The organism is Marinitoga sp. 1138 (assembly GCF_013363265.1).
Taxonomy (GTDB): domain Bacteria; phylum Thermotogota; class Thermotogae; order Petrotogales; family Petrotogaceae; genus Marinitoga; species Marinitoga piezophila.
The window spans coordinates 57,672-148,093 of the sequence record NZ_LBFA01000024.1; the positions used below are offsets into that span (position 1 = coordinate 57,672).

76 protein-coding genes, 3 tRNA genes, 1 other RNA gene, 1 pseudogene, 1 riboswitch and 1 other annotated feature (1 of these 83 only partly in view) are annotated in these 90,422 nt (G+C 30.0%); of the genes and pseudogenes, 50 read left to right on the forward strand and 31 right to left on the reverse strand.

Annotated features, from left to right (window positions below; genetic code table 11):
* A protein-coding gene (locus XO11_RS08425) for a DNA-directed RNA polymerase subunit beta (protein WP_014297176.1) crosses the window boundary here: on the forward strand, positions 1–2,298 show its 3' portion. The gene continues 1,311 nt to the left of window position 1, outside the view; only the last 2,298 of its 3,609 coding nucleotides appear in the window; its start codon lies off the left edge, out of view; its stop codon occupies positions 2,296–2,298.
* 32 nt (positions 2,299–2,330) lie between these two features.
* Complete coding sequence (locus XO11_RS08430) at positions 2,331–7,058, forward strand: DNA-directed RNA polymerase subunit beta' (protein WP_050899190.1); 4,728 nt, start codon at positions 2,331–2,333, stop codon at positions 7,056–7,058.
* Between the two features lie 44 nt (positions 7,059–7,102).
* Here XO11_RS08430 and XO11_RS08435 read toward each other — a convergent pair whose 3' ends face one another.
* Entirely contained in the window at positions 7,103–8,074 is a 972-nt protein-coding gene (locus tag XO11_RS08435; RefSeq protein WP_014297178.1) for a thiamine ABC transporter substrate binding subunit, read from the reverse strand.
* Between the two features lie 73 nt (positions 8,075–8,147).
* Positions 8,148–8,258, reverse strand: a riboswitch (TPP riboswitch).
* 271 nt (positions 8,259–8,529) lie between these two features.
* On the opposite strand from XO11_RS08435, the gene XO11_RS08440 reads away from it, so the two are divergent.
* Together XO11_RS08440 and XO11_RS08445 are read left to right on the forward strand one after the other, a co-directional pair.
* Positions 8,530–9,105 (forward strand): TetR/AcrR family transcriptional regulator, encoded by a 576-nt coding sequence (locus XO11_RS08440; protein WP_014297179.1) that lies wholly within the window; start codon positions 8,530–8,532, stop codon positions 9,103–9,105.
* Between the two features lie 12 nt (positions 9,106–9,117).
* Complete coding sequence (locus XO11_RS08445; RefSeq protein WP_014297180.1) at positions 9,118–10,563, forward strand: radical SAM protein; 1,446 nt, start codon at positions 9,118–9,120, stop codon at positions 10,561–10,563.
* Positions 10,564–10,586: 23 nt separating this feature from the next.
* Here XO11_RS08445 and XO11_RS08450 read toward each other — a convergent pair whose 3' ends face one another.
* From XO11_RS08450 to XO11_RS08460, 3 genes are all read right to left on the reverse strand, one after another.
* Positions 10,587–11,816 carry a HAMP domain-containing sensor histidine kinase gene (locus tag XO11_RS08450; protein WP_075780706.1) on the reverse strand — a complete coding sequence of 410 codons (1,230 nt, stop codon included), beginning with the start codon at positions 11,814–11,816 and terminating at the stop codon, positions 10,587–10,589.
* Between the two features lie 63 nt (positions 11,817–11,879).
* Entirely contained in the window at positions 11,880–12,503 is a 624-nt protein-coding gene (locus XO11_RS08455; RefSeq protein ID WP_175418486.1) for a CoA pyrophosphatase, read from the reverse strand.
* Positions 12,500–13,306, reverse strand: coding sequence for a type I phosphomannose isomerase catalytic subunit (locus XO11_RS08460; RefSeq protein ID WP_014297183.1), 807 nt, complete (start codon positions 13,304–13,306; stop codon positions 12,500–12,502). The genes XO11_RS08455 and XO11_RS08460 overlap by 4 nt, the downstream gene beginning before the upstream one ends.
* A 162-nt stretch (positions 13,307–13,468) precedes the next feature.
* Here XO11_RS08460 and XO11_RS08465 point away from each other — a divergent pair, with 162 nt between their 5' ends.
* Genes XO11_RS08465 through XO11_RS08475 form a run of 3 tightly spaced genes read left to right on the forward strand, consistent with a single transcriptional unit; the run spans position 13,469 to position 16,319 of the window.
* Positions 13,469–14,329 carry a DMT family transporter gene (locus XO11_RS08465; protein WP_014297184.1) on the forward strand — a complete coding sequence of 287 codons (861 nt, stop codon included), beginning with the start codon at positions 13,469–13,471 and terminating at the stop codon, positions 14,327–14,329.
* On the forward strand, positions 14,326–15,639 hold the full coding sequence (locus XO11_RS08470; protein WP_175418487.1) for a hypothetical protein: 1,314 nt from the start codon (positions 14,326–14,328) through the stop codon (positions 15,637–15,639). The genes XO11_RS08465 and XO11_RS08470 overlap by 4 nt, the downstream gene beginning before the upstream one ends.
* 14 nt (positions 15,640–15,653) lie before the next feature.
* Positions 15,654–16,319 (forward strand): HesA/MoeB/ThiF family protein, encoded by a 666-nt coding sequence (locus XO11_RS08475; protein WP_175418488.1) that lies wholly within the window; start codon positions 15,654–15,656, stop codon positions 16,317–16,319.
* A 28-nt stretch (positions 16,320–16,347) separates the two neighbouring features.
* Here the strand turns inward: XO11_RS08475 and XO11_RS08480 are convergent, their stop codons facing one another.
* From XO11_RS08480 to secG, 5 genes are all read right to left on the reverse strand, one after another.
* Positions 16,348–18,018, reverse strand: coding sequence for a hypothetical protein (locus XO11_RS08480; protein WP_175418489.1), 1,671 nt, complete (start codon positions 18,016–18,018; stop codon positions 16,348–16,350).
* A gap of 69 nt (positions 18,019–18,087) precedes the next feature.
* The gene (locus XO11_RS08485) at positions 18,088–19,659 is read right to left on the reverse strand and encodes a hypothetical protein (protein WP_175418490.1); all 1,572 of its coding nucleotides are present in this window, start codon (positions 19,657–19,659) and stop codon (positions 18,088–18,090) included.
* Positions 19,660–19,778: 119 nt separating this feature from the next.
* Positions 19,779–20,645 (reverse strand): S-layer homology domain-containing protein, encoded by an 867-nt coding sequence (locus XO11_RS08490; protein WP_175418491.1) that lies wholly within the window; start codon positions 20,643–20,645, stop codon positions 19,779–19,781.
* An 87-nt stretch (positions 20,646–20,732) separates the two neighbouring features.
* Positions 20,733–21,923, reverse strand: a complete 1,191-nt coding sequence (tyrS, locus tag XO11_RS08495) for a tyrosine--tRNA ligase (protein WP_014297189.1) — start codon at positions 21,921–21,923, stop codon at positions 20,733–20,735.
* A 7-nt stretch (positions 21,924–21,930) separates the two neighbouring features.
* Positions 21,931–22,170, reverse strand: a complete 240-nt coding sequence (gene secG, locus XO11_RS10670; RefSeq protein WP_014297190.1) for a preprotein translocase subunit SecG — start codon at positions 22,168–22,170, stop codon at positions 21,931–21,933.
* A gap of 219 nt (positions 22,171–22,389) precedes the next feature.
* Between secG and XO11_RS08505 the strand changes: the two genes are divergently transcribed.
* Complete coding sequence (locus XO11_RS08505) at positions 22,390–22,617, forward strand: FmdB family zinc ribbon protein (RefSeq protein ID WP_014297191.1); 228 nt, start codon at positions 22,390–22,392, stop codon at positions 22,615–22,617.
* A 60-nt stretch (positions 22,618–22,677) separates the two neighbouring features.
* Here XO11_RS08505 and XO11_RS08510 read toward each other — a convergent pair whose 3' ends face one another.
* From XO11_RS08510 to XO11_RS08520, 3 genes are all read right to left on the reverse strand, one after another.
* Positions 22,678–23,043: a S1 RNA-binding domain-containing protein gene (locus XO11_RS08510; RefSeq protein ID WP_014297192.1), complete on the reverse strand. Its 366-nt coding sequence runs from the start codon at positions 23,041–23,043 to the stop codon at positions 22,678–22,680.
* Between the two features lie 61 nt (positions 23,044–23,104).
* Positions 23,105–23,320 (reverse strand): 50S ribosomal protein L31, encoded by a 216-nt coding sequence (gene rpmE / locus XO11_RS08515; RefSeq protein WP_014297193.1) that lies wholly within the window; start codon positions 23,318–23,320, stop codon positions 23,105–23,107.
* Between the two features lie 106 nt (positions 23,321–23,426).
* Complete coding sequence (locus tag XO11_RS08520) at positions 23,427–24,191, reverse strand: metallophosphoesterase (RefSeq protein ID WP_014297194.1); 765 nt, start codon at positions 24,189–24,191, stop codon at positions 23,427–23,429.
* Positions 24,192–24,357: 166 nt separating this feature from the next.
* Between XO11_RS08520 and XO11_RS08525 the strand changes: the two genes are divergently transcribed.
* Together XO11_RS08525 and XO11_RS08530 are read left to right on the forward strand one after the other, a co-directional pair.
* Positions 24,358–25,431 carry a lipopolysaccharide assembly protein LapB gene (locus XO11_RS08525; protein ID WP_175418492.1) on the forward strand — a complete coding sequence of 358 codons (1,074 nt, stop codon included), beginning with the start codon at positions 24,358–24,360 and terminating at the stop codon, positions 25,429–25,431.
* A complete protein-coding gene (locus XO11_RS08530) occupies positions 25,406–25,906 on the forward strand; it encodes a prepilin peptidase (protein ID WP_156865427.1) in 501 nt (166 codons plus the stop codon). Before XO11_RS08525 ends, XO11_RS08530 begins: the two co-directional genes overlap by 26 nt.
* Here the strand turns inward: XO11_RS08530 and XO11_RS08535 are convergent.
* From XO11_RS08535 to XO11_RS08560, 6 genes are read right to left on the reverse strand one after another with little or no spacing between them, the layout of a single operon-like run.
* Entirely contained in the window at positions 25,862–26,539 is a 678-nt protein-coding gene (locus tag XO11_RS08535) for a pseudouridine synthase (RefSeq protein WP_014297197.1), read from the reverse strand. The two genes, XO11_RS08530 and XO11_RS08535, sit on opposite strands and share 45 nt — an antisense overlap.
* On the reverse strand, positions 26,539–27,468 hold the full coding sequence (locus XO11_RS08540; RefSeq protein ID WP_014297198.1) for an ABC transporter ATP-binding protein: 930 nt from the start codon (positions 27,466–27,468) through the stop codon (positions 26,539–26,541). Before XO11_RS08540 ends, XO11_RS08535 begins: the two co-directional genes overlap by 1 nt.
* Before the next feature lie 11 nt (positions 27,469–27,479).
* The gene (smpB, locus tag XO11_RS08545; protein WP_014297199.1) at positions 27,480–27,929 is read right to left on the reverse strand and encodes an SsrA-binding protein SmpB; all 450 of its coding nucleotides are present in this window, start codon (positions 27,927–27,929) and stop codon (positions 27,480–27,482) included.
* Complete coding sequence (disA, locus tag XO11_RS08550) at positions 27,926–29,023, reverse strand: DNA integrity scanning diadenylate cyclase DisA (protein ID WP_014297200.1); 1,098 nt, start codon at positions 29,021–29,023, stop codon at positions 27,926–27,928. The genes smpB and disA overlap by 4 nt, the downstream gene beginning before the upstream one ends.
* Positions 29,024–29,036: 13 nt before the next feature.
* Positions 29,037–30,392: a DNA repair protein RadA gene (radA, locus tag XO11_RS08555; RefSeq protein ID WP_014297201.1), complete on the reverse strand. Its 1,356-nt coding sequence runs from the start codon at positions 30,390–30,392 to the stop codon at positions 29,037–29,039.
* On the reverse strand, positions 30,392–32,890 hold the full coding sequence (locus XO11_RS08560) for an ATP-dependent Clp protease ATP-binding subunit (RefSeq protein WP_175418493.1): 2,499 nt from the start codon (positions 32,888–32,890) through the stop codon (positions 30,392–30,394). The genes radA and XO11_RS08560 overlap by 1 nt, the downstream gene beginning before the upstream one ends.
* Before the next feature lie 237 nt (positions 32,891–33,127).
* Here XO11_RS08560 and XO11_RS08565 point away from each other — a divergent pair, with 237 nt between their 5' ends.
* The 6 genes from XO11_RS08565 to XO11_RS08590 all read left to right on the forward strand — a co-directional run bounded on the left by XO11_RS08565 (position 33,128) and on the right by XO11_RS08590 (position 41,812).
* The gene (locus tag XO11_RS08565) at positions 33,128–34,399 is read left to right on the forward strand and encodes an SLC13 family permease (protein ID WP_014297203.1); all 1,272 of its coding nucleotides are present in this window, start codon (positions 33,128–33,130) and stop codon (positions 34,397–34,399) included.
* Positions 34,400–34,598: 199 nt separating this feature from the next.
* Positions 34,599–35,144 (forward strand): macro domain-containing protein, encoded by a 546-nt coding sequence (locus XO11_RS08570; protein WP_175418494.1) that lies wholly within the window; start codon positions 34,599–34,601, stop codon positions 35,142–35,144.
* A 24-nt stretch (positions 35,145–35,168) separates the two neighbouring features.
* Positions 35,169–35,765 carry a hypothetical protein gene (locus XO11_RS08575; RefSeq protein ID WP_014297205.1) on the forward strand — a complete coding sequence of 199 codons (597 nt, stop codon included), beginning with the start codon at positions 35,169–35,171 and terminating at the stop codon, positions 35,763–35,765.
* Between the two features lie 41 nt (positions 35,766–35,806).
* Complete coding sequence (locus XO11_RS08580; protein WP_014297206.1) at positions 35,807–37,156, forward strand: FAD-dependent oxidoreductase; 1,350 nt, start codon at positions 35,807–35,809, stop codon at positions 37,154–37,156.
* Between the two features lie 37 nt (positions 37,157–37,193).
* A complete protein-coding gene (locus XO11_RS08585) occupies positions 37,194–41,429 on the forward strand; it encodes a PolC-type DNA polymerase III (RefSeq protein WP_175418495.1) in 4,236 nt (1,411 codons plus the stop codon).
* A gap of 14 nt (positions 41,430–41,443) precedes the next feature.
* Positions 41,444–41,812, forward strand: coding sequence for a response regulator (locus XO11_RS08590; protein WP_014297208.1), 369 nt, complete (start codon positions 41,444–41,446; stop codon positions 41,810–41,812).
* 21 nt (positions 41,813–41,833) lie between these two features.
* Here the strand turns inward: XO11_RS08590 and XO11_RS08595 are convergent, their stop codons facing one another.
* Complete coding sequence (locus XO11_RS08595) at positions 41,834–42,736, reverse strand: deacetylase (RefSeq protein ID WP_014297209.1); 903 nt, start codon at positions 42,734–42,736, stop codon at positions 41,834–41,836.
* 204 nt (positions 42,737–42,940) lie between these two features.
* Between XO11_RS08595 and XO11_RS08600 the strand changes: the two genes are divergently transcribed.
* The 3 genes from XO11_RS08600 (at position 42,941) to rd (ending at position 45,594) form a co-directional block, all read left to right on the forward strand.
* Complete coding sequence (locus tag XO11_RS08600; RefSeq protein ID WP_014297210.1) at positions 42,941–44,296, forward strand: transglutaminase-like domain-containing protein; 1,356 nt, start codon at positions 42,941–42,943, stop codon at positions 44,294–44,296.
* Positions 44,289–45,320 (forward strand): L-Ala-D/L-Glu epimerase, encoded by a 1,032-nt coding sequence (locus XO11_RS08605; protein ID WP_014297211.1) that lies wholly within the window; start codon positions 44,289–44,291, stop codon positions 45,318–45,320. The genes XO11_RS08600 and XO11_RS08605 overlap by 8 nt, the downstream gene beginning before the upstream one ends.
* A gap of 112 nt (positions 45,321–45,432) precedes the next feature.
* Positions 45,433–45,594: a rubredoxin gene (gene rd, locus XO11_RS08610; protein WP_014297212.1), complete on the forward strand. Its 162-nt coding sequence runs from the start codon at positions 45,433–45,435 to the stop codon at positions 45,592–45,594.
* Between the two features lie 44 nt (positions 45,595–45,638).
* On the opposite strand, the gene XO11_RS08615 is transcribed toward rd, so the two are convergent.
* A complete protein-coding gene (locus XO11_RS08615) occupies positions 45,639–47,327 on the reverse strand; it encodes a hypothetical protein (protein WP_014297213.1) in 1,689 nt (562 codons plus the stop codon).
* A gap of 245 nt (positions 47,328–47,572) precedes the next feature.
* Here XO11_RS08615 and XO11_RS08620 point away from each other — a divergent pair, with 245 nt between their 5' ends.
* The 13 genes from XO11_RS08620 to rplT all read left to right on the forward strand — a co-directional run bounded on the left by XO11_RS08620 (position 47,573) and on the right by rplT (position 56,061).
* Positions 47,573–49,891, forward strand: a complete 2,319-nt coding sequence (locus XO11_RS08620) for a methyl-accepting chemotaxis protein (RefSeq protein WP_175418496.1) — start codon at positions 47,573–47,575, stop codon at positions 49,889–49,891.
* A 92-nt stretch (positions 49,892–49,983) separates the two neighbouring features.
* Complete coding sequence (gene glnA, locus XO11_RS08625; protein WP_014297215.1) at positions 49,984–51,309, forward strand: type I glutamate--ammonia ligase; 1,326 nt, start codon at positions 49,984–49,986, stop codon at positions 51,307–51,309.
* A gap of 44 nt (positions 51,310–51,353) precedes the next feature.
* Positions 51,354–51,453: signal recognition particle sRNA small type (ffs, locus tag XO11_RS08630), an RNA gene on the forward strand.
* 22 nt (positions 51,454–51,475) lie between these two features.
* Positions 51,476–52,156, forward strand: a complete 681-nt coding sequence (locus XO11_RS08635; protein WP_014297216.1) for a hypothetical protein — start codon at positions 51,476–51,478, stop codon at positions 52,154–52,156.
* 5 nt (positions 52,157–52,161) lie between these two features.
* Positions 52,162–52,884 (forward strand): class I SAM-dependent methyltransferase, encoded by a 723-nt coding sequence (locus tag XO11_RS08640; RefSeq protein WP_014297217.1) that lies wholly within the window; start codon positions 52,162–52,164, stop codon positions 52,882–52,884.
* Positions 52,881–53,660: an energy-coupling factor ABC transporter ATP-binding protein gene (locus XO11_RS08645; protein ID WP_075780716.1), complete on the forward strand. Its 780-nt coding sequence runs from the start codon at positions 52,881–52,883 to the stop codon at positions 53,658–53,660. The genes XO11_RS08640 and XO11_RS08645 overlap by 4 nt, the downstream gene beginning before the upstream one ends.
* The gene (locus tag XO11_RS08650; protein WP_014297219.1) at positions 53,651–54,451 is read left to right on the forward strand and encodes an ATP-binding cassette domain-containing protein; all 801 of its coding nucleotides are present in this window, start codon (positions 53,651–53,653) and stop codon (positions 54,449–54,451) included. The genes XO11_RS08645 and XO11_RS08650 overlap by 10 nt, the downstream gene beginning before the upstream one ends.
* A gap of 52 nt (positions 54,452–54,503) precedes the next feature.
* A tRNA-Gln gene (locus XO11_RS08655) sits at positions 54,504–54,577 on the forward strand.
* 19 nt (positions 54,578–54,596) lie between these two features.
* Positions 54,597–54,672: transfer RNA gene (locus tag XO11_RS08660), tRNA-Trp, on the forward strand.
* 8 nt (positions 54,673–54,680) lie between these two features.
* Positions 54,681–54,756 (forward strand) — tRNA-Lys (locus tag XO11_RS08665).
* Between the two features lie 19 nt (positions 54,757–54,775).
* Positions 54,776–54,908: a sequence feature (ribosomal protein L20 leader region), on the forward strand.
* A gap of 53 nt (positions 54,909–54,961) precedes the next feature.
* Positions 54,962–55,462: a translation initiation factor IF-3 gene (infC, locus tag XO11_RS08670; protein WP_041638596.1), complete on the forward strand. Its 501-nt coding sequence runs from the start codon at positions 54,962–54,964 to the stop codon at positions 55,460–55,462.
* A gap of 22 nt (positions 55,463–55,484) precedes the next feature.
* Positions 55,485–55,679, forward strand: a complete 195-nt coding sequence (locus XO11_RS08675) for a 50S ribosomal protein L35 (RefSeq protein ID WP_014297221.1) — start codon at positions 55,485–55,487, stop codon at positions 55,677–55,679.
* 25 nt (positions 55,680–55,704) lie between these two features.
* A complete protein-coding gene (gene rplT / locus XO11_RS08680) occupies positions 55,705–56,061 on the forward strand; it encodes a 50S ribosomal protein L20 (RefSeq protein WP_175418497.1) in 357 nt (118 codons plus the stop codon).
* A 39-nt stretch (positions 56,062–56,100) separates the two neighbouring features.
* On the opposite strand, the gene XO11_RS08685 is transcribed toward rplT, so the two are convergent.
* Positions 56,101–56,526: a hypothetical protein gene (locus XO11_RS08685; protein WP_217671901.1), complete on the reverse strand. Its 426-nt coding sequence runs from the start codon at positions 56,524–56,526 to the stop codon at positions 56,101–56,103.
* Between the two features lie 130 nt (positions 56,527–56,656).
* On the opposite strand from XO11_RS08685, the gene XO11_RS08690 reads away from it, so the two are divergent.
* From XO11_RS08690 to XO11_RS08725, 8 genes are read left to right on the forward strand one after another with little or no spacing between them, the layout of a single operon-like run.
* Complete coding sequence (locus tag XO11_RS08690) at positions 56,657–59,275, forward strand: valine--tRNA ligase (protein ID WP_014297223.1); 2,619 nt, start codon at positions 56,657–56,659, stop codon at positions 59,273–59,275.
* Positions 59,276–60,592 (forward strand): folylpolyglutamate synthase/dihydrofolate synthase family protein, encoded by a 1,317-nt coding sequence (locus tag XO11_RS08695; protein WP_014297224.1) that lies wholly within the window; start codon positions 59,276–59,278, stop codon positions 60,590–60,592. It abuts the gene before it with no gap.
* A complete protein-coding gene (gene ruvA / locus XO11_RS08700; RefSeq protein ID WP_014297225.1) occupies positions 60,592–61,149 on the forward strand; it encodes a Holliday junction branch migration protein RuvA in 558 nt (185 codons plus the stop codon). The genes XO11_RS08695 and ruvA overlap by 1 nt, the downstream gene beginning before the upstream one ends.
* A gap of 60 nt (positions 61,150–61,209) precedes the next feature.
* On the forward strand, positions 61,210–62,559 hold the full coding sequence (gene glmU, locus XO11_RS08705; protein WP_014297226.1) for a bifunctional UDP-N-acetylglucosamine diphosphorylase/glucosamine-1-phosphate N-acetyltransferase GlmU: 1,350 nt from the start codon (positions 61,210–61,212) through the stop codon (positions 62,557–62,559).
* A 5-nt stretch (positions 62,560–62,564) separates the two neighbouring features.
* Entirely contained in the window at positions 62,565–63,521 is a 957-nt protein-coding gene (locus tag XO11_RS08710) for a ribose-phosphate pyrophosphokinase (RefSeq protein ID WP_075780719.1), read from the forward strand.
* Positions 63,522–63,550: 29 nt separating this feature from the next.
* A complete protein-coding gene (locus tag XO11_RS08715; RefSeq protein ID WP_014297228.1) occupies positions 63,551–64,174 on the forward strand; it encodes a 50S ribosomal protein L25 in 624 nt (207 codons plus the stop codon).
* Between the two features lie 7 nt (positions 64,175–64,181).
* Complete coding sequence (gene pth / locus XO11_RS08720; RefSeq protein WP_014297229.1) at positions 64,182–64,757, forward strand: aminoacyl-tRNA hydrolase; 576 nt, start codon at positions 64,182–64,184, stop codon at positions 64,755–64,757.
* A 1-nt stretch (position 64,758) separates the two neighbouring features.
* The gene (locus tag XO11_RS08725) at positions 64,759–65,193 is read left to right on the forward strand and encodes a hypothetical protein (RefSeq protein WP_175418499.1); all 435 of its coding nucleotides are present in this window, start codon (positions 64,759–64,761) and stop codon (positions 65,191–65,193) included.
* A 52-nt stretch (positions 65,194–65,245) separates the two neighbouring features.
* On the opposite strand, the gene XO11_RS08730 is transcribed toward XO11_RS08725, so the two are convergent.
* On the reverse strand, positions 65,246–65,596 hold the full coding sequence (locus tag XO11_RS08730; protein ID WP_014297231.1) for an STAS domain-containing protein: 351 nt from the start codon (positions 65,594–65,596) through the stop codon (positions 65,246–65,248).
* A 132-nt stretch (positions 65,597–65,728) separates the two neighbouring features.
* On the opposite strand from XO11_RS08730, the gene XO11_RS08735 reads away from it, so the two are divergent.
* The 10 genes from XO11_RS08735 (at position 65,729) to XO11_RS08780 (ending at position 80,746) form a co-directional block, all read left to right on the forward strand.
* Entirely contained in the window at positions 65,729–67,708 is a 1,980-nt protein-coding gene (locus XO11_RS08735; protein WP_014297232.1) for a sodium-translocating pyrophosphatase, read from the forward strand.
* Between the two features lie 17 nt (positions 67,709–67,725).
* Positions 67,726–68,736 carry a 6-phosphofructokinase gene (locus XO11_RS08740; protein WP_014297233.1) on the forward strand — a complete coding sequence of 337 codons (1,011 nt, stop codon included), beginning with the start codon at positions 67,726–67,728 and terminating at the stop codon, positions 68,734–68,736.
* A 79-nt stretch (positions 68,737–68,815) separates the two neighbouring features.
* On the forward strand, positions 68,816–70,888 hold the full coding sequence (locus XO11_RS08745) for a sensor domain-containing diguanylate cyclase (RefSeq protein WP_175418500.1): 2,073 nt from the start codon (positions 68,816–68,818) through the stop codon (positions 70,886–70,888).
* Positions 70,889–70,890: 2 nt separating this feature from the next.
* On the forward strand, positions 70,891–72,687 hold the full coding sequence (gene abc-f, locus XO11_RS08750) for a ribosomal protection-like ABC-F family protein (protein ID WP_175418501.1): 1,797 nt from the start codon (positions 70,891–70,893) through the stop codon (positions 72,685–72,687).
* 4 nt (positions 72,688–72,691) lie between these two features.
* On the forward strand, positions 72,692–74,686 hold the full coding sequence (locus XO11_RS08755; protein WP_175418502.1) for a glycoside hydrolase family 13 protein: 1,995 nt from the start codon (positions 72,692–72,694) through the stop codon (positions 74,684–74,686).
* A 49-nt stretch (positions 74,687–74,735) separates the two neighbouring features.
* Positions 74,736–75,050: an STAS domain-containing protein gene (locus XO11_RS08760; RefSeq protein ID WP_014297237.1), complete on the forward strand. Its 315-nt coding sequence runs from the start codon at positions 74,736–74,738 to the stop codon at positions 75,048–75,050.
* A gap of 141 nt (positions 75,051–75,191) precedes the next feature.
* Positions 75,192–75,431 (forward strand): glutaredoxin family protein, encoded by a 240-nt coding sequence (locus XO11_RS08765; RefSeq protein WP_014297238.1) that lies wholly within the window; start codon positions 75,192–75,194, stop codon positions 75,429–75,431.
* A gap of 834 nt (positions 75,432–76,265) precedes the next feature.
* Entirely contained in the window at positions 76,266–77,921 is a 1,656-nt protein-coding gene (locus XO11_RS08770; protein ID WP_175418503.1) for a nucleoside kinase, read from the forward strand.
* A gap of 119 nt (positions 77,922–78,040) precedes the next feature.
* Positions 78,041–78,394, forward strand: coding sequence for a PadR family transcriptional regulator (locus tag XO11_RS08775; RefSeq protein ID WP_014297240.1), 354 nt, complete (start codon positions 78,041–78,043; stop codon positions 78,392–78,394).
* A 177-nt stretch (positions 78,395–78,571) separates the two neighbouring features.
* Positions 78,572–80,746: a methyl-accepting chemotaxis protein gene (locus XO11_RS08780; RefSeq protein WP_175418504.1), complete on the forward strand. Its 2,175-nt coding sequence runs from the start codon at positions 78,572–78,574 to the stop codon at positions 80,744–80,746.
* Between the two features lie 29 nt (positions 80,747–80,775).
* Here XO11_RS08780 and XO11_RS08785 read toward each other — a convergent pair whose 3' ends face one another.
* The 9 genes and pseudogenes from XO11_RS08785 to XO11_RS08830 all read right to left on the reverse strand — a co-directional run.
* Complete coding sequence (locus XO11_RS08785) at positions 80,776–81,015, reverse strand: carbon storage regulator (protein ID WP_041638606.1); 240 nt, start codon at positions 81,013–81,015, stop codon at positions 80,776–80,778.
* A gap of 1 nt (position 81,016) precedes the next feature.
* Positions 81,017–81,997 (reverse strand): flagellar assembly protein FliW, encoded by a 981-nt coding sequence (gene fliW, locus XO11_RS10430; RefSeq protein WP_014297243.1) that lies wholly within the window; start codon positions 81,995–81,997, stop codon positions 81,017–81,019.
* A gap of 14 nt (positions 81,998–82,011) precedes the next feature.
* Positions 82,012–82,917, reverse strand: a complete 906-nt coding sequence (flgL, locus tag XO11_RS08800) for a flagellar hook-associated protein FlgL (protein WP_175418505.1) — start codon at positions 82,915–82,917, stop codon at positions 82,012–82,014.
* Between the two features lie 17 nt (positions 82,918–82,934).
* Complete coding sequence (gene flgK, locus XO11_RS08805) at positions 82,935–85,859, reverse strand: flagellar hook-associated protein FlgK (RefSeq protein WP_014297245.1); 2,925 nt, start codon at positions 85,857–85,859, stop codon at positions 82,935–82,937.
* Positions 85,860–85,869: 10 nt separating this feature from the next.
* Complete coding sequence (gene flgN, locus XO11_RS08810) at positions 85,870–86,352, reverse strand: flagellar export chaperone FlgN (protein WP_075780724.1); 483 nt, start codon at positions 86,350–86,352, stop codon at positions 85,870–85,872.
* Position 86,353: 1 nt separating this feature from the next.
* Positions 86,354–86,641, reverse strand: coding sequence for a flagellar biosynthesis anti-sigma factor FlgM (flgM, locus tag XO11_RS08815; RefSeq protein ID WP_014297247.1), 288 nt, complete (start codon positions 86,639–86,641; stop codon positions 86,354–86,356).
* A gap of 70 nt (positions 86,642–86,711) precedes the next feature.
* On the reverse strand, positions 86,712–89,072 hold the full coding sequence (pheT, locus tag XO11_RS08820) for a phenylalanine--tRNA ligase subunit beta (protein ID WP_175418506.1): 2,361 nt from the start codon (positions 89,070–89,072) through the stop codon (positions 86,712–86,714).
* A gap of 13 nt (positions 89,073–89,085) precedes the next feature.
* Positions 89,086–90,108 carry a phenylalanine--tRNA ligase subunit alpha gene (locus XO11_RS08825; RefSeq protein ID WP_075780726.1) on the reverse strand — a complete coding sequence of 341 codons (1,023 nt, stop codon included), beginning with the start codon at positions 90,106–90,108 and terminating at the stop codon, positions 89,086–89,088.
* Positions 90,109–90,132: 24 nt separating this feature from the next.
* Positions 90,133–90,422 (reverse strand): annotated as a pseudogene (locus XO11_RS08830) (flagellar biosynthesis protein); the annotation flags it as partial.

Genomic DNA, 90,422 nt, shown 5'->3' on the forward strand with positions numbered 1-90,422 from the left:
GAAAGATCATTCTCAAAAATGCTTCCTGTGTTGAATGAAAAATTAAGTATAGTTCAAAATATACAAAAATTAAATCCAAATACTCTCGTTAATTCAAGAGCTATTATGACAACAATAAATCAATTCTTTGCAACAAGTCAGTTATCGCAGTTTATGGACCAGGTAAATCCCCTTTCTGAATTAACACATAAAAGAAGATTATCAGCAATAGGTCCGGGCGGTTTAAAGAGAGAACATGCAAAGTTTGAAGTTAGGGACGTTCACCATTCACATTATGGAAGAATGTGTCCTATTGAAACACCAGAAGGTGCCAATATCGGTTTAATTACTTCATTGGCAATTCTTTCAAGGGTTGATGAATTTGGATTCCTTGAAACACCATATTATAAAGTAAAAGATGGTAAGGTTTTATATGATAAAGGAGTATATTGGTTAACTGCAGATCAGGAAGAAGAAAAAATAATTGCTCCTGCATCTGTTGAAATAGATGAAAATGGAATGATTAAAGCTGAATATGTTGAAATTAGGCATGCCGGTAAAGTTACATATGTTCATAGAGAAGATGTAGAATTTATAGCAGTAACTCCAAAACAGATTGTATCTGTTTCAACATCATTAATACCATTCCTTGAACACGATGATGCTAACCGTGCGTTGATGGGTTCAAACATGCAGAGACAGGCAGTACCTTTAATGATTACAGAAGCACCATTTGTTGGGACAGGGGTTGAATGGTTAGCAGCAAGGGATTCAGGTTATGTAATTAAGGCAAAACATAGAGGAAAGGTTTCATACGTAGATGCTAAAACAATAATAATAAATAGAATAGATGAAGAAGGAAATGAAATATTAGATAAAAATGGAAATCCAGTTCAGGACAAATATACATTATGGAAATTCATAAGATCAAACCAGGATACAACAGTAAATCAAAGACCAATTGTTGAAATGGGTGAAGTTGTAGAAAAAGGAGATCCAATTGCAGATGGTCCTGCAATAGATATGGGAGAATTAGCACTTGGTAAAAATGTTCTTGTAGCATTTATGCCATGGGAAGGATACAACTTCGAAGATGCTATCCTTGTTAATGAAGAACTACTTGAAAGGGATACATTTACATCATTACATATAGAAGTATATGAAACAAAAGCAATGGATACACAACTTGGTCCAGAAGAAATTACAGCAGATATTCCTAACGTAAAGAAAGAGTCATTAAGAAACCTCGATGAAAACGGTATTGTAAGAGTTGGTGCATATGTAACCTCAGGTGATATACTTGTTGGTAAAGTTACACCAAGAGGAGAATCAGAAACATCACCAGAAGAAAAACTCATAAGATCCGTTTTTGGAGATAGAGGTAAGGATGTAAAAGATACATCATTAACAGTACCTCATGGAATTGAAGGTAGAGTTATTGATGTTAAAGTATATACAAGAAAAGATATTCCAGATTTAGAAACAGGTGTAAATCAATACGTAAAAGTTTATATAGCTTCAAAGAAAACATTAAATGTTGGAGATAAATTGGCAGGGCGTCACGGTAATAAGGGTGTTGTTTCAAACATCTTGAGAAAAGAAGATATGCCATTCCTGCCAAATGGAAAGCCAATTGAAATGATCCTTAGTCCTTTAGGGGTTCCATCACGTATGAACCTTGGGCAGGTTTTAGAAATGCACCTTGGTTGGTTAGCAAAATTAACAGGAAGACATTTTGCAACACCAATATTTGATGGTGCAAAAGAATATGAAATAATGGAAGAATTATATAAAGCAAGAAAGAACAACAGAATGGACGAATTAGATGCAGTTCGTAAAGAATATGGTCTTGATCTTGGTGACGATCCAAAAACAGAAAGTGGAAAGATCGTATTAAGAGATGGAAGAACAGGAGAACCATTTGATTATCCTATTGCAATAGGATATATGTACATGTTAAGACTTGTGCATATTGCGAAAGATAAAATGCACGCACGTTCTACAGGTCCATATTCATTAATTCACCAGCAACCACTTGGAGGTAAAGCTCACTTTGGTGGTCAGAGATTTGGTGAAATGGAAGTTTGGGCTTTGGAAGCATATGGTGCAGCACATACATTAACAGAAATGCTTACATACAAATCAGATGATATTAAAGGAAGAAATGAAGTATATAAAGCAATCTTAAATGGTAAGAATTTACCTGATCCTGGAATTCCAGAAAGTTTCAAAGTTCTTGTAAAGGAATTACAGGGATTAATGCTCGATGTTCGTTTGTATGATGAGGACGGTAACGAATTAGATGTTGACAAATTATAAAATCCCCTCAAGGAGGGTAAAGCATGGGTAAAATGACTTCTTCTTTCAAAAGGAAAATCGCAAAAATAAAGGTAGGTATAGCTTCACCAGAAAGAATTAGAGAATGGTCATTTGGTGAAGTAAAAAAACCAGAAACTATTAATCACAGAACATTTAAACCAGAAAGAGATGGACTTTTCTGTGAAAAAATATTTGGTCCTGTAAAGGATTACGAATGTAACTGTGGAAGATATAAAGGTAAAAAGTATGAAGGTACAGTATGTGAAAAGTGTGGAGTTAGAGTAGAGTCAAAAGAAGCCAGAAGAAGAAAAATGGGGCATATTGAATTAGCTGCCCCTGTAGTACATATCTGGTTCTTAAAATCATCTCCATCTATTTTATCAATATTATTAAATATACCTGTAAAAGAATTGGAAAACATAATCTACTACGGATCAAAAAGGGTAGTAGAAAAAATATGGCTTATTACAGATCCAAAAGACACAGATATGTTCGATTATGGAGATCTTCTCCATAATACAGAGTATGAAATATTTAAAGAAAAAATGGATTTTGATGTTGAACAGGCAGTAAAAGTATTACATGTAAAAGAAAAACCTGTTGCTAAAAGATCCGGGGTAGTAAGCATTGAAACAGAACTTACACAGACAAAACATGAAATCACATGGGTTAAAATAAAAGATGAAAACGGTGTAGAAGAAAAATGGCCAATCTTTGAAGGTGCAACATTATACGTAGAAGATGGTGAAGAAGTAGAAGAAGGAACACAACTTGCAGATACATTCTTATATGAAGAAGAAATATTAACAGCAAGCGAATATTTAATATTTGAACAATTCTATCCATCAGCAATAGAAATAGAAAGAGATATAGAAAGAGATACACCTATACTTGTAATTACAGAAATTGATCCTGAAATTCAGGAAGAAATTGGAAAAGGTATAGGTAGCACATTATTACAGGAAGAATATGAAGCATATAAAGAGTTATATCATGACAGAATAACAGCTGATTATGGTGGAGAAGCAATAAAGAAGCTTCTTAGAAGTTTAGATTTACATGAATTAAAGATTCAGCTTGAATCAGAGTTATCAAAATTAGACAAGAAAAGCGCAAAAGCTTTAAAATTATTAAAAAGATTAAAGGTTGTAAAAGACTTCTTAAAATCAGGTAATAAACCTGAATGGATGATTATAGAAGCATTGCCAGTAGTTCCGCCAGATATCAGACCATTAATTCAAATAGATGGTGGAAGATTTGCAGCTACAGACTTAAACGACTTATACAGAAGAGTTATCAATAGAAATAACAGATTACAAAAATTATTTGAAATAGAAGCACCAGAAATAATTGTTAGAAATGAAAAGAGAATTCTCCAGCAGGCAGTAGATTCATTAATCTATAATGGCCGTGTTGGAAAAGCTATGACAGATAGAAGTGGAAGGCCTTTAAGATCATTGACAGATTTAATTAAAGGTAAAAAAGGAAGATTCAGAAGAAATCTTCTTGGAAAACGTGTGGATTACTCAGGAAGGGCTGTTATTGTTGTTGGTCCTGAATTAAAAATCCATGAATGTGGTCTTCCAAAGAAAATGGCAATGGAATTATTCAAGCCGTTTGTTCTCAATAAATTACTTAAAGATTCAAATGCATCAAGTAAAAACGCAAGAAAATTAAAGAAAACAATTATTGAAAAGGAAATGCCAGAAGCATGGGAAATGCTTGAAGAAGTAATAAAAGGTCATCCTGTATTATTAAACAGGGCACCTACATTGCATAGAATTTCAATTCAGGCATTTATCCCAAGATTAATTGAAGGTAATTCAATACAGTTACATCCATTGGTATGTCCTCCATTTAACGCAGACTTTGACGGAGACCAGATGGCTGTACACGTACCGCTTTCAAATATAGCTCAAGCTGAAGCTAAATTCTTGATGTTATCAAGATACAATATCATATCACCTGCAAATGGAAAACCAATATCCATGCCAGGTAAAGATATGATAGCTGGTGCATATTACCTTACAACAGTTGATCCAAAATACTTTGAATCAAGAAAATTACCTTCAAATATAAAAGACTTTGAAAATAAAGACACAATAAAATATTTATTTAATGATGAATTACACGCATTATACGTTCATGAATATGAAAAGGTAATAAAAAATGAAATAGTTGTTGAAGATAATGAATTGAGATGGGAAAAACCAACACTCATACTCCATGAACCAATTGGATTGTATCTTGACGGAAAATTAATCAAGACAACAGTTGGAAGATTGATCTTCAAGGAAATATTGCCAGAACCAATTGGAAGATTTAATCCAGATTTCAACAAAATATACAAGAAAAAAGAAATCAAAAATCTTATATTCGATACATTTAAATACCATGGAATTGACAGAACAGCAGACTTGCTTGATGATATTAAATTCTTAGGATTCCACTATGCAACATTATCAGGATTAACAATATCTGTAAGGGATATAGTAGAACCAAAAGAAAGAATAGAAATTATCAAAAAGTCAGAACAAATAGTTATGGAAATTGAAAAGTATTATGAAGAAGGTTACCTTACAGATGATCAAAGATATAAAGAAGTAGTTAAAGTCTGGGAAAAGACAATAGCGGACGTTACAGAAGTAACAAGTAAAGAATTTAGAAAATATCCATTTAATCCTGTATGGATGATGGTTGACTCCGGTGCAAGGGGTAACATTGACCAGTTAAAACAGCTTGCAGGTATGAGGGGTCTTATGGCTGATCCATCAGGTAAAGTTATTGAGTTACCTATTAAATCAAACTTTAGAAATGGTCTTTCTGAACTTGAATTCTTTATTTCAACACACGGAGCTAGAAAAGGTTCTGCAGATACAGCATTAAGAACATCTACAGCAGGTTACCTTACAAGAAGACTTGTAGACGTTGCACAATCAATTACAGTAACAGAACCAGATTGTGGAACATCAAAGGGTATAGAAGCAAGAGAATTAATAGCAGACGGATTGAGAATAGAAAAACTTGCAGATTATCTCTTTGGTAGAGTACTTGCATCAGATGTTGTAGACCCTGTAACAGATGAAATAATTGTAAATCCAACAACAGGAAAGAAATATGTAAAAGATGTAATGTTAGATGAAGAAGATGCAGAATTCCTTGCAAATTACAGATCAACAATTCCTGTTTATGAAGTACATGAAAAATTAAGCGTAGATAAAATCAATCTTTACTTATACAATATTCTCAATAGTGATGTCCTTGTTGATGGAGAATTATTATATGCAAAAGGAACAGTAATAGACAATGATATAATAGTTTCATTAAAACAGCATAATATAAAAGAAGTTGATGTAAAAGAATATAAAGTAGTTAATTTCGTTCATGTAGGTGATGCAATTAAAGTTGAAGATGAAAACGGAAAGATTATCACACTTGCAAATTATCAGGAAAAAATTGATGCTGATACAGCAAGAAAATTAGAAAGATATAATATAGAAACAATAGAGGTAAGACCTTCAATCTATGTAAGATCAATCTTAACCTGTGAGGCAGAACATGGTGTTTGTGCTAAATGTTATGGTATGGATCTTTCAAACCACAAAATAGTAAATATAGGTGAATCTGTAGGTATCATAGCAGCACAGTCTATAGGTGAACCTGGAACACAGCTTACAATGAGAACATTCCATACAGGGGGTATTGCTACAGCAGGTGATATTACTCAGGGTCTTCCAAGAGCAGAAGAATTATTTGAAGCAAGAAAGAACTTAAAAGGTCCTGAAGCAGAATTCTCAACAGTAAAAGGTATAGTAAGAAAAGTGAACAGAGATGAAAAAGGAAGACTTGTAATTATTGTTGAAGATCTAAAAGGAGAACTATATACATATATAGCAGATCCTAAGGTTAAACCAACAGTAAATGAAGGTGACAAGGTTGAACCTGGCTACAGATTAACTTCAGGTAATATAAAACCAAGAAGATTACTTGAAGAGCTTGGTGCGGAAGTAACCTTTGATTACCTATTAAAAGAAATTAAAAAGATATATGCTGAACAGGGTGTTGAAATTCACGATAAACACTTTGAAATAATAATCAAACAAATGTTCAACAAAGTTGAAATAACATATGCTGGAGATACAGACTTTATGCCAAAAGACCTTGTAAACCTCAAAACAGTTGAAAAGGTAAACAAACAAATCTATGAAGCAAATAAAAAGGTTGAAGAAAACAGAGAAATGGCAATAGGTAAAAAATTAGCAGAAAAAATCATTGTAAAAGTTGATGAAGAGAATGAAACAATAGGAGAAATAGGAGATACAGTAACAGAAGAATTATTAAATAGAATAATTGCAGCTGGAATAAAAGAAATTGAAGTATTCAAATCAGAACCTCAATTACTCGAAAATGAAGATGAAGAAATTAGGCTTGTTGGAGAAAAAGAAACATTATTAATTGCGCCAAAAGAACCAGCAAGATACGAAAGAAAACTTTTAAGAATAACAAAATCATCTCTTGAAAGAGAAGGTTGGTTAGGTGCAGCATCATTCCAGCAAACAGTTCAGGTATTAACAGAAGCAGCATTAGAAGGAAGAGAAGACTACTTATTGGGATTAAAAGAAAATGTTATAGTTGGACAGCCAATTCCAGCTGGAACAGGATTAAAAGCATTCTTAGAATCAGAAATCTCAATATTCGAATTACCAACATATCCAACAGAAGATACAAAAACAGATGAAAGCGAAAGCGCAGCATCATAATAGATAATAAAAAAGGCTCGGATTTTTCCGAGCCTTTTTTGTAATTAATACATAATTTCTTCCCATTCATCTAACCAATTTTCAAGATTCTTGTTCAATTCTTCTGAATCTATTGTTAAAACCTTTTCAGGAACAAGAGCATACTTAAATGCTTCAGGAAGTTTTACGTTAGTTACCGGGAACATCCACTGATTTAAAGGCACTTCTTTTTGAAAATCATCAAACAATAAGAATTCAATAAATCTTTTTGCAAGCTCAGGATTCTTTGTTCCTTTTACAATACCAGCGCCTTCTATTTGTATATAAGCTCCCTCTTGAGGAATAAAAGCTTTATACTTGGTGCTCTTATAATAATAATATGAATAAGCGCCATCTGTAGCATAACTTACCATCATAGGCGCTTCACCAGCTTCAAATTTTGCAAAGGCTTCTCCCCAACCTGGTGTAACTGTTAGTATTGCTGGTTTTAACCTTTTCCAGAAATCTTTCCATTGGTCTTTATATACTGCTATTGTCCATAACAAAAATGCCTGACCTGTACTGGAAGTTCGTGGATCCTGAATAATCAATTTCTTTTTTAACTTTGTTAAATCTTCAAAACTTTTAGGAACGGATTTTAATTTTTCTGGATCATAAACAATAGCAATTGCACCATAATCATATGGAATTAAATGATAACTTTTATCATAGATTAAGTCATCTTTTATCTTTGAAATATTTAAAGGTTTATATGGAATTACCAGATCTTCATTAATGGCCAACACAGAAAGCGACTGATCAAGACCAATAACTACATCAGCCTTTGGATTTTTCTTTTCAAGTTTAAGTCGTGAAAGCAAAGTTCCCCCGTCTCCAAGAACAACAACATTTACATCTACGTTATACATATTTTCAAATTTCTGAATAACCCCTTTCTTAATCCAGTCCAAACTGTCATAAACATAAACAGTTAGAGTTTTTGCAAATAGCAAAGAAGATAATAATAAAACACTTAAAAAAACAATACCCTTTTTCATGCACTCACCTCCAAATAATAAATTATAATTTTTAAAAGAAAAAACGCCTTCCGGCATGGAAGGCGTGATTGAATTATCCTTTTTACCGCACTCCCTACGCCGGTATTACCCGGATCAGGTGCTGGGGTCTAAGGCTTCCACCTTAATCTCAGCTGCGGTATCAGCAGCTCCCCCGGCGGGTTACTGTATTAACTTACAATTTTATTATACTCATCAATTACTAAAAAACTGTATAAATTAATAATTTTTAGAAACATAAAGGTTAATTTTTCTTGAAATGTTTGACTGTCCAGTCAGTCATTTTTTTGTTAGATAAAATATTGAATAACTCTGTTTTTAAGATAATAGTAAATTGACCGTTCAGTTTTATGACTTTTTATGTCATAATTGAAACAAAATGAAAAAAGTATTATAATAATATTGACCGAACAGTCAGTCATGTATGAGGTGGTAATATGAATAATGACCGTAAAGAAAATTATAAAGAAGCTAAAAGAAAAAGCATAGCAGAAAAAGCACTTAATTTAATAATAAAAAAGGGATTGTCCAGTTTTACCATGGATGAAGTAGCAAAAGAGGCTGGAGTATCAAAAGGAACATTATATCTATATTTTGATAGCAAAGATTCATTAATAATAACGGCATTTTCCATACTTGTTGAAAGGTTAAAAAAATCACTTGAAATTATGATTCCTGAAAATACTTCAAAAGAGGAAAAAGCACGTGCAGTAATAAAATTATATGTGAAAGTATTAAAAGAATTTCCATCAGATGATTTATTAAGATTATTTGAGATATTAATTAATTCTATACATAATAAAAATAGAGCTAAAGAATTAACCAATTTATTTCATGAATATTATTCTCAACTATTTGAAATGTGGGAAGAATTTGTGCCGTCAAAAACCGCTGCAGTTGTTTTACAGGCTATGTTTGATGGTATAAGTATATATAAATCTGTTGGAGTTGAGTTTAAAGAAGGGGAATTATGTGAAGCTTTTGAATATATAATAGGAAAAATAATTTCATAAAGGAGGGATTTTATGAAAATCCTTGATAATATGAAAAACATGATGATGAAACAGGCTTCAAAATTGGTAACAAATGTTGTTAGAAACTCAGAGGTTGAAGATCTTGCAAAATTATTGAGAACACTGGAAAAATTTGCAAAAGAACCAACAAAAAGCGGTTTAAGGAAACTTGCCGAAGGCGCTGAAAGAAAAGATCCAATGCTTGTAAAATGGTCAGAGTTATTCAAAAAAGCCAGTCCAAAAGTTGTAGAAAAGATAATAAACAATCTTATTATCAATGAATTTGCAGTTGGTGAAAAGGTAAGGCAGGAAAAAATGCATGAATATGAAGTCGTTCTTCCAAAACTTGCTGTTATAAGTCCAACATATGCATGTAATTTAAGATGTGTAGGTTGTTATGCAGGACTTTATGGTCATAAATATCAACTTTCAAAGGAAGAAATATTTAGCGTAATAAGACAATTCAATGATCTTGGAATATACTTCTTCATAATTACCGGCGGTGAACCATTTATTTATCCTTACTTATTCGATGTTCTTGAAGAATTTAATGACTCATATTTCATGATTTATACAAACGGTACATTAATAGATGAAGAAAAAGCAAAAAGACTTGCAGAACTTGGAAATGCAACATTATCCGTATCTGTTGAAGGCTTTGAAGAAATGACAGATTGGAGAAGAGGAAAAGGTGTATTCAAAAAAGTATTAAATGCATGGGAATTATTAACCAAACATGGAGTAATATATGGAGCTTCAATTACTGCAACAAGAAAGAATCATGACCTAATAACAAGCGATGAATTCTGGAACTTCTTAAAAGAGCACAATGTTGCATATGCATGGATATTCCAGTTTATGCCTGTTGGAATGGATCCAACAATGGATCTTGTTCCTACACCAGAACAGAGATATGAAAGATTCCTTATAACAGAAGAAAAGAGACTTAATGGAGACTTTGCATTTGTTGCAGACTTCTGGAATCACGGATTCTTAACTCATGGTTGTTTAGCAGCTGGTTCAAAATATTTGCATATTAATGCAAAAGGTTATGTAGAACCATGTGTATTCCAGCAATTTGCAGTAGATAGCATTAGAGAAAAGAGCATTATAGAAATATTAAAATCACCATTCTTTGAAGCATATAAGAGAACAATACCATATTCAAACAATCTCTTTAGACCATGTCCAATTATAGACAATCCACGAGTATTAAGATCAATGGTAAAGAAATTCAATGCAATTCCACAGCATTCAGGAAGCGAAAAAGTCATAACAGAATTGGCACCAGAACTTGATAAACTTGCAGAAGGCTGGAAAGAATATGCGGATAAGTTATGGTATGAAAAGGGATATGCAGAAAAATATCCAGCAAAAAGAGGTATATATAATTATGAAACACGTATGAGAAGATATGCAGATAACGAAGAAAAACTTGCTCTTGATAAAAAAGCATAATAAATAAAAAACAGCTGAGGTATTTAAACCTCAGCTGTTATTTTTTGTGGGAATCTCAATTCAATAGTTGTACCTTTTCCAACTTCAGATTCAACATGAATCCTTCCCATTAGTTTTTCGATTAAACGTTTTACAATTGCCAGGCCTAAACCACTACCGGGTTTATTTTTAGCCAATCTAACAAATGGTTTGAATATATCATTAAGTTTGTCTTCTGGAATTCCAGGACCTGTATCTTTTACCACAATAACAAACTCTTTTGTTTTATTATCAAATGAAATATGAACATTTACATATCCCTCGTCAGTATATTTTATAGCATTTCCAACGATATTTACAAGTATTTGCTTCATTTTTAATGGATCGGTTTCTATCATCTCAGGGATATTATTTTCAAATTTAATATTTAATTCCACTTCTGGTGAAAGTTGTGGTTCAACAATAGAGATTGACTCATAAACAAGGAATTTTAAATGAACCTCAGTAAAGTTCATTTCTTCTTCTCTATTTAATTTATTAAAGGTTGATAAATCAGAAATAAGGGAGTTCATATGTTTTGAGCTGAGATAAATACGTTTTACAAGATCGAAAATTTCTTCTGTTGTTAAATTATCCTTTCCTCTTAAAATACTTTCAGAATACCCTAAAATAGCAGTTAAAGGTGTTCTAACCTCATGTGTAATAAAACTTAAATATACACTGTTCATTTCATTTGCTTTCTTTTCCTCATCACGAAGAGATTTTAAAGTTAAAAATGTTGAAGCAAAACTTCCAAATATTTTTAAAGATTTTTTAGCAGTTTCACTGAACTTTTTAAGTCTGAAATTATCAACATATATATGCCCTTTAATTTCATCTCCAACCTTTAAAGGATAAGCAAGGGTAATCATATTTTCATGTTTTTCATGTAATTGTTTTACATTTTCATGGAAAATTCTCGATGGATTCTTAAATTCCTTAAATGCATCGATTTCGATAATATCCTGAACATCCATATATCTATAAATATATGAATCTTCAAGAGGAACTATAAGTTTTTCAACAATATCTTCATCGTAATTATAACCAACAACGGCCTTATATAATGTATTATCTATAAGCCAGATTGTCCCGGCTTCAGCTTCAGGGATACTTTTAATAGCAACAGACAATAATTTTTTCATAAATTCCTTTTCATTTTCTTCACCGGTTAATTGTGAAGAAAGTTCTGCCATTAACTCAAAATTAGATAAAATATCGTTTTCGCAGTCCATGTTAGGTGCCCCCCTGTATAAAAACTCACACATTTTAAAATTATAACATATCTTTTTTCATAATCAAAATGTTAATGAAAAAATTTTCAATGTATTTTTAAAATCATCTATAATTCTTGCTGTTAAGCCCCATATAATTTTGTTTTCGTAAAGATAAAAAAGTGTTTTATAATATCCCTTTCTCCAATTATAATTCTTGCCATTTGGAATTAAATGATAAGGATAATCTTCTGGTGGTTCCATTTTTATATTTACCTTATACTTCAATGGTTCATTATTTAAGAAAAATTTTAAAGGAACAAAAAAGTACTCTTTCACTTCTTCATTAGGTCGAATATCAGAAATCTTGAAATCTTTAATTTCTATAAGAAATGGGTAGATAACAAAATTAAAAGGTGTTGTGAAATAATCAAGTTGAGAGATTAATCGTACTTTTTCTTTTTTAATCCCCAATTCTTCATTTAATTCTCTTAAAGCAGCATCATATATTTCTTCACCTTTTTCAACAGCGCCTCCTGGCAAACTTACCTCGCGAGGTTGAGGTAAATGATCTGCACGAATTTCAAAAACAATATTTACCTCATTATCTATTTCCACAAGAGGTATTGTTACAGCAAATCGTTTAAATTCAGAAATCAAATCTGGTTTATAATCTTTATAAATATTTTTGATCTTTTCTATATTCATAATGTAAAGAATAGTCCTTTCTTTTTTGTTGTATATTCTAAATTAAAAGGAATTATAAATGTTTCATATGTTTCAAATTCCACAAAAATTCCAGGTCCTTTAATAGTTTCACCATTATCTTTTTCAAATATAGTAAAATATTGCGTTTTAAATTCTTTTGGTGAATTAGCAATTACAAATGGACAATTCTTCAAAGCATTTTTACCTTTTTCAACATGAATTTCCCTTGGCCTTCCCCAATCATATAATCTATATGTAAGATTTGAAGTTTGTTGAATTTCAAGCAATTTTGAATCTGGACCAAGTGTATGAACAACTCCTGCTGGAATAAATAATAAATCATTTTTATTAAGTATAGTTGGTTTAAAAACTTCATCCCAATTTTCAGATTCAATAGCTTTTTTATTTTTCTCAACATCATTAGAAATAAAAATTTCATTCTTTTCATTTAAAAAATACCATGCTTCAGTCTTTCCCCATGGTTCATTTTCAGCGTTTCTTGCAATATCATCATCTGGATGAACCTGAATTGAAAGCCATTGAGTGGTTGATATTAACTTTAACAATAACGGAATACGAGGTAATTCCATTCCAAAAATATCTTTTATATATTCAGAAGGCTTTCCATAAGAATTATTTGATTCCATACCATAAAGTTCCGTTTCATAACCCTCAAATCCGGAGAATAACCATACTTCTCCTATTTTATCCATATTTTCAATATTAAAATCTTTATTTAAAGAAAAATCACCCCATACCTTTTCAACAAAAATAGGTTTTGACTTTAATATTTCATCAAACATATAAATCACCCTTCATAATATAATTTTTATTACTACATAATAATATTATATCATAAAAAAAATTACTCATGCGGTAAAATCTCTTATAAAAAAGTGTATCATATGATATAATTTATCATATAAAATAATTTGAAAAACAAACAATAAAACAGGAGGAGTTATATGTTAAAAGCATACTTTTTATTGCTATTTGTAACCTTCATCTGGGGAAGTACATTTCCTCTAATAAAAATGACAGTTGGAGAAAATGATGTTTATATCTTTTTAACCTTAAGATTTGCAATAGCATCATTGCTTTCATTTCTAATCTGGAAAAAGCAAAACTTTAAATACGGTATGATAATAGGAATATTCATTGCTCTTGGATATATTACGCAAACAATAGGATTAACTCTTACAACAGCTTCAAAAAGCGGATTTATAACATCATTATATATAATCATGGTTCCATTTTTTTCGTATCTTGTAGAAAAAGAAAAAGCGCATTTAAACCATATTATAGCATTACCTTTTGCAATTACAGGTTCTTATCTATTATCAGGAGGAATTTCAGGATTTAATTTTGGCGATTTTCTCACATTATTATGCGCAATATTCTTTGCATTATCAATGGTATATATTACAAAGTATTCAAAGATAGAAAAAGAAACATCATTACTTGGATATCAATTCTTATTTGTTGCAGTATTAAATGGTGCATTATCATTAACAAAACCCATTCATATAACTCTTCCTATGATTGGCACAGCATTGTTTACAGCAGTTCTTGCTACAATATTTGCAACACTTGTACAATTAAAATATCAAAAAGTTGTTTCCACCAATACCACAGCATTTATATTTATTGGAGAACCAATATTTGCAATGCTATCATCATTTATAATATTGCACGAAAGAATGACGTCAACACAAATAATAGGCGGAATAATACTCATTATAGCTCTTGTAATTGCATCATTAAACTTTACCAGAAAAACAAATAAAGAGAATTATATTGAAAAAGGAGTTGAAGAAGAAATATGAAAAAAATAGTATTAATACTTATAGCTATACTTTTAGTATCTTTTAACGGTTTTGCTAACTTTTCCTTTAACTTTATTGCAGATTATACAATTACCAATTCAGCTACAAGCGATTATCTTCAACTAATTGGTGGATATTATTCAGACAACTTTGAAGCAATTATAGACTTTCCGGTAAGAAAAGATGGAAAATATGTATTTACAGACCATTCATCCTTTATACTAAACCATTATTTCTTAATACAGCAGGGATATTTAAAGGTTTATTTTAATAAAGATTTTTATTTAAGAGTTGGTCAGAGCCAGTTAAAAGATACAATAGATTCAAAATATGCATTATTTATAAATCAAAATATTTATAAAACCAATATAGAACTATCATTTGAAAATGACAACGCCTTTTATAGGGCCTTCTGGGTACCATTAAATGAATATTCGAAATACGGTTATCCAGATAGAGGAATGAATTTTAAAATCTTTGGGATAAAATTTGGCAATTTTAAAATTGGTTATGAAGATTCTGTTATATATACAGATAGAACTGTAGATATCTATTATCTATTTTCACCATTTCCTGTGCCTATTATTCAGGCTTATAAAAATTCAATGATTGCACCCTGGGGAGAATATGTAAACGACAATTCTATTGTGGGATTATTCATTGAATACGATAATCAAAAATATAAATATTTCCTTCAGGTTCTTGCTGATGACTTAAATATGAATAGATATTTTGATCCAGACTCATATCAAAATCCCGATAAGGTTGCATGGTCCACGGGATTAAATATCAGGACTAATTCTGGAAAGTTTGGTATTTATAATGCTGGTGCAACAAAATACACATATGAAAGGCTTCCAAAACCATATGAATATACGCAATACCCAGCGTCTGTATATCCTGGCGGAATTATAGATTACAAGGACAATTATATTGGATATTTATATGGTGAGGATTCATTATCCACATTATTAGAGTACGAAAATACATTTGATAAATTATGGTTGAAAGCCAGTGGAGAATATGTAATATCCGGTTCAAAATCGCCACATGATCCATGGCATGAAGAATCTAATTATATTCCTGGAACACATTTTTTAGAAGAAAAAGTAAAAGAATATATGTATAGCTTTGAAACACAATTAAAATATCAGCTAACTTCAAACATTCTTTTAGGAACAGATTATAAATACACTAAATATATAAATAAAATAGCATTAGTTGATGATTTATACTGGAAACCACAGAAAGGAGTAAATGAGAATATTAACTCTTTTTCTATATATTTCATTATTAACTTTCAATTTTAAAGAGGTGAAAACCTTTGAGATATAATCGACATGAATTCCTATTTGGAAGAGATTTTGAAAAAATAAGAAACTCAAGTATTATGGTTTGTGGTGCAGGAGGTTTAGGAAGTAACGTTTTAATGCAAATTTCAAGATTAGGTGTAAAGAAAATACATATATATGACAATGGAATTCTCGATGAACCTGATCTAAATAGACAGATATTATATGATATTGAAGATATTGGAAAAAAGAAGGTTATTGCAGCAAAAGAAAAATTGGAAAAAATTAATCCCGAAGTAAAGTATTATATATATGATGAAAAAATAACAGAAGACACTAAATTCCCTGATGTAGATATAATAATAGATTGTCTGGATAACTTTGAAGGTCGTAAAATAATTGATAAAAGAGCATTTGAAAAAAATATTCCTTATATTCATGGTGGTGTGGAAGGGTATTATGGGCAGATAACAGATATTATTCCCGGGAAAACAAAGCGACTATTTGAAATCTTTGGAGATATTGAAGATACAGGAGAAACAAAATATGTTGTTCCATATGCAGTGTCCATAATAGCTTCAATTCAGGTAAGTGAAGCCATAAAAATTATCACAGGAGATTATGAAAACGCACTTATAAACAAATTAATGATAATGGATTTAAAATATAATACATTTGATATAATAGAAATAAACTAGCCTTTCCAAAACGGAAAGGCTAAATTTTTCATTCATTATATTCAAAGGCTTCTTCATCGGAAGGAGAAAGATCAATTTTTACATAAAATTGCCAATAATGATTATCCTTTGAACCAATTATGAGTTTTGAATTTTTATAGTCTGTTACAGCATTTCCAAATTCGAAGCCAGTTCTCATTTCATTGATTTTATAATATACATTTATTTCATAACCTGGTTCTCTTTCAACATCTTCAAGTTTTTTATAATTGTAATCCCAAATTTTTGCATTTAAATAAAAATTTTTAACAGGAATAATTACACCTTCAAAATAATATTTTTGAAAAACATCTTTGTTTTCTTCGTCATTTAAATAAGTGGTAAAGTTTTTATATCCAAACTTTGCATAATTCTTCCCCAATTGAAGTCTTAAAAAGCTGTCTAAAACTTGATTATAAACAAGTTTATCCTCATTAAAATCAATTGCAAAATTATAATTGGCATATAAAGAATTTTTTCCAAAAAGTTTTGTTACCTGTGTTCCAAGAACAAGAGTTGTAGCTTCAGACGAATAAATTTTATAAATAGAATCAAAGTTTAGGTATTCTGCACTTAAAGCAATTGGAAAATAAGAATAATTAATTGTATTATCTTTTTTCCAGATAAATTTTATATTAGGTAAGAAAAAGGTATTGAATAATTTAAACCGATTTTTATATCCTATTTTTAAATATTTTTTTTCTTCAAGATTTTTTTCCAGTGAATATGAATATTCATTACCAATCTCTATTGTTTTGTTTGTTAATACATTATCTACATTAACTTCATTATTATTGAAATTAATATAATCAGCTACAGAAACTTCTATAGGAGTTGATTTTTTACTAACGATATCTTCGTCATCTTTTCGCAAGTAAACTCCAGTAAAATAAAAACCATTATATTTAAGATATGCATATATTCCATTTTCTAAATAAGTAGTATTTATATTGACTGTATCTGTATAATCATTTAATGTATCTATCTGATCTTCAATATCTTCAATAGCATTATTTATTGAAGTGATAGTGGAATTTAAAGAAATATCAGTACCAGGATCTGAAATATAGGCTTCGCTAATATATTTTCCTCTTAAATATTCAAGTGTAGTTTTTAATTGGTTTAACCTATCTATTTCATTATTTTTTGTTGTCGATTTTATATAATATGCGTTTTTCTTAGAAGTATCCAATTCTTTTTTAGTATATATTTTAAGATAGTCAATTCTAAAGTTTTTGTATTTAAATAGTTCAGCTAAAAGACCAAATTCAGAATTATTCAATAAGTTTTTATAATCAAATTTAACATCTTCAGTTAATTTATCTTCTGTAACATCATAATCATCTGACAGGTCTTTATAATATAATGTGATTTTATCTTTATAATCAATTCCAAAATAATTGGATTTAAACAAAAAAGAGTATTCATCATAAAAATGTATCTTTAATTCATAAAATTCTGGAAAACTGTTATAGTCTTTAAAGGAAAGTTCCCACTTTTTTGAAAATAAATAGTCGCTAAAAGTGAGTTTATAGGAAATATCCAGATTATCTTTTATATCTATTCCATTTTCATCAGCTAATAATTTATATTCAATATACCAATAATCAATATCAATATTGATTCCATATAAAATTATATTAAAAAGAATAACTATAGATAAAATAAAAGTTTTTTTCATAGTAAAACCTCCATTTATGCGTTATTAAAAAATCCCGGCAAAAGCCGGGATTAACTTAACTAAAATTTATTAGAATTCCATTTCACCTTTTATATATGCTGACCAAGATACTTTATTATCACCTGTTCCTGACCAGTAGAACCAATAACCATTATAGAATCCAAAATCACTATCGTAAGTCCAACCATTAAATGCTCTGTTATGAACTTCTGCACCAAAAGTAATTAAAGAACTTGGATTATATTTTGCTTCTAATTTATATCCAAAATCGTCTTTTGTATTTGAATCTGAAGCATCTTTTGCATAATATACATTTCCTTCTAATGTTACTTTATCAACAGGTTTTACTGTTACAAATGGATTTGCATATAAGAAATATGTATCAGCTGGTTTATCCATCAAATCAGGAATTCTGAAATATGTTTTGTATCCAGCAGTAACCATATCAAATGTTTGTTTTCCAGATACTTTTGCTGAGAATCTTAATTTCATTGCTGTAGCATCAATTGAATCCCATACTTTTGTAACCTTAACCATATCAATATTAGCTAAATCAGCTATTTTGTTTGAGTAATTTACATATGCTTCATATGCAGGTTTTTTATCTTTTGCAAAGTATACATTACCATGTAATTTAACTTCAAGATTACCAGCAATACCTAAATCTGCTTTAACTGGTAATGCCATATAAACTTTTGAAGCGTCTAAACTTGGACAACCGTCCCAAGCATCAGTAGTAACATGATCAGTAAATGGTAAATCCATTAAACCTTTTTGATACTTAAAGTTTACAAATGGGGATACTGTAATAATACCAGCTTCAAAAGCTTTTGAATAAGATGCATTTAATCTCATAGCATTCTTTTTGAAATCATTATATTTTTCAGAGCTCTGAGCACCAAAAACTGCATCAACGCTTAAACCTTTTAATGTATCTTTTCCAGAAATTTGTGCTTCAGCAGCATAACCTAAGAAATTTTGAGTTGGAGTTGCAGCATCTCTATCTCCAGCAGCCCAAAATGCTCCTGCTGCATCAAGATCAAATGTTCCAAGATCAAAAGATTTTTTTACTCCAAATGCATCTCCACGCAAAATAACTTCTTCATCTGGATATGCACTATCATCAAAATCAATATAAAGTAAATCTAAATCAATGGATTTAATATTTGCTTCTAAGTAAGCATTTCCAATTGGGTCATCTGAATAACCAGTTTTTATCCAATCTGGATCTTTAGCTTTATATCTGTGATTGTAATTTACAAAAGTAAATGGTGAGAATGTATCATCATATCCATCATTTACAAAATTAAGAGACATTAAAGCGTCTTCATAAGAAATGCTATCAATGGAAATATCTCCTTTTTTATATCTATCAGGTGCAAAATAAGATACACTTACTGTTAATGTTGCGCCATCGTCTGTTTCAGTTTTGTCTAAATAATATAAGAAAATAGTTTTAAATGTATAGCTATCTGGCCAGTTATCAGCACCAAAGTCAAGCCCTATACCTTTTGATGTCATTTTTAATCCAAATTCTACTTTACCATATACCTTACCATATTCATATACGTCCATCTTTGTTGCTGCAAAAGATAAAACAGCAAATGCAAGTACTACTAAAAACACCAATACTTTCTTCATTCAAACAACCTCCTTAAATATAGTTTTGTTTTGACTTAAACTGTAATTATTCTATCATAACTCTGCAAAAATGTCAAGTCTTTTTTAACATTAAATTAATTAATCACATGTTTTACTTATTAAAATACAAATGCTAATACAGCTGCTAATACTGCTGCTCCAATTCCAACCATGGCCATGGTATTTGCGGAATTAGCTTTTTCTTCTACTGCATTTATTTTTTCTGTGTTAGCAGCAACTTTTCCTTCAACTTTTTCAACAGATACTTTTACAGTATTTATTGAAGCTTTTAATTCTTCATGAGCTTTTACATTTTCACCTGATACATAGTCAAGATCGCTCTGTAATGTTTCTAATTCTTCCCATAAACCATCAATATTTTCTGTGTTTACAGAAACATCATCAGTATTTTTGCTTAATGCATTTTCAAGAGAAGTTACTCTATCTCCTAAATCAAGAACCATGTATTTAATTTCTAATAATTTTCTTGATGTATCGCTTTTTAATGCATTGAGATCGCTTGATAATGAATCAACTGAATCACTTAAATCTAACATATCTTCAACAACCATATCTGCATTATTAAATGCTCTGTAAGCAACTTTTGTTATTGTTTCTAACTTTGTAGAAACCTTGTTTAATTCTTCTGAAAGTTCTTTAACTTTTTCAGCATCAGCTTTGTTTTTTGCAACTTCATCAAATTTTTTGTTTAATAATTCCATAACTGTTTCTACTCTTTTTATATCTTCTGCTTTTGCCAATACAGGGTCGTTTTCAATGTAAGTTAATGTGTCTGATAATAATTCAGCAACTTCAGCTTTTGTTAAAACAACATCTGGATTGAAGTTATCTTCCATAGGAAGAATACCTCTGTTTGCTAAATCCATAACGTATTCATATGCCCAGTGATCCTCTGGAACATCAACAAACGCAAATGAATAGATACCAAAAAGTACTAATGCCATTACTAAAAGTGCTTTACGCATACGCTCTACCCCCTCTTTTAAATTTTTGAATTTTAAATAGTTGTTAATACACACTATTTATATTATACTATAAATTTTTTTAATTTTTTACTTTGTTTTGAGGTTAAAAAACCTTCTTTTTCCAATTCTTAGAATGTCATTGTCTTTAATTTCCAATAATTGGAAAGGATCATTGATTTTCGTTTTATTTATTCTAACTCCACCCTGCTTTATTAATCTTTTTGCTTCACTTTTACTTGAAATTGAATTCGTTTTCATTAATAAATCAATAGCTGTTATTTCTTTTTCAACTGTTAATTCTTCCATTTCATCGGGAATATCCTTTTTCTGGAAAACTTTTACAAATTCATTTTGAGCATATTCCGCCTTTTCTTTTCCATGGAAGAATTTTACAATTTCATATGCGAGTTTCATTTTTATGTCTCTTGGATTTACGGAATTTTCTTTCATTTGTTTTTCATATTCTTTTATTTCGTTTTCTGGAACATCTGTGGCAAGTCTCATATACTTCAATATTAATGTGTCAGGAATAGACATTACTTTTCCATACATATCAAATGGTTCATCTTCAAATGCAATGTAATTATCATATGATTTACTCATTTTTAGATGGCCATCTGTTCCCTCAATTATAGGCATTGTTAATACAATTTGTGATTTCTGGCCATATGCTTCCTGAATTTTTCTTCCAACCAATAAATTAAATAATTGATCAGTTCCCCCTATTTCAATGTCAGACTCAACCATTACTGAATCATATGCCTGAGCAAGAGGATATAAAAATTCAGATACGCTAATAGGTTCATTGTTTGCAAGACGTTTGGCAAAATCATCTCTTTCAAGCATTCTTGCAACGGTGTAATGTGAGGAAAGTTTAACTACATCGTGGAATGTCATTTTGTCAAACCATTCACCATTATATCTAACCTCTGTTTTTTCTTTGTCTAAGATTTTAAATGCCTGTTTTTGATAGGATTCTGCATTTTTCTTTACTTCTTCAAGGGTGAGCATAGGTCTTGTTTTTGATCTTCCTGAAGGATCACCAATTCTTGCAGTGAAGTCACCAATGATAAGTACAACTTGATGGCCTAAATCCTGAAATTCTCTTAATTTTTTTAATACTACAGCATGACCAAGATGTAGATCCGGCCTTGATGGATCTACTCCTAATTTAATTCTTAATTTACTTTTTTCTTTAAGTCTTTCCTTTAATTCCTCTTCATTGATTAAATCAACTGTGTTTCTTTTTATTATCTCAAGCTGCTTTTCTACGTCCACTACTTAATCACCTCGCAAGAAGTGCAGTAACTATAAATGAAGAAATCATAAACAATACTCCTGTCCATAATGCCATTTTTGCAGCTGGATCAAATCCTTTTTCTCTACCGAACATTGTATGAGCTGCACCTGAACCAAATGCTCCACCAAGTTCGGCATTTTTCTGCATTCTGTGTAATGCAAAATAGATTAAAGCAATGGATAAAACTATATGTACTATAATGGCTAATACTGTTAATGCTGACACAAAAAATTCCTCCTTTTTTCGTATTCTCAAAAAATATTATACACTAAATCTCTATTTAATTCAAGTTAAAATTAAATTTCAGTTAATTGATATGATTTTTTCTGAAAGAGGTGGATAAAATTTTTTTTGATTTTAAAAGATGTGACATATTATATAAATATAATATTGTTAAAATTTACTTGAAATCATAATAAATAATTTTAGAACGGGGGTGAAAAGATGCCGATTTATAGATATGTTTGTCAGGAATGCGGTCATGAATTTACTGTAATGCATGGAATGAATGAAACTCCTGAAGTTTTTTGTGAAAAATGCGGTGGAGTTGCTAAAAAAGGTATAGGAAGAGTGGGTATTGCATTTAAAGGAAGCGGTTTTTATATAAATGATTCAAAGTCATCTTCAACTTCTAAATCTACGACATCAACAACTGGTAGTAATAGTAAGTAATAAACAAAACGGTCCAGATAAATCTGGACCGTTTTTTAATCCCCCAATAATTTTGTTTTATTATCTTCTCCCCTTGCCACCTCTTTTCTTATCAAGTCTTCTTGAATACTCAGAAAGTTTCCTGTCGCTGTCTTTTAAGAATCTTGAAAGTTTCTTTTCGAATTCTTCATCTTTCTTTTCTTCCTGAGCATCTTCAGTTTTTAAGGAGAGTTCAACTTTTCCGTCTTTTGTTTTTCCGATAATTTTTCCTTCGAGTTCCTGTCCAACCTTTAAAAAGTCTGAGATGTTCTTTACGTAGTCATTTGAAATTTTAGAAATGTGAATAAATCCTTCTTCACCAGATTCTAATGTAACAAAAGCTCCGAATTTTTTAATGTCTTTTACCGTTACTTTCACAGTTTCCCCAAATGCCGTACTTTTAGTCACAAATACTACCTCCATAATAAAGTGATTTATAAATGATTAATATGGGAGGTTAACCTCCCACTTATGAGTTAAGGAATTTAGCATACTTATTCTTAAACTTCTGTACTCTACCTTCTGTGTCGATGATTTGTGAACTTGTTTCACCAAGGTAGAATGGGTGACAGTGTGAACAAACATCAACACGGAAATTATCTTCTGTACTGTAAAGTTGATGTTCTGCTCCACATGCACATTTTACAGTAATAAGCTTCATTTCTGGGTGTATCCCTTTTTTCATGTTATTCACCTCTATATTATAATTTTTTTGTCTGAGCAAATTATAACATATTCTCCTTTCTTAGTCAAGGAAGTATTTATATTTTAATAAACAATTGTATTAAATTTTAATGTAATTCTATTACCAGTATTTCTGGTGATGAGAAAAGCCTTATATTAAACCATGCTCCAAGGCCTCTGTTTATATACATGATTTTATCTTTATCAAGTTCTTTTTTTCCTCTTAAATAAAAGGCATATTTTTTTAGTATTTTTTTTGTTAAATAAGGAATGTATATCTGTCCGCCATGTGTATGACCGGCAAGGATGAGATTTGATTGATCAAAGACTTCTTTGTTATAAAATATTGTGTCTGGGATATGTTCGAGGGTTATTGTGTAGCTTGCCGGTGTTGTGTCGATTCTGGTTATTTGTTTATATATAGGAAGCCCAATTAATTTTAGATTTAATTCTTTTATTTTAAGTATAGTGGTATTGTCATTTATTATGTGAATGTTTTTGTTGTTGTAGGCATTATTTACTTTATTTATATCATAGTAATCCCAATTTCCATATATTAAATAAACAGGTGCAATTTCACCTAGCAATTTGAAAAAGAGGGTTAAGTCTTTTTGTTCTGTATTTTTTATTATAGAGTCTCCAGTATATAATATTAAGTCAGGATTTTCTTTTTTTATTTCATTTAAAATCTTGTCATGAAAAAATATGTATTTATACATATGCAGATCGGTAATATGTATTATTTTTATATTTCCATTATATTCAGGAATGTCAATGCTGAGATAGCTTTTTTGCAAAGAAAATGGTTCTATTATTATTGAGTATATTGATATAATTATAATTAATGAGATAAAAGCTTTAAAATTCTTCATGTTTTGCTCCTTTCCGTAGATACATCTTAAATTTGTTTTGATAATCATAAATATTCAATTCTAAGATGAGATGATTGATAATGATTGCACAATATCCTGTTTATTATTTTATGTTAAAAATGATAAAATAAAATTACGACAATATTAAATATAGGGGGAGATAGTTATGGAGACAGTGACAATTTTAGATTTAGATGGAGAAAAGATTGAAATAAATACAGATACAGTTTTTCCTGTAATGCTCGCAGAAGTTATGTATGAAGGAGATTTAGATTTGTTAATGGCAGACTTAAAGTCGAATAAGAAGTTAATGAACGAAGCAAAGAAGATAAAAATACTTGCTGATAATATTCCTGGAATTTCTTCAAATTTTGTTACCCAGCCTTTCATTTTCTCCGAATTTCTTGCTTATTTAAAAGAGTTTGATTTAAAACCTTCTGATTTTAATCATGCCACGCTTAATGAACTTTATGATATAATTCTTGATTATGCAGACCATCACAATTTCGATGAATTAAAGGAAATTGTCAAGTTTATGATTGAGATCGATCCAAATTATACACCAGCATATGAAATTTTAGGTTCTGTGCTTGTTGAAGAGGGGAATCTTGAAGAAGGAAAGAAATATTTGGAATTGGCTGTTAAACAGGATCCATGGAATATAGCAGCATTGTCAGAATTGGGAGAAACATATTTTAATCTTGGAGAATATGAAAAAGCCGCAGAGATCTGGTTAAAAGAAGTTGAGTTAATGCCAGAAAATACGGTAACATATTTTATGATTGCTGATGCATATAGGCAATCAAAGAATTTTAAGAAAGCTGCAAGAATATTGGAGAAATTTTTAAATAAATATCCAAAGAGTATTCTGGCAAAATATGAGTTAATAGATATTTATAGAAAACTTGAAAGAACTATTGAAGCTGATGAATTGCAGGAAGAGATTGCAAATTCCCAGCCTGAATATGTGAGTGATGTTGAAATCTGGGCAAAGGTAATGTTCCAGAATGGAAAGTATGAAAATGTTGAGAAGTTTATTAATAAGTTCCTTGATAAAAATAAAGATTATGAACATTTTAGAATTTTATTGGCTATACCGATGTTAAAAACTGGGAAAAAAGAAGAGGCAAAATTGCTTATTAGGGAAATGAAGGAAAAGTATCCATGGTATTATTATGGTATGAAAAATATTCTGGAGGAGTTGCTTGAAGGTAATGAAAGAGATATTTTACAGGATTAAAGATGAAAATAAAATTAATAATTTATACTTACTCCCGATTTTATCGGGAGCTCTTTTTGTTCTTTTATTATATGGACTTTCAATGGATTTTTTTGTTTATATTATAATAATGATGATAGGAATTATAGACTTTAATACGTTTTTAATACCGGATATTTTAAATTATGCAATTTTATTTTTAGGTGTTATTTTTAGCTTTTCAGCGAAAAATATCTTCGTTGCCATATATTTGTATTTGACATTATGGATATTTGTTAGAAAAGGAAAGTTAGGGAAAGGTGATCAAATACTGCTTGCAGGAATTGGGATGTGTTTTGGCGAATCGGTTTTTGATATTATGTTGATTTCCTTGTTGATAGCGTTATTTTATCAATTAAAAAAGGGAAAAGAAAAGGTTCCATATGGATATTTTGTATCCATAGGAACCGCATTATATCTTATTATTAATAAGTTCTATCCATTCTCCATCATTTAAGTTTTCTGGTAAGGTTATATTTCCTATAGCAATTCTTTTGAGATCAATTACTTCAAGCCCAACAGCTTTCATCATACGTTTTACCTGATGAAATTTTCCTTCGGAGATTTTAATTGTAATTTTTTGGTTTTCTACCTTTTCTATTATTGCAGGTTTTGTGGTAAAATCCTTTAATTTGATTCCTTTTTTTAATTTTTCCAATTTTTCTTCAGTAATCTCTCCTTTTACTATTACTTCATAGGTTTTGTAAATGTCTTTTTTGGGAGAAATAATTTTATGTATATATTCACCGTCATTGGTAAGTATTAATAGACCATGTGCATCTTTATCAAGTCTTCCTGCTATTTTTAATTCATTTTTATATGGGTGGTTTATTAATTGAAGGACGTATTTGTCTTTTTTATCGTATGTTGCTGAAAGGTAGCCTTTTGGTTTGTTAATTATAATATAAATGTTTTTGTGTGGTATTATTTTTTTGTTATTGACCGTTATTTCATCGTTTTCTGAGACTTTAAATTCGGGCTTTTTTATTGTTTTACCGTTTACTTTTACAACACCGGCTTTAATAATTTTTTTTACTTCAGAACGTGTCCCAACCTTTGCATTTGCAAGGAATTTATCCAATCTCTCCATTAAAATCTTCCTTTTGTTACCGATGAATATACGTCTTCCAGGGATATTTTCATTTGTCTGAAGGAACATTTTATATTTTTATCTTTTAATAATTTTTCAAATTCATTTATTTTTAATGGAGTTTCTATAATTGCTGTTGTTGAGGAAATAATTTTTAATCCAAGTATATTTTCATTGTTTTTAAGTTCTTCAATATCTTTCAGGTATTCCTGAGATTCCAGCTCTATTTCTATAATGGAGAGTTTGTCTTCAAATTTTTTCATGAGGTTTATCATTTTATCGTATTCAACGATTTTTCCATCAACAATAATAGCAACTTCTGAAGCTATTTGTTCAACTTCCCACATATAATGCGAAGAAATGAGTATTGTCTTTTTGTTTTTAATATTTTCATCCAATATATATTCTCTTATAAATCGAGATGTTTCAACGTCTATAGCTATAGTTGGTTCATCTAAAAGAAGTAATTTTGGATTTTTTATTAAAGAACGGGCTATATTTAATTTTTGTTTATTTCCAGATGAAAGATTTTTTGTGAGTCTGTTTTTATATATTGAAAGTCCAAAATCTTCCAGTAATTCAATTGCTCGTGATTTTAAATCGTCTCTTACATTGCTTATTTTTCCAAATAAAATTAAATTTTCATATGGTGTAAGCTCATCTTCAAGAACTGTGTAGTCTGATACAAGGCTAATAATTTTTCTTACTTTATCCTTTTCTTTTACAACATCATATCCAAATGCTTTAACGCTTCCTGATGAAGGTAATATTAATGTAGAGATGATTTTCATTAAAGTGGATTTTCCTGCACCGTTTGGTCCTAATAATCCGACAATTTTTTGTTCGTCAACTGTAAAGTTTATATTGTTAAGAGCAATCACATCTCCAAATTTTCTTGTTACGTTTTTCATTTCAATGGCTTTTTCCATACTTTATTACCTCACATGTCGTATTTTAAATTCTTTCTTAATCTTCTTTCAAGATCGCGTTTTGCAATATCTTCTCTCTTGTCATATAATTTTTTACCTTTAACGAGAGCTATTTCTACCTTTACAAGCCCTTTGCTATTAATATACATCTTTAGAGGAATTATTGTTAATCCTTTTTCTTTAACTTTTTGATCCAGTTTTAATATTTCATATTTATGCATAAGCAATCTTCTTGGCCTTTCTGGATCGTGATTGAAAACAGAAGCGTTTTTATATTGACTAATATGAGCGTTGTATAAGAAAATTTCCCCTTTTTCTATTTTGCAAAAAGCATCTTTTAAATTTACTCTTCCATCTCTAATGGATTTCACTTCTGAACCCAAAAGTTCTATTCCCGCTTCATATTTTTCAAGAATATGATATTGAAAGGTTGCCTGTTTGTTATTGGCGACTATTTTCATTTATGATCCTCCATTTCTGAGCTTAATTTTTCTGAGAATTCATTTTTCCTTCTTATGGCTCTATTGATTCTTTCAGCGCGTTTTTTACCTATACCCGGAACGTTTATTAATTCATCCATGTTTGCTTTCATTAATGTTTCGAGATTTTTGAATGTTTCAACAACATTTCTTACAATAATTGAAGGTATTCTCGTTGAATATAATAGTCTAAATCCTCTTGGAGTTACAAAGAATTCTTCAAGGTCATTTTCTGTTTCTATATCATACCCAAGTTTTTGAGAGATTAGTTTCATATTTAAAAATTCTTCTGTTTTAAATCCGTCAAATAATTTTAAAGCTTCCTGGGGATATTGGAAATCGAGAAGATCTTTTGAATAATCCATAATTAATGCTCCAAGATATCTTGGAGTGATTCTATATATTTCATTTATTTCCAATTTTGAACTTTCTGCAGCTTCTCCAAGTTCGAGAAGGTATTTTTCTGCTTTTTGAGCTACTTTTAATGTCATGAATCCTTTTGATATTGCTTCAACAACTGTGGATAATATTACCCTGTTTTCCATTTCTGCAATATTAATTTCTGAAAGCAATTCAAAGAAGCTTTGCTTATATCTTTGTGCAACGGCAATTTCCTGGTTTAAACGAGGAAGGATTATAGTTTCTGGATATAGTACCCTGCTGTTTGTACCGTAATATATTGAAACCTGATTTCTTCTTTTTGAAACTGCTATGAGTATTTCATCTGTTTGTTTTGCCATTCTTTCTGCCGTTCTATGCCTCATGCCAGTTTGAAAACTCGGAATATTACTTGAAGGATTTAATTGAGCATTTGCATATAAGATTTTTGTGGCATCTTTATTTAAAACAATTGCTCCATCCATTTTTGCAAGTTCATACATTCTCTCCGGCTCAAATTCTGTATCTATAACAAAACCAAGCTGGATTAATCCTTTGCTTAAATGTTCTTCTGCATTATCAGTTAAGAAAATTAGGGCTCCTAAATTAGCTGAAATTATAAGGTCTATTCCATCCCTTAATTTTTTACCAGGAGCAAGTAATGAAAGTATGTCTGTAATGTCGTTTTTTGGAGTCATTATATCACCTGCCTTATGCAAAGAATCTTTTTACTAATTCACTGAGATTTGAAATTTTTATGTGTTCATTATTTTTAATCTTCTTAGAATTTGGTATTACAATATAATCAATTCCTAATTTTTTTGAAAATTCAATTCTTTTTTCAAGATTGTTTATATTTCTTATATTTCCATCAAGTCCTATTTCTCCCATTACAACAATAGAACCGCCAGTTGATATATCAAATAGCGAAGAAAGCAATGCGTATGCAATTGCTAAATCACTTGAAGTATCGGAAATTTTAAATCCTCCCGATGTACTTAAAAATATATCTTTTGATTCAATTGGAAGCCTCAATCTCTTGCTTAAAACTGCTATAATCATTAGTAGTCTATCTAAAGGGGCACCTGAGGTTACACGCCTTGGGTTTCCATATACAGGTTTGCTAACCAGTGCCTGTATTTCTATTGGAATTAATTTGCTTCCTTCCTTTACAATTGTCAAAACATTTCCAGAAGCAGTTTTATAATCTTTAAGAAAATAATTTGTATATTCAGATATTGGAATTAATCCTTTTTGTGTCATTTCAAACATTAATAGTTCGTCAGTGGGACCATATCTGTTTTTTAAAATTCTAAGCATTCTTAAACCAGAAGTTTTTTCCAGTTCAAATTGTAAAACAGCATCAACCATATGTTCTAAAACCTTTGGTCCGGCGATAATGCCGCCTTTTGTTACATGGCCCACTATTATAAGCGTGATGCCCTTCTTTTTACAATATTCGGATAAATAACGTGTAACTTCTTTTACCTGAAGAATACTCCCGGCAAAAGAAGAAAAATTTTCTGATTTTAATGTTTGTATTGAATCTATTATTAACATAGTTGGTTTTTCTTCTAATTTTTCAATTACAGATATTATCCGTTCAAGTGAATTTTCAAAGATTAAGCCAATTTTACTTCCATCTTTTTTTATTCCCAGTCGTTTAAATCGCTGAAATACCTGTTCTGCAGATTCTTCTCCGGAAACGTATATTACCATATTTTCACTACCAACAGATGAGGATATTTGTGTAAGTAAAGTGCTTTTTCCTATGCCAGGTTCACCGGCTAATAGATACACACCACTTTCAACAAAACCGCCATTTAAGACTTCGTCTAATTCTTTGAATCCTGTTTTTAATTTTTCCGGTTCGTTTATTTCATCGTCTAAAAATAGCAATTCTGTTGGTTCTGTTTTTATGTTTATGTTTGCTTTATCATCAAAAAGATCCGCGGTAAATTCTACCGCGGTATTCCATTCATTACATGAAGGACATTTTGCAAACCATTTTGTTGATTCGTATCCACAATTAGAACAAACAAAGTAATTTTGTCTCTTTTTACTCATTATGACACCTTCTGTTTTGGTTTAGAACTTCGTCCTTTTTTAAAGTGTATTTCGCCGTTTTTAGTATCTATTATTATTTTGTCTCCTTCTTTAAATCTTCCTCTTAATATTTCTTCTGAAAGCGGATCTTCAAGATATCTTTGAATGGCTCTTTTTAGAGGTCTTGCGCCAAAGATAGGATCGAATCCTTTTTCAATTAATAATTCTACAGCTGAATCTTTTATTTTAATGTGTAAGTCCTTTTCTTTAAGTCTTTTTTCAAGATCATTTAATTGAATTTTTATAATTTCTTTCATATGTTCTTTGGTTAATGGATGGAATACTACTGTTTCATCAAGTCTGTTTAAGAATTCAGGTTTAAAGGCTTTTCTAACTTCTTCCATTACAGATAGTTTTATTTCTTTGTATTTTTTCTCTTCTGATTCTTCATCGACAAATCCCATTGAACGTTTTGATTTATTAATTGATTCACTTCCAAGATTACTTGTCATGATAATTATAGAGTTTCTAAAGTCCACAATTCTTCCCTGTGAATCAGTTAATCTTCCATCATCCATTATCTGTAATAATAAGTTATATACATCAGGATGTGCCTTTTCTATTTCGTCAAGAAGTATTACAGAATATGGTCTTCTTCTTACAGCCTCTGTAAGCTGACCTCCTTCTTCATATCCAACATATCCTGGAGGTGCTCCAACAAGTCTTGAAACATTGAATTTTTCCATGTATTCAGACATATCAATTCTAACAAGTGCCTTTTCATCTCCGAAAAGATATTCAGCAATTGTTTTTGCCAATTCTGTTTTACCAACTCCTGTTGGTCCAAGGAATAAAAATACTCCTGTTGGTCTTTTTGGATCTTTAATTCCGCTTCTTGCTCTTCTAATTGCCTTGGAAACGGCTTTTATTGCATCATCCTGACCAATAACTCTTTCGTGTAATACAGCTTCAAGATTAAGCAATCTTTCCATTTCAGACATTTCAAGCTTTTTAAGTGGAACGCCAGTCCAATCAGAAACAACTTCAGATATATGTTCATCTGTGATTTCTATAATTTCCTTTTCGGCTTTTTCGCGCCATTCTTTATATTTCTTTTTGTATTTTGATTTTAATTTTACCAATTCTGTTTTTATTTCTTCTATTTTGTCATACTCATCATTTTGAGCGTAATAATCTTTTTTGTTTTCAAGCTCAGAAATTTTATTTAGCATCTTTTTAAGATTTGCTGGTAATGTTAAAGCATTTAATCTGGATCGTGCACCAGCTTCATCTATTAAATCAACAGCTTTATCCGGTAAAAATCTATCTGTAATATACCTTAGTGAAAGATTTACAGCAGCTTCAATTGCTTCATTTGTATATTTTACCTTATGATGCTCTTCGTATTTTGATTTTATTCCTTTTAAGATTTCAATTGCTTCTTCATATGTTGGTTCATTTACATATATTTTCTGGAATCTTCTTTCCAATGCAGGATCTTTTTCTATAAATTTTCTATACTCTGAAGGTGTGGTTGCACCGATTATAGTTATATCTCCACTTGCTAAAGCTGGTTTTAAAACATTTGCAGCGTCCATTGAAGATCCTTCTGCAGCTCCAGCTTCAACTATCATGTGCAATTCATCTATAAACAATATTATGTCTTTATTTTTTTCGAGAATTTGCATTAATTTCTTCATTCTCTTTTCAAATTCGCCACGATACTTTGTTCCAGCAACAAGTGAAGTTAAATCAAGCGAGAAAATACTTTTGTTTTTTAATACTTCTGGAACATCACCTTTTACAATTCTTTCTGCTAAACCTTCAACTATAGCACTTTTACCAACTCCTGCTTCACCGATTAAAACAGGATTATTCTTTTTTCTTCTTGCAAGAATTTCCATAACTCTTCTAATTTCAACTTCTCTTCCTATAATAGGATCGAGCAGATTTTTAGCAGCTTTTTCAGTAAGATCAGAGCCATATCCTTCCAGTTGCTTTATAGCATTTTGTTTTTGTCTTATCCTTTCTTCATTTTCTTCTTCAAACATTGTAATATCTGTTTCCTCGCTTTTTTCTTTATTCATCATGAGATCAGCGAGTTTTTTCCTCATTTCAACAAGGTTTATACCTATTCTTCTTAAAACATGTGCGGCAATACCTTCGCCTTCCCTGCAAATGCCAAGTAATAAATGTTCGGCATCAATTTGAGTTGTTCCTAAAATTTCTGATTCGTCATATGCTAATTCAATAATTCTTTTTGCCCTTGGTGTTGGTTGCGGTGAAGCACCAACAATGTTATGTGTTGCATTTACACCTACAATATTGGTTATTTCAGCTTTGATTTTTCCATATGTAAGATTATAATATGAGAATATTTGAGAAAGGTATTTTCCTCCAACTTTTAATAAACCAAGTAATAAGTGTTCAGTTCCAACGTATGGATGCCCCATAAATCTTGCTTCGTTTTGTGCTTCGATAAATACTTTTGCAGCTCTATCTGTAAAATTATCAAACATATTATCACCTCCGTTTTGCGAATCACTATTAATTCTAACACATTTTATGAAAATTATGAAGTTCTTTCAGTAAAATTTGTGTTTAACATACAAAAATATCAAAAAAAATAATATATGATAAAATTTATCCAATTCTACTTATAAAAACGTTTTTAAACCTTAAAAAATATTTCAAGTATATTTTAAAATAAAGGAGTTTAATTACGATAGACTATTCTATCAATTGGAGGCGATATGATGTCAGAGCTCTTGGTCTTGGGAATCACTATTGTGGCGTATTATTTTATTATTTTTGCAAGAAATGTAAAAAAATCGATTATTACTTTTTTCTTTGGAACGTTATTATTTATATTAAAACCTGTTGAAGGACTTGAATTTGAAAATGTTGGTAACATAGTTAGTTTTGAAACACTTGGTATTTTACTTGGTATGATGATTATTGTAGAAATTCTAAAAGAAAGTGGTTTTTTTACATTTGTTGCAATTAATGCCATAAAAATGAGCAGGTATAAATTCTGGGTTGTTATTTTTCTTATTATGCTTGTTATAGCTTTATTTTCTGCTTTTCTTGATAATCTTATAACCATTATGCTTATGGCTCCAATTATCTTCTTGATTGCTGATACTTTAGAAGTTAACCCCATACCATTTTTAATGTTATCCATTTATATAGATAATATTGGCGGTATGAGCACATTGATAGGTAGTCCTTTAAATATTGTTCTTGGATCAATTGGTGAATTGGATTTCGCCACGTTTTTAGGTAAAATGCTTCCAATAACAGCTATTTCGTTCTTAAGTGTATTATTTATATTTAAGGTTACAAATAAAGTGGATTCAAAGGTGTATAATCAGAGATTAAAAGAAAAGCTTTCAACTATTGATCCTACAAAAGCAATTGAAAATAAATCATTAATGTATAAGGGGATTATTGTTTTTGCAATAGTTCTGGCAGGGTTTATGTTTCACTCAGCTATAAATATAGATCTTGCATTAATTGCTGTTATTGGTGCATTGACATTGATGTTATTAACACAAAAAGATTTTGAAAGTATGTCAAAAGATTTAGATTGGGACACAATGTTCTTTTATGCAGGATTATTTACTATAGCTTATTCTCTTGAAGAGATTGGTGTTACTCAGGCAATTGCACATTTATTTGATCCGTTAATGGGAACACCAAAAGTATTAATGATAGTTATAGCATGGATTTCAGCGTTTACTATTCCGTTTTTAAGTGCAGTTCCAGGGACATTAATTATGGCACCTGTTATAAAATTACTTGTAATGAATGGAGCGCCATTTGATTTGTGGTATGCATATGCAATAGGGGCAAACCTTGGAACGAACTTAACTCCTCTTGGAGCAGTACAAAATCTTGTAGGTGTTTCATTATTAGAAAAAAACTACCAGAAAACCATAACCTTTGCCGAATATATGAAAATGTCTGTGCTTCCAGTTTTGATACCTTTAATCCTCGGAACAGCATATTTAATATTTTTCTTTTAAATATTATAAAAATGAATTAGGTTGTCCAATAATTAAAAACACTCAAACCTTGATTGCTAATCTTCAAAAATTAATTAAAGTCAACCTCAGGGTTGGCTTTTTTATTTAGTTCATTTTTCTATGATATAATATTTTAGTAAAATAACTTTTATTCTATATATGTATAATTAATATAACTCTTATTATGGGAGTGATAAGTATGAATAAGGTTATCTTTGAGAAAAAAATAAATAATATTCAATTTCAGATTGTTGTTGGTGATTTAACAAAAGAAGATGTAGATGCAATTGTTAATGCAGCTAATTCTTATCTTTCACATGGTGGTGGAGTTGCAGCAGCTATTGCGAGAGCAGGAGGATATATTATTCAAAAAGAAAGCGATGAATTGGTAAAAAAGAATGGTATAATTAAAACTGGAAATGTTGGAGTAACTTCAGGTGGTAATTTAAAGGCAAAATATGTAATTCATGCTGTTGGACCGGTATGGCATGGCGGCAATGAAAATGAAGAAGAATTATTATATAATGCAATATATAATTCGTTAAAAAAAGCCAATGAGTTAAATATAAAATCCATATCATTTCCTGCGATAAGTTCAGGTATTTTTGGATATCCTTTTGATAAAGCCTGCGATGTTTATAAAAAGGCTATTGAAGATTTTTCAAAGGAATTTAACCAACCAAATTTAATCCGTTTTTGCTTTATAGATGCCACAAGGGCTCAACGATTTTCTAAAATATTTTAATATGTATAGTATCTGGAGGTTATAATGGCAACTTTAAAAATTAGACCGGAAAAAAAACCCATAAAAAAGAAAAGAAATACTTTATCCGAACATTTAAAAACAATAAAAGCACAAAAAAGCGATGAAGAAAAAATTCATAAGGAATTAAAAAAACTTTCGTTTTCCTCAAATGCTGGAGTTGGATGGTTGAAAATTGTATTTTCCAGCTTTAATTTTTTAATTTCGTTGTTTTTAATTTCAATAATTCTTTTTATAAATTTTGAAAAAGAATTACTTCAAAGTATGCTTGGAACGCATTTTTCTTTTGAAACAAAAGGGATAATGATTTTGGGTATATTGTTTTTATTATATAGTATAATTGAACAATTTAATGCTATTTATTATTTAAAAGAATCTTTAAAATGGTATAGAATAACCTGTATTTTAAAGTTTATAGTTTCGTTATTGATGATTTTTTCTATTGTTTATTTGATATCGAAAAGCGGAATTCAATGGTTTGGTATATCGTTATTTGGAAATACAACGCTTGGTAAAAATAAGTTATTTTATATTCCGAGTATTGTATATCTTACATATTCAATATATCTTTCTCTTTTATCGTATTATGATTTATTAAAGTAAATAAATAATTAAAAATAAAATGACTATAGGAGGTTGTTGCAATGGTAAAACAGGAATATGATGTTGTAATTATTGGAGGAGTAGCAGCTGGAACAAGTGCCGCTGCAAGTGCAAAAAGAGGTAATAAAGACTTAAAAATTGCTATATTTCAAAAAGAACCATATATTTCATATGGTGGATGTGGATTGCCATATGTAATTAGTGGCGACGTAAAATCTCCAGAAGCAGTAATAGCTTTAACACCAGAAACATTTAAAGAAAAAAAAGGTGCAGATGTATTTGTAAATCATGAAGTATATGAAGTTGATTTTTCAAATAAGATTTTATATGTAAAATCAGGTGATGAAGAAAAAGAGGTTTCATATAAAAAGCTGGTTATTTCAACAGGTGCTTCACCAATAATTCCTGATTTTAAAGCATGGGGAGAAGAAGGAATATTTAAATTAAGAAATCCTGATGATGCAGCTTCAATTTTAAAATTTATAAATGAAAAAAGTCCAGAAACGGCAATTGTTATTGGTGGAGGATTTATAGGTGTTGAAACAGCAGAAGCTTTAAAATCACATGGTATAGAAATTACGATAATTGAAGGAATGGATCATTTATTGGGAAGTATTGAGCCAGAAATTCATGAAGAGTTTAAAACAGCAATTGAATCAAAAGGTGTAAAACTTGTATTTAATACCTTTGCAAAAGATATTATAAAAGAAAACGGTAAATTTAAAGTATTAACCGATGAAAATACATATGAAGCAGATATGGTAATTGTTTCAATTGGAGTTAGACCAAATACGGCATTTTTACAGGGTAAAGGATTGGAAATGGCTAAAAATGGTGCTATTATAGTTAATAACAAAATGGAAACCAATATAAAAGACGTATATAGCGCAGGAGATTGTGCAACTGTAAATCATTTTATAACAAATGAAAATGTATATATTCCACTTGGAACAACAGCTAATAAACAGGGAAGAATTGCAGGTAAAAATATTTCAGGAGGCAATGACTCATTTATAGGTGTTGTTGGTTCATTAATTACTAAATTTGAAGATATTGAGTATGCAAAGACAGGTTTAACACTTAAAGAAGCGCTTGAAAAAGGATTTGATGCTGAAGCAGTTGTTATAAAATCAGGTAGTAAAGCACATTATTATAAAGGTTCAAAGAAAATATTAATGAAATTGGTTTTCGAAAAGAAAACAGGAAGGATTTTAGGCGCTCAATTTGTAGGTGGCGAAATTCATCCAAGATTAAATGCAATAACTTCATTAATATATAATAACGGTACAGTTGATATGTTAAGAAATATGGACTTAGCATATTCACCACCGTTCTCACCAGTTTGGGATATTGATTTAGTTGCAGCTACTCAGGCAATGAAAAAAATATAAAAAATAAAAAATAAAAAAATAATATGGAGGGTACTCCGTGAAAATTTCTGAATATGTTATTTCTAAATTGGGATTTTATCCTTTTGATTTTGATGGTGAAATTGAAGAAGATTCATATTTAATTTTAAAGTTATTTGATCCACTTAGCGAATCAGAAGAAAGATTATATAAGCGTTTCTTTTCAAGACTATCAAAGAAACCTGTTAAAATAAAACTTCTTAATAAGAAGGAACCAGCGTATATATTAGAAAAATGGCTGGACCTAATTGCCGGTAATAGTGAAGAAAATTATTTAAGGTTTATAGTTCCAGATATAGAAAATAATTCCCTTGTATTTAGAGTGGCTAATAAATTTGCATTTGATAGAGTTAGAAAATATAGAAAAAATGTAGAAAATATTGTTTCGAGGACATTGGGGTATTTACCAGAATATGAGTTTATTTACGATGAATCCTTAAACATAGATTATAATGAATTATCTGACGAAAATGATTTTGATTATCACAATAATGAATATAATAATGAGCATATACCTGTAAATACAGTGCCTCAGGCTGTAGTTAATAATGAATTTTCAGATAATATAAAAAATGAAGATAATGAAAAAGACAAAGTGATTATAGGTTCTTATTTTAAGAAGGTATCTGTGCCTATTGATAAATTAAATGAAGTAATGTATCATACATCTAATGTTGTAGTTGAAGGAAAGGTGTTTTTCAAAGAATTTAACGACAGGGCAATTATTGTTACTTTATATATTACTGATAATAGGGATTCAATAACAATCAAATCGTTTAAAAATAATGCTGAAAAAGTAAATAATGAAATATCTGTAGGAGATAGCATAAAGGTTGAAGGTAAGATACAATATGATGAATTTCAGAAAGAATATGTAATAATACCTTTTAATATACTAAAAACAGAAACAAAAGAAAGAATAGATGATTGTGAAGAAAAAAGAGTGGAATTACATGCGCACTCTAAGTTTAGTGCTCTTGATTCGGTTCTTGATGTAGAAGAGTTAGTTTCAACAGCAGCTAAGTGGGGGCATAAAGCTGTTGCGATTACTGATCATGAAGTTGTTCAATCAATACCAACGTTTTATAGCATTGCTAAAAAGAAGGGTATAAAACCAATTTTTGGTTGTGAAATTAATGTTGTAAATAACAAGGTTTCAATTGCATATAATTTAGATAAAGAATATGGATTTGATGCAGATTTTGTTGTATTTGACTTTGAAACTACCGGTTTTGATCCAAATGCAGAAGAAATAATAGAAATTGGTGCTGTAAAGATTGAGAATGGACAAATTACAGATATTTTCCATAAACTTATAAAACCATCAAAACCTGTTCCTTTGAAGATTCAACAAATAACAGGAATAACCAATGAAATGCTGGAAGACGCACCGGATATATCCGATGTTCTCCCAGAATTTATGGATTTTATAGGAGATAGCATTTTAGTTGCTCATAATGCCAATTTTGACTACAGGTTTTTAAGAAGATGGGTAAAAGAAATAATGGATATAGATCTTGTAAAACCGTATATAGACACATTGGCTATGGCGAGAGCTTTGTTAAATCTTAAAGGTGGGCATTCACTTGATAAAGTGGTTAAGTCTTTGGGCCTGGAAAATTTTGAACATCATAGAGCTCATGAAGATGCTAAAATAACAGCCAAGGTATTTTTAAAACTCCTTGAAAAAGCCAGAGGAAGAGGAATAAAAGAAATAAATTCCTTAATGAATCTTGAAAAAATGATTGATTTTAAAAAGTTAAGAAAGCATCATGCTACTGTGTTGGTAAAAAATAGAACAGGTTTGAAAAATTTATATAAATTAGTTTCTAAAGCACATACAGAATATTTTTATAGGGATACCACAGTTTTATTAAGTGAGTTACTTGAAAATAGAGAAGGGCTTTTAATAGGTAGTGGCTGTACAAAAAACCTTATTTATGAAGAATATTCAAGAGGAGCTTCACAGGATGAAATAAATTCGTTGATTAGTATGTATGATTATATAGAAATACAACCTCTTGACAGTATAGAACATAAAAATGTTGATAAAGAACAGATAAAGGAATTTTATAGGGTAATATATAATAGTGCGAAAGATTTTAATATACCTGTTGTTATGACATCTAATGCGCATTATCTAAATAAAGAGGATAAAAAAATAAGAGATGCGTTAATAATCGGCTCTGCCACAAAAGGCCAGAAAAAACATGTATATAATTCCAATAAATACTTTAGAACAACAAAAGAAATGTTAGATGCAGCATACGAAATATTTGAAGATGAAAATATAGCAAAAGAAATCGTTATTGAAAATACAAATAAAATTGCAGATTTAATAGAAGAAATACAGCCGCTTGAAGGAAAGCTGCATCCGCCAATTATCGAGGGTGCAGATGATACAGTAAGACAAATGAGCTGGGAAAAAGCAAAGGAAATATACGGAGATCCTCTTCCGGAAATAGTAAAAGCGCGTATTGAAAGAGAATTAAATTCTATTATAAATCATGGTTATGCAGTTTTATACTTAATGGCCCAGAAAATTGTAAAAAAATCCAATGATGATGGTTATCTTGTTGGGTCAAGGGGATCTGTAGGATCATCTCTTGTAGCAACAATGATGGGGATTACAGAAGTTAATCCTTTGCCACCACATTATGTATGTCCTAAATGTAAATATAGCGAATTTATTACAGACGGTTCTTATGATTCGGGATATGATTTGCCTGATAAAAAGTGTCCACATTGTGGAATTGAAATGAAGAAAAATGGTCAGGATATACCTTTTGAAACATTCATGGGATTTGAAGGTGACAAAGTTCCTGATATTGATTTGAATTTTTCTGGCGAATATCAATCAAGAGCACATAAGTTTATTGAAGAGTTATTTGGTTCTGAACATGTATTTAGAGCTGGTACTATATCTACTGTTGCAGAAAAAACTGCATATGGATATGTAAAAAAATATGCTGAAGAATTTGCACCTGGAATGAGAAATTCAGAAATTTTAAGAATTGCAAAAAAAATTGAAGGTGCAAGAAGAACCACAGGTCAGCATCCAGGTGGTTTAATGATAGTTCCAAAAAATATGGATGTATATGATTTTACACCTGTTCAATATCCAGCAAACGATAAAAAAGCAAATACAATGACAACGCATTTTGATTATCATGTTATCCACGATGATCTTGTAAAACTCGATGCACTTGGGCACGATGATCCTACATTTTTAAAAATGCTCAGTGATCTCACTGGTGTTGAATATTTTAATATAAAAATGGATGACAAAGAAACTATGTCTATTTTTTCTTCAACAAAAGCACTGGGAATAGATTTGAAAAGTGAATTGAAAACAACAGTAGGGACATTGGGAATACCGGAATTTGGAACACAATTTGTTAGGGGAATGTTAGAAGAAACAAAACCCAAAACATTTGCAGCTTTGGTTCGAATTTCAGGACTTTCCCACGGAACAGATGTATGGCTTAACAATGCAAGAGATTTAATTGTTGCTAAAAAAGCTACAGTTGATGAAGTTATTGCCTGTCGTGATGATATTATGAATTATTTAATACAGAAAGGGTTAGATAAAAAACACTCATTCTTCATTATGGAAAAGGTTAGAAAGGGAAAAGGATTAGCTCCGGAAGATGAAGAGGCCATGGTAAAAAACAAAGTGCCTGAATGGTTTATAGGTTCATGTAAAAAAATAAAGTATCTTTTCCCTAAAGCGCACGCTGCGGCATATGTAAGTATGGCGTTCAGAATTGCATATTTTAAAGTGCATTATCCACTTGCTTTTTATGCAACATACTTTTCTGTTAAAGGTGATGAATTTAATACCGCTATTATTTTAAGAGGAAAACCAGCAATTAAGGGAAGAATCTTTGAATTAAAGGCATCAAAGTCACTTGATGTAAAGGAAAAAAATGAATTAACTGTGCTTGAATTGGCATATGAAATGATATTAAGAGGTTTTGACTTTTTACCGCCAGATATATATAAATCAGATGCAAAAAACTTTATTATAGAAGGTAATAAATTAAGAATTCCGTTTATTAAAATACCAAATCTTGGAGAAAAAGCTGCAATTAGTATTGTAAAAGCAAGAGAAGAAAGGAAATTTCTTTCAATTGAGGATTTGTTAAATAGAACAGGAATAAATAAAACAACTGTTGAAACATTTAAAAAAATGGGTATATTAAAAGGATTGCCAGAAAGAAATCAGGTAAATCTATTTGAAAGTCTTATGTGAGGTTGGTGAGAAGTATGCCGGTAACTGTGCTGGTTGTAGATGATTCAAAATTTGATAGGATTATTTTAAAGGATATGCTTGAAAATCTGGGATATATGGTTGTTGGAGAAGCAGAAAATGGAAAAGAAGCTGTAAAAGAGTATTTTAAAACAATGCCAGATATAGTTTTAATGAATCTTATGATGCCTGTTATGAATGGTATAGAAGCTATGACATTTATACTTGAGAATGATCCATCGGCGAATATTATAGTTACATCATCTTCAAGTGAAAAGAAATACGTTACCGAAGCAATAAAAAACGGTGCAAAGGATTTTCTTGTTATTCCTATTAAAGAAAAAAAGTTAATAGAAGCAATAGAAAACATATTATCAGCAAAATAGCGGGATTTACTCCCGCTATTTTTATTTCACATTTTCATAAAAAGTTTTGACAATTAATGTCCATAATTCTGCAGTTCTCGGAAAGTTAAATCCTCCGCCGCCTAATAAGATTACAGGAAATTTATTTTTCTTTGCACATCTTGCCAGTACAACTGATATGGATTTATAAAACCTTTCGCTAAGGTTTATTGATGACATTGGATCATACATATCACCATCTACACCCATTTGAATTATAAGCATTTCCGGTTTAAAGAATCTAATTTCATTTGGAATTGTGGATAAAACCCTTGTCATAATTTCCTGTTCGGATTCACCAGGAGTTATTGGAATATTAAGGTTTGTTTTTTTATTTTCAGAAGTAAATCCGCTTACATATGGATATTGTGTAGAAGGATCCTGATGGATAGATATGGTATACACAGAATCATCGTTTAAAAAAGCTCGTTGTGTTCCATCGCCATGATGAACATCCCAATCAATTATCATAACTTTTGAAAATCCTTTCTTTTGAGCATATTTAGCGCCAATAACAACATCATTGAAAATACAGAACCCTCTTGCTCTATTTTCAAAAGCGTGATGCCAACCTCCACAGAGGTTAACAGAAATTCTTGCATCATCAGTAATTGAATTTATTGCTGTTAATGTTGCGCCAACAGAAAGCCTTGCAGGATTATACATGTTTTTTACAGGTGTTTCAGCAGAACCGCCAATATTTTCTTCAATACTTTTTATATAATCTAAAGTGTGGAATAAAGCTAATTCCTCTTTTTCTGCGTATTCTGGAGAAATTAAATTATATTCCAAATCTTCCTCTTTTTTTAGTCTTTCAATACCTTTTTTGCACCTGATGCTTCTCAAAGGATGACCGGGACCAAAATCATATTCCATCAATCTTTCATCCCAGATAATATTAATCATAAAATCACCTCTCATTATAGAAAGTTATATTTTCTGATAATATATATTTATTGTAGATAATTATATTATACCTCAAAATTAATACATTTTTCTTCGAAAAGCTATATTAACAAAAGTTGAATTTTATATTTTTATGTGATAAAATCAAAATAATTAGCATAACAAACTTTATGTTGTGCATAAACTTATACGAGGGGGGATAAAATGGAATTCTTGAGCGTCGGGGTACCAGAAGATATAAAAAGGGAATTAAGTGTAGGTAATATTGGAAATGCGTTGTATCTAATTAATAAAATGCTTGAAAGAGACTTGCCAGATTTATTGCGTAAACGGTTAAATTATGAAAAAGAAAGAATAAACAGATTAATACTTGATTATCCATATACAATAGAAGAGGCACGTAAAATTGCAAAAGAAAGAATTAGAGGATTTAAAGATATAGGATTTGAAGAATTGTTTCAAAAAGGGGAATTGGATTATATTATAATTGATGGGAAAGCATATTTTGAAAAAAGATTTGCATATAATATAGGGTTTAAATTTGAGAAGTATAAAAAGTTTGTGAAAAATGATGAAAGTTCCTTAAAAGCGCGGGAATTGCTTCATAGTAGATTGGACGAAATTATAAAAGAAAATTCACCTGCTAAAAAATATAATGTTAGAGCAAAAATTAAAATTTCTCCTATATATGAAAATATTAAAGGTGATATAATAAAAGCATGGTTACCTTTACCAGATGAAAAATTCCAGGTAAAAAATGTAAAAATTCTTGAAACAAGTCACGAAGAGTATAAAGTTTTTAATAAAAATCTTCAAAAAACAATATATTTTGAAGATCTGACAAAAAATCAAAAAGATTTTTTTGTTGAATTTGAATATGAAATTTCAGAACTGATAAATAATATCGATCCTGAAAAAGTAAAAGAAGGTTATCCTGCGGAATATAAAAAATTTCTTGAAGAGAAGCCACCACATATTTTATATACATATTATTTAAAAAAACTTACTAAGGATATTATTGGAGACGAGAAAAATCCATATCTAAAAGCTAAAAAAATATATGACTGGATTACATTAAATGTAAATTATTCATATGTAAAACCATATAGCATATATGAAAATATTCCTCAATTTGTGGCAACAAATCTAAAAGGTGATTGTGGTTTTCAGGCATTACTGTTTATCACCCTTTGTAGAATAGCTGGAGTTCCAGCACGATGGCAGTCAGGTTGGTATATAAATAAATATTTTGCATCTCCGCATGATTGGGCATTATTTTATGTTGAACCATATGGCTGGTTACCAGCAGATTTGTCTTTTGGGGGAGCAAGACGAAATATCCCTGAATATAGAGAGTTTTACTTTGGAAATCTTGATGGTTTTAGGATGGTTGCAAATAATGATTATTATGAAGACTTTGAAAATAAAAAGTATTATAGAAGCGATCCATATGATAATCAGGTGGGGGAATTAGAAACGGAAGTTGAAAATATTTATTCAAATAATTATGAATATAAAATTGAGGTCATAGAATTTAAAAGGGGGGAGAAAAATGAGTAAAATAAAAAAAATTACATTTGAAGTAAAAAAATACGAGTTTCATAAACCATTTCATGTTACAGGTAGCATTTCAAATTATGCAACAAATATAGAAGTTGTTTTAGAAACGGAAGATGGTGCAAAAGGATATGGCGAGGCTTCACCCTCATTTAGGGTAAATGGTGAAAAGGTTGAAGCGTTATATGCTTTGGAATCTTCTATAAATGAATTATTAGTAGGTATGGAAGTTAGAAATTACAGACAGATATTTGATTTAATGGACAAATACTTTGCATCTCCAAGTATTAAAGCTGCTGTCCAATACGCTACACTTGATGCATTTTCAGAAGAAATAAATGTTCCAGTTTATCAAATCTTAGGTGGTGCAAGAACAGAGATTGAAATTGATAAAACTGTAAGTATAGATACAGTCGAAAATATGGTTAGAGATGCTGTTGAAATATATAATGCCGGTCATAGGGTAATAAAAATAAAGGTAGGTGAAGATTTAAAGAAAGATATAGAAGCTGTTGAAGAAATAGCTAAATTAACCAGTGGAGCAAAATATATAGTTGACGCAAATATGGGTTATACACCAAAAGAGGCTATTGAATTTGCAAAGGTATTATATTCAAAAGGGATAGATTTAGGGTTATTGGAACAACCAGTAAAGGCTACCGATTTTGAAGGATTAAAATTTGTAAGATACAATTGTCCATTTCCTGTTGGTGCAGATGAGAGTGCAAAAACTAAATATGATATTATGAGATTAATAAAAATGGAAGCTGTAGACTTTATAAACATTAAATTAATGAAATCAGGTATTTCCGATGCTTTAGCTATAGTTGAAATGGTAAAATCTGCTCATTTACAATTAATGATAGGTTGTATGGGTGAATCAAGTGTTGGAATTAATCAAAGCGTTAATTTTGCGCTTGGAACAGGAGCTTTTGTGTATCATGATCTTGATTCAGCATTACTTTTAAAAGAAGATACCTTTAGAGGGAAATACATTTCAGAACCACCAGTATTCAAAGGAATATAAAACAGATAAAATTTATCCAATTTTAACATGATACCTCTTGACTTTTTGGAGAAAATAGGATATAATAAATTTGTATTAATTACAATTTTATAACTAATTAGGAGGCGGGATTATGAAAAAATATGTATGTACAGTTTGTGGATATATTTACGATCCAGAAGAAGGAGATCCAACAGCAGGTATTCCAGCAGGAACATCATTTGAAGATTTACCAGAAGATTGGGTATGTCCAATGTGTGGTGTAGGTAAAGACTTATTTGAAGTACAGGAATAATAATTAATTAAAGAGGTGCTTTTTTAAGAAGCACCTCTTTTTTATCACCAGATATATTTTTCTTTTAAAATATCCTTTGTAGCTGTTATAACCTGTTGATATTCCTTTTTAATTTCAGGATATAACAATTCAGGGTCAATGGTAAGAATTTTTTCTTTAAAACTTTTTATAATTTCATCTTTAATAATAACCTTATTTTTAAATAAGTCAAGATATTCTTTTATTTTCAATTTTGCGTTATTATTATACTCTTCAATTCTTTTGCTTTCAAGAATATTTAATTTTTTAATTTCGTCTTTTAATATATTGTATTTCTTTTCATTAAAGGGGTTTTTAATAAGTTTATTAAACGAATAATTAATGTATTTGATATCTTTCTGGAAGTTTATATTGTATCTTCTTGAATTTAAATCTTCATACTCAATCTTTACTATTTCTATAAACTTATCAAATACCTTTTCTGTTAACTTTGAAAATTCTGTATTGAGAGTTTGATCATTCGAAAGTTGTCCTTTTTGTATATAATTCCATATTTCATTATATCCTTCAACCATATTTATTAATTTAAAATCATCACTATCAATAAATTTATTAAGGTTTTTAATTTCGTCTATAATAAGCATTTTCTTTTCGGAATTTTTAATTTCCTTTGTTATATCCATTTGTATTTTTGAGAAATATGACTGAATTCCGGAAATTTCAGCGTTTATATTCTTTATGTCTTTTACGAGTTTATTAATATTTGAATTGTTAATCTTTAAAGAGGTTTCAAGAGAATTTATTTTTTTATCAATATTCTCAAATGATTTTTTTAGAGTTATAAAATCATTTTTATTAATAAAACTGGAATTGATTTTATTATTGAGATTTTTTATGTTGGATAAAATTTCATTATTATCACTTGATAAACTTTCAAAATTCTTTGAAAGCTGTTCTATTTTAGAATCGAAAATATTTAATTTATTAATATATTGAGCATAAAAGTCATCATTTTTAGAATTCTTTGTAATATTGATAATGGAAGATGCAATTTTAGAAATTAAAATGTCCTGTTCTTTTTGTTTTTTATTAAGATCAGAAATAAGATAATTAATCTGGTTTAATTTTTCCTCAATACTTTCAATCTTTGAATTAAATTCTTTGGAAATTACAGGTTCAGAGGTATTTTTATTCATATTATTAATTATTTGAGTGCTTTCAAGTGTTGAGAATTTTTTTTGCAATTCATCTTTTATTGAAGTAACAATATCCTCTTTTAAAGAATTATAATCAATATTAACTGGTTTAATTTCAATTTTTTCAAGATTTTTTAAAGCATTTTCCAATCTATCGATAGTATTATTTAAAGCTTTTGTGTCTAATGATTTTAAAGTATCCTTTGTTTCGGCGAGATCGAGTTCTATATCAGGAATTTTCCTTACATTAGAATTTATTATATCAAGTATTTGGAAGTTATTATTTAATTTTTCTAAATTTGTGTTTAGTGTTCCAAGAGAAGAAAGATTATATTCTATATTATTTAAACGCTCTAAAATTATGGCTTCATTTTTATAACGTATGGAAATTACATAAATAATAATTCCTATAAATAATATATTTAGAAACAACATAAACCTGAGGAGTTTTGTGAAATTTTTGTTTTCCTCAATATTGGATTTATTCTTTTTGTTTGGTGATGGTGTATTGGACATATTTTTTACTTCAAGATTTTCATTTCTTTTAAATTCAGTCATTCTATTAAGTCCTCCTTCCCGGTTTTACTACTAGTATTATATCATACTTATTTTGATTTTTATTCTTTCTTTAAAATAATAGTTTTCCGTTTAATTAATTTTTGTTATTAGCATTGATTATATGTTATTGAATGAAAATATAAAAGAATAAATACGATTGAAAATATTTTTTTATGAAAATCTTAAAATATTTATAAGATTAAATTTGGTATAATATAATTTGACAAATTTTTGGAGGTGGAAAAATGCAAAAAGACGAAAAAAAGGTTTCTTTGTTTAATTCATTTAGTTTTAAAATAGGTATATTGATAGTTTTTTTATCAATTACACCTTTATTAATAACTTCTTTTGTATTAAACTATTCAATAAAAAAGCAGGAAAAGATTATTTCGCATAATTTTGAGAATCAGATTAATATTATACAGGAGAGTTATAAAAAACAGTTTGAATCGTATAATAATTTATTAAAAACACAAATTGAAAAATATAATAAAGATATAACCTCTCAGGTTGAATTATTGCAAAAGGATATAAATGGAAAAATAGAAAAATATTTTCTTGAAAATTATGATAATACATTAGCTACATTGTTTTCTGTTTTTGAAAATAAAATAAAAGAAAATACGCAAAACCTTGGCGATTTTCTAAATGCAATTTCCAGAAGTGAAAAAATAAAAGAAAAAGCAGCTTCGAGAAGTATATCGATAATAGAAAGATATAAAATTTTACAACCATATGTTGAATTAAATAAATTCGATGGATTGCAACTGTGGCTCGTTAATCCAAAAGTCTTTACCAGAAAGAATTCATTTACAATAAATATAAAAGATACAACATATAAAATTCAAAGAAAAGCAGAAAGCTATTCTCCGGGTAAAGATACATTAAAAAAATTAAATATAACAAATATTGTAAAAGAAGAAAGTAAAAATATTATAGAAAACAATATCTCGTTTGGGAAAAATGAAATTATTACCATTGAAAATAAACCGTATTATGTATCAATAGTACCTGTTTATGATCCTGTTTCAACTCAAAAAATAGTTGGAATATTGGTTGGATTAAGAGCTTTTGATTATAATGATATAGTTTCTCTTGGAAATCTAATAAATGCATATATAGTTGTATATGATAAAAGTGGGAATCCGTTATTTGGAAATATTCCAACATCAGGATTAAAATTTAACCCTTCAAATTCCAATAAGTTTATTACAGAAACATTATTGAAAAAGAAGGCAAGAAGTTATTATACACAATCAAAAATTCTTCCTGATATGTATATTCAAATATCAAAGAATTTAATAGATACAAAGACAGATATCAATATTAATTTAAAAAGCGACTTTGAATTACCACCATTTAAAACAGAAAATATAGATCTCAATTTGAAAATAGACATGAGCAACGTTTTACAGCTTATTGCAGTAATTATATTAATAATAATAGTAATTTCAATAATTACATCTATAGCAATAGGAAATAGACTTTCTCGGGATTTATCTCTTGTGGCAGATAATCTTGATAATATCTCAAAAGGGAATCTTAATAATATAAAACAATTACACAAAAAGAAAAACGATGAAATAGGGTTAATGATGAATAAAATACATGAAACTCTGGATTTTCTAATTAAAATGTTTAAGGATTTAAATGAAAATGTACAGAGCTTAAATAAAGCTTCAGATGAAATAGATGAATCCTCTGAAAAACTTGAACATACAAAAGAATCAATAGAAAACATAGTAAATAGCGTTCAATCCCTTATGAGTAATCTCGAAGATTTTATAGATTCTCTTGAAAATAGCATAGAAGTATTATTTGAAAATAGCGGAAACCTTTCAAACGAAGCAAATACAATTGAAGCTACAATTGATAAATTAAGTGAATTTAATACAGTAACAGAAAAATTGACCTCTGATACAAAAGAAACAACAAATGTGATAAATAATTTAATTTTAAATCTTGCAGAGAATTTCAATGAATTTACAGTGAAGGTAAATCAAATTTCAGATTTTGTTGTAAAAATTACTGATATAGCAAAACAAACAAATCTTCTTGCATTAAATGCGGCAATAGAAGCAGCAAGAGCAGGGGAAGCTGGTAAAGGATTTGCTGTAGTTGCAGATGAAATAAGAAGTTTATCTGAAGAAACCAATGATACAGCAATAGATATTGCGAATCAGGTAAAAGTAATAACAGAAGATATGAAAAAATTACTGGAAGAAGTTCAGTCATCGAAAGAAAATGTTGTTTCACTTGAAAATACAATGTTGAAATTTGAAAATGGAATGAAAGAAATAAATGAATTAACCAATGAACTTGATAAAGTATTTGATGTATTAAAGAGTATAATAGAAGACCAGAATCAAATATTAAACTCATTTGATTCAAGAAAAAATGATTTAAACAATTTTGTTGAAAGCTCGAAAAAAGAAATATTAGGATTTTCTGAAGTAATAAACAATGAAACTCAAATAATAAATACTCTGATAGCCCAATCAGAAAGATTACAAAAAAGTTCAGAAAAGCTTACATCTATAATTTCATTTTTCAAAGTCGATTAAACTTGGTTAAAAGAATTTAAAGTTGATTATTGAAAAAAATCTAAATTTATGATATAATCCCTCTATACAATATGTATAGGGGGTGTTTTTTTATGAATCATGAAGATGTGTTAAGGATTGTCGAAGCTGAAAAGGTGAAGTTTATCAGATTGCAGATTACAGATATTAATGGTCTGCTGAAAAATGTAGAAATACCTTGGGATGAACTAAAAAATTCCTTTGAAAAAGGAACGATGTTTGATGGCTCATCTATTGAAGGTTTTGTAAGAATCGAAGAATCAGACATGTATTTAAAACCGGACCCGGAAACATTTGCAATCTATCCATGGACAGACAAGGGGTATAAATCTGCCAGAATTATATGTGACGTTTATACAGCTGATGGAAAACCGTTTGAAGGGGATCCGAGATATCGATTAAAAAAAGTATTATCCAGATTAAAAGAACATGGATATGAAGGTTTTGTTGGACCAGAACCAGAGTTCTTCCTTCTTCCCAAAGATCCTCAAACACATAAACCTATCCTTCAATTCCTCGATAATGGAGGTTACTTTGATCTTCTTCCTATTGATCAGGGTGAAGAAACGAGAAAAGATATAGTTCTTGCCCTGGAAGATATGGGAATAAATGTTGAAGCTTCCCATCATGAGGTTGCCCCTTCTCAACATGAAATTGATTTTACATATGATGAAGCGCTAAAAACAGCAGATAATATACAGACATTTAAATTAGTTGTAAAAACAATAGCATTATTAAGGGGATTACATGCAACATTTATGCCAAAGCCATTCTTCGGCGTCAATGGTTCAGGAATGCATACACATCTCAGTTTATTTAAAGATGGAAAAAATATATTCTTTGATCCTGAAAATGATTATGAATTAAGCGATGAATTAAAATACTTTGTAGCCGGTGTATTAAAACATATAAAAGCGATAACCGCTATAGCCAATCCTACAATTAACAGTTATAAACGTCTTGTTCCGGGATATGAAGCTCCTGTAAATATAGCCTGGTCACCAAGCAATAGAAGTGCGTTAATTAGAGTTCCAGCAGCAAGAGGAAAAGGAACCAGAATTGAAGTAAGGAGCCCTGATCCAACAGCAAACTCATACTTATTATTAGCAGCTTTATTTGCAGCTGGTTTTGAAGGTATTCAGGAAAAATTGGAACCACCAAAACCTGTAATATCGAATATTTACCATATGACACCTGAAGAGAGGGATAAAATAGGAATAGACCATCTTCCTGGCAATTTAAAAGAAGCAATTGAAGAATTGAAAAAAGATGAATTAATGAAAGAAGTATTAGGAGAGCATATATTTGAAAAATATATTGAAATGAAGGAACATGAGTGGAAAGAATTTTCAATTAATGTGACTGATTGGGAAATTAATAAATACTTATGGATTATGTAACATTTTTCTATTATAATATAATATGGTTTTAGGGACCTACAATCGGCTGGGTCCCGCGCAACGGGAACCCGCGAACCTGGTCAGGCCCGGAAGGGAGCAGCCATAAGCGGTACTTCCTGTGTGCCGCGGGGGTGCCCAGCCATCTTTATTTATAAGGGGGATTTTTATGAATATAAATAAAAAGTTTTTTCTTTTTTTTATAATCTTTATACCTGTTTATCTGTTTTCGTTAAATCTTGGGATATATTCAGATGGAATATTTCTTGAAGAAACATACAATAACGTTAAAGTAAAGGGAGGATATCCCACTTTTGGTGTATCGTATTTTACAAATACATCGTTAACAACATTTGATATTACAGCAGATTTTAATCTTGATAATCCGCAGTTAAATAATTATGTCTCTGCAACATTTGGAATAAAAACAAACAATTTAAACATTTATTCAGGAATAAGCAATACATTTAATGAAATATCTTCGCGAGATTCCACCACTACGGCAAATATAGGTAATATAATGGCTTATTCAGGAATTCTTCTTGATAGTTATCCGGTATCTGCATATTTACAGTTAAACTTAAAAACATTAAACTGGATAAAAACAGGAGATATAATTACCACATTACCTGCAATTAGAGGAACATTTGAAGATACGTTGTTAATAACTTTTGGAATAAAATATAAAGTACAGATAAATGCAAATAATATAATTATATTTTTCAATTTTGGAAGCAGTTATATAAGTTTTCCAAATGGGTTGACATTATATCAATTTCAAAAGAAATACAATTTTGGAGTGTTAGTTGATTTAAATGAAATCATTAACACTGAGAATCGGGAGGAATAATTTAAATGCGTGAAAAAAATGAGAGGATTTTTGGACCTGAAGATTTAAGGGATTTAACGCCGGAACAGGTAATAAAATTATATGGTGAAACAAATAAAAAAAAGAAAGTTGAAAAGAAAAAACCAACAACCTTTCAACATTATTATGTGGAAAATCCAGAATCTGAGTTAAGGGTAAAAGAATTGGAACTCAATTTAAAAAATGGACACACATATATATTTAAAGCACCTACAGGTGTTTATGGAAAAAAAGACATAGACAAAGCTACAAAGGTATTACTTGAATATGCAGAAATAGAAGGAAAAAAAATACTGGATATAGGATGTGGCTATGGAGTAATTGGCATTACATTAAAAAAAGAATATCCTGATATTGAAATATACATGAGCGATATAAACAAAAGAGCAGTTGAATTTTCAAAGATAAATGCAAAAAATAATAATGTTTTTGCCGATATAAGGCAGGGATATTTATATGAGCCGTGGGAGAATGAGAAATTTGATCAAATAATTTCCAATCCGCCAATTGTAGCCGGGAAAAAAGTATGGATGGCATTAATTGATGGAGCATATGAACATTTAAATAATGAAGGTTCATTGCAACTTGTTGCTTTTCACAATAAAGGTGGAAGTAGAATAAAAGAATATATGAAAAAGGTATTTGGAAATGTAATTGAATTAACCAAAAAAGGCGGAATTAGAGTATACAAATCGGTGAAAGAAAAATGATAGAAGTAAAAAATCTTTTTTTTGGATATGAAAATAAAACAATATTTAATAATTTTACTCTCTCTTTTGAACCACGGGTTCCCGTGGGGTTAGTTGGTGCAAATGGAAGCGGTAAGTCTACATTACTAAGAATGATGTGTGGTATTTTAATTCCACAAAAAGGTGAAATATATTATAACAACACAAAAATAAATCATAATGATATAAATTCTCTTTTGTTTTTAAAAAGAAATGTTGGATATATATTTCAAAATCCAGAAAATCAAATAGTTGGAGTTACAGTAGAAGAAGATATAGCTTTTGGATTGGAAAATCTTGGTCTTGAAAGAGAAGAAATGAAAAAAAGAATAAAATGGGTACTTGAAGTAACAGAATTAATAGGCCTTGAAAAAAAGGATCCAAATACGCTTTCCGGAGGTCAAAAACAGCGATTGGCAATAGCTTCGATAGTTGCCATGCAACCTGAATATATATTAATGGACGAACCAACAACCATGCTTGATCCAGAAGGAAGAAAAGAAATATATAAAGTAATAAAAAATCTGATTTCAATAGGGAAAACTGTAATAATAGCTTCTCATCATGCAAGTGATTTAAAGGTTGTCAAAAAAATTATAGCTCTTGAAAAAGGAAAGATAGCATTTAATGGTGATAGAGAACGATTTTATAACTGGTCTGAAAGCAAAAGGTTTAATGTTGAAATACCTTTTGAAAATATAGTCAAAAAATATACAGGACGAACATATGAAGACATGGAGAGAAAAATATGTCAATAGAAATCAGGGATTTAAACTATACATATGCAGAAGGGACACCATTTGAAAGCATTGCATTAAAAAATATAAACTGGAAAATAAATGAAGGAGAAATGTGGTTATTACTTGGAAAAACAGGTTCGGGTAAAACCACACTTATTCAAAATATTAATGGTTTATTAATACCCAAAAATGGTGAAGTTATAGTAGACGGATTAAAAACATCAGATAAAAACGTTAATATAAAGGATATAAGAAAAAATGTAGGAATAGTATTTCAATATCCAGAAAATCAATTTTTCTTACCAACAGTATTAGAGGAAATTTTATATGCGCCGAAAAATTTTGGAATAGAAATTTCAAAAAATGAATTGCTGGAAATTTTAAAAATTGTAGGATTAACTCCAGAATTTTTAACCAGAAATCCTTTTAGTCTTTCAGGTGGCGAAATGAGAAGAGTGGCAATAGCTTCTGTCCTTGCGTATAATCCTAAATATATTGTATTTGATGAACCTACTGTTGGGCTTGATTATAATGGTAGAAAAAAAATATGGCAGATTATTGAAAATTTAAGAAAAGCAGGTAAAACAATAATAATTGTTACACATTGGATAGATGATTTGATTTCATTTAAGCCGAAAGTTTTACACATTCAAAATAGAGAAATAAGCTTTAAAGGTGAATTTAATGATTTTATAATGCTTGGTGAAGAAGAATTGAAAAAAAGAAGTATCTCACTATCAGAAAAATTGAAATTATACTATTGTTCATTAAAAAATAATATAACGTTAGAAAAATTATTTCAATATTGAAAAGAATAGACGTTGACTAATTAGAAAAATCATGTTATAATACTATCAGTCTTGGGAGGTCGTCTAATGGCAGGACAGCGGACTCTGGATCCGCCGGTGGAGGTTCGAGTCCTCCCCTCCCAGCCATTCACCTAATTTTAGGTACACGCCTGTAGCTCAATTGGTAGAGCGGCGGTCTCCAAAATCGCAGGCTGGGGGTTCAAGTCCCTCCGGGCGTGCCAAAAAAAGTGGGCCATTAGCTCAGCTGGTAGAGCGGCTGACTCTTAATCAGTAGGCCGTGGGTTCGAATCCCGCATGGCCCACCATTTTATTTATTAAAGTCAAAGTGTAAAGCGGAAGCCACCCATATGCTTCCCACCTCGGGCAAATAAGCCGTCAGGGGTTTATTATTTAGCGTATAATAATATATCTGGGAAATATATGGGTGGATTCTATCCACCCATTTTTGTTTATTTTTTTTAATACAAACGAACAGGAGGGATAAGTATTAAAAAATCGAAAGATACAACGATTAGAAACGAAGACATTAAGGCGAAGGAATTAAGGGTTATTGGAAGTGATGGAAGTCAACTGGGAATAATGGAAACAAAAAAAGCATTACAGTTAGCTTATCAGGAAGGACTCGATTTAGTATTGGTTGCACCTAATTCCAATCCACCTGTTGCCAAAATTATGGATTATGGAAAATACAAATACGAAAAGGAAAAGAGAGAAAAGGAAGCTAAAAAGAAGCAGAAAAAACAGCAATTAAAAGAAATGAAGTTCAGATTGAGAATCGATGAACATGATTTTAATACAAAAGTAAAAAGAATTAGAGATTTTCTCGAAGCTGGTAATAAAGTTAGAGCTGTTGTGATGTTCCTTGGTAGGGATATAATGTTTACCGACAAAGGTAAAGAAATATTAGATAGGGTTATCGAAAAGGTTGAAGATATTGCAGAAGTAACTCGAGCGCCAAAAATGGCAGGGCGAGATATGGATATGATTTTATCTCCGAAAACAAAAAAATAATGTTTAAAAAGGAGGAATAATTATGAAAGTTAAAAGACATTCAGCATCAAGCAAAAGATTTAAGGTTACAGGATCAGGAAAAATCAGAATGAGAAGATCAAATGTTGGACATAACACAAGAATTAGAGGAAAAAAGAGAATGAGAAGGTTACACAACTATAAAGATGTTCCAGCAGGATTAAATGAAAAAGTAGAAAGATTACTCGGTTTAAAATAATAAAAATAGAAAGGAGAGAACATAAATGAGAGTTAAAAGAGCAGTTCACGCAAGAAAAAAGAGAAAGAAATATCTTAAAGCTGCTAAAGGTTACAGAGGAGCTTTAAGTAGAAGATATGTATTAGCTAAACAACAATTCTTCAGATCAGGTAAATATGCATATGCAGGTAGAAAGCAGAAAAAGAGAGATTTCAGAAGATTATGGATTACAAGAATCAATGCAGCTGCAAGAAATGAAGGATTAAAATATAACGAATTAATTCACGGATTAAAATTAGCAGGTGTTAATATCAACAGAAAAATGTTATCAGAACTTGCTGTAAATGATTATGAAGCATTCAAAGAATATGTAACAATTGCTAAAGAAGCTATATCCAAGTAATATAAAAAGCCACCTATAAAGGTGGCTTATATTTTATATTTATTGTGTTCCCATAAATATGGTATTAATAAGATTGAGAAAATCTGTATATAGTATTTTTTCATCACCTGCATAATAAGATATTGGTTGAATGGTTTTTGTTTTTATTGTTTTATTTACATCAAAAGTAATTTTAAACCTCACATATTTTCCAAAATAATAAGCATCACCCTGAAAGATTACATATAATTTTCCGGGTTTTCTAACGCATTTCCATTCTGGATTAGAGAAAAAAGCATTAAAATATGGTCCGATTTTTTTATCGGGAAATCCATAGAAATTACTATTTTTAATTATTTTAATACATTCATTGTCAGTTAAATTTGTATTATTTAAAAGATCTTTTAGAAACACGTTATACATTATAAATAGCGTAATTGTGACGGTTATAAATGAAGCAGAAATAATAATAATTATATTCTTCAAAAAATTTGATTTGATAATATCACCCCCTGATAATTAATTCTATATTGTATAAAAAATTCCCTTGAATTCTTAACAACATTAAAGTATAATATAGGTAATAATCAATTTTCGAGAACTGGGAGGGAGAAATATGGATATTGGAAAAAGATATACTCCAAATGAAATAGAAACAAAGTGGTACAAAGTTTGGCTTGACGAAGAATTGTTTAAAGCAAAAGGTGAAGGTAATGGTAAATTTTCTGTTGTGATACCTCCTCCTAACATTACTGGAAAAATTCATATGGGACATGCTTTGAATATTTCCCTTCAGGATATAGTGACAAGATTTAAAAGGATGCAGGGTAAGGATACATTATGGTTACCTGGTGAAGACCATGCAGGTATTGCGACTCAGCATGTTGTAGAAAAGTTCCTTATGCAAAGCGAAGGAAAAAGAAAAGAAGATTATGGCAGGGAAGAATTTATAAAAAGAGTATGGAATTGGGCAAATGAATATAGAGAACATATAAAAAAGCAAATAATGGCAATAGGTGCATCTGTTGACTGGTCAAGGGAAAGGTTTACACTTGATGAAGGTTTAAATAAAGCTGTAAGAAAGGTATTTGTTGAATTATACAATGAAGGATATATATATAAAGGAAAATATATAGTAAACTGGTGTCCAAGCTGTGGCACAGTTTTATCAGATGAAGAGGTTGAACATAAAGATGAAAAAGGTGCATTATATCATATAAAATATCCAATAAAAGGTGAGGATAATTATATAATAATTGCAACAACAAGGCCAGAAACAATGTTAGGAGATACAGCAATAGCTGTACATCCATCAGACGAAAGATATAAGGATTATGTTGGAAAAGTAGCTATATTACCATTAGTAGGAAGGGAAATACCAATAATCGCAGATAAATATGTTGATCCATCATTTGGAACAGGTGCTTTAAAGGTTACGCCTGCACATGATCCAAATGACTATTTACTTGGTCAGAGACATAATCTTGAATCAGTTCAAATAATGGATGAATATGCAAAGATAAATGAAAATGGTGGAAAATATGCCGGAATGACAAGAGAAGAAGCAAGAAAGGCTGTAGTTGAAGATCTTGAAAAAGAAGGATATTTATTAAAAATAGAAGAATTAGAACATTCAGTTGGTCATTGTTACAGATGTGATACTGTAGTTGAACCATTCCTCTTAGATCAATGGTTTGTAAAAATGAAACCACTTGCAGAAAAAGCAATAGAAGCTGTAGAAGACGGAGACATAAAATTCTATCCTGAAAGATGGAAAAAGGTATACCTTAACTGGATGAATGAAATAAGGGATTGGTGTATTTCAAGACAATTATGGTGGGGACATAGAATACCTGTATGGTATTGTGAAGATTGTGGACATATAAATGTTTCTGAAGAAGATGTACATAAATGTGAAAAATGTGGATCCACAAATCTAAGGCAGGATGAAGATGTACTTGATACATGGTTTAGCTCTGCATTATGGCCATTTTCAACATTGGGTTGGCCAGAAGAAACAGAAGATCTCAAAAAATACTATCCAACTGATCTGTTAATGACAGGTTTTGACATAATCTTTTTCTGGGTAGCAAGAATGATTGTAATGGGAGAAAAATTCATGGGAGATAAACCATTCTCAGATGTATATATTCATCAACTTGTGAGGGATAAACATGGACGAAAAATGTCAAAATCCCTTGGAAACGGTATTGACCCACTTGAAGTTATTGAAAAATATGGTGCTGATCCAATGAGATTTGCACTGGCAATTCTCGCGGCACAGGGAAGGGACATAAAATTAGATCTTCAAATAATTGATTCATATTCAAAATTTGCAAATAAAATATGGAATGCTACAAGGTTTGTATTGTTGAATATGGATGATTTTGAAAAGATGGAATTAAAACCGGAAGACTTAACCCTTGAAGACAAATGGATGCTTACAAGATTGAATAAAACAATAAAAGAAGTTACAGAAGCAATAGAAAAATACGAGTTTAACATTGCAGCAAGAGCATTATACGATTTCTTCTGGAATGAATACTGTGATTGGTATATAGAAGCTGTGAAAAATAGATTAAAATCAGAAGATAAAAAACTTGCACAAAATGTATTGGTTCGTGTTTTAGACTCTTCGTTAAGATTATTGCATCCATTTATGCCATTTTTAACAGAAGAATTATGGCAGAATTTACCAAAGATTACAGATGAAAAGTATCTTGTAACTGCAAAATGGCCAGAGTATAATGAAAACTTCGTATTTGAAAATGAAGAAGCAGAATTTGAAAAGATAAAAGCATTTATTAGAGGTATAAGAAATGTAAAAGCTGATATAAATATTCCACAGATAACAAAGGTTGAAATAGCATATAAAACTTTAAGCGATAATGACTGGATAAAGAGAAATGAAAAGACAGTTAAAGAATTGGCATTTGTAACAAATATAGAAATAGTTTCAGAAAAACCTGAAAAATCTGCAACATCATATGTTGATGAAGATGTTGAAGCATACGTAAAGCTTGGGGAACTTATTGATATAGAAGCTGAAAAAGAAAGATTAAACAAAAAGCTTGAAAAACTCAATAAAGAATTCCAGAAATACGATAAAAAATTAAATAACAAAAACTTTATTGAAAGAGCTCCTGAAGAAGTAATAGAAGAAACAAAAGAAAAATTTGAAATGGTAAAAAGCCAGATTGAAAAATTAGAAAAATTATTAAGGGAGTTAGATTAAATGATAGAGTCACTTCGAAAGGCTGTAGAGTATATATACGATAGGCGTGGTGGCACAAGAATAAAGTATGGTTTAGATAGAATAAACAAATTATGTGAATTATTGGGGAATCCTCAAAGGGATTTCCCTGTTATTCATGTAACAGGAACAAATGGTAAGGGAAGTACATCAAAAGCTATACATGAGATATTAAAAGCTCATGGGTTAAAAACAGGAATATTTACCTCTCCGCATTTAACCAATATAAAAGAGAGAATAAAAATAAACGGAAAATCCATAACAGAAAAGGAATTTGTTTCAATTCTTAATGATATGATTATTCCAATTGAAAAAATGGATGCCATGTCAGAAGATATGTCGCCATCATTTTTTGAAATTATTACCGCATTGGCATTAAAATATTTTTCAGAACAAAATGTTGATGTAGCTGTACTTGAAGTAGGACTTGGAGGAAGACTTGACGCTACTAATGTTGTAAATTCTGAAGTTTCTGTTATTACAACAGTACAATATGATCATACAAGTTTACTTGGAGATACATTAGAACAAATAGCCTATGAAAAAGCCGGAATAATAAAACCTGATAATTATTTAGTATTAGGGAATATAAATGAATCTTCAAAAGAGGTAATATTTGAAAGAGCCAATGAAGTTGGAATAAGAAAAGTATTTGAATTTGAAAAGGACTATAATTTTAAAAATCCCATATATTCATTGAATTGGAATTCAATTGATTATAAGAGCATATATACAGAAATTCCCGGGCTTGTATTCAAAGCAAATGGAACATATCAACCATATAATGTATCCACAGCTGTTATGGCAGTAGAGGCATATATGGAAAAAAAAGAGTTAAAATTTGATATTGAAAAAACAAAAAAAGGATTAAAAAACTTTTTATGGGAAGGGCGTTTTGAATTAATAGAATATAATGATAAAAAGGTTATATTAGAAGGAGCGCACAATATTTCTGGAGCTTTGGCATTAAAAAATTCAATTAAAATATACACAAAAAACTTCAAAAAAGCAGCTTTAATTGGAATATTAGATGATAAAGATTTTGAAGGAATGGTAAAGTTAATGGCAGATAACTTTGATTATATAATAGTTACTCAGGTTCCAAATAAACGATCTTCAAATCCAGAAGCAGTATATAAAGCATTTAAAAAATACTCAAGAAACGTTACATATATTCAGGATCCAATAAAAGCCTTTGATTATTTACTTACCATTCCGTATGATTATTATTTTGTTACAGGTTCTCTTTATTTGGTTGGAAAAATAAGAGGATATATGTTAAATCTGGAGGAAATATAATGATTAGAAAAGTAAGAGGAAAAGTGGAAAAATTAACTCCAGACGAAATAATAATAGAATCTGGAAATATGTTTTTTGAAAGTATTCCAACATACAGGATTTTAGAAAGATGTGAAATAGGAAAAGAATATGTGTTTGAAACACATCTTGAAATATCAGAATGGAACATAGCTTTTTATATGTTTTATGATGATATTGAAAGAAATATATTTCTTAATTTAAAAAAGGTTTCAAAACTTGGTGGAAAAAGTGCATTGAAAATTCTTCAGAAAATAGATGTAGAACAATTAATAAATATGATAGCTTCTCAGGATGTAAAGGGATTATCTAAACTTCCTGGAATAGGTAAAAAAACAGCAGAAAGAATAATCAACGAATTGGGTGAAAATCTTGAAACCTTACCTGTAAGTGGAGAAAGTACAAAATTAAAAGATGCTCTTGAAGCTCTTGAAGCTCTGGGATTTGAAAAAAACAAAGTATTTAATGTATTAAAGGAAATAGATATAGAAAAATTGACGCTTGAGAATATAATTACACAAGCTTTGAAGAAATTGTGATAATATCTTAATTTTAATTAATGAAAATAATGTTAAAATATAGAATGTCGGGGGTGTGCTATGAAAGTATTAATTCTGGCAGCTGGTCTTGGAAAAAGGATGAAATCAAAATATCCAAAGGTAATGCACAAAATTCTTGAAAAAGAATTGGTAAATTGGGTAATAGATACTGCGAAAGAATTAAATCCTACAGAAATAGGAGTTGTTCTTGGATATAAAGGAGAACTTGTTGAAAAAATACTTCCAGAAGGAATAAAAATATATTATCAAAAAGAACAATTGGGAACTGGTCATGCTGTAATGTCAGCTGAAGAATTTTTAAATGACGAAGATATATTAATATTATATGGAGATACACCATTAATTACCGCTTCAACATTGTCGAAGTTAATTGATAAACATAAAAATACAAATGCAGATGCTACAATTCTAACCGCAATTTTAGATAATCCTGCTGGATATGGTAGAATAGTAAAAGATGAAAATGGAAAGTTCATAAATATTGTAGAAGATGCTGATGCATCAGAAGAAGAAAAGAAAATAAAAGAAATAAATTCAGGTTTCGTTATATTTAAGGGAGATAAGCTAAAAAATGCATTAAAAGAGTTAAAACCAAATAATAATCAAGGTGAATATTATCTAACAGATGTTCCTAAAATGCTAGAAAATGTGGAAACATATGTTTTAGAAGATTTTTCAGAAGCGTTGGGAATTAATAATAGAATTCAGCTGGCAAATGCTGAAAAAATATTAAGAAAAAGAATACTTGAAAATTTAATGCTAAACGGAGTTACAATAACAGATCCCGATACAGTATATATAGGTCCTGACGTAAAAATAGGGCAGGATACAATAATTTATCCAATGACATTTATATATGGAAAAACAGAAATAGGTGAAGATTGCGAAATAGGTCCTATGACACGAATAAATAATTGTCAAATAGGAAATAACGTGAAAATATTACGTTCAGAATGTGAAGATGCTATATTGAAAGATAATGTATCCGTTGGGCCATACTCCAGATTAAGAACCGGAACAGTATTAAATGAAAAGGTAAAAATAGGAAATTATGTTGAAACGAAAAAAACAATAGTGGGTAAAGGTTCAAAAGCACAACATTTAACCTATCTTGGTGATGCAACAATAGGTGAAGATGTAAATATAGGTGCTGGAACAATTACATGTAATTATGATGGAAAAAATAAACATAAAACATTTATTGGAGATAGAGTTTTTGTAGGTAGCAATACAGCATTGGTAGCTCCAGTAAAAATAGAAAATGATGTTTTAATAGGTGCTGGTTCAACAATAACAGAAGATATACCTGAAGGTTCACTTGCACTTGGAAGAGCAAGGCAGGTAACAAAAGAAAATTGGGTATTTAATAAGAGGGAGAAAGGAGAGTAAAAATTATGCCTTTTTCAATGGCCCACGAAATTAAAATATTTTCCGGTTCAGCTAATCAGCCATTAGCTGAAAAAATTGTTCAGTATCTTGGAACAAGATTAAGTGAAGTAGAACTTGGAAGATTTGCTGATGGTGAAGTAAATCTTCGAATTGGTGAAACAGTTAGAGGACTTGATACATTTGTTATTCAGTCAACCTCTTCACCTGTAAATGAAAGCTTAATGGAATTACTTGTAATGATTGATGCATTAAAAAGAGCATCAGCAAATTCAATAGCTGTTGTAATTCCATATTTTGGTTATGCGCGTCAGGACAGAAAAGCAAGAGGTAGAGATCCAATATCAGCAAAACTTGTAGCCAATCTATTGACTGTTGCAGGAGCAACAAGAATAGTAACAATAGACTTGCATGCGGAACAGATTCAGGGATTCTTTGATATACCTGTTGATAATCTTATGGGATTTCCTGTATTTGTAAATTATTTTAGAAATGAATGCGAAGATTTTGATGAAGAAAATTCCGTTGTTGTTTCACCAGATGTTGGTGGAGTAAAAAGAGCAAGGAAATTTGCAGAAAAAATGAATTTACCACTTGCAATACTCGATAAAAGAAGACCAAAAGATAATGTAGCAGAGATAGTCAATATAATTGGTGATGTAAATGATAAAGTAGCTATAATATTTGATGATATAATAGATACAGGAGGATCGTTAGTTGGAGCAGCAGAAATGCTCGTAAAAAATGGCGCTAAAAAGGTTATAGCGTGTGCAACTCATGGAGTTCTTTCCAAAAATGCAAAGGAAAAGTTACAAAATTCAGTAATTGAAAAAATATATGTTACAGATACAATATATCATAATGATTTGCCGGACAAATTTGAAGTATTAAGCGTATCTTCAATTCTCGGTGAAACAATTGCAAGGATCAAAAATAATTTATCAGTAAGTATACTCTTTAAATAAAATAATTTATTAACATAGGAGGGATTAAAATGGCAAAAGTATACCAGCTAAAAGCTATTGAAAGAAAAGAAGGAGAAAAAGCAAATCACATCAAAAAAGAAGGTTTTATTCCCGCTATAGTCTATGGACCTGGTTTAGAAGGCGGAAATATTGCTTTAAAGGTTTCTTCTGTTGATGCATTCTTAATGATTGAAAAAATTGAAGAAACAACACCTATTCAATTAAACATTGAAAAGGAAAATGGTGAAACATATTCAGTAACAACATTCTTAAAGACATTACAGAGACACAAAGTATCAGATAAACCAATTCACATTGATTTCTATGTTCCATCAGCAGGACATAAAATGCACCTTAACATTCCTATTGAATTTACAGGTGAAGCAAAAGGATTATCAAGAGGCGGTATGTTAGAAATCCACTACCACGAATTACCAGTTGAAATATTACCAAAAGATATTGTAGAAAAATTCGTAGTAGATATTTCAGAATTAGATCTTGGAGATCATATTACAGTAAAAGACCTCAACATATCTGAAGAAATAGATGTATTACTTGACCCAGAAGAAGTTGTTATAGCTGTTACAGAACCAAGAGCAGCTGAAACAACAGGTGAAGAAGAAACAGAAGAAGCAGAAGGAGAAGAAGCTTAATTAAACTATGAAAATAATAATAGGATTAGGTAATCCAGGCCCACGTTATGTCTTTACAAAGCATAACGTGGGGTTTTTGGTTATCGATAGATATTATGAGTTAAATAAGCAGATATTCAAAAAAATTGAAAAAAACACCTTTGAAGGATATATAAATGATGATATAATATTAATAAAACCGCTTACATATATGAATTTAAGCGGAAAGGTGTTTTTTGAACTGAAAAATTATATAGAAGAAATATCACCGGAGAATATACTGGTAATATATGATGATATATCCATTGATCTTGGGAAGATTAGAATAAGACCAAATGGTTCTGCTGGAGGTCATAATGGATTAAAATCCATTATCTCCGTACTTGGTACAAAAGACTTTCCAAGGATACGCGTTGGAATAGGGCCAAAACCAGAAGGAATAGACCTTGCAGATTATGTATTAAGTGAGTTTACAAATGAAGAAATGTATAAATTATACAAAGTAATAGATAAAACAGTAGATGCAATAAACATTATTCTCGGAGGAAAAATAACAGATGCAATGAACAAATATAACAATCGTGATTTAACTGGAGATGATTAAATTGAAATGTCAATTATGCAAAACCAATGAAGCGGAAATAGTCCAGAAATTTGATTATGACGGAATAATGACTGAAATTGGATATTGTCAAAAATGCATGAAGGAAATTATGAGATTTCATCTTTCTCCAGTAAATGAAACAACGATAAAATTCTTTACTACAAAACTTTTTTTTAAAAACCATTCAAAATTTATGGAATCCTCGGTTGAAATTAGCGGGGTAAAAACATGGGTATTATCAGAAGGGCCTATACATTCAAAGCGTTTAATATTTAAAGAAGATGAAAACTCAAAAATACGAGATACGCAAACAGTAATTGAAAGAACATTATATTATTTATCTAAAGAATATGAGGCAGCCAGAAAAAACAACGATATAGATAAAATGGAAGCAATAGAAAAGATTATAAAAAAATTAAAAAGAATGCTTAAATAAAAAATCCCCTCTATTTGGAAAACCAGATAGAGGGGATTTATAAATATTAAATTTAAATAGCAGTTTTACTATAACGTTTAGCTTCTTCTATTGTATCTAAAATAAGCATAAGATTAATAACCTTGGTAATTTTTAAGATATTTTTAATCATAGAATTTATATTTATAAAAATCAATTTATTATTAAAATGTCTGGCTTTTTGAATTAAAGTAATAATTATTCCAAGTCCGTTACTATCCATATAATATACATTTGAAAAATCCACAATAATATTACTATCCTTTATATCTAAAATTTCCTCTAATTGTTTTTTTACAAATTTTCCATTTTCTATATTTAAATTATCATTAAATTTTAAAAGATAATAATTATTAAATTTTTCTATATCACAATATTTCTTCATTTCCATCACCTCCGACATTAAATATATCGTCTATAAAATCAGTTGCTTTAATAAACAAAAAAAGTGAAATAATTATATAATTTATGATATAATATTTCTATAAAAAATAACAAAATGAAAAGGAGGGGCAAAATGACAATACTAAATCTAAGCGGAATTGTATTTGGTCTTGTGGGGATTGTATTTACAATCTTTTTAACCTTTAAAGTACTTGAAAATTCACCGGGAAACGAAAAAATGCAAAAAATTTCTGGTGCCATTCAGACAGGTGCAAGAGCATTTTTGATTTCAGAATATAAAATCCTTTATGTAATTGTTGGAATAATATTTATATTATTGGGACTTACCAATGGCTGGATGATGGCGCTTGCATTTTTCCTGGGTGCAACCTTATCAGTTTTATCAGGTTTCTTTGGTATGAGTATTGCTACAAAAACAAATACCAGAACAGCTCAGGGAGCAATTCATTCTTTGAGTAATGGATTAAAAATAGCATTTAATGGTGGAGCTATAATGGGAATGACAGTAGCTTCATTGGGATTATTTGGTTTAGGACTCGTTTTTTATCTCACAAATGGCGATACCATATCAATGAGTGGCTATGCAATGGGAGCTTCATTGGTAGCGTTATTTGCAAGAGTTGGAGGAGGTATATTTACAAAAGCTGCAGATGTTGGTGCAGACCTTGTAGGAAAGACAGAAGCAGGAATTCCAGAAGACGACCCAAGAAATCCAGCTGTTATTGCTGATAATGTTGGTGATAATGTTGGTGACGTTGCTGGAATGGGAGCAGATTTATATGAATCATTTGTAGGTTCAATATTCTCTGCTTCTGCATTAGGGGTTATATTATTCAGCGAAAAAGGTGCAACATTTCCATTTATTGTAGTATCAATAGGTATAATATCTGCAATTATAGGAATTTTGGTGTTTAATTTTAATCTAAAAGACAAAGAAAATGTAGATCCTTCAAAAGCTTTACATTTTGGAATGTATATAGCAAATATACTCACATTAATAGGAGTATTTTTTCTATCATTAATATTCTTAAAGACATTAAAACCTTTTTATGTTATATTTCTGGGGATGGTAGTGGGAATGTTAATAGGTTCAATAACAGAATACTATACAGCAAAAGAACCTGTAAAACATCTTGCTAAAAGTGCAGTAAGCGGAGCTGCGCCATTACTAATAAATGGTATGGCTGTTGGTATGGAATCTACAGCTATTCCTGTAATATTAATATCTCTGGCAACAATAGTATCGTATAATCTTCTTGGATTATTTGGAATAGCGCTTGCAGGTGTAGGAATGCTTGCAACACTTGGAATTACTTTAGCAATAGATGCATATGGCCCTATTGCCGATAATGCAGGTGGTATTGCACAAATGGCAGAGCTTGAACCATATGTAAGAGAAAGAACCGATGCTTTAGATGCAGTTGGAAATACAACAGCTGCAATAGGTAAAGGATTTGCAATAGGTTCAGCTGCATTAACTGCTTTAGCATTATTTGCTTCATATACAAAGGTTGTAAACCTTGAAATAATAGATCTTGCAAAATCGCAGGTATTTATAGGTGCATTAGTTGGTGGAATGTTACCATTTCTTTTTTCATCAATGGCAATGAAAGCTGTTGGTGATGCTGCAGAAATAATGGTTGAAGAAGTAAGAAGACAATTTAGAGAAATTGTAGGATTAATGGAAGGAAAAGCTGATCCTGATTATTCATCATGTGTTGCCATAGCAACAAAAGGCGCTTTGAAAAAAATGGTATTACCTTCATTATTAGCTGTATTTATGCCAATAATAATGTTCTTTATACTTGGAAAAGAGGCAGTAGCCGGTATGTTAGTTGGAACAACAGTATCAGGTGTAATGCTTGCAATATTCATGGCAAATTCTGGTGGTGCATGGGACAATGCAAAAAAATATATTGAAACAGGCGAATTTGGCGGTAAAGGTTCATTTGCACATAAGGCAGCAGTTATTGGAGATACTGTAGGAGATCCATTTAAAGATACCGCAGGCCCTGCTATTAACATACTTATTAAATTAATGTCTATAGTTTCTATTGTTGTTATTCCTATATTAATAAAAATCTTTCAATAAATGAAAGGGGGATTAAGATGAAAAGAATAGCTGTTTTGAATGTAGGTGGAGATTGTCCGGGATTAAATTCTGCAATTAGAGCTTTAGTAAGAAAATCTGCAATTGAAGATATTGAAGTACTTGGAGTATATGATGGGTTTAAGGGATTTATTGAAGATAGGGTATTTATAATGACAAAAGAACACGTTTCGGGTATCCTGGAAAGAGGAGGAACTATTTTAGGTTCTTCAAAATTCGATCCCACAAAAAATCCTGAAGACTTTAAAAAATTGAAAGATAATTTTGAAAAATACCAGATTACAGCTTTTGTTATTATGAGTGGGCATACAGGAACATCAATAGCTTTAAAGCTTTCTGAAGAAGGTATGCCATCTGTAGTTATTCCAGCAACAATAGACAATGATCTTCCATGGACAGATTTTAGCATAGGTTTCTTTACAGCATTGGAAACTGTTACTAAAACATTGGATGCACTTCATTCAACAGCAAGTGCAGGACATAGAGTTATTGTTGTTGAAGTTGCAGGTGATGAAGCAGGATGGCTTGCAACAATAGGAGGGTTAACAGGAGGAGCTGATTATATACTTATACCAGAAATTGAATTTAATCCGGAAAATTTATTAAAAAACATAAAGAAAAGATACGATGAAGGAAAAAAATTCTCAATAGTAGTAGTTGAAGAAAAATGCCCTCTTGACGAAAAATTAAAGGATATAAAAGAAAAGTTGCCAGAAGGTTCAACCCCTTCAGACATAATTTCAAAATATATAAAAGAAAAATTACCAACAGTGGAATGTAGAAATGTAAACCTTGGATACATGCAAAGAGGTGGAGCACCTGTTTCATTTGATAGGCTTATTGCTACAATGTTCTCAACAGCGGCAATAGAATATGTTAAAAAAGGAAAAGTTAATGTAGCTTTATCTTTAAAAGGATTTGAAATTACAGATGTACCATTCTCAAAAGAATTGTTAGAAAATAAAGATATTGAACCAAAAATATATGATATGGCTAAAATATTCTTTTAATTAAGTAAAAAATATTGGGCAGCTTAACAGCTGTCCAATATTTTTTTATGGTATAATATGGATAGAAGGCGGTGATAAAATGAAAAAACCACATTTTTATTTTCTTCTATTTCTGTTAATAATAAGTATAATATCTTTTATTAATATTAATTATGCTTATTATATAATGGAAGGTTTAACTTCCATATTACTTGTTTTTTTAGCAGCATTTTCTGTAAAATATGTAAATAAATTTTTTACCGCCGGAATAATAATGTTTTTAGTAGAAAACACCCTTGAAATTATAAATGAATTTAAACCTTTTAATATCTTTTTCTGGCAAAATATTTTAATTATATATGGAACAGTATTTTTGATGTTTGGATTGTATAAATTCTATAAAAAATATTTTGAATTAGAAAAAACATTCAACGGAATATTTAAGCGTTCAAACGAGGCCATATTTTTCTGGGGTAAAGACAAAAAATTAATAAAAGCCAATCCAAGAGCAGCAAAATTATTGGGATATAATTCACCTGAAGAAATGGTTGGGATGGAAGTTGAAAAACACGTCTTTAAAGAAGATTATGAACATGTAAATAAAATAAAAAAACTTTTGGATAATAAAGAAGAAATTGAACCGTATGAAAGGAAATATAAAACATTAAATGGAGAAATAAAATGGGTTGAAGTTCATGCAATAAATGTTCAGGAAGGAAATGGTGAATATTATTTCCAGGAAATTGATCATGAAATAACTGACAGAAAAAAACTTGAAGAACAATTATATAGAGAAAAAGAAAAATTCAGAATGTATTTTGAATATGCACAGGTAATGTATGTTATTCTTGATAAAAATGGAAATATAGAAGACTTAAATCTCAAAGCCTGTGAAATATTAAAAGTAAAAAAAGAAGAGGTTATAGGAGAAAATTGGTTTGAAAATTTTATACCGGAAAATATTAGAGATGAAGTAAAAGAAGTTTTTAATAAAATAATGTCCGGTGAGCTTGAAAGTGTAGAGTATTTTGAAAACGAAATAATAACAAAAGATGGGGAAATATTAAATATATCCTGGCATAATACATATTTACTAGATGAAAATGGAAATATAGATAAGACATTTAGCTCAGGGCTTGATATAACAGCAGAAAAGAAATATCTTGAGACACTAAAATACAATGCAAAATTCGCAACAAAATTTCTTAATCTAAACAATGAAATTCTGACAAAACCATGGAATGAAAGTATGTATCAATTAATATTGGATACGGTAATAGATATTATCCCATCTGCAGAAGCAGGTAGTTTACTTACAATAGAGGAAAATCAAAGAATATTCACATATAAAGCTGTTCAGGGGTATAACTTTGAAAAATTAAAAGAAATAAAGTACCCGGAATTACCGCTAAGCATAAAAAAGCCAATAATTATAGATGATTGGGATGATATATATATTCCACCAAAATACGAATATGAATTACTTATAAAATACGGAAGATTAAAAGAGATAAAACAGAGTTTAATCATACCTTTTTATTTAAGAGGAAAATTATATGGCTTACTTACACTGGATATCTTTGATGAAAAAAAGAAATTTTCAGATATAGATCTTAATTTTGCCAATATAATAAAAAGTAATCTTGAATATCTAATTTTAAAAGTATTCCTTGAATTACAGCTGAAAAAATCAGCAGAACTTGATTATTTAACCGGGATATACAACAGGCAGGCATTCTTTTCAAGAGTGAAAATGATGATGTCATACCTGTCAAGACACAACAGCAGTAGAATGGGATTGTTGTATATAGACATAGATAAATTTAAACATATTAACGATACATATGGACATAAAGTAGGAGATGAAGTTTTAAAATTCTTTGTAAAACAGGTTTCCTCAATGATTAGAGAAAGCGATTTATTTGGAAGAATAGGCGGAGATGAATTTACCGTCGCTTTAATGGATACAGATAAAGAGGGAATAGAATCATTTATTTCACGAATGAAAAAAGTTTTCAAAGAAAAACCGTTTATTTTTGAGGATATAAAAATAAATATAAGTTCAAGTATTGGATATAGTATATATCCAGATGAAGGAAAAAACATTGATATTTTACTTGATATTGCTGATAAAAGAATGTATATAAATAAAAGAAAAAAGCCGGAGGAATAAATATGCTACTAAAAGTTGAGGATATATCGTATAATTTTGGTACTCAAGATCTTTTTTACGATGTTTCATTTTCAATTTATGAGCACGATAGAATAGCTTTAATAGGTCCAAATGGTTCAGGAAAAACAACATTATTAAGAATATTAAATGATGAATTAGAGCCATTAGAAGGAAATATAATAAAAAACAAAAATCTAAAAATAGGATTTTTAAAACAATTTAGAGCAGACGAAATGGATTTAAATCTATATGAATACGTTTTAAAAGAAATTGAATCAAATATAAAAGAAGAAATGAAAAATAAAATAGTTCGTTCTGTATTAAAAGGAATGGGATTTGAGGAAGAAGAGTGGAATAGAAAAATCAGCACATTAAGTGGTGGAGAATTAACGCGTTTAGCCTTAGGAAGAGTATTGGCTGGAGATTATAATCTTTTAATTTTAGATGAGCCAACAAACCATCTTGATATTTATTCTATTAATTGGCTGATAAATTATTTAAAAAATTACAAAGGTGCAATGATATTTGTTTCTCATGACAGAAAATTCATAAAAGAATTAGCAAATCGCTTTTTTGAAATAAATAATTTTAAATTATGGGATTTTCATGGAAAATATGAAGAATATTTAAAATTAAGGGAAAATATGCTTATAAACATAGAAAATAGAAAGAAAAATCTGGAAAAGGAAATAGAAAGATTAAACAGAATGATAGAGCGTTTCCGAAAATGGGGAACCGAAAAAATGATGAAACAGGCCAAGTTCAGGGAAATGTTAAGAGATAAATTACTTAAAGAATATGAAGAAATAGATTCCTTAAAAGAAGAACAGGTAATAAAAATAAAGATTCCTGAACCAAAAAGAACGGGATATAAAGTATTGGAAGTTAAAAATCTTGAGTTTTCATATGATAAAAAAGCAATTTTAAACAATATATCCTTTGAAATAAATGAAAAAGAAAAAATAACAATAATAGGAAAAAACGGTTCTGGAAAATCAACATTATTAAAATTATTAATGGGAAAATTAAAAACTGAAAAAGGGAAAATAAATTGGGGATATAACATAAAAATCGGATATCTTGATCAGGTTATTTCTTCTTTGGGAAAAGAAAAGGATATTATGAGTGTAATATGGGAAGATGTACCTGAGTGGCAGGATTTTGAAGTAAGAAAATATCTTGGAAGATTCGGCTTTTCGGGAGATAATGTATTTAAAAGTATTAAAAATCTCAGTGGTGGGGAATTAACCAGACTTGCGCTGGCAAAAGTAATACTTCAAAAACCAAATGTGCTTATACTTGATGAACCTACCAATCATCTTGATATTTTTACAGTTCAAACCCTTGAAGAAACATTAAAAGAATTTAAAGGTTCAATTATTATGGTTTCGCATGATGAGAAACTAATAAAAAACATAACAGATAGATTTTTTGTAATAAAAAACGGGTATATTAAAGAGTATAGTAAATTTGAAGATATAATAAACGAACAGCAAAATGAAACATTTAAAATAAAAAAATCCTCTTCTGAGAATCTTGAATATAAAGAAGCCAAAAGGATAAAAAATAGAATAAAAACACTGGAAAGAAAAAAAATAAATCTTGAAAAAGAATTTGAAGAATTAATAGAAAAGATTGAAAAAATTGAAAATGAAATGGTAAAATATTCTCAAAACTATCAAAAATTAATGGAACTTGAAAATGAAAAACAACAACTTGAAAAGAGAATGGATGAAATAACCTTAGAAGAAGATGAAATAAATAAAGAACTAAAAGAATTAGTAAAAATTGGAGGATGATTGCATGAATTATTTCGGAATATATTCCGATCAAAGCGAAAACTTTTTAATGCCAGTAAATCCCAAAGTTGGTGACGAAATAACAATAAAAATAAGAATACCAAAAAAATATGGTAAAGTAAAGGGGAGATTAAATTTTCTTGTTCAAAAGCATCATAATAAATACAAACATACAGTAATGCACCTTGAAAAAGAAGATGAATACTTTAAATATTTCAGTACAAAGTTTAAATTAACAGAAAGGATTATACGCTATCATTTTGAAATATATTTTGAAAACGATAACAGAACAATAAAATACGATTCGAGAGGAATAGTTGAGCACAGGCACGTAGAAGATTTTATTATAATTCCAAATTTTGAAGTGCCAGAATGGTCAATAGGAGCAATTTACTATCAAATATTCCCGGATAGATTTAACAACGGAGACAAAACAAATGATCCAGTAGATGGCGAATATATATATGATGGTGAAAAAATAAGAAAAAAAGAATGGAATGAATATCCACATCCTACAAAAGGACACACAGAATTTTATGGTGGGGATATACAGGGAATAATAGATAAACTGGACTATTTGAAGGAATTAGGAATAGAAGTAATATATTTAAATCCAATATTTGTATCTCCAAGTCCTCATAAATACGATACACAGGATTATGAACATATAGATCCCCATTTAGGAGTAATAGTAGAAGATACAGAGGATTTAACAGAAAAATACAAAATAAGAACAACATCTAAAAAAAATCTTGAAGCCAGTGATAAACTGTTTGCTAAATTAGTTGAAGAAGCTCATAAAAGAAATATAAAAATAATTCTTGATGGTGTATTTAATCATTGTGGTTCATATCATAAATGGGTAAATGAATATAAAATATATGGTGAAGATGTTGGCGTTGCAAATAACAAAGAAGTGCCAGAAAGCGAATACTTTTATTGGGACAAAAATAATGAATATGAAGGCTGGTGGGGATATAAATCACTTCCGAAGTTAAATTACGACAAAACATTATTACTATGGAAATACATATCTCAAATCGGGGAAAAATGGGTTTCATATCCGTATAATGCTGACGGTTGGAGATTAGATGTTGCAAGAGATTTAGGAAAAACAAAACAGGTCAATAAAAATTTCTGGAAATATTTCAGAACAATTGTAAAAAGGAAAAATCCTGAAAGCATAATATTTGCTGAAGATTATGAATCTCCTAAAGAATGGATTGAGAATTTATCATGGGATGGTATAATGAATTATATTGGAGCTATGGATCCTATAAGTTACTTTTTAACCGGTATGGAAAAACATAATGATGATTACAAGCCAGAATTGTTGGGAAATTCTGAATGGTTTATTGAACAATTGCGTTGGGCATGGAGTCAAATGCCAATGAATTCAAAATATTTGTCCATGAATCAATTGAGCAATCACGATCATTCAAGATGGGCAACAAGAACTACTAAAAAAGTAGGAAGGAGTTATTCCTTAGGTCCAGAGGAAGCTGAAAAAGGTATAGATTGGGATATCTTTAAAATTGGAATTATAATGTTATTTACATTGCCGGGTTCTCCGGGAATATATTATGGTGATGAAATAGGATTGCCAGGCTGGACAGATCCTGACAATAGAAGAACATTTCCATGGGATAAATTAAAGGAAAAAGAATCGCAGGAAAAACTGAATTTTTTTAAAGAAGTAATTGATTTTTATAAAAAACACCCGGTTTTGAGAAATGGTTCAATAGAATTTTTAAAATGGGAAAAGGATTTTGTTTCTTATGGAATATGGAATAATGACGAAAAAATTGTTGTAATTGTGAATATATCAGATAAAGATAAAGACTTTGAAATTCCAGTATGGTTATGCGAAGTAAAAGAAAAGAAAATGAAAAAAGGCATATCAATAAAAAATAATGAAATTGATGAAATAAATGTAGAAAACGGGAGTATAAAAGGTACAATAAACAAAAAAAGTTTTATTATTTTTCTTGGAAAATAATAAAAATGTGTTATAATATGTATAAAGGAAAATGAGAGGAGGAAAAAACATGAAAAAAGAAATTTATGGAAACAGTGCAACAATATTTCTTCAAGGCAGAATTGATATAACTAATTCAGAAGAATTAAGGGATGAACTAAACGAATTAGCAGAAAACGGAATAAAAAGAATATTTATTGATATGTCAAAACTTGACTATATAGATAGTAGTGGATTGGGTAGAATATTATATTTCTTTATGAACTACAAGAAAAAAGGTGGTTCAATGGAATTGCATAATGTAAGAAATGAAAACGTGAAAAAAGTAATTGAAATAGTAAAATTAGATAAAATCATCCCTGTAAGAGAATATGATGTTGAATAAATTTGAATTCTAAAGCTGCTTTAAAGCAGCTTTTTTTATTTTTATAAAAATTTTACATAAATAGACTTTTAGATTTAACCCAAATATGGCATAAATTATCTGTAAATATATACAAATTGTATATAAAGGAGGGGTATAATAATGCCACATGTAAAAATAGCAATATACACAACATCCAGATGTCCATGGTGTAGAAAAGCAAAAAATTATTTCAAGCAATTGGGTATTCCTTTTAAAGAATATAATGTTGAAAAGGATCAAAAGGCAGCTGAAAGAATGGTGAGAAAAACAGGGCAAATGGGTGTTCCTGTAATTGAAATAGGAAATCAGACAATTGTAGGATTTGACAAAGCAAAAATTGAAAGATTGCTTGGAATATAAGTTAAAACAAAAGAAGTCCGCTTCACTAATTTTGGTGAAGCGGACTTCTTTTGTTTTAGGTTTTGACATTGAAGAAATTTTGTAGTATAATTAATGTCACCTTTTTTTATAAAAGTTTGTGATGTAGAAAAAAGAAAAATAATGTTCATTCAAACAGCAAGAATTTCTGATCCTTGTTCTATAAAAAACACTCCTAAAAAGGTTCATTCAGGCGGTGAAATTTCAAGCCTTCATTCACCTTTTTACTCGTGTTTTTTATGTTTAACTTATATAATAAAATATAATAAGAAATAAGAAAATAGAAATAATAATATGAGCGAAAACTTGAAAATTCCGAAGAGAAACAACTATGATTGAGAAAAATAAAAACGAACGAAAACTCGCAGGTTGCCCGAGAAAATCACGAATGGAGGCTGTCAAAAAAACAGGATGTTTTTTTGAGCGCAGCTTCTGCAGGGATGCAGAATCTAAGCGACAGCCGGGAATGAGTGATTTTCGAGGATCAGCAACCAAGTTGTTTGAGGGAGTTTTTATTTTTCTTAATCAACAACACAAAAGGACGAACATGGATGTGAGTCTGCAACGACCGGCGGGAACGAGAATTTTTGAGGATTAGAATTTTCTACCGTTTGAGCGATTATTATTATTTCTATTTTCGAAAAAAGTTTTTGATATACAAATATTTAATAGCATAAATGAATCTTTTTAAGAAGTTTTCTTGACTATATTCTTTATAAATCCCCGTTGTGGGAAATTTTTGTCTTCGTTCATTTTTATTTTTTAAGCTAAATTTTTCAATTTATATAAATAAAATCATTATTAGGGAGGGATAAGATGAGTTATATAGTAAAAACTAAAAACGGGGAATTTAAAATAAAAAAAGGAGAGCAGTTTTTTAAGATAGCTGAAGAATTGCAAAAGAAAAATAAATATACTGTACTTGCAGTAAAATTCAACAATGAAATTAAAGAATTATGGAAAAAGGTTCATGGAAGCGGATATGCTGAACCAGTTGATGTAACTTCAACAGAAGGCATGAGGATATATAGAAGGGCTTTATTATTTATTATATATATTGCATTAAAAAGAAAATTTAAAAAATCAAAATTTGTTGTACATCATTCTATTGGTAGCGGATTGTATTTTGAAATAAAAGGAGTAAAAAATTCAGAAAAAAATATTGAGAAATTAAAAGCTGAAATGAAAAAGATAATAGAAGAGGATTTGTTATTTGAAAAAATAACATTAAGCAAATTCGATGCCATAAAATATTTTGATGAAAATGACGAAAAGGATAAGGCTATTTTATTTAAATACAGAAAAAAAACAACAGTAAAGGTTTATAAATGTGGCGAGTATATAAATTATTTCTATGAATACATGCCGCCTTCAACAGGGTATATAGAATTATTTGATGTTATTGCATATGACAAAGGATTTGTATTATTGCATCCAAATCAATCATCACCAGATAAGATTCCGGAATTTAAACCTTTGCCAAAACTCTCAGCAACCTTTATTGAATATAAAAAATGGCTTGATATATTAAATATACAAAATGTTGGAGAATTAAATTCATTAATTGCAAAAGGTGTAAATAAAAGTGGAGAATTAATAAGAATAGCAGAAGCCCTTCATGAAAAAAAATATGCAAATATAGCAGATCAAATTATGAAAAGAAAACATGTAAGATTAATATGTCTTGCAGGTCCGTCCTCTTCTGGTAAAACAACAAGTGCAAAAAGAATAGCTTTACAATTAAAGGTAAACGGTAAAGAACCATTGCAAATATCTCTTGATGACTATTATATGGATTATGAAAAAATACCTTTGACTCCAGAAGGGAAAAAAGATCTTGAATCAATAGAGGCGCTGGATCTTGATCTATTAAATAGAAATCTTAAGGATTTAATTGAAGGTAAAGAAGTTGAATTACCAAGATATAACTTTGTAACTGGAAAAAGAGAGTGGACAGGAAAGAAAGTAAAAGCAGGGAAAAATCAACCTATTATTATTGAAGGAATTCATGGTCTAAATGAAAAACTCACAGAAAGCATACCAAGAGATCAAAAATTCAAGGTATATGTTAGCGCTTTAATACAGATGAATCTTGATGAAATGAATAGAATACCTACAACAGACACAAGATTAATAAGAAGAATAGTTAGAGATTATAATTTTAGAGGCGCAACAGCATTAAGAACTTTACAATTATGGCCAGAAGTAAGAAAAGGTGAAGAAGCAAATATCTTTCCATATCAGGAAGAAGCAGATATTATGTTCAATTCATATTTAATATATGAATTGCCAATACTAAAATTATATGCAGAACCATTATTGCTTGAAATAGACAATACTTTACCTGAATATACAGAAGCAAAAAGATTGCTAAGATTCTTAGATTATTTCCTTCCTCTTCCAGCAATAAAACATGTACCAAATATCTCAGTTTTAAGGGAGTTTATAGGCGATAGCACATTTGAATATTAATATTACTGAAAAAATTTTATGATATAATAAAAATGAAGTTTTTATGATTGGGTAAATAAAAGTTATTTCAAATTGCTAATTAATATTTTGTATTAATTTTTTCAGTAGGAGGTAATTAAATGCCGGGAAGAGGTAGAGGACAGGGAAGGTTTAGAAGAGGCTGGATAGAATCCTTTGTATTATTAATAATAGCTGAAAAGCCATCTCATGGCTATGAAATAGCAAATAAACTCTCTGAATTTGGTGTTATGCTCAACGGTATAGGGCAAATGGGTAATTTATATAGAACCCTTGCAAAACTGGAAGAGATGGGACTTGTTGTTACAGATTGGGATACCTCAGAACCAGGCCCATCAAAAAAGATTTATAAAATTACACATGATGGAATGTTATTCCTTGAAAATTCAAAAAAGGATTTTATAGAGTTTAAACATATAATTGATGTGTTTATTGATAGAGTGGAGAGGTTGTAAAATAAAAAATAAGGGCTTAAGCCCTTATTTTTTATTTTTTTATCATATTTATTTATTTATTTATTTATTTATTTATTTATTTACCGTATTGCAACTCCGGGTTAAAAATTAAAGTGTTTCAAAAAGATGAAAATATGTTATAATTTTTAATGAAAGGATTAAAAGGAGGGAGAGAGTATGAAATTAACTGGCAAAGTTCTCACTATGGTTTTGGGGATAACAATACTTTCCCTGATTTCTCTGACTTTTTTTACAGTTAAATCGTCTGTTAATTCAATGACAAATTCCAGTGCAGAAAAATTAATAGCTGTTTCAGAAAAATCTTCAAATGAATTAAAACTTTATTTTGAACAAATTGATGATTTTTTGAGATTAAATTCTAAACGAAATTTGTTTATTAAAAATTTATTTTCATTCGAAGAGATTTTTCATGAATTAAGAGAAGAACATAACGAGATAAGTGAGATATTACAAAAAGCTTTTATTGATGATAATCCTTATCCTGTTGGTGAAAAATACAAATTGACAGAATTATCAGGGGTGCATGCTCAGGAATTAAAGGAATATAATGAAATACATAAGGTTTTGCAACCAATAGTCAAAAATATGATAGATACATATGGTTTTTATGATTTATTCTTAATTAGTGCTGATGGGGATATTCCGTATACATATTATAAGGAAAGAGATTTTGCAACTAATATACTTGAAGGCAAATGGAAGGATACAAATTTAGGAAGTCTTGTGAGATTATTAAAAGAAAAAGACGATAATAATGTGCACTATGTTGATTTTGCATCTTATGCTCCTTCAAATGGGATACCAGCAGGGTTTGCAGGTATTTCTATTAAAGACAGTAAGGGAAACACAATTGGATATCTTGTGGTTCAATTGCCAATTAATAAAATAAATAAGGTCTTGCATGAATCAGCTGGTATGGGAGAAAGTGGAGAAACATATGTTGTGGGACCTGATAAATTAATGCGAAGTGATTCAAGGTTTAAAGAAGGAACAATATTAAAACAAAAGGTTGACACTGTTTCTGTTCAAAAGGCTTTAAATGGTGAAGAAGGCTGGAATATAATTAAAGATTATAGAGGGATAAAGGTAATAAGTGCTTATATGCCTTTTAAACATGCAGAATTAAACTGGGCGTTAATTGGTGAAATTGATTATGATGAAAGTACAGCAGATGCTAAAGCATTAATTAGAATAAGTATTATAACTCTTGTGATAATAATTGTTATAAGTATAGTGGTTAGTTATGTATTTACTAAAAATTTATTAAAACCATTAAAAATGGCTGTTGGAGCTTTTGCGGAAATTGCTAAAGGTGATCTTACAGTTAAAATTGATGTAAAAGGTAATGATGAGATTGCTGAATTGGGAAGAAGTTTAAATTCAATGGTTAAAAATCTTAATGATACAATGAAAGAGCTTATTAATATTTCTACGAAATTAAATTCTTCTTCAACTGATTTAGCAGCAGTTTCAGAAGAAAACAGCGCAAATGTTCAGGAAATTTCATCTCAGGCAGAGGTTATTGGCGAGAATACAGAAAATCTTTCTTCAGCAGTTGAAGAGGTATCTTCAGGAATAGAAGAAATAGCAACAAGTTCACAGAATATTTCTGAATCAACACAGGAAATGAGTCAGAGTGCAGAAGAAACTACAGAATTTGCTCATATAGGGCAAAAGAGTATGAATGATGTTGTTAAAAGTATGGAAGGTGTTTCGGAAGAAACATCTAATGTAGCAAAGATAGTTTCTGATTTAGCAGGAAAAGCTCAGAATATTGGTGAAATTGTTGAAACAATTGGTAGCATTACAGAACAAACAAATTTATTGGCATTAAATGCTGCAATAGAGGCTGCAAGGGCTGGAGAAGCAGGAAAAGGTTTTGCTGTAGTTGCTGATGAAATTAGAAAGCTTGCAGAAGAAAGTAGAAATGCAACAGATAAAATAGCAGATATTTTAAAAGAAATTCAGGAAAGTGCTAATACAGCAAATGAAGCCACTCAAAAGGCTAAGAAAGAGGTTGAAAAAACCAATGAAATTATTGAAGTGGCAAATAAACAGTTCCATGAAATTGCAGAAAAGATAGATGTGGTTAAACAATTATCAGAAAATATTACTGCAGCTTCTGAAGAACAGAGTGCATCAACAGAAGAAATGGCAAGCGCTGTTACAAATGTAAGTAAGAGTATTGCTGAAATAACAGAAAAGATAAAACATATAGTTCAGGCAATTGAAGAAGAACGTGATGGAGCAGAAGAAGTCGCAAAGGAAAGTCAGGTATTAAGTGAATTAGCTGAACAATTACATTCTATTACAAAGAAATTCAGGATATAAAAAAATGGGGCATTTATGATAGCCCCATTTTATTTTTTGCTTTTATCGAAAATATTTTTTAAACCTGAAATATCCTCTACACGTGTAGCAGAAATATTTTCTTTCATAATGCTATCATAAACCTCTTCACGGTAGATCTTAAAGTCTTTTGGACCATCAAATCCCAATTTTATTGCATTCCCTTCAACAGATAATACCTTTAATTTTAAAATTTTATTGTCTATCATTATTGTTATACCTTCATCTATTTTTCTTGATAAGACTAACATATCACGCACCCCTTTCATTATCAGGTGCCTGATTTTTAAGTATTTTGTCGCTTCTTTCTATTTCTTCTTTTACATTGTGTTTTAAATGATATTCATCATTGTCTAAAATTAACTGGACACCTTTTTTATTTATTTTTGAGATAATAAGAGGAGCTTTTAAATTGACTGTTATATTGTCTGGATCGCCCTGAGGAATGGTCATAATTGCAAATATCTGAGCATCTTCTGGTTTGGAAATCTCGAGATATTCAACCATGTCTTTTGGTAAATCAAATGTGTAATCCACACGTACAAGTACCGGATCAATTACAGGGAATGAAATAGCTTCATCTTCAAGTGATAAAAGCCATTGTATAGGGAATGTATCTTTTGAAAAGTGTATATAAAACTTTTTGAGGTTTTCAAATCCGGGAATTCCAAATTCAAATGTAATTACATCTTCATCTGCAATTTCCAATTCTCCAAATCTTGTATTGTATTTTTTCTTTTTTTCAGTGAATTTTGAAACTTCTTTTATCTGCCTTTCAAGCATTTTCTGGCTTAATAATATCTCATCATTAACGCTATGTTTTACTGAAAGATTTTCATCGTCTAATATATACTGTAAACCTTTATTTGTTTTTTTGGATATTACCAGAGGAGCTTTTAAATTTACAGTTGCATTTTCAGGATTTTCCTGAGGTATAGTCATAATGGCAAATAATGCAGCATCTTCTGGTGAGTCTATTCCAAGTGTTTTTACAACATTTTCAGGAATCTTTGCAACATAATCAACCTTTATTAATTTTGGATCTATAATAGGAAATGCAACAAGTTCATCTTCCAGTGATAATAGCCACATTATTGGATAAGTATCCTCTGCAGTTAATATAACGAATTTTTTTAAATTTTCAAATCCAGGAATACCTTTATCAAAAACTATTACTTCGCTATCATCTACTTCAATTTCTCCTATACGTGTTTTATACATTTTTAATGCCACTTTGTCTTTCCCCCTTATCTAATGAAATCCACAAGGGATTGTGGAAGTATTTGTGCTGTAGTTTTTAATGCTGCCTGTAATATATTTTGTTCTAAAGTAAAATCACTAAATGCTTTTGTCATATCTGTTCCAATAAGTTCATTTATTATATCTGTATTGTTATCAACAACTCTTTCAAACCTTTTTTCCATTGATTCGAGCATGTTATCGGTACTACCAACTCTTGCAAGGTTTGCATTTACTTTGTTTAATATTTCATCAAGAGATCCAAGATCTCTTTCTATATTTTCATCGCTATTTTTATCGGCATTTTCAACAGAGTCAATTAATCTGTCTAAAATTCCAAATACCGTTTCGCCTGAATCTGTTCTAAAAACATCATAAACGGTGACTCCGTATTCTATTTCCACATGTTCTAATGGAAGTTTTGCACGAACATTTGCTTCTCGTGGAGTATTTATAATAATTTTATTGTTATCTTTTCTTACTGGAGGTAAATCTGTTTTAGCTCCACCAAAGATATATTTTCCATTAATTTGTGTATTTGCGATTTTATATAAATGATCCTTTAATTGCTTTAATTCTTCAGCTATATGCTGCCTATCTTCCAGTGTTTGAGTATCATTTGCAGCTTTTACAGTTAATTCTTTTATTCTATGATTGACATCCTGCATTTCCTGTAAAGCAGTGTCATAATAGACAAGTACTGAACGTGTATTTTTTATATTGTCTATGTATTCATTTAATACTCTGTTTCTTCCCATAAGATAACTGCTTTTTCCAGCTGCCACAGGATCATCAGAAGGTTTTCTTACCCTTTTTCCAGTGGAAAGCTGCTCACTTAATTCTTCTCTTTTAAGCATAGAATTCCTTATATCGTTTAAAGCTCTGTTAGCTATCATTGATTGAGTTATTCTCATATTAACTCACCTCTTTTCTATCGCATAAGCCCGTTGATAATTCTGTCTAACATATTGTCCACAACATTGATAACTTTGGCAGCGGCATTAAATGCCTGTTGATATTTTATAAGATTTGTCATTTCTTCATCAAGCGACACGCCCTTTACGCTTTCTCTTTGATTATAAAATTCCGTTTTTAAACTATCACTATTTATTTCCATTCTTTTTGCTTTTTCTCCTGAAATACCAACATCAGTAATTATATCTGAAAGATAATCTTCAAAATCATGGCGTCCATCTGATAATAATTTTGTAGATTTAAGCAAATAACCATCTTCCCATAATGTCGATGAATGTTCCCCGGAAGGTATAATGCTGTCAATATCTCCGTCATAATCTGTATCCACCATTTTTCCAAGGTCCATTGCAAGCATATCCGGGTTATTAAGTAGATAATCCTTTACACTTAGATTTTTTGCAACGCTGGTATCATCTGATAAAATAAATTTAGATGTATATTTTAATCTTTCTGCTAAATCTGATATATCCATAGTTTTATCAATTAATGAAAAATGTTCCGAATATGGTTGTGATGGATCATCGTGTTTCCATAATCCTAATAATTCAAACAATCTCTCAGGTCCTTTTATTTCTACATTTTTTAAATCATAATTTAAAGTTTTATCTGCTTTAAGCGCAAGTCTTCCTCCTGGAGTGTAAAAAGCGATAAGTCCGGTATTTGTTTCGTTGATTTTATTAACCAATGAATCAAGAGTATCTCTATGAAAATCAATTTGGACCTTTTTCCCCTGAATGGACATAAATGCGCCAAAATCAAGGAAGTCCATTCTCCATTTAAGGTCATCATCTGATTTTAAGGTTAATTTAGCGGCAGTTGTATTTGCTGCCCAACCCTGTGAAACGATTTTTCTTGCAGCAGAGTCTTCATCATAATAAAAGTTTTCTATTTTTATTGTATCTGTTCCAATATTTATTTGTATGCTATCTACATTTGCCCAGCTGAAAGTCGAACCATCAGCGCCAGGTAATATTTCAAATTCATCTCCATTTTGCACAATTTGAAATTCATTATTTGTACCAATTGTTGAACCATTTAATGCCCCTTTTGTAATACTTCCAGAATAAGAAGGGGTGGAGTCTTTATAATTTATTGTAAAACTAACAGTATCTGAATTTGAATATTTTGATAAATCAATGCTTTTTGTTTTATATGCATATAATCCAAGAGCATTTTTTAATGAGTTTTCCGAAGTGTCTAAAACAGATAAATTTACATTTGATGAATTCATTTCATGTAACATTCCATTTGGATCGTCTATTACAACGTTATTCATATCTGAATATGCAGAGCTTGTAGGTACTACATATAATTCTCCATTTCTTACAAAAGCTCTTACAAGTTTTAATCCTCCGTCTTTTGTTCCGTCACCATCAGCATCTGTGTTAATTCTATTTGCTATATCATTTAAAGATGTAACTCCATCAAGATTTAAGGTTTCTGTATAATTTCCCGGACCTTTAAATGTCATAATTCCCTGCATTTCCTGAGGAGGAATTTTTGTCCATTTTAAGGCGTTTATATCCTTACTTGGAATTCCCAATTGTTTAAAGAGATTTCTATTAAAGTCTATTATTAGACGATCACTAAAAGCTGAACCACCTTCATTTGCAAAGGTAAGCAATCCTCCATTTTGAGCGCTGTATTTATAATTAAAATTGGCTCTGAATTTTGAACCGGTATTTAATGTATCAAGAGAGTTTCCAGAATTTATTGTTGCTACATAATCAGAAGTATCTTCAAAGCCATCTTCCACACTTATTAACTCTGCAGAACCAAGATCAAAATTAACTTTTATGTCATCTATTGTATTTTGATTAAATTTTAAATAGCTATCTATATAGTTTTTAGGTTGTCCACTTAACATTATATTTCCAGCAATTCTTCTTAATTTATCTGTGGCAAGATTACCTTCTGGTATTTCATTAAAGAAGTTCATTCCTCTAATTGTTCCTGTTAAATCGTATCCTTCTTCGTGAATTAAATTTAACGTGTCATAAAATGTTGCAGCCAATTCATCTAATCTACTTAATTGATCGTTTAAAACATTATCTCTTAATTCGAAGGTGGCTCCTAATGCCCCATCTTTTATTTCCAATAGTCCACTATTAATATATACATAGTTTTTTCCGTCAATATTTTTTACGCTCATTTTTGTGTAATATTCACCATTTAGTATTTCATAATTTTTGAGCATTATGCTAATTTGACCGTCATTTTTTTCTTTTACGGTAAATCCAAATTTTTCAGAGAGATCATCTAATATGGCATCTCTTTTGTCCATTAAATCATTGGCAGTCATACCAACAGAAGTTAATTCTTTAATCTGTTTGTTTAATCCGGAAATTTCTGCTAATTTTGAATTTATATCCTTTACCATTGATTCTATATCAGAATTCAGGTTATCTTTTACTCCTTCAATATCAACATATAGACTCTTTAAATTTTTAGCTAAATTTTGAGCCTTGTATATTAATTCCCTTTTATTTTCAGGAACTGTTGGTTCAGATAAAATTTTATGGATAGAACCCCAGAATTCATCAAAAGACTTTCTTATTCCGTCTTCTGATGGTTCGTTATAAAGTGATTGCACATAATTTAAATTGGAATTCATTGTTTTCCAATATCCATATTCACTGTTATATTTTCTATATTGAACATCAAGAAATTTATCTCTTACCCTTTTTATGGATTCAATCTTTGAACCGGTTCCAAGTTCAAGACCACCCTGGGTTACTGTAACATTGGTGGTAATATTTATTTCTCTTCTGGAGTATTCTGGATTATTGGCATTTGCAATATTTTGAGATATTGCATTCATAGCTGTTTTGTTTGTAAATATCCCAGACATTCCTGTGTGAAGCGTTCCGAATAATGACATTTAAATCACCTCAACCCTGCCAGTTAATTTTATTGGACTGCCCCACATTTTTATATATTCCGTTTTTGTTATATGTAGGAGCAGGTTTTGCAGGTTCCATAAATAGCTTTATTAATATATCGTTGTATTCCATTCTTGCCTTTAATAATTCCTTTAATACTTCAGAAATCGTTGAAACATCAACTAATTTATCTTTTAGATCTAAAAGTATGTCTGTCATTTCTTTATCTTCTTTAAAATATTCAATAAAATCATCTAAAGAGTCTTTAATACCTTTTTCTTTAGCAAAATTGTCAAATAATAAAATCCTCTCCTTTTCAACTTTTGAAAGCTGGAGAGCCAATTTGCTAATTTGGGAAATATCCCTGTTTAATTTTTCAATCTTTTCGCTTTTTAAAATTTTGTCCTTTAAACTTTCCATATAATAAAAAATATCCACGAGGATAGACAACTCCTCGTGGATTATTTTCTTTATATCAATATCCTGATGCATTTTAGAAACCTCCAAGAAGTTTTTCTGCAATCTTGTCAGCATCTATTTTGTATAGTCCTTGGTCTATGGCCTCTTTCATCTCCTCCACGAGGTTCTCCCTGATATCAGGGATTTCATTTTTGGCCATTTCTATATATTTTTTAGAAGAACCGTCAACTGACAACTTTACAGGAGCTGTATCCTGATTAATTATTCTATTTGAATTATGGTTTTTCCCAACCTTTTCATTTTTTAATGATTCATTTTTTACATATTGCTGATAAGCTCCGCCTAATCTGTTTATATCCATAATTACACCTCCAGTAACGGTTCGGTTCGAATCCCGGTCATACTATATATCGTCTAAAATGCATCGGATATTAATGTCTTATAGATATTCCCATTTTTTCAAATAAATTTATAGTTTTTTCTGCTATTCTATTTATTTCATCGTCTGTTAAGGTTCTATCTTTAGCTCTATATGTAACAGTTATTGTGATGCTTGTTTTGCCTTCTTCTATATTTTTTCCTTTATATACGTCAAAAACCTTTATTTCTTCTACAAGTTTTTTTCCTGCTTTTAAAATAGCGTCTTTTATTTCATAGAAGGTTATTTTATCATCAACCAGTAATGAGTAATCTCTTCTCATCGAAGGATATTCAGCATTTACAACAGAATACTTTCTTGTTCCAGAATATAACTCAAATAATTTTTCAATATCTATTTCTGCTATGAATACAGGTTGATTTATGCTATACACATTTTCAGCAATTTCATTTTCTATTTTTCCAAAGAAACCAATTTCTTCTTTACCAGAATAAATTTTTGCGCTTTGCGCAAAGGATAATCCTTCAATATTTTCTCTTTTATATTCTACATCAATATTTAAATAATCGAATAAATTATCTAAAGCGCCTTTAAATGTATAGAATGAAACATTTCTTTTATCTGTGTAGTCATATGGATTTTCTTCACCAACAGCGACAAAGGCCAGTTTTTCTATTTCTTTTACAGAGGTTTCTGATTTTTCGTCATTTAAAAATGTTTTTCCAATTTCAAATAATTTAATATTTCTACTCTGATTTCTAAAGTTATATGATGCAGATTCAAGAATTCCGTATACAAGTAAAGGTCTCATTGTACCTAATTCTGATGAAATAGGATTTTCAAGGAATACTTCTCCTTTTTTTAACCACATTCTTGAATTGTCCATAAAAGCAAAAGTGAAAGCTTCGTTATAACCATTTAATCTCATTAACTCAGAAAGTTTTTCCCTGAATTTAATGTATTTTGAAATACCTCCTACAAGGTTATGGGAAGGCAATACAGAAGGTATATTATGATAACCATAAATTCTTCCAATTTCTTCTACAAGATCTATTTCTTCAAAAATATCAGGTCTTCTTGTAGGAACAGTAACTTCATATCCGTTTTCTTTCTTTTCAAATGTAAAATCGAGTTTTGATAAAGAGTTTTCTATATCATTTTCTGAAATTTCAATTCCCAATCTGTTTGAAACATAAGAAGATCTTACAAAGATTTTCTTTGGTTCTATATATTCTGGATATGCATCTGTCATAGGACCACTGATTTTTCCATTTGCCAGTTCTTTAATTAAGTAGGCTAAACGTCCCATTACAAATTCTGTATCATTTGGGTCAACGCCTCTTTCAAATCTATATGATGAATCTGTTGAGATTTTATGATATCTTGCGCTTTTTCTGATATTTACAGGATCAAAATAAGCTACTTCCAATAATACTCTTTTTGTATTTTCGTTTATGCCTGATTCTTCTCCACCCATAATTCCACCAAGTGCAAGGAATTTATTGCCATCTGTAATTAAGGTTTCTGTTCCGTTTAATTCGTATTCATTTCCGTCTAATAATAATACTTTTTCACCTGCAACAGCTTTTTTTACAACAATTTCGTTTCCAATTAGATCAAGATCAAAAGCATGAACAGGATGTCCAGTTTCGAGCAATACATAATTTGTGATATCTACAATATTATTTATACTTCTTATTCCAGCAGTAGCTAGTCTCTTTACAAGCCATGAAGGTGAAGGTTTTACTTCAACATCTTCTATAACTAAAGCTGCATATCTTTTACAACCTTCATATTCGATTTTAACAGGAAATCCGTTACCTTTTTCAATTTTTTCAATTAAAGGTAATTTTAAATTTTCTGCTGCATCTATAGCTATAAATTCCCTTGCTACACCTAAATAGGATAAGAGATCAGGCCTGTTTGGGAATATCTCTATATCAATTATATCATCTTTTAATTTTAAATATTCAATAAAATCTGTTCCCGGTGCAACTTCCTCAGGAATTCTATAGACAAATTCTGATTTTTCTTCAAGTCCAAGCTCTTCAAGAGAACATAGCATTCCTTCTGAAAGAATTCCTCTCATTTTTCTAGCCTTTATTTTAAAGTTTCCATGTAATACAGCGCCATCAACTGCAACTGGCACAAGGTCATTAACCTTTACCGATTTATCAGCAGTTAAGATTTGTAAATATTTATCTCCGACATTGATTTTACATATTATGATTCTATCTGCATCAGGATGATCCGTTATTTCTTCAACACGGCCTACAATTACACCTTTTAGATTTCTGCCGGAATATTCCACACCTTCCACATTAGTTGAATGTTTTTTTATTTTATCAATAAGTGTTCCAGTATCAACCTTTAAATCTATATAATCTGAGATCCAATTTCTTGATATATTCACCAGAATTCCTCCTTTAAAGCCCTAAAAATCTCATATCGTTCCTATAAAATTCTCTCATATCTGAAATTCCATATTTTAACATAGCTATTCTTTCTATTCCTGTTCCAAAAGCAAATCCCTGCCATTTTTCTGGATCGTATCCAACATTTTTCAACACATTTGGATGAACAAGACCTGCACCGAGTATTTCTATCCAACCAGTCCCTTTACATACATTACAACCTTTTCCGCCACAGAACATACAATCAACATCAACTTCATAACCCGGTTCAACAAATGGGAAATAACTTGGTCTTAATAATACCTTTCTTGAACCGCCAAAATACATAGTTAAAAATTGTTCAAGAGTTGCTTTTAAATGACCAACAGTTACATTTTTATCTATATATAAACCTTCAAATTGATTAAAAGCAGGTGAATGTGTGGCATCTGGTTCATCTTTTCTATAAACTCTTCCAGGTGAGATAATAGCCAATGGAGGTTCGGTGTTTAACATAGTACGAACCTGAACAGGTGATGTGTGTGTTCTCAGGATTATATTATCCTTTCCTTCTATATAAAATGTATCCTGCATATCTCTTGCTGGATGCCATTCTGGCGTATTTAATGCATCAAAGTTATGCCATGTTGTTTCAATTTCTGGACCTTCAACAATTTTATATCCCATACTTGAAAATATTTCATATACATCTCTTATTGTTTGTTTTAATATATGTTCATACCCAATTTTTCTTTTAGCACCTGGTAAGGTTATATCAACCCAACTTTTCTTTTCTTCCATTTCCTTTAAGTGTTGTTTAACCTTTTCCAGACCTTCCTCAAGTATTGCTTCTGCCTCTTTTTTTAAGTTATTTACAAAGGCACCAAATTCCTTTCTCTTTTCAGGTTCGATTTTTCCAATTTCTTTCATTAATTTTGAGATTTCGCCTTTTTTACCGACATATTTTGATTTTAGAACCTGAAATTCCTGAATATTTTTAATTTTATCAATTTCCCCTTTTAGTGATTCAATAATCCTTTCTCTTATATCATTCAATGTGCTTTTCCTCCTTACTAATAATTAATTTTCTATTTTTTTTAGAATTTTTTCTATATCCTGAAATTCAATATCAAAAATGTTATCAATAATTTTTTCAATAACATCATTATCGGCGTAATCCAATTTATAGATTATAGATTCGATTTTATTTCCAAATTTTTTCAATAATAATTTTTTAGCTATCTCTCTTCTACTCTCTTCTTTACCTTCTTTTCTACCTTCTTTTCTACCTTCTTTTCTACCTTCTTTTCTACCTTCTTCCAAACCTTCTCTTCTACCTTCTTCTAAACCTTCTATTTTAGCTTTTTCTT

Coding starts and splice junctions, on each gene's coding strand:
- XO11_RS08430 (WP_050899190.1), top strand. CDS start 2,331: ATGACTTCTTCTTTCAAAAGGAAAATCGCAAAAATAAAGGTAGGTATA.
- XO11_RS08435 (WP_014297178.1), bottom strand. CDS start 8,074: ATGAAAAAGGGTATTGTTTTTTTAAGTGTTTTATTATTATCTTCTTTG.
- XO11_RS08440 (WP_014297179.1), top strand. CDS start 8,530: ATGAATAATGACCGTAAAGAAAATTATAAAGAAGCTAAAAGAAAAAGC.
- XO11_RS08445 (WP_014297180.1), top strand. CDS start 9,118: ATGAAAATCCTTGATAATATGAAAAACATGATGATGAAACAGGCTTCA.
- XO11_RS08450 (WP_075780706.1), bottom strand. CDS start 11,816: ATGGACTGCGAAAACGATATTTTATCTAATTTTGAGTTAATGGCAGAA.
- XO11_RS08455 (WP_175418486.1), bottom strand. CDS start 12,503: ATGAATATAGAAAAGATCAAAAATATTTATAAAGATTATAAACCAGAT.
- XO11_RS08460 (WP_014297183.1), bottom strand. CDS start 13,306: ATGTTTGATGAAATATTAAAGTCAAAACCTATTTTTGTTGAAAAGGTA.
- XO11_RS08465 (WP_014297184.1), top strand. CDS start 13,469: ATGTTAAAAGCATACTTTTTATTGCTATTTGTAACCTTCATCTGGGGA.
- XO11_RS08470 (WP_175418487.1), top strand. CDS start 14,326: ATGAAAAAAATAGTATTAATACTTATAGCTATACTTTTAGTATCTTTT.
- XO11_RS08480 (WP_175418489.1), bottom strand. CDS start 18,018: ATGAAAAAAACTTTTATTTTATCTATAGTTATTCTTTTTAATATAATT.
- XO11_RS08485 (WP_175418490.1), bottom strand. CDS start 19,659: ATGAAGAAAGTATTGGTGTTTTTAGTAGTACTTGCATTTGCTGTTTTA.
- XO11_RS08490 (WP_175418491.1), bottom strand. CDS start 20,645: ATGCGTAAAGCACTTTTAGTAATGGCATTAGTACTTTTTGGTATCTAT.
- XO11_RS08505 (WP_014297191.1), top strand. CDS start 22,390: ATGCCGATTTATAGATATGTTTGTCAGGAATGCGGTCATGAATTTACT.
- rpmE (WP_014297193.1), bottom strand. CDS start 23,320: ATGAAAAAAGGGATACACCCAGAAATGAAGCTTATTACTGTAAAATGT.
- XO11_RS08520 (WP_014297194.1), bottom strand. CDS start 24,191: ATGAAGAATTTTAAAGCTTTTATCTCATTAATTATAATTATATCAATA.
- XO11_RS08525 (WP_175418492.1), top strand. CDS start 24,358: ATGGAGACAGTGACAATTTTAGATTTAGATGGAGAAAAGATTGAAATA.
- XO11_RS08530 (WP_156865427.1), top strand. CDS start 25,406: ATGAAAGAGATATTTTACAGGATTAAAGATGAAAATAAAATTAATAAT.
- XO11_RS08535 (WP_014297197.1), bottom strand. CDS start 26,539: ATGGAGAGATTGGATAAATTCCTTGCAAATGCAAAGGTTGGGACACGT.
- XO11_RS08540 (WP_014297198.1), bottom strand. CDS start 27,468: ATGGAAAAAGCCATTGAAATGAAAAACGTAACAAGAAAATTTGGAGAT.
- smpB (WP_014297199.1), bottom strand. CDS start 27,929: ATGAAAATAGTCGCCAATAACAAACAGGCAACCTTTCAATATCATATT.
- disA (WP_014297200.1), bottom strand. CDS start 29,023: ATGACTCCAAAAAACGACATTACAGACATACTTTCATTACTTGCTCCT.
- radA (WP_014297201.1), bottom strand. CDS start 30,392: ATGAGTAAAAAGAGACAAAATTACTTTGTTTGTTCTAATTGTGGATAC.
- XO11_RS08560 (WP_175418493.1), bottom strand. CDS start 32,890: ATGTTTGATAATTTTACAGATAGAGCTGCAAAAGTATTTATCGAAGCA.
- XO11_RS08565 (WP_014297203.1), top strand. CDS start 33,128: ATGTCAGAGCTCTTGGTCTTGGGAATCACTATTGTGGCGTATTATTTT.
- XO11_RS08570 (WP_175418494.1), top strand. CDS start 34,599: ATGAATAAGGTTATCTTTGAGAAAAAAATAAATAATATTCAATTTCAG.
- XO11_RS08575 (WP_014297205.1), top strand. CDS start 35,169: ATGGCAACTTTAAAAATTAGACCGGAAAAAAAACCCATAAAAAAGAAA.
- XO11_RS08580 (WP_014297206.1), top strand. CDS start 35,807: ATGGTAAAACAGGAATATGATGTTGTAATTATTGGAGGAGTAGCAGCT.
- XO11_RS08590 (WP_014297208.1), top strand. CDS start 41,444: ATGCCGGTAACTGTGCTGGTTGTAGATGATTCAAAATTTGATAGGATT.
- XO11_RS08595 (WP_014297209.1), bottom strand. CDS start 42,736: ATGATTAATATTATCTGGGATGAAAGATTGATGGAATATGATTTTGGT.
- XO11_RS08600 (WP_014297210.1), top strand. CDS start 42,941: ATGGAATTCTTGAGCGTCGGGGTACCAGAAGATATAAAAAGGGAATTA.
- XO11_RS08605 (WP_014297211.1), top strand. CDS start 44,289: ATGAGTAAAATAAAAAAAATTACATTTGAAGTAAAAAAATACGAGTTT.
- rd (WP_014297212.1), top strand. CDS start 45,433: ATGAAAAAATATGTATGTACAGTTTGTGGATATATTTACGATCCAGAA.
- XO11_RS08615 (WP_014297213.1), bottom strand. CDS start 47,327: ATGACTGAATTTAAAAGAAATGAAAATCTTGAAGTAAAAAATATGTCC.
- XO11_RS08620 (WP_175418496.1), top strand. CDS start 47,573: ATGCAAAAAGACGAAAAAAAGGTTTCTTTGTTTAATTCATTTAGTTTT.
- glnA (WP_014297215.1), top strand. CDS start 49,984: ATGAATCATGAAGATGTGTTAAGGATTGTCGAAGCTGAAAAGGTGAAG.
- XO11_RS08635 (WP_014297216.1), top strand. CDS start 51,476: ATGAATATAAATAAAAAGTTTTTTCTTTTTTTTATAATCTTTATACCT.
- XO11_RS08640 (WP_014297217.1), top strand. CDS start 52,162: ATGCGTGAAAAAAATGAGAGGATTTTTGGACCTGAAGATTTAAGGGAT.
- XO11_RS08645 (WP_075780716.1), top strand. CDS start 52,881: ATGATAGAAGTAAAAAATCTTTTTTTTGGATATGAAAATAAAACAATA.
- XO11_RS08650 (WP_014297219.1), top strand. CDS start 53,651: ATGTCAATAGAAATCAGGGATTTAAACTATACATATGCAGAAGGGACA.
- XO11_RS08675 (WP_014297221.1), top strand. CDS start 55,485: ATGAAAGTTAAAAGACATTCAGCATCAAGCAAAAGATTTAAGGTTACA.
- rplT (WP_175418497.1), top strand. CDS start 55,705: ATGAGAGTTAAAAGAGCAGTTCACGCAAGAAAAAAGAGAAAGAAATAT.
- XO11_RS08690 (WP_014297223.1), top strand. CDS start 56,657: ATGGATATTGGAAAAAGATATACTCCAAATGAAATAGAAACAAAGTGG.
- XO11_RS08695 (WP_014297224.1), top strand. CDS start 59,276: ATGATAGAGTCACTTCGAAAGGCTGTAGAGTATATATACGATAGGCGT.
- ruvA (WP_014297225.1), top strand. CDS start 60,592: ATGATTAGAAAAGTAAGAGGAAAAGTGGAAAAATTAACTCCAGACGAA.
- glmU (WP_014297226.1), top strand. CDS start 61,210: ATGAAAGTATTAATTCTGGCAGCTGGTCTTGGAAAAAGGATGAAATCA.
- XO11_RS08710 (WP_075780719.1), top strand. CDS start 62,565: ATGCCTTTTTCAATGGCCCACGAAATTAAAATATTTTCCGGTTCAGCT.
- XO11_RS08715 (WP_014297228.1), top strand. CDS start 63,551: ATGGCAAAAGTATACCAGCTAAAAGCTATTGAAAGAAAAGAAGGAGAA.
- pth (WP_014297229.1), top strand. CDS start 64,182: ATGAAAATAATAATAGGATTAGGTAATCCAGGCCCACGTTATGTCTTT.
- XO11_RS08730 (WP_014297231.1), bottom strand. CDS start 65,596: ATGAAGAAATATTGTGATATAGAAAAATTTAATAATTATTATCTTTTA.
- XO11_RS08735 (WP_014297232.1), top strand. CDS start 65,729: ATGACAATACTAAATCTAAGCGGAATTGTATTTGGTCTTGTGGGGATT.
- XO11_RS08740 (WP_014297233.1), top strand. CDS start 67,726: ATGAAAAGAATAGCTGTTTTGAATGTAGGTGGAGATTGTCCGGGATTA.
- XO11_RS08745 (WP_175418500.1), top strand. CDS start 68,816: ATGAAAAAACCACATTTTTATTTTCTTCTATTTCTGTTAATAATAAGT.
- abc-f (WP_175418501.1), top strand. CDS start 70,891: ATGCTACTAAAAGTTGAGGATATATCGTATAATTTTGGTACTCAAGAT.
- XO11_RS08755 (WP_175418502.1), top strand. CDS start 72,692: ATGAATTATTTCGGAATATATTCCGATCAAAGCGAAAACTTTTTAATG.
- XO11_RS08760 (WP_014297237.1), top strand. CDS start 74,736: ATGAAAAAAGAAATTTATGGAAACAGTGCAACAATATTTCTTCAAGGC.
- XO11_RS08765 (WP_014297238.1), top strand. CDS start 75,192: ATGCCACATGTAAAAATAGCAATATACACAACATCCAGATGTCCATGG.
- XO11_RS08770 (WP_175418503.1), top strand. CDS start 76,266: ATGAGTTATATAGTAAAAACTAAAAACGGGGAATTTAAAATAAAAAAA.
- XO11_RS08775 (WP_014297240.1), top strand. CDS start 78,041: ATGCCGGGAAGAGGTAGAGGACAGGGAAGGTTTAGAAGAGGCTGGATA.
- XO11_RS08780 (WP_175418504.1), top strand. CDS start 78,572: ATGAAATTAACTGGCAAAGTTCTCACTATGGTTTTGGGGATAACAATA.
- XO11_RS08785 (WP_041638606.1), bottom strand. CDS start 81,015: ATGTTAGTCTTATCAAGAAAAATAGATGAAGGTATAACAATAATGATA.
- flgL (WP_175418505.1), bottom strand. CDS start 82,917: ATGAGAATAACTCAATCAATGATAGCTAACAGAGCTTTAAACGATATA.
- flgK (WP_014297245.1), bottom strand. CDS start 85,859: ATGTCATTATTCGGAACGCTTCACACAGGAATGTCTGGGATATTTACA.
- flgN (WP_075780724.1), bottom strand. CDS start 86,352: ATGCATCAGGATATTGATATAAAGAAAATAATCCACGAGGAGTTGTCT.
- flgM (WP_014297247.1), bottom strand. CDS start 86,641: ATGGATATAAACAGATTAGGCGGAGCTTATCAGCAATATGTAAAAAAT.